This window comes from Helicobacter sp. 11S02629-2 (assembly GCF_002272875.1).
GTDB lineage: Bacteria > Campylobacterota > Campylobacteria > Campylobacterales > Helicobacteraceae > Helicobacter_I.
The window spans coordinates 172,002-287,344 of the sequence record NZ_MLAN01000002.1; the positions used below are offsets into that span (position 1 = coordinate 172,002).

At 36.2% G+C, this 115,343-nt stretch carries 104 protein-coding genes and 6 tRNA genes (2 of these 110 cut by a window edge); 79 read left to right on the forward strand and 31 right to left on the reverse strand.

Annotated features, from left to right (window positions below):
- From BKH40_RS02165 to BKH40_RS02195, 7 genes are all read left to right on the forward strand, one after another.
- Window positions 1–587: the 3' end of an amidohydrolase family protein gene (locus BKH40_RS02165; RefSeq protein WP_095276522.1), read on the forward strand. The gene continues 613 nt to the left of window position 1, outside the view; the window shows 587 of its 1,200 coding nt (coding positions 614–1,200); its start codon lies off the left edge, out of view; its stop codon occupies window positions 585–587.
- Window positions 588–619: 32 nt separating this feature from the next.
- Window positions 620–1,033, forward strand: coding sequence for a nucleoside-diphosphate kinase (gene ndk, locus BKH40_RS02170; RefSeq protein WP_095276524.1), 414 nt, complete (start codon window positions 620–622; stop codon window positions 1,031–1,033).
- Window positions 1,034–1,058: 25 nt separating this feature from the next.
- Window positions 1,059–1,445 carry a hypothetical protein gene (locus BKH40_RS02175; RefSeq protein ID WP_095276526.1) on the forward strand — a complete coding sequence of 129 codons (387 nt, stop codon included), beginning with the start codon at window positions 1,059–1,061 and terminating at the stop codon, window positions 1,443–1,445.
- Between the two features lie 2 nt (window positions 1,446–1,447).
- Complete coding sequence (gene rpmF, locus BKH40_RS02180) at window positions 1,448–1,597, forward strand: 50S ribosomal protein L32 (RefSeq protein ID WP_095227392.1); 150 nt, start codon at window positions 1,448–1,450, stop codon at window positions 1,595–1,597.
- Window positions 1,597–2,616 carry a phosphate acyltransferase PlsX gene (plsX, locus tag BKH40_RS02185; protein WP_095276527.1) on the forward strand — a complete coding sequence of 340 codons (1,020 nt, stop codon included), beginning with the start codon at window positions 1,597–1,599 and terminating at the stop codon, window positions 2,614–2,616. Before rpmF ends, plsX begins: the two co-directional genes overlap by 1 nt.
- Before the next feature lie 7 nt (window positions 2,617–2,623).
- Window positions 2,624–3,631, forward strand: coding sequence for a beta-ketoacyl-ACP synthase III (locus tag BKH40_RS02190; protein WP_180675086.1), 1,008 nt, complete (start codon window positions 2,624–2,626; stop codon window positions 3,629–3,631).
- A gap of 128 nt (window positions 3,632–3,759) precedes the next feature.
- The gene (locus tag BKH40_RS02195) at window positions 3,760–5,289 is read left to right on the forward strand and encodes a YifB family Mg chelatase-like AAA ATPase (protein WP_095276533.1); all 1,530 of its coding nucleotides are present in this window, start codon (window positions 3,760–3,762) and stop codon (window positions 5,287–5,289) included.
- 82 nt (window positions 5,290–5,371) lie between these two features.
- Here the strand turns inward: BKH40_RS02195 and BKH40_RS02200 are convergent, their stop codons facing one another.
- The 3 genes from BKH40_RS02200 to BKH40_RS02210 form a co-directional block, all read right to left on the reverse strand.
- Window positions 5,372–6,448 carry a hypothetical protein gene (locus BKH40_RS02200; protein WP_095276535.1) on the reverse strand — a complete coding sequence of 359 codons (1,077 nt, stop codon included), beginning with the start codon at window positions 6,446–6,448 and terminating at the stop codon, window positions 5,372–5,374.
- Window positions 6,449–6,672: 224 nt separating this feature from the next.
- Window positions 6,673–7,479, reverse strand: a complete 807-nt coding sequence (gene murI, locus BKH40_RS02205) for a glutamate racemase (RefSeq protein WP_095276537.1) — start codon at window positions 7,477–7,479, stop codon at window positions 6,673–6,675.
- Window positions 7,480–7,548: 69 nt separating this feature from the next.
- Window positions 7,549–8,634, reverse strand: coding sequence for an NAD(P)-dependent alcohol dehydrogenase (locus tag BKH40_RS02210; RefSeq protein ID WP_095276539.1), 1,086 nt, complete (start codon window positions 8,632–8,634; stop codon window positions 7,549–7,551).
- Between the two features lie 344 nt (window positions 8,635–8,978).
- Between BKH40_RS02210 and BKH40_RS02215 the strand changes: the two genes are divergently transcribed.
- The 17 genes from BKH40_RS02215 (at window position 8,979) to fusA (ending at window position 26,087) form a co-directional block, all read left to right on the forward strand.
- Window positions 8,979–9,054: transfer RNA gene (locus BKH40_RS02215), tRNA-Thr, on the forward strand.
- Between the two features lie 22 nt (window positions 9,055–9,076).
- Window positions 9,077–9,161: transfer RNA gene (locus BKH40_RS02220), tRNA-Tyr, on the forward strand.
- Between the two features lie 16 nt (window positions 9,162–9,177).
- A tRNA-Gly gene (locus tag BKH40_RS02225) sits at window positions 9,178–9,254 on the forward strand.
- 211 nt (window positions 9,255–9,465) lie between these two features.
- Window positions 9,466–9,540 (forward strand) — tRNA-Thr (locus tag BKH40_RS02230).
- 85 nt (window positions 9,541–9,625) lie between these two features.
- Window positions 9,626–10,825, forward strand: coding sequence for an elongation factor Tu (gene tuf, locus BKH40_RS02235; protein ID WP_095276541.1), 1,200 nt, complete (start codon window positions 9,626–9,628; stop codon window positions 10,823–10,825).
- Window positions 10,826–10,831: 6 nt separating this feature from the next.
- Window positions 10,832–10,993 (forward strand): 50S ribosomal protein L33, encoded by a 162-nt coding sequence (gene rpmG / locus BKH40_RS02240; protein ID WP_095227378.1) that lies wholly within the window; start codon window positions 10,832–10,834, stop codon window positions 10,991–10,993.
- Between the two features lie 49 nt (window positions 10,994–11,042).
- Window positions 11,043–11,118: transfer RNA gene (locus BKH40_RS02245), tRNA-Trp, on the forward strand.
- Window positions 11,119–11,169: 51 nt separating this feature from the next.
- Complete coding sequence (secE, locus tag BKH40_RS02250; protein WP_095276544.1) at window positions 11,170–11,349, forward strand: preprotein translocase subunit SecE; 180 nt, start codon at window positions 11,170–11,172, stop codon at window positions 11,347–11,349.
- Window positions 11,350–11,525: 176 nt separating this feature from the next.
- Window positions 11,526–12,035, forward strand: a complete 510-nt coding sequence (gene nusG / locus BKH40_RS02255) for a transcription termination/antitermination protein NusG (protein WP_257842485.1) — start codon at window positions 11,526–11,528, stop codon at window positions 12,033–12,035.
- A 24-nt stretch (window positions 12,036–12,059) separates the two neighbouring features.
- On the forward strand, window positions 12,060–12,482 hold the full coding sequence (rplK, locus tag BKH40_RS02260; protein WP_095276548.1) for a 50S ribosomal protein L11: 423 nt from the start codon (window positions 12,060–12,062) through the stop codon (window positions 12,480–12,482).
- A gap of 9 nt (window positions 12,483–12,491) precedes the next feature.
- Entirely contained in the window at window positions 12,492–13,196 is a 705-nt protein-coding gene (gene rplA, locus BKH40_RS02265; RefSeq protein WP_095276550.1) for a 50S ribosomal protein L1, read from the forward strand.
- 109 nt (window positions 13,197–13,305) lie between these two features.
- A complete protein-coding gene (rplJ, locus tag BKH40_RS02270; RefSeq protein ID WP_095276553.1) occupies window positions 13,306–13,788 on the forward strand; it encodes a 50S ribosomal protein L10 in 483 nt (160 codons plus the stop codon).
- A 30-nt stretch (window positions 13,789–13,818) separates the two neighbouring features.
- Window positions 13,819–14,193 (forward strand): 50S ribosomal protein L7/L12, encoded by a 375-nt coding sequence (gene rplL, locus BKH40_RS02275; protein WP_095276556.1) that lies wholly within the window; start codon window positions 13,819–13,821, stop codon window positions 14,191–14,193.
- A gap of 176 nt (window positions 14,194–14,369) precedes the next feature.
- Window positions 14,370–23,051, forward strand: coding sequence for a DNA-directed RNA polymerase subunit beta (gene rpoB / locus BKH40_RS02280; RefSeq protein WP_095276559.1), 8,682 nt, complete (start codon window positions 14,370–14,372; stop codon window positions 23,049–23,051).
- 74 nt (window positions 23,052–23,125) lie between these two features.
- Entirely contained in the window at window positions 23,126–23,515 is a 390-nt protein-coding gene (gene rpsL, locus BKH40_RS02285; RefSeq protein WP_095276561.1) for a 30S ribosomal protein S12, read from the forward strand.
- Window positions 23,516–23,533: 18 nt separating this feature from the next.
- Entirely contained in the window at window positions 23,534–24,001 is a 468-nt protein-coding gene (rpsG, locus tag BKH40_RS02290; RefSeq protein WP_095276564.1) for a 30S ribosomal protein S7, read from the forward strand.
- Window positions 24,002–24,008: 7 nt separating this feature from the next.
- Window positions 24,009–26,087 (forward strand): elongation factor G, encoded by a 2,079-nt coding sequence (gene fusA, locus BKH40_RS02295; protein ID WP_095276567.1) that lies wholly within the window; start codon window positions 24,009–24,011, stop codon window positions 26,085–26,087.
- Between the two features lie 160 nt (window positions 26,088–26,247).
- On the opposite strand, the gene BKH40_RS02300 is transcribed toward fusA, so the two are convergent.
- The gene (locus tag BKH40_RS02300) at window positions 26,248–27,396 is read right to left on the reverse strand and encodes a family 6 glucosyltransferase (protein ID WP_095276569.1); all 1,149 of its coding nucleotides are present in this window, start codon (window positions 27,394–27,396) and stop codon (window positions 26,248–26,250) included.
- 179 nt (window positions 27,397–27,575) lie between these two features.
- Here BKH40_RS02300 and BKH40_RS08935 point away from each other — a divergent pair, with 179 nt between their 5' ends.
- The 7 genes from BKH40_RS08935 to BKH40_RS02335 all read left to right on the forward strand — a co-directional run bounded on the left by BKH40_RS08935 (window position 27,576) and on the right by BKH40_RS02335 (window position 33,308).
- A complete protein-coding gene (locus BKH40_RS08935) occupies window positions 27,576–27,986 on the forward strand; it encodes a hypothetical protein (RefSeq protein ID WP_257842478.1) in 411 nt (136 codons plus the stop codon).
- Between the two features lie 408 nt (window positions 27,987–28,394).
- The gene (gene modA / locus BKH40_RS02310; RefSeq protein ID WP_095276572.1) at window positions 28,395–29,126 is read left to right on the forward strand and encodes a molybdate ABC transporter substrate-binding protein; all 732 of its coding nucleotides are present in this window, start codon (window positions 28,395–28,397) and stop codon (window positions 29,124–29,126) included.
- Window positions 29,127–29,289: 163 nt separating this feature from the next.
- Entirely contained in the window at window positions 29,290–29,529 is a 240-nt protein-coding gene (gene acpP / locus BKH40_RS02315; protein WP_095276575.1) for an acyl carrier protein, read from the forward strand.
- Window positions 29,530–29,556: 27 nt separating this feature from the next.
- Window positions 29,557–30,810, forward strand: a complete 1,254-nt coding sequence (locus BKH40_RS02320; protein ID WP_095276577.1) for a beta-ketoacyl-ACP synthase II — start codon at window positions 29,557–29,559, stop codon at window positions 30,808–30,810.
- Window positions 30,811–30,816: 6 nt separating this feature from the next.
- Entirely contained in the window at window positions 30,817–31,758 is a 942-nt protein-coding gene (gene accA, locus BKH40_RS02325; protein WP_095276580.1) for an acetyl-CoA carboxylase carboxyl transferase subunit alpha, read from the forward strand.
- 12 nt (window positions 31,759–31,770) lie between these two features.
- On the forward strand, window positions 31,771–32,472 hold the full coding sequence (gene modB, locus BKH40_RS02330) for a molybdate ABC transporter permease subunit (protein ID WP_095276583.1): 702 nt from the start codon (window positions 31,771–31,773) through the stop codon (window positions 32,470–32,472).
- Window positions 32,472–33,308 (forward strand): ATP-binding cassette domain-containing protein, encoded by an 837-nt coding sequence (locus BKH40_RS02335; protein ID WP_095276585.1) that lies wholly within the window; start codon window positions 32,472–32,474, stop codon window positions 33,306–33,308. The genes modB and BKH40_RS02335 overlap by 1 nt, the downstream gene beginning before the upstream one ends.
- A 122-nt stretch (window positions 33,309–33,430) precedes the next feature.
- Here BKH40_RS02335 and BKH40_RS02340 read toward each other — a convergent pair whose 3' ends face one another.
- A complete protein-coding gene (locus tag BKH40_RS02340; RefSeq protein ID WP_095276588.1) occupies window positions 33,431–34,936 on the reverse strand; it encodes a HAMP domain-containing sensor histidine kinase in 1,506 nt (501 codons plus the stop codon).
- 102 nt (window positions 34,937–35,038) lie between these two features.
- Between BKH40_RS02340 and BKH40_RS02345 the strand changes: the two genes are divergently transcribed.
- The 10 genes from BKH40_RS02345 (at window position 35,039) to rpsU (ending at window position 45,146) form a co-directional block, all read left to right on the forward strand.
- The gene (locus BKH40_RS02345) at window positions 35,039–36,802 is read left to right on the forward strand and encodes a M3 family oligoendopeptidase (protein WP_095276592.1); all 1,764 of its coding nucleotides are present in this window, start codon (window positions 35,039–35,041) and stop codon (window positions 36,800–36,802) included.
- Entirely contained in the window at window positions 36,796–37,242 is a 447-nt protein-coding gene (locus tag BKH40_RS02350; RefSeq protein WP_095276595.1) for a hypothetical protein, read from the forward strand. Before BKH40_RS02345 ends, BKH40_RS02350 begins: the two co-directional genes overlap by 7 nt.
- Window positions 37,243–37,280: 38 nt before the next feature.
- On the forward strand, window positions 37,281–38,573 hold the full coding sequence (gene gltX / locus BKH40_RS02355; protein WP_095276598.1) for a glutamate--tRNA ligase: 1,293 nt from the start codon (window positions 37,281–37,283) through the stop codon (window positions 38,571–38,573).
- Window positions 38,570–38,842, forward strand: a complete 273-nt coding sequence (locus BKH40_RS02360) for a YggT family protein (RefSeq protein ID WP_095276600.1) — start codon at window positions 38,570–38,572, stop codon at window positions 38,840–38,842. Before gltX ends, BKH40_RS02360 begins: the two co-directional genes overlap by 4 nt.
- Window positions 38,839–40,470, forward strand: coding sequence for a lytic transglycosylase domain-containing protein (locus BKH40_RS02365; RefSeq protein WP_095276603.1), 1,632 nt, complete (start codon window positions 38,839–38,841; stop codon window positions 40,468–40,470). The genes BKH40_RS02360 and BKH40_RS02365 overlap by 4 nt, the downstream gene beginning before the upstream one ends.
- Window positions 40,471–40,490: 20 nt before the next feature.
- A complete protein-coding gene (galU, locus tag BKH40_RS02370) occupies window positions 40,491–41,333 on the forward strand; it encodes a UTP--glucose-1-phosphate uridylyltransferase GalU (RefSeq protein ID WP_095276605.1) in 843 nt (280 codons plus the stop codon).
- A gap of 15 nt (window positions 41,334–41,348) precedes the next feature.
- Window positions 41,349–42,200 (forward strand): DMT family transporter, encoded by an 852-nt coding sequence (locus BKH40_RS02375; protein WP_095276608.1) that lies wholly within the window; start codon window positions 41,349–41,351, stop codon window positions 42,198–42,200.
- 112 nt (window positions 42,201–42,312) lie between these two features.
- Window positions 42,313–43,782 (forward strand): catalase, encoded by a 1,470-nt coding sequence (locus BKH40_RS02380; protein WP_095276611.1) that lies wholly within the window; start codon window positions 42,313–42,315, stop codon window positions 43,780–43,782.
- A 99-nt stretch (window positions 43,783–43,881) separates the two neighbouring features.
- Window positions 43,882–44,886 (forward strand): transglutaminase domain-containing protein, encoded by a 1,005-nt coding sequence (locus BKH40_RS02385; RefSeq protein ID WP_095276737.1) that lies wholly within the window; start codon window positions 43,882–43,884, stop codon window positions 44,884–44,886.
- A gap of 47 nt (window positions 44,887–44,933) precedes the next feature.
- The gene (gene rpsU, locus BKH40_RS02390; RefSeq protein WP_095276612.1) at window positions 44,934–45,146 is read left to right on the forward strand and encodes a 30S ribosomal protein S21; all 213 of its coding nucleotides are present in this window, start codon (window positions 44,934–44,936) and stop codon (window positions 45,144–45,146) included.
- Between the two features lie 737 nt (window positions 45,147–45,883).
- Here the strand turns inward: rpsU and BKH40_RS02395 are convergent.
- The 13 genes from BKH40_RS02395 to BKH40_RS02455 form a co-directional block, all read right to left on the reverse strand.
- Window positions 45,884–47,449, reverse strand: a complete 1,566-nt coding sequence (locus BKH40_RS02395) for a hypothetical protein (RefSeq protein WP_095276615.1) — start codon at window positions 47,447–47,449, stop codon at window positions 45,884–45,886.
- 608 nt (window positions 47,450–48,057) lie between these two features.
- Window positions 48,058–50,166: a TadE/TadG family type IV pilus assembly protein gene (locus BKH40_RS02400; RefSeq protein WP_095276617.1), complete on the reverse strand. Its 2,109-nt coding sequence runs from the start codon at window positions 50,164–50,166 to the stop codon at window positions 48,058–48,060.
- 35 nt (window positions 50,167–50,201) lie between these two features.
- Window positions 50,202–50,753 (reverse strand): tight adherence pilus pseudopilin TadF, encoded by a 552-nt coding sequence (tadF, locus tag BKH40_RS02405; RefSeq protein WP_095276620.1) that lies wholly within the window; start codon window positions 50,751–50,753, stop codon window positions 50,202–50,204.
- Window positions 50,754–50,774: 21 nt separating this feature from the next.
- Window positions 50,775–51,341, reverse strand: a complete 567-nt coding sequence (locus BKH40_RS02410; RefSeq protein ID WP_095276622.1) for a TadE/TadG family type IV pilus assembly protein — start codon at window positions 51,339–51,341, stop codon at window positions 50,775–50,777.
- A complete protein-coding gene (locus tag BKH40_RS02415) occupies window positions 51,338–52,363 on the reverse strand; it encodes a hypothetical protein (protein WP_095276625.1) in 1,026 nt (341 codons plus the stop codon). Before BKH40_RS02415 ends, BKH40_RS02410 begins: the two co-directional genes overlap by 4 nt.
- Before the next feature lie 22 nt (window positions 52,364–52,385).
- Window positions 52,386–53,216: a type II secretion system F family protein gene (locus tag BKH40_RS02420; protein ID WP_095276628.1), complete on the reverse strand. Its 831-nt coding sequence runs from the start codon at window positions 53,214–53,216 to the stop codon at window positions 52,386–52,388.
- A gap of 1 nt (window position 53,217) precedes the next feature.
- On the reverse strand, window positions 53,218–54,108 hold the full coding sequence (locus BKH40_RS02425; protein WP_095276630.1) for a type II secretion system F family protein: 891 nt from the start codon (window positions 54,106–54,108) through the stop codon (window positions 53,218–53,220).
- Complete coding sequence (locus BKH40_RS02430) at window positions 54,108–55,412, reverse strand: CpaF family protein (RefSeq protein WP_095276633.1); 1,305 nt, start codon at window positions 55,410–55,412, stop codon at window positions 54,108–54,110. The genes BKH40_RS02425 and BKH40_RS02430 overlap by 1 nt, the downstream gene beginning before the upstream one ends.
- A complete protein-coding gene (locus BKH40_RS02435) occupies window positions 55,409–56,491 on the reverse strand; it encodes a hypothetical protein (RefSeq protein ID WP_095276636.1) in 1,083 nt (360 codons plus the stop codon). Before BKH40_RS02435 ends, BKH40_RS02430 begins: the two co-directional genes overlap by 4 nt.
- Window positions 56,492–56,502: 11 nt before the next feature.
- Window positions 56,503–57,891: a pilus assembly protein N-terminal domain-containing protein gene (locus tag BKH40_RS02440; RefSeq protein WP_095276639.1), complete on the reverse strand. Its 1,389-nt coding sequence runs from the start codon at window positions 57,889–57,891 to the stop codon at window positions 56,503–56,505.
- The gene (locus BKH40_RS02445) at window positions 57,891–58,727 is read right to left on the reverse strand and encodes a hypothetical protein (RefSeq protein ID WP_095276642.1); all 837 of its coding nucleotides are present in this window, start codon (window positions 58,725–58,727) and stop codon (window positions 57,891–57,893) included. Before BKH40_RS02445 ends, BKH40_RS02440 begins: the two co-directional genes overlap by 1 nt.
- 11 nt (window positions 58,728–58,738) lie before the next feature.
- On the reverse strand, window positions 58,739–59,146 hold the full coding sequence (locus BKH40_RS02450; RefSeq protein ID WP_095276645.1) for a prepilin peptidase: 408 nt from the start codon (window positions 59,144–59,146) through the stop codon (window positions 58,739–58,741).
- A 6-nt stretch (window positions 59,147–59,152) separates the two neighbouring features.
- Window positions 59,153–59,335, reverse strand: coding sequence for a Flp family type IVb pilin (locus BKH40_RS02455; protein WP_180675068.1), 183 nt, complete (start codon window positions 59,333–59,335; stop codon window positions 59,153–59,155).
- Between the two features lie 270 nt (window positions 59,336–59,605).
- Here BKH40_RS02455 and BKH40_RS02460 point away from each other — a divergent pair, with 270 nt between their 5' ends.
- The 10 genes from BKH40_RS02460 to BKH40_RS02505 all read left to right on the forward strand — a co-directional run bounded on the left by BKH40_RS02460 (window position 59,606) and on the right by BKH40_RS02505 (window position 67,915).
- Entirely contained in the window at window positions 59,606–60,481 is an 876-nt protein-coding gene (locus BKH40_RS02460; RefSeq protein ID WP_095276650.1) for an aspartate carbamoyltransferase catalytic subunit, read from the forward strand.
- A gap of 279 nt (window positions 60,482–60,760) precedes the next feature.
- Window positions 60,761–61,249, forward strand: coding sequence for a hypothetical protein (locus BKH40_RS02465; protein WP_095276653.1), 489 nt, complete (start codon window positions 60,761–60,763; stop codon window positions 61,247–61,249).
- A gap of 60 nt (window positions 61,250–61,309) precedes the next feature.
- On the forward strand, window positions 61,310–61,555 hold the full coding sequence (locus BKH40_RS02470) for a NifU family protein (protein ID WP_095276655.1): 246 nt from the start codon (window positions 61,310–61,312) through the stop codon (window positions 61,553–61,555).
- Window positions 61,556–62,188 carry a hypothetical protein gene (locus BKH40_RS02475; protein WP_095276658.1) on the forward strand — a complete coding sequence of 211 codons (633 nt, stop codon included), beginning with the start codon at window positions 61,556–61,558 and terminating at the stop codon, window positions 62,186–62,188.
- Between the two features lie 27 nt (window positions 62,189–62,215).
- Entirely contained in the window at window positions 62,216–63,541 is a 1,326-nt protein-coding gene (locus tag BKH40_RS02480; protein WP_095276660.1) for a UDP-N-acetylmuramoyl-L-alanyl-D-glutamate--2,6-diaminopimelate ligase, read from the forward strand.
- Window positions 63,542–63,612: 71 nt separating this feature from the next.
- Complete coding sequence (locus BKH40_RS02485; protein ID WP_095276662.1) at window positions 63,613–64,338, forward strand: amino acid ABC transporter permease; 726 nt, start codon at window positions 63,613–63,615, stop codon at window positions 64,336–64,338.
- 4 nt (window positions 64,339–64,342) lie between these two features.
- Window positions 64,343–65,074 (forward strand): amino acid ABC transporter ATP-binding protein, encoded by a 732-nt coding sequence (locus tag BKH40_RS02490; RefSeq protein WP_095276738.1) that lies wholly within the window; start codon window positions 64,343–64,345, stop codon window positions 65,072–65,074.
- Between the two features lie 11 nt (window positions 65,075–65,085).
- Window positions 65,086–65,847 carry a transporter substrate-binding domain-containing protein gene (locus BKH40_RS02495; RefSeq protein WP_095276663.1) on the forward strand — a complete coding sequence of 254 codons (762 nt, stop codon included), beginning with the start codon at window positions 65,086–65,088 and terminating at the stop codon, window positions 65,845–65,847.
- Between the two features lie 144 nt (window positions 65,848–65,991).
- Window positions 65,992–66,624 carry a glycosyltransferase family A protein gene (locus BKH40_RS02500; RefSeq protein WP_257842480.1) on the forward strand — a complete coding sequence of 211 codons (633 nt, stop codon included), beginning with the start codon at window positions 65,992–65,994 and terminating at the stop codon, window positions 66,622–66,624.
- Window positions 66,584–67,915 carry a hypothetical protein gene (locus BKH40_RS02505; protein ID WP_095276665.1) on the forward strand — a complete coding sequence of 444 codons (1,332 nt, stop codon included), beginning with the start codon at window positions 66,584–66,586 and terminating at the stop codon, window positions 67,913–67,915. Before BKH40_RS02500 ends, BKH40_RS02505 begins: the two co-directional genes overlap by 41 nt.
- A 135-nt stretch (window positions 67,916–68,050) precedes the next feature.
- Here BKH40_RS02505 and BKH40_RS02510 read toward each other — a convergent pair whose 3' ends face one another.
- The 6 genes from BKH40_RS02510 to BKH40_RS02535 all read right to left on the reverse strand — a co-directional run bounded on the left by BKH40_RS02510 (window position 68,051) and on the right by BKH40_RS02535 (window position 73,647).
- A complete protein-coding gene (locus BKH40_RS02510) occupies window positions 68,051–68,743 on the reverse strand; it encodes an OmpW family outer membrane protein (protein ID WP_095276666.1) in 693 nt (230 codons plus the stop codon).
- A gap of 436 nt (window positions 68,744–69,179) precedes the next feature.
- Complete coding sequence (locus tag BKH40_RS02515; RefSeq protein WP_095276667.1) at window positions 69,180–69,866, reverse strand: flagellar hook-length control protein FliK; 687 nt, start codon at window positions 69,864–69,866, stop codon at window positions 69,180–69,182.
- Complete coding sequence (locus BKH40_RS02520) at window positions 69,856–70,908, reverse strand: hypothetical protein (RefSeq protein ID WP_095276669.1); 1,053 nt, start codon at window positions 70,906–70,908, stop codon at window positions 69,856–69,858. The genes BKH40_RS02515 and BKH40_RS02520 overlap by 11 nt, the downstream gene beginning before the upstream one ends.
- 79 nt (window positions 70,909–70,987) lie before the next feature.
- Entirely contained in the window at window positions 70,988–72,730 is a 1,743-nt protein-coding gene (locus BKH40_RS02525; RefSeq protein WP_180675070.1) for a DUF4105 domain-containing protein, read from the reverse strand.
- Window positions 72,731–72,735: 5 nt separating this feature from the next.
- The gene (locus tag BKH40_RS02530) at window positions 72,736–73,203 is read right to left on the reverse strand and encodes a hypothetical protein (RefSeq protein ID WP_095276672.1); all 468 of its coding nucleotides are present in this window, start codon (window positions 73,201–73,203) and stop codon (window positions 72,736–72,738) included.
- A gap of 359 nt (window positions 73,204–73,562) precedes the next feature.
- A tRNA-Leu gene (locus BKH40_RS02535) sits at window positions 73,563–73,647 on the reverse strand.
- A 194-nt stretch (window positions 73,648–73,841) separates the two neighbouring features.
- Between BKH40_RS02535 and BKH40_RS02540 the strand changes: the two genes are divergently transcribed.
- The 4 genes from BKH40_RS02540 to BKH40_RS02555 are packed head-to-tail and all read left to right on the forward strand — an operon-like array spanning window position 73,842 to window position 77,722.
- On the forward strand, window positions 73,842–74,201 hold the full coding sequence (locus tag BKH40_RS02540; RefSeq protein ID WP_180675072.1) for a chaperone NapD: 360 nt from the start codon (window positions 73,842–73,844) through the stop codon (window positions 74,199–74,201).
- A gap of 9 nt (window positions 74,202–74,210) precedes the next feature.
- Complete coding sequence (gene polA / locus BKH40_RS02545) at window positions 74,211–76,910, forward strand: DNA polymerase I (RefSeq protein ID WP_095276676.1); 2,700 nt, start codon at window positions 74,211–74,213, stop codon at window positions 76,908–76,910.
- 5 nt (window positions 76,911–76,915) lie between these two features.
- Window positions 76,916–77,299 carry a GtrA family protein gene (locus BKH40_RS02550; protein WP_095276742.1) on the forward strand — a complete coding sequence of 128 codons (384 nt, stop codon included), beginning with the start codon at window positions 76,916–76,918 and terminating at the stop codon, window positions 77,297–77,299.
- Window positions 77,300–77,311: 12 nt separating this feature from the next.
- Complete coding sequence (locus BKH40_RS02555; protein WP_095276677.1) at window positions 77,312–77,722, forward strand: hypothetical protein; 411 nt, start codon at window positions 77,312–77,314, stop codon at window positions 77,720–77,722.
- Window positions 77,723–77,904: 182 nt separating this feature from the next.
- Here the strand turns inward: BKH40_RS02555 and BKH40_RS02560 are convergent, their stop codons facing one another.
- The 5 genes from BKH40_RS02560 to BKH40_RS02580 form a co-directional block, all read right to left on the reverse strand.
- Window positions 77,905–78,300, reverse strand: a complete 396-nt coding sequence (locus tag BKH40_RS02560) for a hypothetical protein (protein ID WP_095276679.1) — start codon at window positions 78,298–78,300, stop codon at window positions 77,905–77,907.
- A gap of 375 nt (window positions 78,301–78,675) precedes the next feature.
- Entirely contained in the window at window positions 78,676–79,053 is a 378-nt protein-coding gene (locus BKH40_RS02565; RefSeq protein WP_095276680.1) for a chemotaxis response regulator CheY, read from the reverse strand.
- Between the two features lie 52 nt (window positions 79,054–79,105).
- The gene (gene hisA, locus BKH40_RS02570) at window positions 79,106–79,816 is read right to left on the reverse strand and encodes a 1-(5-phosphoribosyl)-5-[(5-phosphoribosylamino)methylideneamino]imidazole-4-carboxamide isomerase (protein ID WP_095276682.1); all 711 of its coding nucleotides are present in this window, start codon (window positions 79,814–79,816) and stop codon (window positions 79,106–79,108) included.
- A gap of 33 nt (window positions 79,817–79,849) precedes the next feature.
- Window positions 79,850–80,899 carry an alanine racemase gene (locus tag BKH40_RS02575; protein WP_095276683.1) on the reverse strand — a complete coding sequence of 350 codons (1,050 nt, stop codon included), beginning with the start codon at window positions 80,897–80,899 and terminating at the stop codon, window positions 79,850–79,852.
- 36 nt (window positions 80,900–80,935) lie between these two features.
- Window positions 80,936–81,253: a c-type cytochrome gene (locus tag BKH40_RS02580; protein WP_095276685.1), complete on the reverse strand. Its 318-nt coding sequence runs from the start codon at window positions 81,251–81,253 to the stop codon at window positions 80,936–80,938.
- 282 nt (window positions 81,254–81,535) lie between these two features.
- Between BKH40_RS02580 and lysA the strand changes: the two genes are divergently transcribed.
- Genes lysA through BKH40_RS02595 form a run of 3 tightly spaced genes read left to right on the forward strand, consistent with a single transcriptional unit; the run spans window position 81,536 to window position 85,242 of the window.
- Window positions 81,536–82,780: a diaminopimelate decarboxylase gene (gene lysA, locus BKH40_RS02585; protein ID WP_095276687.1), complete on the forward strand. Its 1,245-nt coding sequence runs from the start codon at window positions 81,536–81,538 to the stop codon at window positions 82,778–82,780.
- Window positions 82,773–83,882: a bifunctional chorismate mutase/prephenate dehydratase gene (locus BKH40_RS02590; RefSeq protein WP_095276689.1), complete on the forward strand. Its 1,110-nt coding sequence runs from the start codon at window positions 82,773–82,775 to the stop codon at window positions 83,880–83,882. Before lysA ends, BKH40_RS02590 begins: the two co-directional genes overlap by 8 nt.
- 16 nt (window positions 83,883–83,898) lie before the next feature.
- On the forward strand, window positions 83,899–85,242 hold the full coding sequence (locus BKH40_RS02595; RefSeq protein ID WP_095276691.1) for a 3-deoxy-7-phosphoheptulonate synthase class II: 1,344 nt from the start codon (window positions 83,899–83,901) through the stop codon (window positions 85,240–85,242).
- Between the two features lie 118 nt (window positions 85,243–85,360).
- On the opposite strand, the gene BKH40_RS02600 is transcribed toward BKH40_RS02595, so the two are convergent.
- Window positions 85,361–86,875 (reverse strand): hypothetical protein, encoded by a 1,515-nt coding sequence (locus BKH40_RS02600; RefSeq protein ID WP_095276693.1) that lies wholly within the window; start codon window positions 86,873–86,875, stop codon window positions 85,361–85,363.
- Window positions 86,876–87,199: 324 nt separating this feature from the next.
- Window positions 87,200–89,149, reverse strand: a complete 1,950-nt coding sequence (gene tkt, locus BKH40_RS02605) for a transketolase (RefSeq protein WP_257842486.1) — start codon at window positions 89,147–89,149, stop codon at window positions 87,200–87,202.
- Between the two features lie 289 nt (window positions 89,150–89,438).
- Here tkt and acs point away from each other — a divergent pair, with 289 nt between their 5' ends.
- From acs to BKH40_RS02710, 21 genes are all read left to right on the forward strand, one after another.
- Entirely contained in the window at window positions 89,439–91,433 is a 1,995-nt protein-coding gene (gene acs / locus BKH40_RS02610; RefSeq protein WP_095276696.1) for an acetate--CoA ligase, read from the forward strand.
- A 494-nt stretch (window positions 91,434–91,927) separates the two neighbouring features.
- Complete coding sequence (purD, locus tag BKH40_RS02615; protein ID WP_095276698.1) at window positions 91,928–93,199, forward strand: phosphoribosylamine--glycine ligase; 1,272 nt, start codon at window positions 91,928–91,930, stop codon at window positions 93,197–93,199.
- A gap of 33 nt (window positions 93,200–93,232) precedes the next feature.
- Window positions 93,233–93,811 (forward strand): RDD family protein, encoded by a 579-nt coding sequence (locus tag BKH40_RS02620; protein WP_180675074.1) that lies wholly within the window; start codon window positions 93,233–93,235, stop codon window positions 93,809–93,811.
- Window positions 93,795–96,344: an LPS assembly protein LptD gene (gene lptD, locus BKH40_RS02625; protein WP_257842482.1), complete on the forward strand. Its 2,550-nt coding sequence runs from the start codon at window positions 93,795–93,797 to the stop codon at window positions 96,342–96,344. Before BKH40_RS02620 ends, lptD begins: the two co-directional genes overlap by 17 nt.
- A 59-nt stretch (window positions 96,345–96,403) precedes the next feature.
- Window positions 96,404–99,040, forward strand: a complete 2,637-nt coding sequence (gene secA / locus BKH40_RS02630) for a preprotein translocase subunit SecA (protein WP_095276701.1) — start codon at window positions 96,404–96,406, stop codon at window positions 99,038–99,040.
- A 161-nt stretch (window positions 99,041–99,201) separates the two neighbouring features.
- Window positions 99,202–100,212 carry a nitronate monooxygenase gene (locus BKH40_RS02635; RefSeq protein WP_180675076.1) on the forward strand — a complete coding sequence of 337 codons (1,011 nt, stop codon included), beginning with the start codon at window positions 99,202–99,204 and terminating at the stop codon, window positions 100,210–100,212.
- Window positions 100,213–100,300: 88 nt separating this feature from the next.
- Complete coding sequence (rplU, locus tag BKH40_RS02640) at window positions 100,301–100,612, forward strand: 50S ribosomal protein L21 (RefSeq protein WP_095276746.1); 312 nt, start codon at window positions 100,301–100,303, stop codon at window positions 100,610–100,612.
- A gap of 9 nt (window positions 100,613–100,621) precedes the next feature.
- On the forward strand, window positions 100,622–100,888 hold the full coding sequence (rpmA, locus tag BKH40_RS02645; protein ID WP_095276704.1) for a 50S ribosomal protein L27: 267 nt from the start codon (window positions 100,622–100,624) through the stop codon (window positions 100,886–100,888).
- A gap of 187 nt (window positions 100,889–101,075) precedes the next feature.
- Window positions 101,076–101,450, forward strand: a complete 375-nt coding sequence (locus BKH40_RS02650; protein ID WP_095276706.1) for a winged helix-turn-helix transcriptional regulator — start codon at window positions 101,076–101,078, stop codon at window positions 101,448–101,450.
- Between the two features lie 396 nt (window positions 101,451–101,846).
- Window positions 101,847–103,256, forward strand: coding sequence for a phosphomannomutase/phosphoglucomutase (locus BKH40_RS02655; protein ID WP_095276708.1), 1,410 nt, complete (start codon window positions 101,847–101,849; stop codon window positions 103,254–103,256).
- Window positions 103,257–103,259: 3 nt separating this feature from the next.
- Window positions 103,260–105,083 (forward strand): menaquinone biosynthesis decarboxylase, encoded by a 1,824-nt coding sequence (locus BKH40_RS02660; RefSeq protein ID WP_095276710.1) that lies wholly within the window; start codon window positions 103,260–103,262, stop codon window positions 105,081–105,083.
- 5 nt (window positions 105,084–105,088) lie between these two features.
- Complete coding sequence (gene aroA / locus BKH40_RS02665) at window positions 105,089–106,405, forward strand: 3-phosphoshikimate 1-carboxyvinyltransferase (protein WP_180675090.1); 1,317 nt, start codon at window positions 105,089–105,091, stop codon at window positions 106,403–106,405.
- A 2-nt stretch (window positions 106,406–106,407) separates the two neighbouring features.
- On the forward strand, window positions 106,408–107,250 hold the full coding sequence (locus BKH40_RS02670) for a 4-hydroxy-3-methylbut-2-enyl diphosphate reductase (RefSeq protein WP_095276713.1): 843 nt from the start codon (window positions 106,408–106,410) through the stop codon (window positions 107,248–107,250).
- Between the two features lie 23 nt (window positions 107,251–107,273).
- Window positions 107,274–107,921 carry a ribosome biogenesis GTP-binding protein YihA/YsxC gene (yihA, locus tag BKH40_RS02675; RefSeq protein WP_257842483.1) on the forward strand — a complete coding sequence of 216 codons (648 nt, stop codon included), beginning with the start codon at window positions 107,274–107,276 and terminating at the stop codon, window positions 107,919–107,921.
- Window positions 107,922–107,938: 17 nt separating this feature from the next.
- On the forward strand, window positions 107,939–108,412 hold the full coding sequence (locus tag BKH40_RS02680) for a hypothetical protein (protein WP_095276714.1): 474 nt from the start codon (window positions 107,939–107,941) through the stop codon (window positions 108,410–108,412).
- Complete coding sequence (mrdA, locus tag BKH40_RS02685) at window positions 108,409–110,214, forward strand: penicillin-binding protein 2 (RefSeq protein WP_095276716.1); 1,806 nt, start codon at window positions 108,409–108,411, stop codon at window positions 110,212–110,214. Before BKH40_RS02680 ends, mrdA begins: the two co-directional genes overlap by 4 nt.
- A 130-nt stretch (window positions 110,215–110,344) precedes the next feature.
- Complete coding sequence (locus BKH40_RS02690) at window positions 110,345–110,977, forward strand: glycosyltransferase family A protein (protein WP_257842480.1); 633 nt, start codon at window positions 110,345–110,347, stop codon at window positions 110,975–110,977.
- Window positions 110,937–112,292, forward strand: coding sequence for a hypothetical protein (locus BKH40_RS02695; protein ID WP_095276717.1), 1,356 nt, complete (start codon window positions 110,937–110,939; stop codon window positions 112,290–112,292). Before BKH40_RS02690 ends, BKH40_RS02695 begins: the two co-directional genes overlap by 41 nt.
- Window positions 112,293–112,544: 252 nt before the next feature.
- A complete protein-coding gene (locus tag BKH40_RS02700) occupies window positions 112,545–113,756 on the forward strand; it encodes a phosphoglycerate kinase (RefSeq protein WP_095276719.1) in 1,212 nt (403 codons plus the stop codon).
- A 17-nt stretch (window positions 113,757–113,773) separates the two neighbouring features.
- Entirely contained in the window at window positions 113,774–114,742 is a 969-nt protein-coding gene (corA, locus tag BKH40_RS02705) for a magnesium/cobalt transporter CorA (RefSeq protein ID WP_095276721.1), read from the forward strand.
- A gap of 53 nt (window positions 114,743–114,795) precedes the next feature.
- Window positions 114,796–115,343: the start of an argininosuccinate synthase gene (locus BKH40_RS02710; RefSeq protein ID WP_095276723.1), read on the forward strand. It continues 673 nt past the right edge of the window; 548 of the gene's 1,221 nt are visible here — the first part of the coding sequence; the start codon lies at window positions 114,796–114,798; the stop codon falls past the right edge of the window.

Below are 115,343 nucleotides of genomic sequence, written 5' to 3' on the forward strand. Positions count from 1 at the left end.
AGATCGCTCAGATGGCTGAGTTTTTAAAAGTAAAAGTACTTTTTAGTGCGTTTAATGTGCCAGAAGGCTTTAAGATTTTAGAAAAAAGCAAGTATCTTTTTTCACAAGTCCCCTTGCCTCATCTAATCTTTGATGAGACTAATCTTAATGACTACGACACAAGATATAAGCTGAAACCACCTTTGCTTCCAAAACATGAAAAAGAAAAGCTTTTAGGGCACTTAAAAGATGCTTATATGCTAACTAGTTTGCACAGCACAGTAAGCTCTCATCTTAAAAATCAAGTCTATGATGACGCAAAGGCTAGTTTTGACTGCATAGAGCACTACTTTGGGCTAGCTTATACTTTCTTGGTAAAAAGTGGAATCTTAAGCCTGCAAGACCTACTTACTAAGACTTCTAAAAATATCTCAGACTTTATGGGGCTTAATAAGGGTGAGATAGCTGTAGGCAGGGATTGCGATTTTATGCTAGTTGATTTAGATTCAAGCTATAAGGTAGAAAATCAAGCAAGTCCGCTTGATGGCTTGGAGATTTTTGGAATTATTAAATATATGGTTGTTGGGAAACACATTTCTAAGATATAATCTTTAGCTTAATTTTAAACATAAGGAATGCCATGCAAAGAACATTATCTATAATAAAGCCAGATGCAGTTAAAAAAAATGTAGTTGGGAAGATAATAAGTAGATTTGAAACTAATGGACTTAAGATTGCTGCTTGCAAAAAAATCTTTTTAAGCGCACAAGAAGCAGGGAAGTTTTATGGCGTGCACAAAGAAAGACCATTTTTTAAAGACCTAGTAGAGTTTATGACTTCAGGTCCTGTAGTAGTTATGGTTTTAGAAGGTAAAGATGCTGTTTCTAAAAACCGCGAGCTTATGGGCGCTACTAATCCAAAAGAGGCAGCCCCTGGCACTATAAGAGCAGACTTTGCAGAAAGCATAGATGCAAATGCAGTTCATGGAAGTGATAGCTTAGAAAATGCTAAAACTGAGATAGCTTTCTTTTTTGCAGAATCTGAGATATTTTAGTTCTAGGTTATAAAAGGCATTAGCTATGCTTGAGTTTAGAAAGATAGGCAAGACTAAAAAAGAAGTCGACTATAGACTAGATTCTAATAGTGCTTCTTTTTTAGATCCACTTGAGAGTGTGAACTTAAAAGGGGAGATATTTTTTGATGAAGGCACAAAGCTAGTAAAGTTTGAAGGCGAGTTTAGCGCAACGCTAAATTTAGTGTGTGTTAGAAGTGGCGAAGAGTTTATAAAAAATATAACAATTCCTTTAACTCTTTACATTTCAGATGGAATCTATGATTCTAAAGATAGTAATAATGAGTATATTTTGGATATTATAGAATTTTTCAATGGCTATGTAGATTTAAAAGAAATTTGTCTAAGCGAAGTTGAGTCTATAAGACTTGACTATCATATAAAAGGAGAATAAAAATGGCAGTACCAAAGAGAAGAGTTAGTAAAACAAGAGCAGCAAAAAGACGTACTCACTATAAAGTAACTTTAGCAAAGCCTATCAAAGATAAAAATGGTAACTGGAAGTTGCCTCACTTCATCAACCCTGTGACTAACAGCTATAAATAATGCTTACTATTTCCATAGATGCTATGGGTGCTGATAATGGTGTTTTACCCATAGTCTTAGGACTAAAAGACGCTATTAATCATAAAGACTTTAAAGCAGTACTTTGTGGAGATGAGAAGTTAATAAAGCCACTACTAGATTCTAACCTTAGTTCTAGCAAGCTAAGTAAGATAGAAGTTGTACATACAGATGACTATATACATCTAGATGAGCCAGCAAGTATCGCTATTAAGAGAAAAGAAAGCTCTATATATAAAGCAGTTTCTCTTGTAAAAGATTCTAAAGCTGATGCTGTAGTTTCTTGCGGTCATAGTGGTGCTACTATGAGCTTGGCGACACTTTTGGTTGGTAGGATAGATGGCGTTAATAGACCTGCGATTTGTACTTGCATGCCTTCTATTACAGATAAGCCAAGCATTATCTTAGATGCTGGGGCTAATACTGACTGCAAGCCTAACTACTTAGTAGACTTTGCTATTATGGGCTATCAGTATGCAAAGCAAGCACTAGAGTATAAAGACGTAAAAGTAGGCCTTCTTTCTAATGGCGAAGAAGACACTAAGGGTAATGAACTCACAAAAGAAACCTTCAAGCTTTTAAAAGAGTATCCATTCTTCATAGGAAATGTAGAAGGTCCAGATATCTTTAATGGCAAAGTTGATGTTGTAGTTTGTGATGGTTTTATGGGCAACCTTGTCTTAAAGGCAAGTGAAGGCGTAGCAGGAGCTATTTCTACTATACTTAAGCAAGAGATCAAAAAGTCTTTTTTTAGAACGCTTGGTGCAGGTCTTATGAAAGGTGCCTTTAAGGCTTTAAAATCAAAGGTTGATTATGCTGAGTATGGTGGGGCACCGCTTTTAGGTGTTAAAAAGCCAGTGATTATAAGTCATGGCAAGAGTAATGCAAGGGCGGTTGAGTGTGCTTTATATCAAGCTATGAAAACTTGTGAAAGCAATACTTGCTTACACATACAAGAAGCCTTTGTTGAAACAAATTTAAAAAGAGATGCAATTAAATAGGATTGGAATTATGAATTACGCAAGTATAAAGTCCATAGCCTCTTATGTACCAAAATATTGCGTAGATAATAATTATTTTAGTGATTTTTTAGAGACAGATGATGAGTGGATAACTAAACGCACGGGTATAAAAACCCGCTACTTTGCTAGCAGCGAAGAAAAAAGTAGTGATCTTGGACTAAAGGCTAGCTTAAAAGCTTTAGAGAGGGCAAATCTGAGCCCTAAAGATATAGACTTAGTTATCTGTGCGACTTTAAGTCCAGACTATGTAAGTATGCCTTCAACTGCTTGCATCATAGCTGAGAAGCTTGGTCTAAAAAGCACACCAGCTTTTGACGTAAGTGCGGCTTGTACTGGCTTTATCTATGCTTTAAGTATGGCGAGGGCTTATATACAAGGTGGTGTTTATAAAAATATCTTAGTTGTTGGAGCTGAAAAGATAAGCTCAGTACTAGACTTCACTGATAGAAGCACTTGTGTGCTTTTTGGTGATGGTGCAGGGGCAAGTGTCATCTCTAAAAGTGAAAAACCCGGAATCTTAGATGTGCATATAAACTCAGATGGAAGCTATGCTAACTCTTTAAAAACTCCAAGACTTGGATCAAAAAGTGATAATAAGCTTTTAAGCGAGATCTTGCCAAGCCATGAAGATAAAAAGCAAGCCCTTCATATGAATGGCTCTGAGATCTATAGACTAGCAGTTAGAAATATTACTAATAGTGCAAAAGAGATTCTAAGTACTAATAACTTAGAAGCAAAGGATCTAAGCTACTTTGTACCTCACCAAGCAAACCTTAGGATAATTCAAGCCGTAGCTAATGCACTAGATTTGGATTACTCTAAACTGATATTAACAGTCCAAAAGTATGGCAATACTTCAGCAGCAAGCATACCTATGGCGATAAATGATGCTTATGAAGAAGGCAAGCTATCTCAAAAAGGTCAGCTTATATTGCTAGATGCTTTTGGAGGGGGTCTTACTTGGGGAAGTGCACTTTTTTACACTGACTTTTAGTTGTTTTAATCTAGCCTTTAACTTAGACCCCATGCCCTAAAATAAAAGTATATAAAGCCCTTCTTGGCTTTTAGGCTTAGTTTTTGATACCCTTATAGCATCTATAATAAGTAAGGATAACAAGAACTATGACCAATAAGATTCTATGTGCGACGATGGAAGGCATTAGTGCTAGGATAGTTGAAGTTGAAGCAACTTTTATGCGCGCTTTGCCAGCTTTTAATATAACTGGTCTTGCAAACTCTTCCATCCAAGAATCTAAACATAGAGTTATGTCAGCCTTAGCTAATAATAATATAGCCCTCCCCATGCTAAAGTTAAACATCAACCTTTTTCCCTCTGACCTTCCAAAACATGGCAGCCACTTTGACCTCCCTTTAGCCCTGCTTATAGCCCTTTACAAAAAGCCTTTGAAGCTAGAAAACATTTTCGCCTTTGGTGAGTTAGGACTTGATGGAAGTATTAAGCATATAGATTCTATCTATCCTTTGCTACTTGATGTCTCTTTGCTTAAGCCTAATGCAAAAGTTATCTTGCCGCGTGCTGGCAAGCATCTTTTTTCTCATATACCTAATCTAGACTGCATCTATGTAGATACTCTTGCAGAAGCTATCTCTAAGCTAAGCGAGAAGGACTTAGAATCTAGCCCTACTAACACTTCAAGCGAGGACTTTCCCTTCCCCTATATAGAAGTTTTAGGAAGCAAGTACTACTTTAGTGATAAGTTTGATATAGACTTTAAAGAAGTTAGAGGACAAAGCCAAGCAAAACGTGCAGCTTTAATCGCCGCAGCAGGATTTCATAACATCATCTTTGAAGGGAGTCCAGGCTGTGGTAAAAGCATGATATCAAAGCGTATGCGCTATATCTTGCCACCACTAAGTGCTAAAGAGATGATAGAAAGCGTAAAGCTTCAAGCCCTAGATCTTCAAAAGACTGAGTACACTCCTTTAAGGAATCAAAGAAACCCCCACTCAGACGCCTCAAAGTCTAGTATATTAGGAAGTGTCACCCAAAGCCAAGTAAGACCCGGCGAGATAGCTTTAGCACATAATGGAATCTTGTTTTTAGATGAGCTACCCTACTTTAAAAAAGAAGTTTTAGAATCGCTTCGTGAGCCCTTAGAAAACAACAAGCTTTTAGTCTCTAGGGTAAACTCAAAGGTTGTCTATGACACTTCATTTCTTTTTATAGGTGCGCTTAATCCTTGCCCTTGTGGAAACTTGCTAAGTACTACCAAAGAGTGTAGATGCAAAGACGCTGAGATAAAGACTTATAAAAACAAGTTAAGTGAGCCTTTTTTAGATCGTATGGACTTATATGTGCAGATGGATGAAAGTGAGGTAAAGGCAACATCTAAAGATAAAGATATGGAATCTAAAAGCATGCAGCAAGCTGTGTTTACTGCCTTTAAGATGCAAAAGCAAAGGAAGCAGCCAGTGCTAAATGGCAAGCTAGATGAAAAAGGCGTGGTGGAGTTTTGCAAGCTTGATGATGAGCTTAGTTTCTTACTTCAAAAAGCAGTAAGCCGTTTTTCTTTAAGTCATAGGGGAGTGCAAAAAGTCCTTAAAGTCTCAAGGACTATAGCAGATCTTGATTCTAGTGTTGATATTAAAAAAGACCATCTTCTAGAGGCTTTTAGCTATAGAAGAAACTAAACTATTATAAATATCTTTATATGGAAGGGAAGAGTTGTATCGATCTAGTTTTCTAGATCGATACTATATACAGTGGTGATAGTTACATATATTTTCTATATATATTGACCATACCAACTAGTAAATCTCTTAATTTTTTTGGCTTTACATCTGAACTCATAAGATCAAAATTGCAACCTTCGAACAAGGTAAGTTGGCTTCTGCTAGTTTTTGAAATCTTTATATCTTCATCTGAATTAGCTAATTCATACCAAGACAAGAATTTCCTAGCTGAAGTTGTCATCCAATCACTTTTAAAGTAGATTCCCTTTGCTGCGATAGCCATACCATTTTTTGCTGATCCAAAAATCGTAGAATCTACTAGAGCCCACATATGGTCAGTTGGGTCTGTAAAGTAGTTTTCTATGGCATTGAGCTTTTTGTTTGTTGGCACCTCATTACCAGCATAAAAGCCACTAGAGCTAAAATTTTTGATAAGTCCTATCATTTCCATCATCGCTATTTCTTTACAGTCACTTTGCCCATCACTACTATCATCATACTCATTATCATACTTAATTTGCTCTGGTTCAGATTCTATACTTTTGTATGTTTTTGCATATTCGCCAGTATGTTGTTTATTTCCGTTCATATATGCTCGTATATCAGGATCTGAATAGCTAATCATCGATTCTAAGGATTCTGCCAAGTCATACATATCTACTTCGCATACTTTGGCTACTACTTTATAACAGTCTCCTAATTCAGCCTTAGAGAAACGAAAGCGATTTTTTATTCTCAATAAATTCATTTTATTGATTGGTGCAATTATGTCACTGGCTCCCATAGCTAAAAATAGCAATACACCATAAGTAAACATTATTTTTATTTTTTCTCTATCTGTCCTAAATGAAAGAATTTTGTCAAATATATTACCCTCTAATTGCCCGATTTTATTATAAATAGAAATCATTTCATTCTCATTAGACCAAGCATCAAAACTACTATCTACATCCACCATAATTTCTGCGATTAATCGTGTATGTCTTTTACTCAAGACATGTTCATTGCTAGCTATGTAGACGAGCGTCCATAATGTATCTTCTCTATCATTTTTTTCTATATGGTTGTTAATTGCCTCATTTGCTACGCCTACTATCAAATCTGTAAAAAAACCCATTATGTAGCTCTCCATTTTATTTGTTGTCTATAAACATCAATATGATTAAATGATGATTACCGTGGGTTTAGGTTACCCCCCCCCCCCCCTTAAAATCAGCTTAAAATATTCTTAAGTAAATATTTATATTTTTAAATGCATGGATTGCACTTATGTGTGTGCTCATTTTGTAAGTATTATAGGAATCAGACAACAAATATTTTATAAATCTATTTAATTAGATTCTATAAAGCTAGCCACTTGCTAGCACTTTCTTGGAGTTTAGCTACATTGCTTGAAGCATGATAGTTTAGTTTTATGTTTTCTCTTTTGCAAAAAGCGATGTTATAGTGCTCATTTAGGTAAGTAGCCATAGTCTCACCTGAGTGTATAAAAACGCAGTCTTTTCCAAAGTACTCCCTCAAACTAGTAGCAAGCATAGGAAAGTGAGTGCAGCCTAAGACTAAGGCATCTATATCTTTTATATCTTTAAAGTAGTGATTAAAAGCGGCTTTTATTAGCTCTCCTTCATAGATACCAGCTTCTACTAGTGGCACAAAAAGGCCAGTTTCTAGGGCCTGGACATTTTTAAAGCCTAAGCTTTGTAAGCCTTCTTGATAGACTTTAGAGTTGATGGTAGTTTGGGTTCCTATAACTAAGATATTACTTGTCTTTGGAAGATGTTTAGAAACTATGGCTTTCATGCCACTTTGGATAACGCCTATGACTGGGATTTTGGTGTTTTCTTGCATGAAGGGGATAGCACAGGCTGAAACCGTGTTGCAAGCGACTATTATAAGGTCTGGCTCAAAGCCTTCTAAAAAGCTTAAAGCTTCAAGCGAAAAGCTTATGATAGTTGTTTTATCCTTACTTCCATAAGGCACGCGCGCTGTGTCGCCATAATAGATTATATGTTCAAACATATTAGCATCAAGCAAGCTTTTAACAACGCTTAAACCCCCTATACCACTATCAAATATAGCTACTTTTTTTATAAGCTTATTAGATTCTTTGATTTTAGAAGGGGAGATGTTAGCTTTTAAGTCTTGCATGTAATGCCTTTTTGTTTTGATTGTATAAGATTCTATAACGTTTAAGAAATAGAATCTATCCTTAGCTAACTAAATAGACTTTTTCATATCTATAACATATCTAAACTTAGCCTTGCCATTAGTTAGGTTTTCATAAGCCATATCTATCTTATCAGCTGTGATTAGTTCTATTTCTGGGTAGATATTATTAGCCACTGAGTAGTCTAACATCTCTTGGGTTTCTTTTATCCCGCCTATTAGAGATCCATATACTTTTTTATTAGCCTTAAATACTAAAGTAGAAAGTTCAACGCCTACGTGATCAGCACTAGGTGGAAGCCCAACTATAGCTAGCTCTCCTCCAACTTTAAGCAACTCTAAGTAAGGAGTTAAGTCGTACTTTGTAGGTATAGTAGAAAGGATAAGGTCAAATCTATCTTTTATCTTTTTAGGATCTGGACTATCATAGAGGGCTTTTACTCCAAGCTCTAAAGCCTCTTTTTCTTTGTTTTTATTTCTTGCAAAGACACTTACTTCAGCTCCTAGTTTTAAAGCATACTTTACTGCCATAAGACCTAAGCCTCCAAAGCCAGCAACTGCTACTTTATCGCCTTTTTTTATCTTAGAAAACTTTAGTGGGGAGTAAGTAGTTATCCCAGCACAAAGAAGTGGAGCTACCTTTTGTATGTCTGCTTCTTTTGGCACAGTTATAGCAAAGTCTTCACTTACTACTATGTTATCAGAGTAGCCTCCATAAGTCACTATGTCATCATGGAATCTATCTACGCTGTTATAAGTAAAAACTACACCATTTTCACAAAACTGCTCATTACTTTGCTTACAAGGCTCACACTCACCACAAGAATTAACCATACATCCTACCCCCGCGTAGTCTCCAACTTTGAACTTTTTTACATCCTTGCCTACAGCTATAACGCGGCCTGCTATCTCATGGCCTGGCACCATAGGATAGATTCCAGGGGCCCACTCACTTCTTGCATTATGTATATCGCTATGGCAGATTCCAGCGTATAAAATCTCTATTAATATATCTTTAGCACCCAGTGGATGGCGAGTAAAGCTATAAGCTTTGAACTTGGAATCTTTGCTATCAACTGCCCAGCCTTTAGAGCTTATAGACACGTTTTTATTTGCTTCTTCTAAATACTTTTTCATTTTATCTCCTTAAAGATATGCGTAGTTGCATTAGCTTTGCAAGAACGCATTTATGTGAGTAGATATTATAACTTTTAGGTGTGTGTATTAGGCTTGCTTAGGTTTGTTAATCACAGTTTTAGGCACATGTGGCTGTAAGTAGTTTTCTTTATAAAGCAGTTTTGTGGCTGCAAGGGGTGCAAGGCTTTAAGAATATTATGTTTTACTTAATGCTAATAATTTATTTTTATTAATTCTATAATTTTATTAATTTCGCACTTGACATTATTTTTTGTTTTACGTACAATTTGCTTTCGTTTTTGAAATTACAAAAAGATTGTAATAGTCATAGTCGATTGTCTTTTGCTGGTTTAGCTCAGTTGGTAGAGCAGCTGCCTTGTAAGCAGCAGGCCGGGGGTTCGAGTCCCTTAACCAGCTCCATCTTTTAATCTTATTTACATAAGGTGAGTTACTCAAGTGGCCAACGAGGGCAGACTGTAAATCTGCTGACTTTGTCTTCCGTGGTTCGAATCCACGACTCACCACCATCTTACTTTTTTTGATGCGGGAATAGCTCAGTTGGCTAGAGCATCAGCCTTCCAAGCTGAGGGTCGCGGGTTCGAGTCCCGTTTCCCGCTCCACACTTTTCCATCGTGATATTTTTTAGCATCCTTTTTGATTGCATTCAGTTATATTTAAGATTTTTTATGATAGAGTGCACCCTTTAACTTGTAGGCGTTCGTACCACGAAAAAGAGTTAGACTATTTTTGTTTGCTCTATAAAAGTTTGGGAGCTAGTAAATCTCACTGTTTAACTTCTACTTTTAACGTATCACGCATATAATTAAAATTGCCCATATAGCTCAGTGGCAGAGCACTTCCTTGGTAAGGAAGAGGTCGGCGGTTCAATCCCGCTTGTGGGCTCCAGCTTATTGTGTTTGTTTTTATACCTAATGCAATGGTGTAATTTGTTATAATTTGTATTTAAAATTTTGTAAATAGGAGAAAGTGCATGGCTAAGGAAAAGTTTGTTAAAAATAAGCCTCATGTTAATATAGGTACTATAGGTCACGTTGACCACGGTAAAACAACTCTAAGTGCTGCTATATCAGCAGTATTATCGCTAAAAGGTCTTGCAGAACTAAAAGACTACGATAATATCGATAATGCCCCTGAAGAAAAAGAAAGAGGTATCACTATCGCTACTTCTCACATAGAGTATGAAACAGAAAATCGTCACTACGCACACGTTGACTGCCCAGGGCACGCCGACTATGTTAAAAATATGATTACTGGTGCTGCTCAGATGGATGGTGCTATATTGGTTGTTAGTGCAGCTGATGGTCCTATGCCTCAAACTAGAGAGCACATACTTCTATCTCGCCAAGTAGGTGTTCCTTATATCGTTGTTTTCTTAAACAAACAAGATATGCTTGATGATCCAGACTTGCTAGAACTAGTGGATATGGAAGTAAGAGATTTATTAAATCAGTATGAATTCCCGGGTGATGATACTCCTATAGTTGGTGGGTCTGCCTTAAAAGCTTTAGAAGAAGCTAAAAGTGGTACAGTTGGACCATGGGGTGAAAAGATTCTAGAACTTATGGCTAAAGTGGATGAGTATGTACCAACTCCACAAAGAGATGTAGATAAGCCTTTCCTTATGCCAGTTGAAGATGTTTTCTCAATAGCAGGGCGTGGAACTGTTGTTACAGGAAGAATCGAAAGAGGTGTAGTTTGTGTAGGTGACGAAGTAGAAATCGTTGGAATCCGCGACACTCAAAAAACTACAGTTACTGGTGTAGAAATGTTTAGAAAAGAACTAGACAAAGGTGAAGCTGGTGATAACGTTGGAGTACTTTTAAGAGGTACTAAAAAAGAAGACGTTATGAGAGGTATGGTACTTTGTAAACCGGGCTCTATAACTCCTCACAAAAAGTTTGAAGCTGAAATCTATGTTCTAACTAAAGATGAAGGTGGACGTCACACTCCATTCCAAAACAATTATAGACCACAGTTTTATGTAAGAACTACTGACGTTACAGGAACTATCCTTTTACCAGAAGGTGTAGCACTAGTTGCTCCGGGTGACAACGTTAAGATAACAGTTGAGCTTTTAAACCCTATAGCTCTTGAAGTAGGTACTAGGTTTGCTATTCGTGAAGGTGGTAAGACAGTAGGTGCTGGAGCTGTTACTAATATAAATGAGTAGGTTGCTATGAAAGTAAAAATAGGTCTTAAATGCAGTGAATGTGGTGATATAAACTACAGCACTACAAAAAATGCCAAGACAAACACAAACAAGTTGGAGCTAAAAAAGTTCTGCCCTAGGTTAAATAAGCACACATTGCATAAAGAAGTTAAGCTAAAAACTAATTAACTTCTTCTACTCTTTTCTCTTTCACTAGAGAAAGGAGTAGGTTTTATTTAGGTCAGTAGCTCTAATGGTAGAGCATCGGTCTCCAAAACCGAGTGATGGGGGTTCGAGTCCCTCCTGGCCTGCCATATAAATTATAGTTATTAGATTTTAAAAATAAATAAGGTTCTATTTTAATTATGAAAGCACTTACAAAATATTATAAAAATGTTAAAGAAGAATTAAGTAAGGTAATTTTCCCTACCAAAGAACAAATTAGAAATGCTTTTATATCTGTTGTTGTCGTTGTGGCTGTAGTTACTATATTTTTAGCGATTGTTGACTTTATATTGCATTATGCATTATCCAAAGTGTTATAAGGAGTAAGCGTATCATGCAAGAAAATATTACTCAAGAGGATGGCAAAGACATCACAAAAAGTGATGATATAACTGAATATACTAGTGAAGAGCAAGGCGATGTGTTAAAGCTTGATGAAGAAGCAAAAGAAAGCCTAAAAGAGGATTCTGAGAGAGCAAAACTTGAATGGTACGCTATACAAACTTATTCTGGCAGTGAGCAAGCTGTTAAAAGATCAATAGAGAATCTAGCTTTAAACCCAGAGTTTAAAGACAAGATTAAAGATGTGATACTTCCTACAGAAGATGTATACGAGATAAAAGATAAAAAGAAAAAAGTCACCCAAAAGAGTTTGTATCCGGGTTATGTTTTTATTAACGTATATCTAGATGTTAAGATGTGGCATGTTATACAGTCTTTGCCTAAAGTTGGACGCTTTATTGGCGAGTCTAAAAAACCTACGCCTTTAAGGGAAGAAGAGATTAATCATATTTTAGAGAAGGCTTTAAATAGGCCTGCACCACGTCCAAAGATATTTTTTGATGTGGGTGAAAATATAAGGATAATTGATGGTCCATTTTCTAACTTTACAGCTGTAGTTGAGACTTATGACATTAGACATAAAAAGCTGGTTGTAAACGTTAGTATATTTGGAAGGAATACTCCTGTTGAGCTTTCATATACTCAAGTTGAAAAAATTATTTAATAAACTATTTTAAAAGGATAAAAAATGGCTAAAAAAGTTGTTGGCGAATTAAAGTTGCAAATTTCTGCTGGTAAAGCAAATCCATCTCCACCGATTGGTCCTGCTCTCGGTCAGCGTGGAGTTAATATCATGGAATTTTGTAAAGCTTTTAATGAAAAAACAAAAGATATGGGTGATTTTAAGATACCAACTGTTATTACCATTTATCAGGATAAAAGTTTTACTTTTATAACAAAAAAGCCTCCAGTTACTGATTTAATCAAAAAAGCTGCTGGTATAACAAAAGGCTCTGATAATCCTTTGAAAAATAAGATTGGTAAGATCACACAAAAGCAGTTAGAAGATATAGTTAATGTAAAACTAGAAGACTTAAACACTACTGACATGGAAGAAGCTAAAAAGATAGTAGCAGGTAGTGCCAGAAGTATGGGTATAGAAGTAGAGTAGGAGTGAGAGATGAGTAAAAAAGATTCTAAGAGAATAAAGAATTTGTCTGAAAAAGTAGAGAAAGATAAGCTATATCCTATGGATTCGGCTGTTAGCTTAGTTAAAAGCTTGAAGTCAGCTAAGTTTGATGAGACAGTTGAGATAGCCTTAAGACTAGGGGTTGACCCAAGACATGCAGACCAGATGATAAGAGGTGCTGTCGTGCTTCCTCATGGAACTGGTAAAACTGTTAGAGTTGCAGTTTTTGCTAAAGGCTTAAAAGCTGATGAAGCAAAAAAAGCTGGGGCTGATGTAGTTGGTGATGAAGACTTGGCTGAAGAGATAAAAAATGGCAATATCAACTTTGATATGGTTATAGCAACTCCAGACTTAATGCCTTTAGTTGGTAAGGTAGGTAGGATATTAGGACCAAAAGGTCTTATGCCTAACCCAAAAACTGGCACAGTAACTATGGATGTAGCAAAGGCTGTAGATGCTGCTAAAAGTGGTCAAGTGAACTTCCGTGTTGATAAAAAAGGAAATATTCACAGTCCTATAGGTAAGGCTAGCTTTGATGCTGATAAGCTTTTAGAAAATATGGTGACTTTAGTAAAGACTATCAATAGACTAAAACCAGCAAGTGCTAAAGGAAAGTATATAAAATCAGGAGCCATCTCTCTTACTATGAGTCCTTCTGTTAAGATAGATTCTCAAGAACTAATGGATACAAAATAGTTTTGTGTTCGCTTTATCTTAGGCTTAAGACTAATGGGGCGTTTGGTATATCTATGCTAAAACGCTTAAAACACAACCCCTTACAAGCTTAGACCTGAAAGGAGGAAATATGACAAGATCAGCAAAAAAAGAACTAGTAGAGTTTTTAACTAGTGAGTTTGCAAGTTCAAGTGCACTAATAGTTTGCGACTATAAAGGCTTACAAGTAAAAAACCTTGAAGCTTTAAGAAGAAGTAGCAAAACTACTGGTATAAAAGTTCACGTACTTAAAAACAAACTAGCAAATATTGCTTTGAAAGCTAATGGCTATCCAGAAGCAGAGTTGAAAGAATCAAACATCTTTATTTGGTCAAATGATCAAATATCTCTATCAAAAGTAGTTTGTAAGTTTCAAGAAGCAAATGCTGAAAAGTTCAAAGTTAAGTTTGGATTCTTTGATAAAGCAGTAGTTGATGTAGCCCACATAACAGCCATCTCTAAACTACCAAGCAAAGAAGAACTTATCGGTATGTTGCTTTCAGTTTGGACTGCGCCAGCTAGATATTTTGTAACAGGTTTAGATAATCTAAGAAAGAAAAAAGAAGAGGCTTAATAAAAGCCTTCAATCAAGAAAGGAAACATAATGGCAATCACTAAAGAAGAAGTATTAGAATATATAGCTAATCTATCTGTATTAGAACTTTCAGAACTAGTTAAAGAGTTCGAAGAAAAATTTGGCGTAAGTGCTGCTCCTACAGTAGTAGCAGGTGGCGGTGGTAGCGGTGCTGCAGCTGCTGCTGAAGAAAAAACTGAGTTTGATTTAATCTTAGTTGACGCAGGTGCAAATAAGATAAATGTTATTAAAGCAGTAAGAGAAATCACTGGTCTTGGCTTAAAAGAAGCTAAAGAAGCTACAGAAAAAACTCCTCACACTCTAAAAGAAGGTATTAGCAAAGAAGATTGCGAAAACTTCAAGAAAAAACTAGAAGAAGCTGGCGCAAAAGTAGAAGTTAAGTAATTTTATTTTTACTTTTTGACCCTACACCCGCTTGGTTGGGGCGTGAAATACACTTGTATATCACGTCTTGACGTGAGTGGGTTTTTTGCTTTATAGAACACTCAAAATATATTAAATGATATTTAGTGTATTTAGAGTGTTTGACTCTTCAAAATATTACTTATGAAGGTTAAAAAATGGATAAAAGATTAGTGCAAAATAGGCTAAGGATTGACTTTTCCAAAGATTCCAAAAATCTAGAGGTTCCAAACTTACTACTTTTACAAAGAGATAGCTATAACTCTTTTTTATGGAGTACTAAAAATAAAGAAAGTGGTATAGAAAAAATACTAAAGTCAATTTTTCCTATTCACGATGGTAATGATAAAGTAACGCTTGAATATGTGGATTGTGAATTTGGTAAGCCTAAATATACTATCAGAGAAGCTATGGAAAGAGGCATAACTTACGCCATACCTTTAAAAATAAGAGTTAGATTAATACTTCATGAAAGAGATGAAAAAACTGGCACTAACATCCCAAAAGATATAAAAGAGCAGCAAATCTATGTAAGAGAGATTCCATTAATGACTGATAGAACCTCTTTTATCATAAATGGAGTTGAAAGAGTTGTAGTTAACCAGCTTCACAGAAGTCCTGGCGTCATCTTTAAAAAAGATGATTCTGCAACTGCAAGCACTGATATTTACACAGGTCAGATAATCCCAGATAGGGGAGCATGGCTATACTTTGAGTACGATTCTAAAAACGTAATGTTTGTGCGTATTAATAAGCGTAGAAAAGTACCTGTAACTATCTTGCTTAGGGCTATGGGCTATAGCAAACAAGATATAGTTAAAATCTTTTATCCAACCTTAAGCATCAAAGTTAAAAAAGACAAGTTCTTAATCCCATTTGATCCTGCCATGTATGAAAGTCGTGCTGAGATGGATGTGTTTGATGAACATGGTGAAAAGATAATCGAAGCTGGCAAAAGACTAGGGGCTAAACGCTTAAAAGAGCTAAAAGAAAAAGGCATAGAGTATGTCGAGTATCCTGCGAAGTTAGTAGTTGATAAGTACTTAGCTGAGCCAATAGTTGGTAGTGATGGCGAGGTAAGCTATGATGTTTTAACTAAGCTTGATGAAGCCAAACTTAAAAAGATTATCTCTGAAACAAAAGAGCTAAAAATCATAAATCACACAGCCACTGGCTATGATGATTCTATAATTAACTCCTTTGCTGCTGATGCTGAGTCTTTAAAACTACTTCGCCAGATAGAAAAGATAGATAGTGAAGTAGAGCTTGCAAGAGTTAGAATCTATAAAGTCATGAGACCGGGTGAGCCTGTACCAAAAGATATGGCTAATAGCTTCTTTAGACAGCTTTTCTTTGAATCTGAAAAGTATGACTTAACTCGTGTTGGTCGTATGAAGATGAACCATAAGCTTGGTCTTGAAGTGCCTGATTATGTAACTGTTTTAACTCATGAAGATATCATAGAATCTATAAGCTACCTAATGAAGGTTAGAAACAAAGTTGCAAAAGTTGATGATAGAGACCACTTGGGTAATAGAAGGATTAGGGCAATAGGTGAGCTTTTGGCTAATGAGCTTCACTCAGGTCTTGTTAAGATGCAAAAATCTATCCGCGAAAAACTTTCTTCTCAGACAAGCTATGACACTATCATGCCTCACGACCTAATAAGTGCTAAGGTTATAACAAGTACTATTATGGACTTTTTTACAGGTGGGCAACTTTCTCAGTTTATGGATCAAACCAACCCACTTTCAGAAGTTACTCACAAAAGAAGACTTTCTGCACTTGGTGAAGGTGGTCTTGTAAAAGAAAGAGTGGGCTTTGAAGCACGTGACGTTCACCCAACTCACTATGGAAGAATCTGTCCTATAGAAACTCCAGAAGGTCAAAACATAGGTCTTATAAACACCCTTTCAACCTTTACTAGAGTTAATGAGTTAGGGTTTATAGAAGCGCCTTATAGAAAAGTTATAGATGGAAAAGTAACTGATGAAGTAGTTTATCTAACTGCTACTCAAGAAGATGGACACGTAGTAGCCCCAGCTAGTACTAAGGTAGATAATGAGGGCAATATAGTTGTACAAACTAGGGAAGTTATAGAAAATGACGGCAACAAAGTCCTAGAAGAAGAAAGGATAGAAACTAGAGTAGGTGGTGAGATAGTTTTAAATGAAAAAAGTAAGATTACTCTAATAGACCTAAGCCCTAGAATGCTAGTAGGTGTTGCTGCTTCTTTGATACCTTTCTTAGAGCACGATGATGCTAACCGTGCTTTGATGGGGTCAAACATGCAACGTCAGGCTGTGCCTTTACTAATCCCAGATGCGCCAATAGTTGGAACCGGTATAGAAAAGATAATCGCTAGAGATTCTTGGGAAGCCATCAAAGCTAAAAGAAATGGGATAGTAGAAAAAGTAGATGGTAAAAATATCTACGTGCTAGGTGAAAGTGAAGATGGTGTTTATATAGATAGCTACTCTATGCAAAAAAATATGAGAACTAACCAAAATACTAGCTTTACTCAGCACCCTATAGTTAGAGAAGGTGACGTAGTTGAAGAAGGACAGATAATAGCTGATGGTCCTTCTATGGAGCATGGTGAGTTAGCACTAGGTAAAAATGTACGCGTTGCTTTCATGCCTTGGAATGGATATAACTTTGAAGATGCCATCGTTATAAATGAAAAGCTAATTCGCGAGGATGCTTTTACTTCTATACATATCTATGAAAAAGAAGTTGAAGCAAGAGAGCTAAAACATGGAATAGAAGAGATAACTGCAGATCTTCCTAATGTCAAAGAAGAAGATATAGCCCACCTTGATAAAAGTGGTATCGTAAAAATTGGAACCTATGTAACTGGCGGTATGATACTAGTAGGTAAGGTTTCTCCAAAAGGTGAAGTTAAGCCTACTCCTGAAGAAAGGTTACTTAGAGCTATCTTTGGTGAAAAAGCAGGCCATGTAGTTGATAAGTCTTTACTTTGCCCACAAAGCATGGAAGGCTATGTCGTTGATGTGAAAATATTCACTAAAAAAGGCTACGAAAAAGATGCAAGGGCTATTAGTGCCTATGAGCAAGAAAAAAGAGTGCTTGATATAGAAAATAATGACAGACTTTTAATGCTTGATAAAGAAGAAGGTTTGCGTATAAGTCTTATGCTTTCTAAAGAAAAGTTAAGTCTTGATGCTGAAGTAAATGGCGTGAAATACAAAAAAGGTGAGTGTCTTTCAAGAGATGAACTTTTAAAAATCAATCGTTACTCTTTAAATACACTAATTAAACACTATCCAAAAGCTGTGCAGTTAAAGTATGAGCAAATTAAGTCTAACTTCTTAGAGCAAAAAAAGACTTTGGGTGAAGAGCACGAAGAAAAGCTTGCGATTTTAGAAAAAGATGACATATTACAAAATGGCGTAGTAAAACTAGTAAAAATCTATATAGCAACTAAGCGTAAGCTAAAAGTTGGTGACAAGATGGCTGGGCGTCACGGTAACAAAGGTATAGTAAGTAACATAGTTCCAGAAGTAGATATGCCTTATACTGCTGATGGCACTCCAGTAGATATCATCTTAAACCCACTAGGGGTTCCTAGTCGTATGAACATAGGACAGATTCTAGAAGTGCACTTAGGACTTGTAGGTAAAGAGTTAGGCAAGCAGATACAAACTGAGCTAGATAATGTAAAAGATGGCTTTTTAGATGCTTTGCGAACTAAGATGGTAGAAATCGCCAAAGTTGTAAATGAAGATAATGAGCTTTGTTCACAACTAGAAAAGATAAGCAATGAAGAGCTTTTATCTTACGCACGTGATTGGAGTAATGGAGTTAAGTTCGCCATACCAGTTTTTGAAGGTATCTCACAAGAAAAGTTTGATAGATTATTCAAAATGGCAAAGATTTCTATGGATGGAAAGACTGAGCTTTATGATGGAAAAACTGGTGAAAAGATAAAAGAAAAGGTTAATGTCGGCTATATCTACATGCTAAAACTTCACCACCTTGTTGATGAAAAAATGCACGCTAGAAGTACTGGAACTTACAGCCTTGTAACACAACAACCAGTTGGTGGTAAAGCACTTTTTGGTGGTCAAAGATTTGGTGAGATGGAAGTTTGGGCACTAGAAGCATACGGTGCTGCGCATACTCTAAAAGAGATGTTAACTATAAAATCAGATGATGTTAAAGGCAGAAAAGAAGCCTACTTCGCTATAACTAAAGGCGAACACGTAGGAGATTCTGAGATACCTGAGACATTTTATGTTTTAACAAAAGAACTTCAGTCTTTAGCACTTGATGTAAACGTCTATAGTAACGATCTTGATGAAAATGGCCGTCCAAAGCTAATAGAAATCACTGAAAAAGAAAGACCAAAAGACTTTAATGCGCTGCAGCTAGTCCTAGCAAGTCCAGAAAAGATAAGATCTTGGAGTCACGGTGAGGTTAAAAAGCCAGAGACTATAAACTATAGGACTTTAAAACCTGAAAGGGATGGTCTTTTTTGTGCCAAAATCTTTGGACCAGTAAGAGACTATGAGTGTAGTTGTGGAAAGTATAAAAAAGGCCGCTACAAAGATATCATCTGCGATAAGTGTGGAGTTGAAGTAACTACTTCTAAAGTAAGACGTTCTCGTATGGGGCATATAGAGCTAGTAACTCCAGTAGCACACATTTGGTATGTAAACTCTCTCCCTAGTCGTATAGGAACACTTCTAGGCGTTAAGATGAAAGACTTAGAGCGCGTGCTTTACTATGAAGCTTATATAGTAAAAGAGCCCGGAGATGCGTACTATGATAACGAATCTACTAAAAAAGTAGCTAAGTTTGATATCTTAAATGAAGAGCAGTATAACAATATAAATGAGCACTTTGGTCACACTGGCTTTAAAGCACAAATGGGTGGAGCTGCTGTAAAAGAACTGCTAGAAGAGCTAGACTTAGTAGAACTGCTAACTGTGCTTAAGTTAGAGGTTAAAAACACCAACTCTGAAGCTAGGAAGAAGTCCATCATCAAGCGTTTAAAGATAGTGGAAGCTTTCTTGAACTCTGATAACAGACCAGAGTGGATGATGCTTAGTATCTTGCCTGTGCTTCCACCAGATCTAAGACCACTTGTTTCTCTTGATGGTGGTAAGTTTGCAGTAAGTGATGTAAACGATCTTTATAGAAGAGTTATAAACCGTAACCAAAGGCTTAAAAAGCTACTAGAGCTAGATGCACCAGAAATCATTGTAAGAAATGAAAAAAGGATGCTTCAAGAAGCAGTAGATGCCTTATTTGATAATGGTAAAAATGGCAATGCTGTAAAAGGTGCTAATAAACGCCCGCTTAAATCTTTAAGTGAGATCATAAAAGGTAAGCAAGGACGCTTTAGACAAAACCTACTTGGTAAAAGGGTTGACTTCTCTGGACGTAGCGTTATCGTTGTAGGACCAAATCTAAGAATGGATGAGTGTGGCTTGCCTAAAAATATGGCACTAGAGCTTTTCAAACCACACTTACTAGCAAAGCTAGAAGAAAAAGGCTATGTGAAAAATCTAAAGTCTGCTAAGAAGATGCTAGATGATAAAGAAGATGTAGTATGGGAATGCTTACAAGAGATAATTAAGGGTTATCCTATCATGCTAAACCGTGCACCTACTTTGCATAAGCAGTCTATTCAAGCTTTCCACCCTAGATTAATAGATGGTAAGGCTATACAGCTTCACCCACTAGTTTGTTCAGCCTTTAATGCTGACTTTGATGGTGACCAGATGGCAGTACACGTTCCTTTAAGCCAAGAGGCTATAACTGAGTGTAAAGTCTTGATGCTTAGTTCCATGAACATCTTACTTCCAGCTAGTGGTAAGCCAGTTGCGGTACCTAGTCAAGATATGGTTTTGGGGCTTTATTACATGTCTTTGGTTAGAAAGAACACTAAAGGTGAGCATAAGCTGTTTGCTAACTTTAATGAGATTCAAATCGCACTAGATTCTGGTGATCTTGATATCAACAGTAGAATCTATGTAGTAGAAGATGGCAAAAAGCTAGAAACTACGGCAGGGCGTATGGTCGTTAAGTCTATACTTCCAGACTTTGTGCCTACAGATCTTTGGAATAGAATCTTAAAGAAAAAAGATATATCTAATCTTATTGATTGTGTGTATAAAGAAGGTGGAGTTGGAATCACAGCTAACTTCTTAGATAATCTTAAAAATCTAGGCTTTAAGTATGCTACAAAAGCAGGTATCTCAATATCAGCAAGCGATATTATAGTGCCTCCTTCAAAAGCTGAGCTTATAGAAAAAGCAAAAATCAGAATCCACGATGAGTGTAGATTCCTAGATAAAGGTGCTTTAACTTCAGCCGAACAGCACAATAAGATAATAGATATCTGGACAGAAACAAGCAATAAGATGGGTGCTGAGATGATGGAAAGAGTGCGTCTTGATAAAGATGGCTTTAACTCTATTTACATGATGGCAGATTCTGGCGCTAGAGGTAGTGCAGCCCAGATACGTCAGCTTTCAGCTATGCGTGGTCTTATGGCAAAACCAGATGGAAGCATCATAGAAACACCAATACTTTCTAACTTTAAAGAAGGCCTAAATGTTTTAGAGTACTTTATATCAACGCATGGTGCTAGAAAAGGTCTTGCAGATACAGCGCTTAAAACTTCAAACGCAGGTTATCTAACAAGAAAACTTATAGATGTCTCTCAAAACATGAAGATAACTATGGATGACTGTGGAACTCACGAAGGCATAGAGTGTTCTGATATAGTCGTTGGTAATGAAGTCATAGAGGCTTTAGAAGAAAGAATCTTAGGGCGCGTAGTAGCTGAAGATATACTAGACCCTATATCTCAAGAGATACTAATCCATGAAGGGACTTTAGTAACTGAGTCTTTAGCTTTAAGGGTTAAAGAAGCAGGCGTTAAGTCAGTGCCTATAAGAACACCTGCAACTTGTAAAGCCTTAAAGGGAATCTGTGCTAAGTGTTATGGACTAAATCTAGGTGAAGGCAAGATGAGCAAGCCCGGAGAAGCAGTTGGTGTTATAGCCGCACAATCTATTGGTGAGCCAGGAACGCAGCTAACTCTTAGGACTTTCCACGTTGGGGGAACTGCAAATGCTAGCCAAGGTGAAACTGAGATAAGCACTACTAAAGATGGTTTTATCAGATATCACAACATAGACTTACAGGTTAATAGTAATGGTCAAAATATCATTACTAATAGAAGGGCGGCTGCTATATTATTAGTTGAGCCTCGTATAAAAGCGCCATTTGATGGAATCCTAACTTTAGAAGTAGTGCGTGATGAAGTCTTGCTAACTGTTAAAAATGATAAAGAAGAACAAAAGTTCACTTTAAGAAAAACAGACGTTGCAAAAGATAACGACCTAGCAGGTATTAATGGCAGGATAGATGGTAAGCTTTTCTTACCTCACAAAGATGGCTATAGTGTAAAAGCTGGTGCAAGCATAGTAGACACCATTAAAGAGATATGGAATATACCTAATAGGATTCCATACGCTAGTGAGCTTTTAGTAGAAGATAATATGCCTATATCTAAAAACATAACTGCGGGCGAAGGTGGTGTGGTTAAGTTTTGCATGCTTCAATCCGACAAGCTAGCACCACTTGCAGAAGCTAGCGTGGGTTATACTGTGGATGAAAAAGGTGTTTATGCACTAGTTGTAAGAAACGATAGGGAAGTAGCTAGATACTACATAGCTAGAGGATCTGTGCTTCAAGTGGAAAATGACACAGAAGTTAAAGCAGATACTTTAATAGCAACAGGCAATAACAAAGCAGTTGTTATAGCTAAGTGGGAATCTTATAACAACCCAGTTATATCAGACATTAACGGTAAGGTTCAGTATAGAGATATCATCAAAGGCACAACAGTGACTGACAAAAAAGATGGAATCTCTAACGTTAAATACCTAGCAGTTAATGATCACATACCTGTAGGCTACACTCCTATGATAGTAGTTATTGGCGAAGATGGAACTGAGAAGTTTTATAACCTATCTCCAAAAAGTACTATCTTAGTAAAAGATGGGGATATGGTAAAAAGAGCAGATACACTCTTTAAAACACCTAAAGAAGCCATCAAGTCTAAGGATATCACCGGGGGTCTTCCGCGCGTTAGTGAGCTTTTTGAAGCTAGAAAGCCAAAAGATATGGCAGTATTATCTGAGATAGATGGATTAGTTAGTTTTGGAAAAGACGTAAGAAACAAAAGACGTATAGTTATCACTTCTAATGATGGAAGTGTGGTTGAGTACTTTGTGGATGAAAAAACCAAAAAGATACTAGTTCATAATGGTGAAAATGTTTATGCTGGAGAGCCATTAACTGATGGTACTATTTCAAGCCATGATATATTAAGGATTAAGGGTGAAAAAGAACTTCACAAATATATCATCAGTGAAGTGCAGCAAGTTTACCGTGGACAAGGAGTTAGCATAGCTGATAAGCATATAGAGATAATCGTATCTCAGATGCTTCGTCAAGTTAAGATTCTAGATTCTGGTAATACAAAATTTGTTGAAGGTGACCTTGTAAGTAAGCGTCACTTTAGAGAAGAAAATGAAAAGATACTAAAAATAGGTGGGGATCCAGCTATAGCTGAGCCAACCCTACTTGGTATCACTAGGGCGTCTATTGGAAGTGATTCTATAATATCAGCTGCTTCTTTCCAAGAGACTACTAAGGTATTAGCCGAAGCCAGCATTGCTGCTAAGACTGATCACTTAGAAGACTTGAAAGAAAACGTTGTATTAGGTCGCATGATACCAGTAGGTACTGGTATGTACAAAGATAGAGTCTTTAGGATTAGACGAGGTAAGATTTAAGCTTAGAGGTTAGCCTAGAAAAACTAGGCTTTTGAAGTATAATAACAAAAATTTTAATTTTACAAGGAAAGTTCGTGCCAACCATTAATCAATTGATTCGCAAAGAAAGAAGCAAGGTTATCAAAAAGACTAAGTCACCAGCTCTTCAAGAGTGTCCTCAAAGAAGAGGAGTTTGTACTCGTGTTTATACAACAACTCCTAAAAAACCTAACTCAGCGTTAAGAAAAGTTGCAAAAGTAAGGCTTACTTCTAAGTTTGAAGTTATTAGCTATATCCCGGGTGAAGGTCATAACCTTCAAGAACACAGCATCGTGCTAGTTCGTGGTGGTAGGGTAAAAGACTTACCGGGTGTTAAGTATCACATTATCCGTGGTGCACTAGATACTGCTGGTGTCGCAAAAAGAACTGTTTCAAGAAGTAAGTATGGTGCTAAAAAAGCTAAAAAAGATACAGCTAAAAAATAATATAAAGGTAGGTAATAAATGAGAAGAAGAAAAGCTCCAGTTAGAGAAATCTTAGGTGACCCAATTTATGGAAGTAAAGTAGTTACTAAATTCATAAACAAAATGATGTATGACGGTAAAAGAAGTATCGCAGAAAAGATCATTTATGCAGCCTTCACTAAGATAGAAGAAAAAAATGGCGAAAAAGGTATAGAAATCTTTGAAAAAGCTTTAGAAAGAGTTAAGCCTCTAGTTGAAGTTAGAAGTAGAAGAGTAGGTGGAGCAACCTATCAAGTACCAGTTGAAGTTAGAGCAGTTAGACAGCAAAGCCTTTCTATTAGATGGTTACTAGAAGCTACTAGAAAGAGAAATGAAAGAACTATGGTTGATAGATTGGCTAATGAGCTAATTGATGCGGCTAATGATAGAGGCAGTGCTTTTAGAAAAAAAGAAGAAATACATAGAATGGCAGAAGCAAATAAAGCTTTCGCACACTATCGCTGGTAGGTAAAAAATGGCAAGAACTACCCCCCTAGATAAAATTAGAAACATTGGAATCGCTGCTCACATCGATGCAGGTAAAACAACTACAACTGAAAGAATCCTTTTCTATACAGGTGTAAGTCATAAAATTGGTGAGGTACATGATGGCGCGGCCACTATGGACTGGATGGAGCAAGAAAAAGAAAGAGGTATAACTATTACTTCTGCGGCAACTACATGCTTTTGGAAAAACTATCAAATAAATATCATAGATACTCCAGGACACGTTGACTTCACTATAGAAGTTGAAAGATCTATGCGTGTGCTTGATGGTGCTGTGGCTGTATTTTGCTCAGTTGGTGGCGTGCAACCTCAAAGTGAGACAGTTTGGAGACAGGCTAATAAGTATGGCGTCCCAAGAATGGTTTTTGTTAACAAAATGGATAGAATCGGCGCTAACTTTTTTAACGTGGAATCTCAAATCAAAACCAGACTAAAAGCCAACCCAGTACCTATTAATATACCTATAGGAGCTGAAGATAACTTCAAAGGCGTTATAGATTTAATTAGAATGAAAGCTATAGTTTGGAATGATGAAACTATGGGTGCAAAATACGACATAGAAGAGATTCCAGCTGAGCTACTAGAAGAAGCTAAAAAGTACCGCGAAAAGATGGTAGAAGCAGCAGCCGAGCAAGATGAAGCCTTGATGGAAAAATATCTTGGTGGTGAAGATCTAACTGAAGAAGAGATCAAAAAAGGTATCAAAGCAGGTTGTTTGAAGATGGAACTTATACCTATGCTTTGTGGAAGCTCTTTCAAAAACAAAGGTGTGCAAACTTTACTAGATGCAGTAGTTGACTTTTTACCAAGCCCAACTGAAGTTGTAAACATAAAAGGCATAGATCCTAAGACTGATGAAGAAGTGCATGTTGAGTCTTCAGATAGTGGCGAGTTTGCAGGACTTGCATTTAAGATAATGACAGATCCTTTTGTTGGTCAGCTAACTTTCGTTCGTGTCTATAGAGGCAAGTTGGAATCTGGAAGCTATGTGCTTAACTCAACTAAAGGCAAAAAAGAACGTGTTGGCCGTCTTTTAAAAATGCACTCTAACAAAAGAGAAGATATAAAAGAAGTTTACGCCGGAGAAATCTGTGCTTTTGTTGGACTTAAAGATACTCTAACTGGTGATACACTTTGTAGTGAAAAAGCACCAGTTATCCTAGAAAGGATGGAGTTCCCAGAGCCAGTTATCCAAATCGCAGTTGAGCCAAAAACTAAGGCTGATCAAGAAAAGATGAGCGTAGCACTAGGAAAACTAGCCGAAGAAGATCCAAGCTTTAGAGTAAGCACTCAAGAAGAAACAGGTCAAACGCTAATTGGCGGTATGGGTGAGCTTCACTTAGAAATCATCGTTGATAGACTAAAAAGAGAGTTTAAGGTAGAAGCAGAGATAGGTCAACCTCAAGTTGCTTTTAGAGAAACTATTAGAGATTCTGTCAACAAAGAGCACAAGTATGCTAAGCAGTCAGGTGGTCGTGGTCAGTATGGGCATGTATTTATCAAGCTTGAGCCTAAAGAGGCTGGCACTGGCTATGAGTTTGTAAACAACATCAGTGGTGGTGTTATACCTAAGGAGTATATCCCAGCAGTTGATAAAGGTATACAAGAAGCTATGCAAAGTGGTGTGCTAGCTGGTTATCCAGTAGTGGACTGCAAGGTTACTTTATATGATGGAAGCTACCATGAAGTGGATAGCTCAGAGATGGCATTTAAGATAGCTGGATCTATGGCGTTTAAAGAAGCTTGCCGTGCTGCAAAACCTGTGCTTTTAGAGCCTATGATGAAGGTTGAAGTAGAAGTGCCAGAAGAGTATATGGGCGATGTTATAGGAGATCTTAACAGAAGAAGAGGTCAAATAAATTCTATGGATGATAGGATGGGCTTAAAGCTAGTTAACGCACATGTGCCACTAGCTGAGATGTTTGGTTACTCTACAGATCTTAGGTCAGCTACTCAAGGTCGTGGAACTTATACTATGGAGTTTAACCACTATGGTGAAGTTCCAAACAATATAGCTAAAGAGATAGTAGAAAAGAGAAAAAGCTAAGTTTTTACTTCTCTAGTCTCTTTACATAACGTATCCTAACCTCTCTTGCCCAGTCAAGGGAGGTTGGGGCTTAAATATCCAATTTTGAAATTTTAAAGTATAAAATCTTTATTAGATTCCATACTTAGAATCTATTGCCAATTTATCATTGGCATAGCTTTTATCTTAGACTTTTAAACCTCTTAAGCTTAGCCTTTATTGAAGAAGCTATCTTTTTTAATGTTTTTATACTCTTAAAGCGGTACTCTATGGAGATGGACTTAAAGCGTTTTTCTCCCCTTAAGTAAGCATGCCCTCCATACTTTGGATTAGCCTTATCAAGAAGTAAGATTTTTGTGTGTTTTTCAAGGTCAAAGTAGTCATTTATAGCATCTTTCATAAAGTGATATCTACTTTCATAGTTTTTAAACCCATACTGTTTTTCAAGTAGTTTTATTAGCAAATCACGTGGGATAAGAGTAGCTTTGCTGCATAGATTTTCAGTAAACTCTTTTCTTTTTAGCCCATCTTGCATGCACTCTTCATCCATCACAAAAGCTTTATCTATATTAAAATACCATCCTTCAGGCTTTAAAAACATACTAGATAAGGCTTTTATCTCTTTGTCTAAAAAGTATTTATTGATATGACTTTCATCGTGCCATAAAGCAGTTACGCCATTATCCATATCTGTTTGGATATTATCTTTTAAAGTCTTTATAAGCTTAAGATATGCGTCCTTGCTTCCACCATTTAGCCCTCCAGCGTAGTAGGCACTTCCCCTACCTTCTTCTATAAAGGCTAAAGATTTTGGATTTTTATCATAGGTAAATTTCTTAGCATTTCTTGAAGGATATATCTTTAAGTCTAGTCCTATCTTTATAAATCCCGGATGCAAGCAGCCAACTAAGCCAGATTTAGTATCTGGTAAAAATTCATCTTTAAAAATCTCTTGTTTTACTACCATATTTGCATTAAAGAAAAAGATGTAGTCAAAGTTAGATAACTCATCTTTTATCTTCCAAAACATGTCATAACGAAGCAAAGTATCATAAGGCCAGCCAAGTTTTTCTTGGTAGATCTTAGTTATATTGCCATTAGTTTCTATCTTTTTAGAATCTGTCCATACAAAGTAGTGCTTACTAGCATCTTTTATAAAAAACTTTTCCATAGATTTATAGAAGTCTTCAAAGAATACATCATATCGCCCAGTGGCTATGTAGAGTATGGCTATCTTCATCTTATCGATATCTTTTTGACTTAGGTTGTTGATGGGGGGGGGGGGGGATTCAAAGGTATCTTTTTTAGATTCTAACTCTATATCTTGCATATGCTCTATTACCTCAAGGACTAAAATTTTAAGTTAAGTATTTTGGTTATATTTTACTCCTTTAATTGTCCTAAGTGGCAAATCATGCCGTTTTGGTCTTGAATATAGCGTGAATTTTGAACGCCAAAAGGTATTTGTGATAAAATCTTGCTAGCTGTGCCAAATTAAGTGAGGTTTTTGTGGAACAAGTCATCTTTATCATCATCTGCTTTGTGGTCGTTGTAGGCTTGTTTTTATTTGCCTTATTTAAGTTTGTGTTAGTAAAGCCTACCAAAAAAGTTATCCCATTGAAGGAGCATGAATATTTTGGCTTGCAAAATGTCATGGTAGTTTTAGATTCTAGAACTAGTAGTGCTGCAGACTTACAAGAAGCTATAGATAAGTTTATGCAGCACTATGATGAGCTTGCTCCAAGTAAGATACAGTTAAAAAACATCCTTATAGCCCTAGCCTTGCATAGAAATGCCACTAAAGACATCATCCTAGGCACTCAAAAAAAACTACAAGCACTTAATCCAGACATGACTAGTGAGCTAGAAAGGGCTGTAAAAAGGGGACTTGACGCAAGAAAGCAGTCTAGATTTAGCTAAGGCTAGTTTAGTTAGGATGGCTTAGTTAGAGTAGGTTGCTAGATTAGATTCTAAAAAGCTACAAGTAAGGCACATTTTTAGTCACTTTCATTTTAGTTTTTGCCTACATCTACCTATATCATATTTATCACCTAAGCACTTCTTAAACCACTAGTCTTAAATCCATCTACTTTAAAAATTTCTCAGTCAACTTCAAGTAAAAACTTTTTACTTAGAATCTGCATTTTGTTATATAGCTATCAAAAAGCCTGTCTTTGGTTAAAAGATTTGCACTAAATGAGGAAGTTTTACTTTTTTATCTAAAAAATCAAGCCAAAAACTCATATTTTAAACTTAAAAATAATTTTTACTTTTTTAGCTTTGTTAGTAGAATGGAATCTTAAACTTTTTAACAGTTCAGGAGTAAAGATGAAGTTTTTTATGAAAGCAGCAATAGTTGCACTACTTGGAGTTAACTCACTTTTTGCAAGTCACTTAGAGATATTAGCAGCGGCTAACTTGAGGTATGTTTTACAAGATGTTAAAACTGCCTTTTTAAAAGAGCACCCAAAAGATACTATGGAGATAACCTTTGATGCAAGTGGAAGGCTTTATGCAAAAGTCACACAGGGTCTAAAAGCAGATCTTTTTATATCAGCTGATGAAAGTTTCCCTAATAAGCTTTATGAGGCAAAGCTTGCCACTAAGCCAGTAGTCTACACACAAGGAATCTTAGTTTTATGGAGTGATGGCGATATGAAGGTAACTTCGCTAGATGACATGTTAAAAGCTAAAAATATAGCCCTTCCTAATCCTCAAACTGCACCTTATGGTAGAGCAGCCCTAGAGGCTTTAAAAAATAGTGGGCTTTATAGCAAGGTAGAATCTAAAATAGCAACTGCTCTTTCCATATCTCAGGCCAATCAATATGTCATCTCTCGTAATGCACAAATTGGCTTTAATGCACTTTCTATGGTTAGATCCCAGAAAAACGCAAGCATTTTAGTAGTAGATAGCAAGCTGTACTCTCCTATAAAACAAGCTATGAGTATACTAAATAGCAGCGATAATAAAGCTTTGGCTAAGGAGTTTTATGACTTTATCCTAAGTCCTAAAGGACAAAAAATCTTTGCAGAGTATGGTTACAAGGCACTGAAGTAATAAAGAAGCAATTAAAGGCTTTGAGGTTTTGTCATCCAATTATAAAAAGTTAAGAAAAATTAATGTATGCTATATATCTGCTTAGATAAGCGGGTATATGCCCTTATTTTTTTATTTTAGATACAATTTTGCAAAATTAATAATATAAAGAGGAGTTTTTAAAATGAGTACGGAGATTTTCCAACAAGTAGCCGAATTAGTATCACAAAACCTAAGCGTAGATTTAGAAGCAGTAAAACCAGAGTCTGAGTTCGTAAAAGATTTAAATGCAGATTCTTTGGATGTGGTAGAACTTATAATGGCTTTAGAAGAAAAGTTCAATATAGAAATTCCTGATGAAGAAGCTGAGAAGATAAAGAAGGTAAGTGACGTTGTAGACTACATTGCTAAAAATGTGAAGTAGGATCTTTAAGATAGTTAAGGAGAATATGTGCGAAGAATAGCTGTTGTAGGTCTTGGCATGGTGAATGCCCTAGGACTTGATAAGGAGACATCCTTCCCAAGAATAGTGGCTGGTGAAAGTGGAGTTAAAAAGATAGAAAGCTTTGATGTGGAGGGGTTCCCCGTACAGATTGCAGCAGAGATTACTAACTTTGACCCAGAGGTTGTTTTAAATCCTAAGGATTTTAAAAAAGCGCATCGTTTTATCCAGCTTGGATTACTAGCTGCTAAGGAAGCTTTGGAAGAAAGTGGGTTGTTAGATTCTGAGGGTAAGGTAAAAGAAGAGCTTAGAGATAGATTTGGGATTTGCAGTGCTTCTGGTATAGGAGGTTTGGGTAATATCGAAGCTAACTCTATAGCTTGCCACGATAAAGGACCTAAAAGGGTAACACCTTTTTTCATACCTTCAGCCTTAGTTAATATGCTAAGTGGTTTTGCATCTATAGAGTTTAATATCAAAGGGCCTAATCTATCTTGTGTAACTGCTTGTGCGGCAGGAACTCACGCCATTATAGATGCTATCAAAACTATAGCTTTAGATGGTGCTGATAGGGTTTTAGTAGTAGGAGCGGAGTCTGCTATATGTCCAGTTGGCATAGGTGGATTTGCTGCTATGAGGGCACTTAGCACTAGAAATGATGATCCAAAAACAGCGAGTAGACCTTTTGATAAAGATAGAGATGGCTTTGTCATGGGTGAAGGTGCTGGTGCTTTAGTGCTTGAAGACTATGACTTAGCTAAGGCAAGGGGTGCTAAGATCTATGGTGAGATAGTAGGCTTTGGAGAAAGTAGTGATGCTAATCATATAACTACTCCGGCTCCGGGTGGTGAAGGTGCTTATAGGGCTATGAAGGCGGCTATGGACATGACTAAGAAGAAATATCCAGACATGAAGATAGACTATATTAATGCCCATGGTACAAGCACAGGTTATAACGACTTGTTTGAAACACAAGCACTAAGACACGCCTTCCCAGAGGGTGTGCCTCCAGTTAGTTCTACGAAGGGTCAGATAGGTCACTGTCTAGGTGCTGCTGGTGCTATAGAAGCTGTTATATCACTTCTTGCTTTAGAGGCTAATACTATGCCTCCAACTATTAATCAGTTCGAAAAAGACCCAGAGTGCGACTTAGACTATATACCTAATGTCGCTAGAAAGAAAGATTTAAACTTTGTTATGAGCAACTCATTTGGTTTTGGTGGGACTAATGGCGTTGTTATCTTTAAAAGATGCGAAGCGTAAACTTATATGGCAGTTTATTTAGACTTTGAACAAAGGCTAAAAAGCTTACAAGATGATATAGATGAGGCCTCTGTCAAAAATGACGAGGCAGCTAAAAATATACTAATAAAAGACCTAGAAAAAGAGCTTACTAAGGTCTACTCTAATCTTAATGACTATCAAAGACTTCAGTTAGCACGCCATCCTGATAGACCTTACGCACTTGACTATATGGAACTTATGATGACTAACTCCCAAGAGATAAGTGGAGATAGACACTTTAAAGATGATAAGTCTATAGTTTGTCATCTTGGCTATATAGAAGATGAAAGGGTATTAGTCATAGGCGAAGAAAAAGGGCGTGGCACTAAAAATAAACTTGCACGTAACTTTGGTATGCCCCATCCTGAAGGCTATAGAAAGGCTTTAAGGCTAGCTAAAATGGCTGAAAAGTTTGATATACCTATACTTATGCTAGTTGACACTCCGGGGGCTTATCCGGGACTTGGTGCCGAAGAAAGAGGTCAAAGTGAGGCTATAGCCAAAAACTTACAAGAGTTTTCAGTGCTAAAAGTTCCCACTATCTCTGTTGTCATAGGTGAAGGTGGGAGTGGTGGTGCATTAGCTATAGCAGTGGCTGATAGACTTGCTATGATGGAGTATTCTATCTTTAGTGTTATATCACCAGAAGGATGTGCTGCCATACTTTGGAATGACCCTTCAAAGATAGAGGCTGCAACTAAGGCTATGAAGATAACTCCAACTGAGCTTAAAAATGCCCACTTAATAGATGACATTATCAAAGAGCCATTAAACGCAGCCCATAGAAACAAGCAAGAAGCGGCAAATGCCATTAAACACTATTTTCTAGAATCTTTAAGACAGATAAGAGAAGATAGCGACTTTGTATCTCATAGATACGCCAAGATCATGAGTTATGGCTCATATGTAGATAACGATAACTCTTAAGCTCTACTAAAGATGTTAGAGTTTAATCTATCCACTCTTGATTCCGCATTTTTTGAAACTATATGGCTTACTATTAAGCTATCTTTTATCTCAACGCTTATTTTAATCCCAATTGGTATCTTGCTTGGTGCTTATATAGCACAAAAAGATACCAAGCTTAGGTTAGTTGTAGAAACACTCACTTGGATGCCTTTGGCTTTACCCCCTACAGTACTTGGCTTTTACTTTTTAGTCGCATTTTCCCCACAGTCACTTTTTGGCAAGTTTTTAAATCATCTTAATATAGAGCTAGCCTTTAGCTTTAGTGGCTTAGTAGTAGCAAGTATAGTCTACTCCTTGCCTTTTATGGTTAATCCAATAAAGTCTGGGCTAAAAGAGATTCCAAGCTACTATAAAGAAGTTAGCTACACGCTGGGAAAAGGAAGGATATATACTTTTTTTAAAGTGCTTTTGCCTAATATCAAACCTAATCTAATCCTTGGTATAACTACAAGTTTTGCACATACTTTAGGTGAGTTTGGCGTAGTCTCTATGATAAGTGGTGATAGACCCGGAAGCACGAGGGTAGCAAGTATAGCCATCTTTACAGAAACTGATGCTGGCAACTTTGCTACAGCAAACGCTTACGCCTTCATACTTTTAATCATAAGCTTTATACTTTTGCTAGTAGTTATCTACTTTACGAAGAAGTCTGGCAAAAAAGGAAGGCTTTAGTGCTTATAAACCTAGACTTTACAAAAAAGATAAATGCAAACCTTACACTAGATATAAAAGTAAGCCTTAAAGACTATAAGTGTATATCCATATTTGGAGAATCTGGAGCTGGTAAAAGTAGCGTCTTGCGACTTATAGCTGGTCTTGATAATGTAGATAGTGGAGTTATACAGATAGGAGAGACAACTTTTGAAAGCACTAAAGATAAGATAAGACTAAAAGCACAAGATAGAAAGTGTGGCTTTGTCTTTCAGCACTACGCCCTCTTGCCTAACTTAAATGTCAAAAAAAATATCCTCTTTGGAGCTAGAAAAGAAGAAGATAAAAAAGACTTAGATTCTATAGTTAGCTTGCTAAAGATAGGTCACTTGCTAGATAAAAGCATATATAAGATAAGTGGAGGCGAGGCACAAAGGGTAAGCCTTGCAAGAGCACTTATAAGCAAACCCAGAATCTTGCTTTTAGATGAGCCTTTTTCAGCCCTTGACACAGACCTCCGCATAGCCTTGCAAAATGAGTTTAAGATGATCTTAGAAAAGCTTAACATCACAGCCTTTTTAGTAAGCCATGATATAGATGAGATAAATACTATGTCTGATTACTTACTCCAGCTAGAAAATGGGAGAATAGTAAGAAGCGATAGTCTTTTAAATCTCAATAAGACTGAGTTTAACAGCTTTGTGCTTTATGGAAACATAGTTGCTTTTGAAGATTCTATGGCTTTAGTTTTATGTAAGTCTATAACTCTAAAAGCCTTCCCAAAAGGACAGAATCTAAAAATAGGCGACCGCGTAAAGATATCTCAAGAAGGCGAGAGGTTTTATTGTTATGTTTAAAGTAGTTAAGGCAAGTAGGACAAGTGTGACTGTGGCTTATGGAGTGCTACTTTTGTGTTATTAGATTAAGTGCTTTATGTATACAAGAGTGGAAGTTAAGACTAAGGCTTTATATCTTTATCTTATACCTTTGTAAGTTGTGTTTCTTGAAGTGAAAGCTTTAAGGTAAACACAGCGCCTTTTTTGCCGTTTCTTACACTTACTTCCCCTCTTAAAACTTCCCTAGTAAGCTGATCAACTATATAAAGTCCAACTCCTGTGCCACTGCTTTTATGCTTTGTTGTAAAGTAGGGCTCAAAAACTCTATCTATAACATCATCTTTTATCCCACCTGCGTTATCTTCACAAGTTATGATGGCGTAGCCTCCATCTTTTTTAAGGTCTATATAGCAAGTTTTATCAACTATCTCATTAGCTATTAAAGCATCTTTTGCGTTTTGCAAAAAGACCATTATGATCTGGGCTAGGGCACTTTTTTGCCCTACAAATAAAAGCCTTTCTTCTAAGTTGCACTCTACTGCTATGTTTAAGTCTTCAAAGGTTGGCTTCATAAGCGTTATAGAATCTTTAAGTGCTTCATCTAGTGCAAAACTAGTTACGGTTGAATCAGGCTTCAAAAAGCCCCTAAAGGTATCTATAGTCTCACTCATACTTCTTGCTATATCTTTACCATACTGCACTTTTTCTGCTAGAAGCTCAGGAGTTAAAGTGCCCTTTTTACTTTTAATCTCTAAAGTTTGAAGTAAAAGCACTAAAGCACCAAGAGGCTGGCGCCACTGATGGGCTATATTTTGTATGGCTTCTCCCATGCTTGCAAGGCGGGACTGTTGATAAAGTATGGCATCTTTTACGCGTAGATCTGTGGCTAGATCCATAGCCTTTTGCTCAAGATGGGTGTTTAGCTCTTTTAGCTGTTCGTTTGCTTCGTTTAGATCTAGGTTTAAAAGCTTGTTTAGATTTTTAATAGATTCTAAAGTTAGACGAGTTGACATAAAAACCATGATAAAGACGCTTAAAGCAAAGGCCAAAAGGGCGTGTAGCACGCTTTTATAAAACTCATTAGTAGTAGCGTACTCTATGCCTGATATCTTTTGGGCTATCTCTGAAGTTTTTAGGGCTAGTGTTATTATCTGTGCCCCTTTAATCTGCAAAATATCCCCTAGTGCATAAACTCCTAAACTGTCAATATCGCTACTTTGTCTAGCCTCTAAGTCTTTTATAAGATAGTCTATCTTATCTGTAGCTTCTTTTTTTTCAGCTTCTAACTCTGTTAGCTGTGAGTAGTGTTTGTTTAAAAAGATTCTTTGATATAAGCTTTTATTAAAAGCATAAAAGCTGTACTCATCTGATATATTACTTTTGTATCTGTTCCATACGTGGTTGATGGCGTTTATATCAAGTGTTTTAGTTGGATCTGAGTTGGCTGCGTATCTAAAAAATATAGCCCTAAGCTGAGTTAAGACATAAGTTTCATCTGCTGGCTTTGGGAAGCTATTATCATAGTCTTGTTTTAAGCCATTTAGTGAGATAACTGATATAAGCAAAACTACGAACAGACCTATCAAAAAAGCTATCATTAGAAACTTTGCTTGGAAGTTTAAATGTGCACTACTATTAGTCTTATTCATACTCGCCTTTAGTCCTTTGAAACCTGATTATTTACAATAAATAGAGATTATAATAGACTTAACCTAAATTTAAGACTTAAAAAATATAGAGAGGAACTTATAATGAGTAGCACAGACCTAAGATTAGAGTTTAATTTAGATTCTTTGTTTCCAAATAATGACGTTGCAAGTCATAGCCTTACAGTTTTAGAAGCTAATATAAAAAGTTTTGAGCATAGATATCAAAAACAGATAGAAACACTAGATAATGAGCAGTTTGAACACGCTCTAAATGAGTACGAAAAGCTTTTAGAAGGGCTATCTAAGGTTATGACCTTTGCTTTTTTACAGTACTCAACTGATACAAAAAAAGGTAGTATTTATGCAAAGTATGAGCTTAAGTGCAATGACCTTCAATCTCATCTAATCTTTTTTGAACTAGAAATCGCCTCACTTCCAGACGCCATCTTACAAGGCTTTATAGATTCTAGTAAAAATCACTCTTTTTACCTAAGTAACCTAAGAGATGCTAAAAAGTATCAATTAAGCTTACCTGAAGAAAAGGTTTTAATAAAAACTTCAAGCCTTGGTGCTAGTGCTTTTTCTAGGCTTTTTGATGAGCTTTTTGCTAGGATGAAGTTTGAAGGCGTGCTAGATTCTAAAGAGCTAAATGAAGAAGAGATCTTAGCCCTTCTTCATAGCAGTGATAGAGAGACTAGAAAAAAAGCCCAAGAGCACTTTACAAAAACGCTTTCTACTTACTCACATCAGCTAACTTATATTATTAATATGATTAGAAAAGATGTGAAGATCTTCCAAGAGCTTAGAGGTTACGTGCGACCTGAAAGCTTTAGGCATATAGCCAACCAAGCAACTGAAGAAAGCGTAGATGCCCTAGTAGACTGCGTTAATGCAAATATGAGCTTAGTAAAAGACTACTACCTTATAAAGTCTAAGCTTTTAGGTATAAAGCTAAAAGACTATGATAGATATGCACCTTTGCAGTTAAATAAGGATTCTAAGTCGCTACATATGGACTTTAAAACTGCCTTAAATGAGACTTTAGAATCTTTACAAGCCTTTAGTCCAACCTTCCATGCTATAGCTAAAAAAGCAGTTAGTGAAGGCTGGGTAGATTCCCATCCAAAAGAGGGCAAAAGAGGAGGGGCTTTTAGTCATGGAAGCGTGCCAAGTTCCCATCCTTACGTACTTCTAAATCACACTGGTAATAGACGTGATGCCTTTACTATAGCCCATGAGTTTGGGCACATGATCCATCAAGAGCTAAGTAAGCATCAAGGCGTGCTTAATATGGATACACCTTTAACCACAGCTGAAACTGCTTCAGTTTTTTCTGAGATGCTGCTTTTTGATAAGATGAAAAAAAAGCTAAAAGGAGGAGAGCTGCTTGAAATCTATGCGGGCAAGATAGAAGATATCTACTCTACTTTATTCCGTCAGATAGTTATGACTAACTTTGAAAGAGAGATACACGCTAAAGAAGATGAGTTAACTAGTGAAGAGTTAGATTCCATCTGGGCTAAGTGTAATGAAGAGATGTTTTTAGGAAGTGTAGAGCTAACTAAAAACTACTCTTCGTGGTGGTCTTATATACCTCACTTTATACACTCGCCATTTTACTGCTATGCTTACTCTTATGGTCAGCTTTTAGTGCTAGCACTTTTTGGACTTTATAAAAAAGCAAAAGATAAAGAAGCATTTATAAAAACTTATACTAACTTTTTAAGTATGGGCGGAAGCCAGTCTCCACGCGACTTAGTTTTAGCTTTTGGCTTTGATGTAAACACTAAAGAGTTTTGGGAGATAGGTATGGAAGAAGTTAGAAAGCTTTTAAGTGAGTTTAAGGAACTCTTAGAAACATGTTAAAACATATATTAGCCAAACATGCAAAAGAGATCTTTCACACTCTTATAGAATCTAATTCTAACTTTGCACTTGTGTGCTCTATAGATAAGACTAGCTTTGAACCAAGCTTGCCTAGCGATATAAGCGATAACTTTGGAGAGTTAACTATGTTTATACTAGCTGGCTTTACTTTTGAAAGCATAGAGTTAGGTGAAGAGTATATGAGTTTTGAAGCAGGTTTTGGGCCGCAAAATATCGGCTCAGTAGTAAGCCTTCCTTATCACTCTGTGCATCAGATCTTACTTCCTAGTGAAGAAAGTAGGGGCGAGTTAATCTTGTTTATAAATCCTTTTTCGCTAGATGAAGAAGAAGAGTTAAAAACACCAAAAAGCACAGAAGAAGACTTGATGGAAAGCTCTAAAAACGCCATCCTTAGTAACCCTAAGAATCTAAAAAAGTAGTTAGCTACTTAATACCATATATTTAAAGAAGGATTTTAATGCTTCGTTTTGCACCAAGCCCAACAGGCGACTTACACGTAGGTAATATGAGGGCAGCCATCATAAGCTATATCTTATCTCTTAAGATGGATGAAAAGTTCATAGTTCGTATAGAAGACACAGATGTTGATAGAAATATCAAAGATAAAGAAAAAGAGATCTTAGAGCTTTTAAGTCAGTTTGAGATTCCAACTAAACACTACATCTTGCAAAGTGATAACTTTGACCTCCATAGAGAGATAGCACAAAAACTGCTAGATGAGGGCAAGGCCTTTTACTGCTACTGCACTAAAGAGTTTTTAGAATCTAAAAGAGAAGAAGCTAGCAGGCTTAAACGTCCTTTTAGATATCAAGATGCTTGGGCAGAGTTGGAAAAAGAGACTAATCCACATCCAGTAGTGCGTTTTAAGATGACAGATTCTATAAGCTTTGTAGATGAGATAAAAGGCAAACTTTTCTTTGATAAAAAAGAGCTAGAAAGCTTTGTTATCATGAGAAACAACCTCCCAACTTATAACTTCGCTTGTGCTATTGATGATAAAGATATGACTTTGATAGTTAGAGGAGAAGACCATGTAAGTAACACTCCTAAGCAGATAGCTATAAAAAACGCCCTTGGCTATAAAGAAGCACGCTATGCCCACTTGCCAATCTTACTAGGTGAAGATGGCAAAAAGATGAGTAAGAGAGATAAGAGTTCAAGTGTAAAATGGCTGTTATCACAAGGGCTATTTGCCAAAGCTATAGCTTTATATCTTTTGATACTTGGCAACTCAAAGCTAGAAAAATATATCCTAGATAATAAAGTGCTTAACTATAAAGACTTAGTAGCTGAGGTAGATATAAGCCAGTTTAGTAATAATAGTGTGCACTTTGACTATAAATATTTGCTATTTTTAAATAGAGAGATTTTGCGCAGCATGGAAGCAAGCGAGATTATAAAACTAGATTCTAGTCTTCCTAAAAATGAAGCCTTAATAGATGTTTTTAAGCTTGAAGTAAGCACTATCTTAGAGTTAAAAGAGCTGCTAGACTACGCTTTAGCACCTTTAGAATCTAAAGTAAGCAAAGAATATGAAAGTGAGATTAACACACTTAAAGATTGCTTAGAAGATAAAAGTCTTTTTGACTTAGACTATGAAGACTTTAAAAAAGCTTTAATGGAAAAAAGTGGCCTTAAGGGAAAGAGCTTTTTTAAACCACTTCGCATTATTTTAAGTGGCAAAGAGCACGGTATAGAGTTGGATAAGATTTATCCAGTTATAAGAGACTTTCTAAAAGGAGAAAAATGATAATACTGCACGCTATAGGCATCATATTGCATTATTTAATTACGATTTATAGCTGGGTTATTTTTATAGCAGCTATTCTTTCACTAGTCCAGCCTAACCCTTATAATCCCATAGTACAGTTCTTGCGTAATATAACTGACCCAGCCTATCATCTTATAAAGAAGGTGATCCCTACTGTTTATAGGAATATGGACTTTGCTCCACTAATTGTAATTATAATTTTGCAGTTTATTGATTTAACTCTAATTAGGATACTGGTAACACTTTGAAAAAACTGATATTTTTAGCACTCATATTAAGCGTGCTTCATGCTAATAGCTTCTTTGACACTTATATCAAAGATAAACCAAAAGGTATTGTAAGAGACTTTTATATCTGGCAGTACTTGCAAACTCCTAATCTTACTTCAGCAGAGATAAGTGAGGCTTACGGTTTAATCTCTAATAAGAATCCCTATCTTAAAAAAACCCTTGCAAACTTACATGTCCAAGAAGAACTCCCAAGAGATCTAATCTGCTCACGTATGAGTCTAAGTGACGCACTAAATCAAGATGCTGCTTGTCTTAGCAAGGCTTTAAAGCTACCAGATATCTTAACTCTTGATGCACCAACTATTGCAAAGATTAAGCAAGTCTTAGGCACATCTTATCCCTTGCTTACTCAAAGCATAGATGTTTTAAGCTCTAAAGACTTAGCTTTAAGCTTGCTAGATAGCCAAGCTAACGTTTTTGTAAATGTTTTTAATGCACTTCCTTACGCCATAAAGCAAGATCTTTTTAGCACAGTACCAGAAAACTTGCTTGAAGATTCTATACTTAGGCTAAGTAGTGCTAATCTAACTTCTTTTAGCACTCTTCTTACTGTAGTTGTACTAGACCCTAAGTTTTTAGCTTTAAAAGAAGCACTAACTAAGATTTATCTAACTAAAATTACTCATAATGCAGCTTTTTTACTAGGTATAAACGAAGTCCAAAGAGGGGATAAAACTAAGGCTATAAAGTATTTTAAGCAAGCTTACTCAAAAGCTAGTGATCCGCTTTTTAAAGATAGGGCTTTGTTTTGGCAGTATCTTGTAGGGGGCGATAAAGATGCTTTAAAGCAGGCTGCACAAAGCACTTTTGTAGATCTTTTCTCTATAGCTGCTAATCAGATCTTAAAAACTAAGCCAAAGTTTGAGATAGTTACAAGCTTGCCTGAGATAAGGGGTGAAAAAGCACCTTTTGATATAAGTGATCCTTATAAGTGGCAAGAGCTTAGTGCAAAGATAGTTAGTGAAAACAACCCAATAGAGCTTAAAAATATCATCCAAAACTTTGAGTATAAAGATTCTATGGCACAGTTTTCTTACGTCATGCAAAGGATGCACAAGTATTCTAAAAACTACTATATCCATCCTTATGAGCATTTGTTAACTTGGGATTCTATAGATCAAAAAAGTTTTGTTTACGCCATAGCTAAGCAAGAAAGTCACTTCCTCCCTTCTATAATATCAAGGTCTTTTGCTTTAGGTATCATGCAGATAATGCCAGCTAATGTTATGCCTTTTGCAAAGGACATGGGACTAGATAGCATGAAGTATGAGGACTTATTTAAACCAGAAGTTGGGCTTAGTATGGGGCGTTACTATATAGAAGTATTAAGAAAGGAGTTTAAACACCCTCTTTTTGTAGCTTACGCTTATAATGGAGGACCTGGTTTTTTAAGGCGTCTTTTGGCACAAAAAAGGCTTTTTATAAAAGGGCGTGCTTATGAGCCTTGGCTTAGCCTTGAGTTAGTGCCTTATGAAGAATCTAGATTCTATGGTATGAGAGTGCTTGCAAACTATATAATATATGAAAGATTATTTGGCAGAGATATCAATGTAGAAGAGCTGCTAGATAAAGCTCTAATTTACTAAAACATTTAAGGATTTATAAGATGAAGCACAATAAAGAAGATGGCGTTATAGAAGCTTGTTTATTTCCAGCAGCAGGCTATGGGACTAGATTTTTACCAGCAACTAAGGCTATGCCTAAAGAGATGTTACCTATACTTACTAAGCCTTTAATCCAATACGGCGTAGAAGAAGCCATAAGTGCAGGCTGTCATACTATGGCTATAGTTACAGGGCGTGGGAAAAGGGCTATAGAAGATCACTTTGATATAAGCTATGAGTTAGAAAGTCAGATAAAAGGAAGCTCAAAAGATGCCCTCTTAGATGAGTTAAGAGAAGTTATGAATGTAGCTACTTTTAGCTACACAAGACAAAAAGAGATGAAAGGCTTAGGGCACGCCATACTAACTGGTGAGACTTTAGTTGGCACTAAGCCTTTTGCTGTGATACTAGCTGATGACTTGTGTTATAACGATGGGGCAAGTGTGCTAACTCAGATGGTAGAAGTCTATAAAAAGCATAAGTGTTCAGTTGTGGCAATAGAAGAAGTTAACCCTTCAGAGGTTAATAAATATGGCGTCATAGATGGAGAAAAGATAGAATCTAATCTTTATAAAGTTAAAAGCCTAGTTGAAAAACCAAGCATTGATAAAGCCCCTAGTAATCTTGCCATTATAGGTAGATACATATTAACTCCTGATATCTTTGATATCTTAAGGACTACAAAAGCTGGCATTAACAATGAGATACAAATAACTGATGCTTTGATGAAGCAAGCAGAGAAAGGAAAGGTATTAGCTTATAAATTTAGCGGCAAAAGGTATGACTGTGGAAGTATGGATGGCTTTGTAAAAGCTACTAATGACTTTTATAACATGTCTTTATAAAACTTTCTAACTAAGATGAAACGCTCATATGGCTACTTAGCCTCTGCTGTAATAGCTGAAGGGATAATAGGCTATGCCACCATCTTAGTAAAGCTTACTGATACTCCTCCTATATCCATAGCTTTTTGGCGTATGGCATTAGCTATACCCATCTTTTTAATCCTTTGTCTTCCTAAGCCTAGCTTTAGAAAGATTCCATTAAAGCACATAGTGTTAATCTTGGTGGCTGGAATCTTTTTTGCCCTAGATGTTTTTATGATGAATATTTCTTTAAAACATACTTCAATCGCCCACTTTCACCTTATAACCTCACTAGTATGTTTTATCATGATACCACTTGGCTACTTTTTGTATAAGCAGAAGGTTTCAAAGATGTTTTTTGTGGGTACTTTTGTAGCTATAGTTGGGATAGTCTTGCTGCTTGAAGGAGGAGACCACGGTGGGGTTGCCACTTTGTATGGAGATCTTTTCGCTTTTGGTAGCTTAGTTTGCTACTCTATATTTTTAATGATGATTCACTCCTTGCGTAAGAAGTATGATACTTTAGAGATTATGTTTTATACTTGCTGTGGGGCAAGCTTATTTTTACTACCAGTGTCTTTTTTTTCAGAAGGCTTAGCAGTTCCAAAGACATCTTATGACTGGCTGATAGTTGGACTTATAGCACTTTTTGGGCAAGTTTTTGGGCAAGGGCTTTTTGGCTTTTTGCTAGGTAGACTAAGCCAGTTGGCCATTAGCCTTTTAATCTTGGCTTCTCCAGTTATAAGCGTCATACTTGGCTATCTTATACTTGGCGAAAAGATAGGTTTAGTAGAGTTCATTGGCATACTAGTTATACTTAGTGGCGTATACTTTGCAAGAAAGTAATAGAGCCTTCTAACTATAGAATCCACTTAAACAATAAAAAATATTAATTGATAATATTTCGTTTCTTTTTTGTGTTATACTAATCACGTATTTCATTATAAAGGATGACCACATGGAAAAAGGTTTTGTTCAGATAACTAACAACGTAGGTAGAGCTATTGATGACGACAACAACGTAACTAGTGTAGGACCTAGAGGACCACTACTTTTACAAGATGTATGGTTTTTAGAAAAACTAGGTGCATTTGATAGAGAAAGAATCCCTGAAAGAGTAGTTCACGCTAGAGGTAGTGGAGCACACGGAACTTTTACTGCTACAGCAGATATAAGCAAATATACTAAAGCTAAAGTTTTCAAAAAAGGTTCAAAAACTCCAATCTTTTTTAGATTTTCAACTGTTGCACCTGAAAGAGGTGGCGCTGACGCAGTAAGAGATCCAAGAGGTTTTGCGATGAAGTTTTATACAGAGGATGGAAACTGGGACTTAGTTGGAAACAACACTCCAATATTCTTTATTAGAGACCCTTATAAATTCCCTGACTTTATACATACTCAAAAAAGGAATCCAAAAACTGACCTTCCTGATCCAACAGCAGTTTGGGACTTCTGGAGTCAAAATCCTGAAGCTTTACACCAAGTAACTTACGTTATGGGTGATAGAGGTATACCTTCAAGCTTTAGAAAGATGAATGGTTATGGTAGCCATACATTTAGCTTTATTAATGATAAAAATCAAAGATTCTGGGTTAAGTTCCACTTACACACTATGCAAGGTGTACACAACCTAACTAATGAAGAAGCTTCTGCACTATTAGGTAAAGACCTTAACTCTCACCAAAGAGATCTATTTGAGCACATTGAGAAAAAAGACTATCCAAAATGGAAAGTTTCTATCCAAATCATGCCAGAAGATGAAGCTAAAGATAAAAACTACGCATTTGACGTAACTAAAGTTTGGCCTCACAAAGACTATCCATTAATGGAAGTTGGTATGGTTGAGTTAAACAGAAACCCAGAAAACTACTTTGCTGAAGTTGAGCAAGCTGCATTCAACCCGGGACACATAGTTGAAGGTATAGGATTTAGCCCTGATAGATTACTTCAAGGAAGACTATACTCTTATGGTGATACTCAAAGATATAGACTAGGAGTTAACCACTCTCAGCTACCTATCAACAGAGCAAGAAACGGTGTAGCAGTACATAACGTTAACAGAGATGGTTTCATGACTAATGGATTCTATGGAAGCAAAATGAACTATAGTCCAAGCGGTCTTCCGGGCTACAAAGATAACAGAAAACTTATAGAGCCAAATCTAGACATGAGTAAGCTTGAAAAAAGTACTGAGATAAATCACTGGAATTACAGAGACTATGACAGTGACTACTATACTCAACCGGGTAATCTTTTCAGACTATTTAGCAAAGAGCAAAAAGAAAGACTATTTAACACTATAGCTGGCATGTTAGTTCAAGTTCCAGAATCAGTTGTAAAAGCTCAAATGCCTCACTTCCAAAAAGCAGACCCTGCTTATGCAAAAGGCGTTGAAGAAGCTATGAAAAAAATGAGTAAAAAAGCTTAAATCTTAGATTTTTAAAGATCTTATCCCCCTCCAAAAGTAAAGCCCACTCCCACTTTAGTGGGTGGAGGGCCCTTCACACATCAATGCCAAAGGAATCAAATGAAAGGAATTAATAGAAGGAGTTTTCTTAAAGGTACTGCTCTAGGTGCTGGTGGTCTAGTACTAGGCAGCAGCTATATAGTCAATGCAAATGAAGCCAGTAAAGAATCTGGTACTAGAACTTTTTCCCTTAACTTGCAAAATAATATGAAATTTGGTTATACAGAGAATGCCAAAGTGTGGATACCGCTAGCTTATACTAACGCCACTCAAAGACCTAGAAACCTGAAAGTAGAAGGTAACTATGATGGCTATACTCTAAGTAATAATCACCTTGTTCCTTTGCTTGAAGCCTCATGGACAGGAAAAAGAGAAGACAGTCTCCACGCTATAAAAGTTGGCTTAAATCTAGACATAGACCTAACCAAAAAGCTCGACTTGCCAAAAGGTGACTACCTAAGCTGCAGTAGAGACGTAAGAGTTGATAGAAATGTAAAGCTTATAGCAGATGCTATCACTAAGCTAGCACTAACTGATGAGCAAAAAGCTAGGAATCTATTTGGCTGGGTGATAGCTAATGTGGATTCTAATAATGCAAAAGATAAAGCTGGTATAAGAACTATCTATGCAAAAGATGGAAGCGAGCTTTTAAAAGGCAGCAACATATCAGCTAGTTCAGTTTTTGTAGCACTTTGCAGAGCTTGTAATATAGAAGCAAGCGAGGCTTTTGGTCTTACTTTAGATTCTGGTCGATTTAACCTAGCTGATGCAGACAAAAGAGTTTATACAAGATCAGCTATCAAGCTAAATGGCAAGTGGATTCCAAATGACATACAGTTAGCAATCCGCGGTGCTAAAACTTTAGAACAGCATAAAATTGCAAACTTTGCTTTTAACACTTGGGATAACAACTGGGCGCTTTTAAACTTCTCAAGAGACTATGAGATACATAACAGCTATGAGACCAAGCTACTTAGCACACTTCAAGTTGCTTATGGCGTTGTAGATGGAGCGACTATGTCTCACTTTGACAAAGCACACACTGATTATAATATTCAAGCATAATATGCTAGAATAAGATCTTATCTATAACAGAAAGTAGGTGATGTTAGATGCCTGGTATTAAGATGAAGGAAAACGAAAGTTTTGATGATATGTATCGAAAGTTTAAAAAACAAGTAGATAGAAATCTAGTTGTAACAGAGTGCAGAGCAAGAAGATTTTTTGAATCTAAAACTGAAAAGCGTAAAAAGCAAAAAATTAATGCTAAGAAGAAAATGCTTAAAAGACTTTATATGCTAAGACGCTACGAGTCAAGATTATAGTTTTTTCTCAAACTATCCTTTTTATAAGACATGGATCCTAAGTCCATGTCTTTTTCTACATAATCAAATCCGTTTTAATCCATATACTTACTTTAATAAAAATGATGTTATTAACATAACGCTTGCGTAATATATACATGGCTAGACAAAAGGCTAGAGTGTTTATAAAGATTACTTTGTAACCTGTGGCAAGTAGATATTTTTAGATTCCATAGATTTATAGAATCTATTTTTAATTAATAAAAGCTTGCAACGTAATTAAAGTAAGAAAATATTAAAAAACTATCTCTTTAAGCACATATAAAAAGAAGTACAATAAAAAAGGGCTAGATTAGACCTATAAGCTTTTGTCACTAATAAAAGCTTATAAACTCTAAACCTAGCCTTAAGCGATCTTAAAAAGACAAAGGTTTAAGTTTTTGTTGTGACTATAAACATACAAAATATAATCACTCTTAAAAACTTAAGTCTTTAAGTAGTTTAAAGTTAGTTATAAAGATCAAACATACAAAAAGATCTTTATAAACTCTTAGACTACTTTTTAAGTAATGCATCCCACCCACCCAAACCCAAAGAGTTAAGATTTTTAAATAAATAGAATCTTAAATCTTAAATATTTAATTGCCAAATAGATCTAAAGACCTTCTGGCAATGACAAATATTTCAAACACATATAACTCTTACTAACTCATATCAACAACCCTTAAATTAAAGCTTAAGGGTTGTTATCTAATCTCCTAGTTACTTCCAAAGTAGTAGGTATAGTTAAATGAGATATCACTACTAGCTGTATTAGGCATAGTATTTCTAAAGTAGTACTGATACTCTAGTGATACTGCTTGATGCTTACCTATAAAAGCTATAAGCCCAGCTTTAAGAGTAGGCATTAGTGAAGGGGTGTTATTAGCACTTGCCCTACGTCTACGCTCTGCTTCACTTTCTTCATTAGCAGCTGCTATTCGATTTTGTCTTTTAAGTTCATCTAGTTGAGCTGTTACTGCACTTAGTTGAGTTTTAGTACTTTCTAAATCACCTTGAGCCTTAGTTAGATTTGTATTAGCTGTGCCTAACTCAGCTGTTAGATCTGTAACTTGCTGTTTAGCAGCATTTAAAGCTTTTGTTTGTTCTGGAGTTAGCTGACCTGAAGTTGCTTTTAAGGCTGCAACAGTTGTATTTGCTGTATTTAAATCTTCTTGTATCTTAGACTTTTCAGTTGTTAAAGTACTTATTTGACTTTTTAAATCCGGTATGGTTTTATTGTTAGCTGTATCTAGCTGAGACTGTAAAGTATCTGCTCTATCTTGTTGTGTAGTCTTATCGCTATTTGCTTGGTTTAGTTGGTTTTGGAGGCTAGTTAATTGAGAATTTAACCCCGATATCCTAGTGTCTTGCATTTGTTTGATGAGAACGGCTAGATTGTTTATAGTGTCGTTAAGATCCGTGCTTAGAGCTATTGCACGATTACTGGCTGTAGAATTTTCATTGTACGAATTAACATTGTGCCCACCTGTATAATCTGTGGCCAATATTGCTGATGAAGATCCTCCTATACCGCCCATACCGCCTATACCGCCGCCAAATGACCATCCTGTGACTTTTTTTGCAGTAGTCTGTGCAGCAGCTATTTGAGTATTTGCATCTTGAAAGTTACCACTTTTTGCAGAATTATAGGCTTGCTTAGCTAGACTTATTGCACTATTATAATCCGCTCCTTGAACACCACCTGCACTATCTGGTAATGTATAGCCATTAGCAGCTGAATTATCAATCCCATTTATCCTAGCCACAGCAGCCCCAACTACACTATTACCACTAAAGTTTCCTCTTCCATTACTACCACCATCATTAGTTCTTATAGCAACACCAGCACCTAGTATATAACCTAGTTTTATATAGCCTGTACTTCCAAGTTTAAAAGCTTGTATAAAGTCTAAGTTAACTGAGTACTGAGGATTAAAACTAGAAGTACTACCTATAGAGTTAGCTCCTACTCCTATAGTCGCTTGTAAACCTAGCGTGCTAGATCTTGTAGTAGTAAAGATTCCAGTACCTAGTTTTAACTTAGCGTCCAACCCTGCATTAGGAGCTAGATTTACATTAAAGCCCTTATTAGTATTTATATCTAGTCCTGTGCCTACTCCAGCCCCCAGTAAGAACTTAACTCCTCTTATGTCATTATTACTACTAGAGCTTATACTTTCTCTAGAGTGACTACCTCTTTTATGATGGGTAGCAGCCATAGCCACACTACTTAAGCTAGCTATCAAGCTAGTAGCTAGTATTATCTTAGTAACCTTTTTCATCTTTTATCCTTTTTACTTTTAGAATTTAATTACCACTAACTTAGTGAGTTAGAAAATTCTAATTGTTTTTTTTTTTTTTGTATTAAAGGAAGCTTAAAGTGAAAACTTTTATAAAAAATATTTATTAGTTAATATTAAAAATGAAATAAAATTTTACTTTTAGCTATTTTTAGCTCTTTTTCACTTTAAATATTAAAATGATCTTTTACTAAAATAGAAGAAAGAAAGAGAAGGCTTAACTTTTGCATTAATTACAACAAATCAATCTTTTTACTTTTTATGGATTCTTTTTATGAGTTTTTTTATATTTGATTAATAGTGACTGCTGCACTCCTATGATGACGCAAACGCATAACTATTACGTTAGTGACTATGGTCGCCTTCTAGTGTTAAGACAATGTAGAGACTGCTTCATTAATACTACGTGCCTTCTCGCGTTCAGACAATGTAGAGATTACCACGTTAGTGACTATGTCGCCTTTTAGCGTTAAGACAAGATAGAGACTGCTTCATTAATACTACGTGCCTTAGTGTTAAGACATAGCCTTTTTTAGCAAGCCCATCTTACTAGTGAACCTGCTTTTTGGCTCTTAAATCTATTCACAACCCTATCTATTAGTAAATTTACCAAAGCTGTCTTTTACTATCTCATCTTTCATCCGCTTAAGGAAAGAATCTATATCTTTACTTACAAAGATGTTTTCTTTAGGAGTGCACTGCTCCCACACTTCTTTGAATCTCTTTTCCTCATCAATGCCTACACGCTGGGAGTTTTTAGTAAGGTTTACTGGGTATATCTCTACATCAGTGCCTTTTCTTTGCTTTAAGCCTTTTCTTATGATCTGGCACATATTGGCAGTAGCAAGGAAGTATCTATCAACGTCAGTTGAAAGTGCAGTAAAAACTATGATTCTTTGTTTGGTGTTACCACTTCTAGAATCTGCAAGTATCTGGGCTGCCCTTATCAAAGCACCTGAAGGGAGAGTGTTACCATAAGGGCTATCTGTAGCTGCTGGAGTTTGTAACTGATCAGAGGCATAGCCGCCATTTTCTATTTTAAAAGGAATCGTAGCTATGGGTTTTATACTTTGTATGTCTTTAGGAGTAGTAAGTCTTATTAGCGGTTGTTCTACTTGGATAAGCTGGTTTAAGACATAGGGTGCACACAGGGCATTATCAGGTTTTCTAAGTCTAAACTCAAAGAAGTTACACATAGGTCTGCCTTTAGATCTTACTGTTATCTCAGGCTCTTTAGCATCTATTTGAGCTTGAAGCACCTTCATCTCTGCTTCTTTGGACTGGATCTGACTTAAGATGCCCGGCGCAAGTGCTGGATTAGTCTTAACTCTATTATAAACCCGTCTTAAAGCCTCCAAAGTATTAGATATGTTATTAATCTGCTCTCTTATCCTTGCTAGGTTTGGGTCTTCAGGCTTGTTTTTATTTGCCTCTAGTCCTTCTATCTGAAGGATTTGATCATATTTTGGATCATACATCCTAACTAAAGGAAACTCTTTAAGATCAAAGATGCTTTCTACTATCTTTTCTCTATCTATGCTATCTCTATTTTCATAAGAGCCTAAAGTAGGGGCTAGTCCAAAGCTAGCTACGCTATTAACAAAGGAAAAGCCTTTGGCATACTCTCCTGCAACTTGTGCTGGGATCTTGTCTCTAGAAGGTACTTCTAGGAGTTTCATAAGACCGGGCTCATCAACAAATTCTTGACTTAGCTTTATATCAGGTGCACCCATCTTTCTTTTATCGGCAACTATTTTTTTCATAGTAGCCCTCATAATGCTATCATCAGTTGGTGCTTTTGTGAATCTTGACCAGTAGTTCCAGTGCCTTATGCGTTTACTCTCTGCTTGGATTTGTGGATAAAAGAGATAGATTCCATCTTCGTATATGTCTTCATTAGGCCCTACTAGCACATCTTGAGGTAAGTCTCTTCCTAGGATTTGAGAGTGTACTATCCAGGGCACTACTGCAAACTGAGACTTATGAAGCTCATCTAATCCCATAACTGTATTTATAAGACTAGCAGCTATAGTTTGCTGGGCATCTATATACTTAGCCACACCTGTAGGGGGGTTACAAAGCCCAACAGGTATAAGGTTAGCATCTGCCTCACATAAAAGTTTATAAGTCTTAGCATCAAAGTCTACTTGAGACTTATTACCTGCGTTGCTATAGTCCATGATGATTACATAATCGCCTATTGCACCATTATCAACTTTTTCTATTTTAGAGCTTGCTGCTAGTTTAGTGCCTGTGCTAAAACTTTTATCTATAAACTGGCTTAAAAAGCCTTGCTGCTTCATGGATGCACTAACTACTGCGTAAGTTCCAAAAAGGTTTGGGTTTAAAGAGACATCACCCCCACTAGTTTTTGAAGCTGCTTTTTGTATCTCACTTAAGTCGTTTGGATCAAGGGCTTGCTTTCCGTACTCTATTTTTATATCACCTAAGTTAGTATCTTTGCCTACATATAAGCTAACTAGTTTTTGAGTAGCCTTTGTTATAAGGGCTTCATCTTTAGTAGCGCTTGCTACAAGGCTAGCTTCTTTTAGTGCGTCATTAAGCCTTTGTTGCTTACTTAGGTCTATGGATAGATCAAAGCCTACTGCCATAAGACCAAAAAGCAAAGGTAGTAAGATAGCAGTAGTAACTGCTATAACGCCATTTTCGTCTTTTATAAAGGTTGTTTTAGATTCCATATAAATGTCCTTTCATCCCTTTTAAGCGATAAGTTTTATCTTGCATAAACCACAGCAGCTGAAGTCATATCTACTAGGTTTGTTGCTACATTTGTTTTCATATAAAAGTTACTAGTTGGCTTTGCACACACACTTACTCTATACATAGGACTCCACTGGCTAACTGGTGTATAGATGGCTGCTTCTGATAGCGTGTTTATATCAGTGCCTTGTGCACAGACCATGTTACCTCTAGCGTAGGCTTTGGTGTTAGTTGGGATGGCAGTAGTTTTATTAGACTTATCAAACTCTATGCTTTCTATCTTTATAGATAAGTTATCAGCATCCCTAAACATACTCTTAGTAAGATTCCTAGTCATGGTATATATCTCATCAGCTTGGAGTTCATCTAGGGGTTCATTGTTATAAAGCACTGTTCTTTCACGCACTATAGAAGCTAGCGAGTAAGCAAGTCTATCAAGTCGCTGCTTCATTAAAAGCACACTGCCAACATCTGCTATCACCATGATAAGAAGCACAAAAAGCCCAAAAAGCACAGAGGCTTCTATGGTTATAGAGCCTTTTTTTTGCTTAAAAAAGTTTTTCATGAAGTTAGTCCTTTACGTGCTTTAAGTGCTTTGAGTAGTCAAAGCTTTTAGTTTTTCTAGTCTTTCTTTTTCTTCTTTATCAAGGATGGAATCCCTTCTTTCAGAAAAGAAGATATTGCTAGAAGTGATGTATCTTGCCCTTTTGTCAATCCATGCTAGAGGGAAGAGAGGGTTTACGTGATAGCTTAGGTTGTAGATAACTAGGGCATTTTCTTGTGGGCTTCCAGTACAAGAGTTATTAGCTAGCTCTTTTAGATTCCTACAGTATTCTAGTTTTAAAGTAAGCCTTTCGGGTTTTACAAAAGCTAGAAATTGATTTTTCCTAGAATCTAAATACTCTTTATACTTTTCTTCATAGCCTTCTTTATAGTTAAAACTACTTGCATAGCTTGCAGCATTAAAGCCCATATAGCTAATGATAGAGTTTTGATAGATCAAAATAGAAGTCTCTATAATAATCACTATTAATATAAAAAAAGGCAAAAGCAGCATGGCAAACTCTATAGCCGCTACTCCTTTTTGCTCTTTTAAAAACCTAGTGCCTAAAGGCTTTTTTTTGTCAAAAAAGCCTACTAAAAAGTCTTTCATCTTAAAACTTTATCTTTTTGCTTTAAAGGCTCTATACTAATGTCTTTAGGCTCTAAGCTTTGAGTGTCAAGTGCATTTTGAGAAAGCCCATCTTTAGGAATCTCACTTTTAGAAATCAAGTCTTTAGAATCTTGCTTTTTAGATTCTATAAGCTCTTTAGCTCCTTTATCATCTTTACTTTCAGCAACTTTTTCTTCTCTCTTTTCTTCCTTGCTAGCTTGTGCCTTTTTTATCTTTTTAACCCTGACTTTTCCTTTAGTCTTTGGGGGCTCTGGTATCTCAAACTTGCTTACTGCTTCTATCTTGCTGGTCCTTAAAACTCTTATAAGCTTTCTTTGATTACGCGTGATGTGCTCTTTAGTAGCTATCTCTAAGGCCTCTTTATCTTTTTTCTCTTTTACTAAAGCAAGGATAAGATTTGATAAGACAGTTTCATTTTTAGACCCTCTCATATAAAGAGGCATAAGGTAGCTTACTGCGACTTTATAGTCTCTTTTTAAGATATAAAGCATGCCAAGATTAGTATTTATCACTTCATCATCAAGCAAGAACTCTTTTGCTTGCAAGAAGTCTTTTTCTGCTTTATCAAACTCCCTAAGCTTTGCATAGATAACGCCCCTTATATTATAAGCCCTAGCTAAAGTTGGCTTTTTATCTAAGACCATATTTATAGAATCTAGTGCTTCTTTATACCTGCCTAGGGCATCTAAAGTCTTAGCATCTAGCATAAAGGCATCTAGATTTTTGTCATCTTGCAAAAGAGGTTTTAAATAGTAGAGACTAGAATCATAGTCTTTTGCATCATAGTAGTTTTGAGATAGTTTAAGGCGTATCTCTTTAGTGTCTTGCTTTCTAAGCTTTTCTTTATTTATCTCTATGAGTTCGCTATAGCTTTTAGTTGAAAGCAAAATCTTTTCTTTTCTAAACTCATCTTTATATATATCAGTGGTTGAGGCAAAGTTGCTACAGCCATACATTAAGATTCCAATAAATACTAAAAATACCTTGTTGTAAAACCTCATTTAAATATTCCTTTTGTTTTTACTAAAAATTACCCATAACGCGCATAACGCCCGGGGCTGCTATAACTATGATGACTGGGAACATGAAAAAAAGTATCAAAGGCACACTCATCTTTGCAGCAAGCTTTCCGATTATCTCTTCTACTTTTAAAAGCTCACTTTCTCTTATCTCAGCACTTAGCCCCATTAAAGTTTCATATATACCACTTCCATATCTAAGGCTTTGTTTTAAAGTCGCACAAAGCATGCTTATCTCTTGGCTAGGTAGCTCTTTTTGAAGTTCATCTAAGGCTACTTCAAGCCCACTTACTTCAGTTTTAGCTATAAGCTTGTTTAAAAAAGGTAAAAAGGCCTTATTAACTTGCTCTATAGACCCTCTTAAAAAGACTATGGACTGCTCTATACTCATGCCGCTTTGAACACAAATGGCTAGCAAGTCTACAAACATAGGTATATCTTTGCCTATCTTTGTTACCCTGCTTTGGACTATATACTTAGCTATATAGCTAGGGGCTAAGACAAAAAATATAATCGCTAAAATGCCTATGATGCCTAGTGTGCTTTGTGCAAGCTTTAAGTTAAAAAGGGCATTGATGATATAAAAAAAGACAAAAACTAAGATTCCATATAAAAGCTTAGAGACTATATTTTTATCCATCTTGCTTAGATAAGAAAGCACTGGGTCGCTTTTTTCTAAAATCTCTTGGGCGTTATTAATCTTAGCTTTTACCTGCTTTTTATAAGCATAGTCTATGAAGGCTTTTTGTCTTTTTGTAAGAAGCTGCCTTTTTAACAAAAGATAAAAAAGAGAGCCAAAGACAACTATAAAAACTACGTATAACAAAGGACTCATCTCAAATCTTCCTCATTAAAAAAAGTATGATTAAAACACCTAAAAACTCACTTCCTAAAAAGTAGTAAAGGATGTATCTACCTTCATCGTTGTGCATAACAAAGTCAAAGTTTTCTGGGCTTATAAACTTCATCAAGAATAAGAATATAAAAGGGATGGCAGCTGTGATTTTAGAACTCATCCTAGCTTCACTTGTCATTGCATTTTTCTTTTTTTCTATGGCTTTTGCTCTCTGATTAGCCATGCTTAAGCGTCCTAGGATCTCTTTTAGTCTAGCTCCACTTTGGAGGGATACTAAAAGCGAGGTTAGAAAAAAGTAGTAGCTTTTAAAAGGAAGGCGCTTATAGCTTGCTTCAAATATACGCGCTGGGTCATCTCCTACATTCAAGCCTTTAGATATGGTAGAAAACTCCTGCTTTAAAACACCATGTATCTGCATCTCTGCATCTTTTAAGGCTTGGCTTATATTATTACCTGAGCTTATAGCGCCATTTATTAAAACTAAGGCTTCTGGGAAGGTGTTTTCATAATCTTTTATAACAGCTTTAAGATAAAAAGTGCGCGCTAAGTAAGCCCCAAAGATAACAGCGACTACTAAGACTAAAAGCTTATTAAAGTTTAAAAAGACAGCATTTGCCACATAAAAAGCTATGATGCTAATAATTAATATTATTATCCCCTTGCTTTTAAACCCGCTACCTTTTTCATACACTCCTTTAAAAAAAGCACTTAAGTAGTCTTGTAAGACTAACTTTAGTCTTTTAGTATCCATGGATTTATGTGAGTTAAGGTTTATAAACTTTTTCATAGCTGCAAGATTCCTAGCACTTATCACAGCACTTACTAGTAAGAAAATCCCAAAAAGTCCAGTTAGCAAAAAAAGAGCATCCATTAGCTAGCCTTTTTATCACTAGCAGATTCTAAAGTCTTATCAAGCAACTCTTTTACGCCAAACATGATGGCGTTTTTCTCTAAGGCAGAATCTTTTGGCAAACCATGACAGTGATAGCTTCCTACTATCTTGTTATCTTTATCTCTTTTTATATCTGGTACAAACTCAAATATATCTTTTAAGATAATAGACCCACTATCTTCCATGCCTATTATCTCAGTTACTTTTATAACCTTTCTACTACCATCATTTAGCCTTGCAATTTGCACTATTAGATTAACCGCTGAGGCGATGTTGTATCTAATGGCATTAAGTGGTAACTCAAAGCCTGCCATCATGACTAGGTTTTCTAGCCTTGATATAGCATCACGTGGTGAGTTAGCATGCACTGTGGTCATAGAGCCATCATGCCCTGTGTTCATAGCTTGAAGCATCTCAAAGGCTTCTCCACCCCTACACTCTCCGACTATGATTCTATCTGGACGCATACGTAAAGCGTTTATGACTAGGTCTCTCATAGTTACTTGTCCACTTTTTTCAACCCCTGCCATACGAGTTTCAAGGCGTACTAAGTGAGGCTGCTTTATCTTAAGTTCGGCTGCATCTTCTAAGGTAACTATCCTTTCATCGTTGCTTATATGTTGGGAGAGGGCATTTAAAAGTGTGGTTTTACCACTACCAGTTCCCCCACTTACTACTATGTTGCATCTTGAGTAGGCAGCTATCATGAGGATTTGGACTATCTCACGTGACATAGAGCCAAACTGGGCTAACTCTTCTAAACTCTTAGAGCTATTATTAAACTTTCTAATTGATATACTTGTGCCATCAATGGCAATTGGCCTTATAACTACATTAAGCCTTGAGCCATCAGGCATCCTAGCATCAACTAAGGGTTGCCCATCATCTATACGCCTTCCCATCTTAGCTACAAGACGCTTAGCTATATCAGTTAGCTGGTCGTTATCTATAAAGGTCTCTTTTGCTTTTGTAAGTTTTCCTTTTGTTTCTATATAAATATTTTCTGGGCCATTAACTAAGATATCGCTTATATCTGGGTCTTCCATAAGTGCACGCAAAGGCCCAAGTCCCATAACCTCATCACTTATAGCCTCAGCAAAGCTACTTAAGTCTTGCAAGCTTAGATAAAGCTTTTTGCTTGCGGCTACTTTTTGTATAACCTTGGTTATCTCCCTTATTAAAAGGTCTCTATTATCTATTATAGATTCTATTTTATCTAGGTCTATCTCGCCTAAAGTAGCTATCCTTATCTCACCTAAGAGTTTTTTAGCATCTGTTTTCATTTAACCCTCCTAAAAAGCTTTAAGCCTTTAGATTTTATATCACCTACTAGTTTGTTGGTGACTTCATTAATAGCATTTTGAAGCTTTGTGCTAGGAGAAAACTTAAACTCATTAAGCCTGCTTTGATAAGGAAGCACTAAGTCGACTTTAGATTCTAAAAACTCTTCTATCTTTGTTATATCAAGAGAGTCTCCACAAGCAAAGCCAGACTTATTAAGACAGATAAGTAGCTTTTTTGCACCTTGATTAATGCTTGCTAAGAAGTTATTAGCCCTCAAGATCTCTTTAGCCTTTCTAATAGAACTAAGTGTGGAATCTAAAACCAAAACACAAGAATCTGAGCTATTTAATATACTTTCTATCTCGTCTTTATTTAAGCCCTGCACTGAGTGATCAAAGACTACAAAGTTAAACTTCCTAAAAAGCTCTGCTTCAAAGTTATAAGCCTCTTCTCTACTTTCTTTATATAAAGAAAGTTCATCATCTTTGATATCACTTGCTTCAAAGTTGCGTCCTGAAAGAAGGTCAAGATTAAAGCTAGAATCTGCTCCTTGCACACAAAGGACTTTATTTTTATAACGCTTATAGATATTGCTAGCTAGGGCGTAAGCTATACTTGAAGCACCAGCGCCCCCTTTTGTGCCAAGTACACTTATTTTGATAAAGCCAGCATAGGCGTTCATGCTTTGATAGTTAGATATCTGTTCATATACTAGATTAAGCTGGGAGGCAAAGTGTAGATAAAAGATGTTCTTTTTTAAAAACTCTTGATATATCGTTATAGAGTCATTATCACCTAAGATAACACAAGGAAGATTAGTTGGTAAAAGCTTGCAGATTATATGTATATAGTCTTCAACTTCTCTTTCTATAACCAAGCAGTCAACTACTACTGCTTGTATATTTTTAGGTATAGAATCTGGTGCTAGGTTGAATATATCTCCTTTTAAGCTAATCGCACTTAGCCCCTTTAAGCTTAAGTGCTCTACTATCAAAGCAAGCCTATTAGTATCTTTACTTATAACTAAAACCTTACTTTCTTTAGAATCTTTTTCTTTGCTAAAAAATGAAAAGTCCATCTTTATCCTCCTTACTTTATAAACCCGACATTAGCCACAAAAGTATCTATGTCTCTTTTAGCTAGGCCGCCTTCGTTGTAATCAGGTATATTTAAAAAAGAGCTTCCTAGTCCACGGATAGCAGCTTGGGGTATGTAGATATAGTCTTCAGTTAGAGGGTTTACCAAACTTACTGTTACTATGATGATAAGTTCGTTTTTAGTTCGCTGAATATTTGGCTTTCTAAAGACTGAGCCTATGACTGGTATGTCTCCTAAAAAAGGTATGGATTTAACATTTTCCACATCCCTTTCATCTAGTAAGCCCCCTAGTATAAAGCTAGCCCCATCATGAAGTTCTATAACGCTTTGTGCTTTACGCTTTTTTATATTTGCCGCACTTGCACCATTTTTTTCAACTAAACTTTGGATGTTACTTACTTCTTGGGCTATTGAAACTACTATCTTATCTTTGCTATAAACCTTAGGCTGTATAGTTAAAGAAACACCATAATCTACTGGGGTACCAGGACTTGCTACTGGCTGACCTGTAACTGTAACTGTGTTAGTAATAGGTGTAAACTGAGAAGTTACTTGAAAGTTTGCACTTTCTCCACTTATGACTGAAAGGTTAGGGCGGGCTAGGATTCTAGCTATTTGCTCATCTTTTAGCATGTCTACTACTGCTTGGATGTTTATCTGTCCTTGCTGCTGTCCAAGGATTGGTATAGTTAGCTGACCGCCATTTATATCAACACCTAGCTTATCAGCGATTATCTTTTCAACATCAGCGACTATTACTTTAATATTTACCTGTCTTGAAGGAGGGACTATAAGTCTATCTACTAAGTCATCAACCTTAAGGCGTGCTAAAAAGTCTAGGTTTATAACCCCACCAGCACCAGCTGAAGCACCACCTCCGCCTGCACCTTGAGTAGAAGTAGCATCACCAGTTTGACGTCTTACTGGCTCTATCCTTTTTGTAAGCCCAAGTCCTACTGCTGCCATGTTAAAAGCTAGGTCGCGGCTTCCTTCATCTGGGACATTACCACTTATGATATAGCCTTCTTTCCCGGGGATAGCTAGCTTTTCTAGCTTTATAGAACTTCCTTCTATCTTAGATTCTATAAGGGCTTCAAGCTCTTTAGTATTAGCTTTTTGGCTATCTACTGTTACGCTTAAAGCTTGTAGTAACTTACCATTACTCCCATATATCTCAACATCACCAAAGCCTACATCTTTGGCATAAATCATCACTTTATTATTAGAGATGATGGCGTAGTTTAAAACCTTACCATTTGATGCAAAGACTGAAGCAACACTGCTTGGGGATTCAAAAACTCTAGATTCCCCACTTTTCATTACTATCTTTTCTGCAAATAAAAATGCTGTTAGTAAAACTATCACGCTAAGTATTTTCATTATTCGCCCCTAAATTCTTTTATAAAGTCTTTTGAAAGTACTTGCTGTGTTGAGTAGTATTTTTCATTAGCACTGATTGACTTGTGTGCTTTGCCAGAGTTGGCTGGGAAAAAGTAAAAGTTGCCTAAAGATTCCACAGCATAGACTTGCTGTATCTCTTTTGGGTCTAGGGCTATAGATATATAGCCTTTAGGCAAGATGATAGGCTGACCATTAGCAGCAATATGCGTAACTTCAGGACTATGTTTTATATACTGCACTTGTTTATTAGCAAACATCAAAGCAAGGTTAGTGTTATTAGCCTCTTCTTTACTTTGAAAGTTAGTGCCTTCTTCTTTTTTAGAAACTATGCCCGTTTCTTTTCTTGGCGCTTTAGTCTCATACCTAAAGTAAACATCTACTTTATCCCCACTATCTAAAGAGCTTAGCATCCTATACTCCCTGTCATAAAGTGGGAACTGGAAAGAAAGCTTGCCTGCTGGAAGATTAGTGCTAGCAGCTTTTGGCTTATATATATCATCATAGTGCAAGACATAGTCTTTAGCAAAGTTGCCTTTAAGTATGGTGTTAGCCGCATAGCTTGCAGGCCTATCTAAGATGGCATCTTTTAAGGTATTAAAGTCATACTCTATAGTCTTAGTCTGCAAGTCACTACTTTCTATAAGCTCACCTTCTTTCATGTCTCTAGTTAGGGCTAAAACATTAACCATCCTTACTTTATCCTTGGTTGAAGCTTCACTTTCTGCTTTTGCTTGAGTGTTAGTACTTACAAGCAACCCAGATAAGGAAACTAAAAGTATTATGAAAGATAGACCTATTAATACTCTATTACCCATTAAAACCTTTCTTAATTCATATAAATTAAAACTACAAAAAAACTAATTGCTATTGCCACGCCGTAAGGTACTCCACTTTTTCTACAATTAAAAATAATAATTATTATTGCTAAAAGAGCCCCAAGCAAAGACATAAGCAGTAAAAAACCACTTATAGAATCGTTTTTAACCAAAAGGATTAGCACGCTTAAAAGCTTGACATCACCTGCTCCTATGATGCTAAACCTATAAAGTAAAAGACCTATCGCAAAACTTATGATGCAAGCTATATAATTTAGCTTTAGTCCAAATATAAGATAGCCTGCTAGTACCAAGGCTAGACAGAGGAGTACTTCTATGTTGCCTATACGTCTAAATCTAATATCTGTGTAAGCGATATATGCTAAAACACAAGAAAAAATCCCAATGTAAACTATCAAAGAGGGCTATTTAGTACCTGCTTGCTGTTGTGTAGCACCTAAACCATCAGTTATAGCTTTAAAAGAAGCTTTTATCTTATTTATGATTCCATCTTCTCCACCACTTCCTAGCACAACAAAAAGCATGGCAGATATCGCAACAGCAATTAGTGCATACTCTATGGCAGTAACTCCTTTTTTCTCACTCATGAATCCTTGGAAGAAAACATAAGCTTTAATAAAAATCATATTAGAAAATCTAAACATATAAAACTCCATAAAAGTGAATTAAACTTAACAGTCTGTATTATACATAAAATAATCATAAATATAAAAATTATTCTTATTTTTGAAAAAGTCTATAAAAGTCTAAAAAGCAAGAATCTAAAATCGCACTAAAATCAAGCCATGCCTTTTATCAAAAGTCCTAAGATAAGATAAAATACCACATCTAACTAGTAGACGCATAAAGGGGCTTAAGTGAGACACTTGATACAAACCACAGACCTAGATAACAGCGAAGTACTTAACATCCTTGACCTTGCTAAAGGCTTTAAGACCTCCCATTCAGAGTCGCTTAAAAATAAACGTTTTATAACTATATTTTTTGAAAATTCAACTAGAACTTTAAGCAGCTTTGAGATAGCTATCAAAAATCTTAAAGGTGATGTTATAAGACTAGATATAGCATCTAGTTCTACTTCAAAGGGCGAGACTATAGCAGATACTGCAGCAAACCTTGATGCTATGAATCCTCACGCCATCATAGTTAGACACAAAAGTGCAGGGGCTACTAACTTTTTAAAAGACTACGTTAAGTGCCCTATAGTTAATGGTGGTGATGGTGCCCACGCCCATCCAACCCAAGCCCTCTTAGATCTCTTTACTATACAAAACCACTTTGGTGGGATTGATAAGCTAAGGGGTAAAAAGATAGCTATAGTTGGGGATATAAAAAACTCAAGGGTTGCAAACAGTGACATGGAGCTTTTAACTCGCTTTGGCATGGATATAACCCTAGTGGCCCCACCTCACTTTTTAACCAATACTAACTTTAAATACAGCTACAACTTAGAAGACGTGATAGATAAAGTAGATGTTTTAATGAGCCTTAGAACTCAAACTGAAAGGCATAACCTCCAAACTTATGGAAGCTTAAAAGACTACGCACACCGCTTTTGTATAACTAAAGACTTAGTGGGAGATAGAGATATCATCTTACTTCATCCAGGTCCAGTACATAGAAACATAGACATAGATGATGAGATGCTAGAAGATAAGAGATGTAAGGTCTTAGAGCAAGTTGAAAATGGCGTCTTAGTAAGAATGGCGGTTATGCAGTTTTTATGTGCTTAAAAGCTAAAAGCTTAAATCTTTGCCATGCTAGGCTTAATGCAAGTTTGGTAATGATAAGAAAGCAGATTCTATTAAAGCAGATTCTACAAAGTAGAATCTAAAAATAAATGGCTACCATATCAACCTTTAATCTCCTAGCACACAACTAGCATTTTTATCATAAACTAGAAATAACTTTAGTTTCTAGAAAGACTAAGTCTAATAAGGCATCTTCTAACTAACCTTAATCTTTATTGTAAAATACACCTAAGGTTCATATATCTAAGTTAAAGGCCATGTTTGAAGTCTCTTTTAGCCCTTATACTAGTTTTGTTTTTAACAGGCTGCCAGTCTTACTTTGAGCTTACAAAAGGCAAAAGCCTAAACATCCAAAGGGTCGCCCAAGAAACTAGGACTAGTATATTTTCAAGCACAACTAAGCCTATAGTCATAGTTAAGATGACCCATCTTAACAACTTAGGCAATATATTTTTTCAAAATGAAGAGTACTTTTTCTTAAACATCACAACTTTTAACAAAGAAGTCTTTTATCCTTACTTTATGAGTTTGAGTTTAAATGGAACTAGGCCTTTGTGGATGAGGGAAGTAAAAAATGGCGAGTTAGATAGTGACTTGATCTTTGACTCTGGGTACTCTAGGGGCTTTTTAGTAGCCTTCCCACTAGTATCAAGTGGTGAGAAGAGAAATATAAAAGTAAGCCTTGAGATAAGTGGCTATAAATCTATCACTTTTGACTTTGGATATCCAATCATAAGGAGCACGATATAAGTTAACCAAAAGACATTAAGATAGACACATGTCTTAAAGAGTATCATAAAGGAGTAGTTCATGTTTCCTTTTAGCGATGAAGAGCTAGTCTTCCCAGTTGAGGCAAGTATAGAGCGTATAAGACCTATGTTATTAAGAGATAAGGGTAATATAGAGCTTATAAAGATAGAAGATGCTACTGTGTATGTTAGATTCCTTGGAGCTTGTCAAGGTTGCCCAAGTATCAATATAACACTTAGAAATGGAGTGCTTAGAGCACTTCAAACTGATATACACCCTGATATCAAAGTTGTAAGGTTGGATTAAATGGTGGAATCTAAAATAGTAAATATCAAACCTAATGACCTAGCAAGCAGTGCTAAAAAACGCATCCTTCAAAACAAAGCTAGCAAGGCCTTTTTGGCATCTGAGTTTGGCAAAGCTTTTAGTCTTTATGAGCGGGCTTTTTGGCTGGATGAAGACGACTTAGAATCTAGGATAGGCCTTTTGCTTTCAGACATAGGCGAAAACTACGAGACAGAGGCTTTAAGCATCTATGACTTATATAAAAATATGATAACACTTAGTCAAAGAAAGTATAGACGCGAGATTCAAAAAGGTGTGTTAAAGCTTATAGAAAACTTCGATGAAAACATACTTAATAACTCAAGTGCTAATGTTATAAAAAAGCAAGTTTTAGAAACCCAAGGGACAGTTCCTTACTCTGATATAGAAGCCTTGCTTGAAAACGGTAGGTTTAATGATGGCTTTTTAGGCATCATGTTTTCAAGTAAGATAGTGTTTTCTACTAAAGAAGAGTTTTATAGCTTTTTAAGACTGCTAGTAAAAAACGACTATCTTGATATGTCAACTAAGTATATAGATAGCCTTCCTTATGTAGATGAAGAAGTCCTTAAGATAATGGATGAGATAAGCTTAAAAGAAAAGGGTAACAAGTAGTTAGGACACAAAACCAAAGGAGAGAGGATGATAAAAGTTTTTAAAGGGGTAAGCTTTAGTGATGATACAAGAGACTTAGAAAAAGGCATAGATATCTTTGTGGAGACTTTGCATAATAAGCCTTTTTTAGATTCCATAGATAAGGGTAACTATAAAACTAAGTTTATAGAATCTAAGCACTTAAAAGACTACTTTAAAACTGATATGAAAATAGTTGGTATAACTGGGACTAATGGCAAGACTACAACAGCAAGTGCTATCTACTCTACCTTATTAGACCTAGGCTATAAGTGTGCACTTCTTGGCACTAGGGGCTTTTTTATGAACGATAAAAAGATAAGACCAAAAGGGCTTACAACGCCTAGTCTTTTAGACCTCTATGAAGATATAGACTTAGCTTGCGAGGAAGGCTGTAAGTACTTTGTGATGGAAGTAAGCTCTCACGCCATAGTGCAAGATAGAATCTCTTCTTTAGAGTTTGCTTTAAAAGCTATAACTAATATAACTAGTGACCACCTAGACTTTCATAAGACGCTTGAAAACTACATAGAAGCTAAGCTTAGCTTTTTTAAAGATGATGAGGTTTTAAAGGTTATAAATCTTGATGATGCTAAAGTTGCAAGGCTAAGGTTTTATAAAGATACTTACTCTTATGCTTTAGAATCTAAGGCTACTTTTAAAGTTAACGCCTACTCTTTAACTAATGGTATAGATGCCCAAGTCTCTTTTACTTTGCCAGATAAAACACAAGAAGATGCCTTTTTGGAATCTAGCCTTTATGGCGTGCATAATCTTTATAATGCCCTCTGTGCTCTCTCTTGTGTAAAACTTCTTACTAAAAAGCCCCTGCAAGCACTCTGTGATGCATTAAGTGGATTTGGAGGCGTAAGTGGTAGGGCTGAAGTAGTTAGCACTAAGCCTTTAGTAATAGTTGACTTTGCCCATACTCAAGATGGCATGTTAAAGATGTTTGAAAGTTTTAAAGGCAGGCCAATCCATGTAGTCTTTGGTGCAGGAGGCGATAGAGATAAGACCAAAAGGCCTTTAATGGGCAAAGTCGCTAAGGCTTATGCAACTAAGATCTATGTCACTTCTGATAATCCACGAAGCGAAGACCCAGAGCTAATCATAAAAGACATACTTAGCGGTATGGATGACCTAAGTAACGTATATGTGAACAAAGATAGAGAAGCTGCCATCAAGCAAGCCATAGCTGAGCTAGATGAAAAGTGTGTACTTTTGATACTTGGAAAAGGCGATGAAGAAGGGCAAATATTTAAAAACGAGACTTTGCCTTTCAGCGATAAAGAATGTGTTAAAAAAATACTCACTAATATATCTACTACTAACTAAAAGTTACACTACTAAGGCAAAGTTTTAAAAATAAGATACAATCATTACAGGTTCTAGCAAAGGGTTTGTTGATGAAATTAAAGTATGACAATGTCGAAACTTACTTAAAGGTCATAGTGTTTTTTTTAATAGTTGGCTTTGGGGCTTACTTCACTTTTCCTTATCAGATAGGAACTGATGACAGGATAGCTTACCTTCAAAGCTTTGGTATGACTTTATCTCTTACCATCTCGGGGATAGTTATAGGTCTAGTAGTAGGATTTATCCTAGCTTTTATTAGGCTTTTAAAAAATAGAGTCTTAAACTTCATAATAGATGAGTACATAGACATCATAAGAGGCACTCCTATCATCTTGCAGCTTATGATCTTTGCTTACATCATCCTAGCGGCATTTAGAGATAACTACTACGCAGCCATCATCGCTTTAGGACTAAACTCTTCAGCATATATAGCAGAGATAGTAAGAAGTGGGATAAGTGCTATAGATAGAGGGCAGCTAGAAGCGGCTAGGGCTATGGGGCTAGGTTTTAGCGCTTCTATGTTTAAGATAGTCTTCCCTCAAGTTATAAAAAACATCATCCCAGCCCTTTCAAATGAGATAATATCTCTTTTTAAAGAAACCTCTATAGTTGGGTACATTAGCATCATGGATTTAACCATGAAGAGTAATAGTCTTCAAAGCGTTATATATAATCCAACCCCTTTAATCTTTGCAGGGGTTATCTACTATGCTTGTGTGAAGATTTTTAGCGTGTTAGTAAAACTATTAGAAAGAAGGCTTAATAGAAATGACTGATGTGATGATTGAAGTTAAGAATCTTTATAAAAACTATGGCAGCGTAATAGTTCTAAACAATATAAGTGTAGATATAAACAAAGGCGATGTAGTAGCTATCATTGGCCCTAGTGGTGGGGGAAAAAGTACTTTTTTAAGATGTCTAAACTTACTTGAAACTCCAACTAGTGGACATATAAAAATGGGTGGAGTAGATATCTTAGACCCTAAGACTAATATTAATAAGGTTAGGCAAAGGGCTAGTATGGTCTTTCAGCACTTTAATCTTTTTGCTAATAAAACAGTTTTACAAAATCTTACCTTAGCGCCCCTTCATCTAAAGCTTTATAAGTCTAAAGAAGAGTGCTTAGATAAAGCTTATAGTTTGCTTGAAAAAGTAGGCTTAAAAGATAAGGCTGATGTATTGCCTCATAAACTTAGTGGAGGGCAAAAACAGCGTATAGCTATAGCTAGGTCGCTATGTATGAATCCAGATGTTATACTTTTTGATGAGCCTACTTCAGCCTTAGACCCTGAGATGGTAGGTGAAGTCTTAGGCATGGTTAATGACGTGGCAAAAGAGGGCATAACCATGCTAGTAGTAACACACGAGATGGGTTTTGCTAAAAATGTCGCAAGTCGTGTTTTTTTTATGGACCAAGGTCATATAGCCCATGATGAAAGTCCTGATGTTATATTTACAAATCCAAAAAGCGATAGATTAAAAGAGTTTTTAAATAAAGTTTTAAATCATTAAAAGGAGTTTATATGTTTAAGAGTGCTAAAAAGATAGTTTTTGCTTTGGTTGTAGGTGCTTTTTTAGTCGCCTGTAGCAGCGGTAGCCATGAGGGCAAAGAAAAGTCTGTGGCCATAGGTGTTAACGCTACTTATCCACCCTTTGAGTACATCGAAGATGCTAAGTATAAAGGCTATGATATAGATTTGATGGATGAGATAGCAAAGCGTGCTGACTTTAAATTCCAGTGGGTTAATATGAGCTATGATGGTCTTATACCAGCTTTAAAAACTGGCAAAGTAGACCTAACTATATCTTCTATGAATATAACTCCAGATAGACTAAAGTCAGTTGACTTTTCTCATCCTTACTTTGTAGACCAAAACGTCTTTATTAAACGTAAAGATTCTGATGATATCACTACTTTAGAATCACTAAAGGGCAAAAAGATAGGATCATATCTAGGCACCCAGCAAGAAGAAAGGGCTATGGAAGTGGCTAAGCAAGTAGGCGGAACTGAAGTAAGTTTTAAAGACGTGCTAGGAGCAGTGCTTAGCTTAAATACTAATAAGATAGATGCTGTTGTAACTGATGGGGCTACTGCGACTAACTACTTAAAGCAGTATCCTAACTTAGTAAGATTCTATACAGAAAATAGTGCAGGTGAAGGCTTTGGTATAGCTGCTGATAAAGGTAAGCATAAAGAGCTTATGGAAAGAATTAATAAGGCTATAGATTCTATGAAAGAAGATGGCACTTTGGAATCTTTAGCTAAAAAGTATGGCTTGAAGTAGGCTTGCTTTAGTTTTAAAGATATCTATCATTTCTAGCTTAAAACTTATATCCTTAGGATCAAAATAAGCTAGAATACACACATTTGCTAGATCACTACTTTATATGTTTTAAAAAAACTTATATGAAATAAAAAAGGCTAGGTTGTGAGTGAAACTTTGAGAGAGTTAGTTGATATGCAGCATGAGATAAAAAAAGACCCCTTAGTCTCAGTCATCATTCCTATTTATAATGTAGAAAAGTATCTATCTACTGCTTTAGATTCTGTTATAAATCAAACTTATAAAAATCTAGACATTATATTAGTAGTTGATGGAGGTAGTGATAAAAGCTTAGATATAGCTTTAGACTATGCTAAAAAAGATAAAAGAATATTCTTAGTAGAAAAGCTTAATGGAGGACTAAGCACAGCTAGAAATCTTGGCACTGAACTAGTTAAAAACTCTTCTTTAAGAAAAGCCCTAAGTTCTATAAAAGAGACCGCTATAAAAGAGACTACTATAAACGAAGCAAACATAAAAGAGAGTGCTATAAGAGAAGTAAATGCAAAAGAAGCAGATATAAAAGAAGATTCTATAAATAAAGAATCTTTAATCAAAAATCTTAAAAAAGATTCTATACATTTATCAAACTTAGACTACTCTTTTAGCCAGCCAGCCAGCCAGCCAGCCAGCCAGCCAGCCATCCGTGCGCGCCAGCTCAGCCAGTTCAATCAACCAATCAAATCAAATCAAATTTATGCATGGGCATTCAAACTCATGCGCCTACCCACGCACTAACTATAAAGCATCTCTTAATACACTCTTTCCAAAAAAGACTTTCTTTAGTAATGCCCCTTATAGCCTAGCCTTCTATCAAAGTAGTAATCTTTTCTTTCCAACTAAAACTAACTACTTTATACAAAACCTAAGTTTAGATTTTAAAACACTTAAAGATTCTTACATAATAGGAAGCTTTAGTAAAAAAGAACTCTATAACTTAGAAACCTTACATAAAAGCTTTATTAAACCAAGTCTTACTTCTTTTTTAAACCTAACTCCAAAGACACCAAGCCCTAATCTTTTAAAGTGCTTTAGCTATGATAAAAGAGGCTTTTTTAGATTTAATCAAACTGATATAACTTATCTTTTATGTCAAAGCCTTCCAAAAGATCAGTTTATACACTACTTTGATAGTGATGACTATATGCAAAAAGACTGTATACAAACTTGTATAAAAGCCCTTAGTAAAGATACTGAAGTGGTAGTGCATGATAACTTTGTATTTTTAGATGGTATGCCAGTAGAGGCAAAAAGAGGACATCTTAGGGCTAAGTATTTTCCCTCTCAGTTGTATCCAGCTTTTAAAAATAGAAAGGTTAATGGTGATGGATTATATAAACTTGCAAGTAAAGCTCAGCTAAACTTTGGCTGGCATGGACTTATAAGTAATGCTTACTTAAATAAAATCTCACTTCGCTTTACTCCTTCTCTTGACATGGAAGACCTTAACTTTGGGATGATACTACTTGCAAAGGCAAGACATATAAAAGCTTTGATAGATAAGCTTATAGCTTACCGTGTGAGGGATGATTCTATATTTAACTATAAAGCTAGAGCTAAGATAACTTTGCCTAAATCTCTTAGCTATCTTAGACCTTATTTTAAAAAAGACATAGATGTAAGAGCTTACTTTAATATATTTTGTCATTTTTTTGCAGCATTTGATTCTTACTTAAGTCTGCGTAAGTTTAAAGGGCTAAGTAAAGAGGCCTTATATCTTTTTGAACAACAGCTAATCTTCATGCTAAAAGATATGATGTACACTGCTTTGATGCAAGGCTTTAAGCACCAAGACCCACTAGATATAACAAGCATCATATTTAAGCTAGGCTTCTTGATAGAGTATAAAGACTTAGATGTTAATACTAAATATCTTTTAAGGCTAAAAGGGAGATATAACTTTAAGGGTAAGGCTTTAATATATGGAATCAAGACTTTGAAAAAAGGCAAGCAGATATCTTATAGCTCTGCAAGGATGGTTTATATAGTCCTTGGCATTAGGGCTTTAAGAAGGAAGTATAGACACTAAGCTCTATGGAATCTAAAATAGATTCCATATGTAACAAAAGTATAAAAGGACTAAGTCTCCTAAATAAAGCTTAGGCTTTTTAAAAAGGAAGCATATATCTTTTTTAATAGTTTCTAAGCAAACTACTTATACTAACTAGAATATATAGCTATAGCCTGCTTGGATGATATAGTTGTTTAGAGTTGCTGTTGTGCCATCATCTCCAGTAGGTAAGGCTGTTTTAGCTTCCCCATTTGTAGGTTTAATACTTGTGCTAACTAGAGGGATCTTAGCCCCTAGCTTTATAGTTTGATGTTTTCCTAAGTTCATACTTACACCTATATTAAAAGGTAAAGCAAAGCTGTTGCCAAGATATGTAGCGGTAAGACTGCCGCCCTCTCCACCAGCTATAAAGTTTGTAAAAAAGTTTGACCAACCAACTCCTAAACCTACATAAGCCCCAAGCTTATCATTTAAGTTATAAAAATAGTCAACATTTGCAACTAATAGGTTGTTAAAGTTCACCACCGTAAGTGCTCCACTAGCACCGTTAGTAACACTTCCAGGAATGGTTTTATGAGCAAAGCTATTAGAGAAGTTATAGCTTAGATAGTATCTTAGTCCCATGCTAGGGAGAAACTCTTGTTGGTATCCCACATCTAGTCCTAGCATATAGCCAGCACCCGTTTTTGGCGCAAGATCATTAGCTTGAATAAAAATATTACTATATGTTGTGCTAGTGATTGAAATCCCAGCATTAGCCCCTACAAACACACCGCTTTTAGCATAGCTTGTAGAGCTTAGTGCTACTGCTAAACATACCGCTCCTAGTAGGATTTTCTTTTTCATGAATTGATTCCTTATGCAAAATATTATTAGAAGTTAAACCTAGGTTTAAAAACTTAAGCCTATGTTTAAGCTCGCGAAAAGTACTCTATTCAAAAAAAAAAAAAAACACAAGGGCAAAGCCCTAAAAAAGATAGAATGCTTATTTTTGTAACAATATGAAACTAAAAGTTTATGAAAATTAGTGCTTTTGAGATTTATTGTTAATAAATCTTGATAGTAAATGTATTTTGGTTAGTGGTAAGTTTACCAAAAAGGGCTTTAAGATTTGGCGGATAAAATAGATTCTATTAAAGATGTAGATCTTTTAATGTTAGATTACCATGTCAAAAAAGTATAGATTTCTCTTCTAGCGTCAAGACAAGATAACGCTTCATATCAAAAGGTTGATAGTCCTCTTCCTAACGTGGTAGAGAAGAGGAAGAAAAAAGCTTATGCTTTAAGCATAGTTAGGCAAGATTATCTCAAGGCTTGCTTCTTGAAGCTTAGAGGCGTCTTTAGTCTCTTCAAGTGGTGCAGGTGGTATAGGTGTGCCACTATCTTGCATGTTTTGCTGACCATTTTGACTATTTTGATTATGCTGGCTAAAGTTTAGATCAAGGTTGTTAAACCCTATCTGCATTAAGTTTGCCCTTAAGTCTTGCTGGTTTTGCATAAACATAGTCATAACACTTTGACTTGAAGTGATATTAACACTTAAATCTTTTCCCTTTTTAGAGATACTCATCTGTACACTTCCAAGGCTTGCTGGGTTAAGCTCTAGGTTGATTTTAGTGATAGGTGGTTTATAGTTTAAGACCTGCTCTCTAAACTGGGAAGCGAAGTTTTTAACCATCTCTCTAGCTTGGGCGTTTTTAAACTCTACTTCACTTCTTGGCGTGTTAGTCACTCCTTGAGTATCCATAGCATCTTTTTTCTCAGCTACTTTTTTATCATCCATCTTAGTTAGCTTATCAAGGTCGCTAGTACTTAGCGTCTTAAGAAAGGTCTTAAAACTATCATCGCTTTTATTGATTCCAAGCTCTTTTAAAAGCATAGCTGGAAGTTTTAGCCCCTCATCTCCGTCAATCTTAGCTTGCTTATCTTCAAGCCAAGCACTATATAGTCTTAGTAGCTTAGGGCTCATCCTTTAAAGAGACTGCTGGAGGGACGTCTTTTAGACTATCTAGCGTGTTTTGTATCTGGATGTTTTTTAGCTGAGACTTCATAGCGTCTTTGTTGCTAGCTAGTTTTTCTATACCATCTTCACCAACTATGTCTTTTAACTCTTTTAAAAACTCAGCCTGCATGGCTTCGTTTCTAAGCTTAGGGTCTGCTATCTCTTTTGGAAGTTTAGCTCCTCTTGCTATGACTGCTACTTCATCGCCACCATCTTTTTTGTAAGTTAGTGCATCTGCAGCGTTAGCCTTTTCTCTTTTAGCTACTTCTTCAGGGCTATATTTTTGTAAAAGCTCTGCTAAGGCTTTATTTTTTTTAGCTTGCTCAGGAGTTATGTCTTTTGCATTTTGAAGAGTGCTTGCGACTTTTGCACCCTTGTCTTTTAGGGCTAGATCAAGGGCTTCTTTAGTGTCTTTTGCTTCTTTTGTATCTTTGCCTTCTTCAGTAGTCAAAGTAGCCTTGCCCATATTTAGATTCTTAGAATCTGCTTCTTTTTTGACATCAGCCATAGTTTTATCCATAGCTTCTTTACTTGCTACTTTTGTGTCTTTTTCGCTTACTTCTTTAGCTAGCTCGCCTGTGCTTTTAGCGTCTACTTTGGTATCTTTAGTATCATTTAGTGCCTTTGTTAGAGGAGTAGTATCATCTACTTTTTTAGCTTGAGTAGTTAGAGGGTTAGCCTCTTTGTGCATTGCATCTTGCTCTTTAGACTCTTTTGCTTCTTTTTCTTTTATTTCTTTTTCTTTGGCTATCTCTTCTTCTTTTTTAGCCCTGCTTTCTTTGTCGACTTCTTTTTTGTTGGCTTCAGTAGTTACTTGGTGATTATCTTGTGTTTCTTTTGGCTTTTCTGCACTTTTAGATTCCATGTCTGCGGGCTTGTTTTCAGCCTTTTGCATCTGTTTGTTTAAGGCTTCGTTAAACTCGCCAGGTGCAGGACTAGCACCTTGTGGTTGTGGCTGTTGTGAATTGACATTTTGTACTGCTTGCATGCTTGATATATCTGCTACCATAACTAACCTCTAAATGATTATTAATAGCTAGTAACATGCAATTTCCGTGCCAAAAAGCAGCTAAAGTTATAAGATCATCCTAAAAGTTGACGCTAAAACCTACTCTAAAAGTTAAAGTCTTATCTTGGTCATATCTTATACGCATCTTGCTAGCTATAGGTTTAAAAAGTGACATATAGTAGCTTGCCTCACCAAAGATATCTAAGCTTTTATAAAGGTTAAATGCAAAAAATACATTAGCCTTATTATCATAGCCCCTATTATTGCTTACAAAGTCTCCATATACGTTATAGCTAGCTATAAGCCTTGCGTACTTAAAGCGCCATACAAGGGCAGTATTAAGCCTTAAATAGGCGTTATTAATAGTGTCATATCTATAGCCAATTATGCCTTGTGTGTAAAAAACTAAGTCTGCTAGATAAAAGCCAGTGCCAAGACCTGCTTCTAGTGTTGGGTAGATTTTAGAGCTAGTATCTAGTGTCTTAGAGTAGCTAGCCCCTACTTTGTGATATAAGTTATCTTCAAACCTTATAGATACATACTTTGAGATACTTTTAGTTCTAACTATATCAGGTATAGCATTTAGCGTTATAAGCTCTATCCTTGAAAGATAGGGCTTATTTAGCCTTAAGTTAAACTTCCCCTCAAGGCTTACTAGCCTACTTTCACTAAGGTCTTTATAGGAGTTATCTACATTTCTTATATCGCTATAAACTGGTGCAAAGTAAAAAGCTAAAGTGTCGTTGTTTTCTAGGCTTAGTGCAAACTTTGTGCTTTTGCGTAGGTTTAAGATGTCATTTTCCCCATACTTCTCTGTGAACTTCACTTTATTAGGGCTTAGGCTTACTTCATCTAAGCTAAGCTTATCTTTTAGCCCTTGGATGTGTTCAAGTGGAGTTATATAAGGCTTATCTTTTTTAACCCATAACTTAGAATCTAAAACTCGTAAAACTGCATTTAAGCCATCAGCACAGTTATGGGTTATAAAACTATAGTGTATCCATACATTTCTAAGCTCAAAAAGATGGAGTTTGAAAAACTCTAGCTGCTCTTTTGAAGCATCTATCTTATAGCTATAGACGCTTCTTTGCTGATTATCAAGATAGTCGCTTTTTGCACTATCAAATGGAGAAAGCCCAAAAGTACCCTTCATATTGCCTAAGACTGCTTTTAAGTAATCAGCTGGATTAAAACTATCGCCCATTAAGGCAAAGTAGCCTAGTGCGTACTGCCTTAGTGTGTCTTTTTTAAGATCTAGGCCATCTAGTTTTACGTCTTTTTTTAACTTGCCTTGCAGTCTTAAGAAGCTATGTCCCATACTAGAGCCGGGTAATATATCACTTTCTGCAGCAAACTCTATATATACAGAATCTATAGGCACTATGTTTAAAAAGTCTTGTAAGTCTTTGCAGTTTTCTTGATAGCTTAATACGTCTTTATCTAAGCTTTCATCATCTAGTGCTTTAGTTATAAAGTAAGTTCTAGCAGGGTAGCGACACAAAGCAGTGCTATTAAAATCTTTTATATCATTAGCTTTAAAGTCTTTTAGATTTTTAAATATCTCTTTTACAAAGACGTCATATTCTGCTTTTGGGCTTTTGTAGCCTTGCTTGCTTAGAAAAAAGTTTGATTTTTTATTTATAGCTGAGTTGCTTCCATCATAGTGGAGGAGATTCTTCCAAGTATCAGCGTTATAAAGCCTTTTTTCTTGGAGTGTGTGCTCTAAAGACTCGTAGTTACTAGTGTCTGTGCTAGCAGGGCTAGTGCCTGCAGCGTAGATAAAAAGACAAGAGCTTATAAGCCCTAGTGCTATGCGTTTCAAAGTGACTATTTAGAATCTGGTTTAGCTGTGCTACCTTTTGCTGGTGCTATAGGGGCAGCTTCTACTTTACAACCATCTATCCTTTGTACTGGAACTGTAAAGTTTGGATTTGTATAAGACCACATAGCTCCTGTGCTAGCATCAGTTGAACTTCCAAAGAAAACACCAGCAGTACTTATAAGGTTTCCAAAAAACCATCCACTAACTTTATTTTTCCCAGCAACATTTAAGCTAGTGTCTTTATAGCATGCATTATCAGCATGAAGTACTTTTATCTCAGCCCCACTTCTACGGCTAAGAGGTATGGTAGCTGGCAAAGTTACTTTTTTAGAGCCTATAGTAGCTACTACTTTCTCTCCTGTGCTTGTAGTGATTGCGACTTTTTGTTTTGTGCCATTACTAATAGTTGCGCATCCACTTGCTACTAGGGCTACTAGGACTATTCCACCATATTTAAGTGTGTTCTTTATCATGTTTCTCCATTTAATGTTTTTCTTCTTACCTTTATAAGCAAAAATTAAGATTAATTCTATTCTGTTTTTTTTTTTTTTGATTAAGCGAAACTTAAATTTGTTAAATAAGTGCAAAAATGCATACATTTATTTGAATATATGGCAAATATGATGATTTTCTTTGGTGCTTTTTTTACATTTAGTAACATACTTTATCCAGGATATAGGCACTAGGTTAGCTTTAACTTTAACATAGCTATATTGAAAAAAGTGACCTTAAGTCTAGCATGCTTGGTAAATTAAAAAATAAGAGATTCTAAAAAATTAAGGGACTTTAAAAAGCAAGAGATTTTAAAAAAAAGGGGGTATTTTAAAAAAAGTGGTGCGGAAAAGAGGACTTGAACCTCCATGCCTTGCGGCGCCAGATCCTAAGTCTGGTGCGTCTGCCAGTTTCGCCATTTCCGCGTTTTGTAATAGCTAAAAAAAGACCCAAATACTAACAGTTTGAAACTTAAACTTAGCTAAATAAGTATCTGTTTTATTAAAGATTAGCACTAAAAGCTAGTGCGGCTTAAGATTTTGCAAGTGTAGTAATGTTAGAATTGACAACCTATAAGGCTTGCTTACAAACATGCCTTCTTGCAAGGAGAGCTTACATAATGGAAACCATATCAAGCGTTATAGTACGCACTAAAGAAGACTATCTAGAAAGCCTAGCTAGCGAGTTAGAAAAGATAGAAAACCTAGAAGTTGGTATAAAAGAAAAAGATACCATAATCATCTTGCTTACTACAAAAACTACAGAAGAGCAAATCGCTATATTTCAAAAAGTGCAAGGACTAAAAGGGGTGATGGACATCCAGATGCACTATAGTTATAGCGATGAGCTAGATTTAAGTGATAACGTGGACTTTAAAGACGTGCTAGAAGACATCAATCAAGAAAAAGACGCTAAGTCTATAAGCTACAGCGGTCATATGCATAAAGTCACAGATTCTAAAAAGCCTAAGCGTAGTTAAAGACACACCATGAAAAAGATAATCCTAATAGATACTTTTGGCTTTTTTTTCAAAAGTTACTATGCCATACCTAAGCTAGTCAACAAAGATGGCTTTCCTACTGGCTTACTAACTGGCTTTGCGAACTTGCTAAACAATATATTTAAAGATGAAGAAAGCTACACCATCTTTGCTTTGGAATCTAAAAGCCGCCTTTTAAGAAAAGAGCTATTCCCTGAGTATAAGGCTAATAGAAAAGAAGCACCACAAGACTTAAAAGAGCAGCTTAGCGTAGCTATAGAGTGGATAGGCAAGATGGACTTAAACCTAGCACAAGCTGAAGGATATGAGGCAGATGACGTCATAGCAAGCCTTGCTAGTAGCTACTCCAAAAAAGGTCATAAGGTAGAAATAGTAAGCAGTGATAAAGACCTCTATCAGCTAATCACAGATGACATCTACTTATATGACCCAACTAAAAAGATAGATATACACCAAAAAGAGTGCTTTGAGAAGTTTAAAGTAACCCCAGATGAGTTTATAACCTATCAAAGCATAGTAGGCGATAGCAGTGATAATATCCCGGGTATAAAAGGCATAGGGCCTACAGGAGCTTTGAAGATCTTAGAAAAGTTTAAAAGCTTAGAAGAGCTTTATGCATGCAACGATTTAGAATCTATCTTTGGTAAAAGAACTGCTAGCTTGATAGCTGAAGGGAAAGACACAGCCTTTTTAAGTAGAGAGCTAGTTACTTTAAAAAAAGACTTAGAGCTGCACTTAGAGCTAAAACATACGCCTAATCCTCTCTTAAAGATAAAAGATGAGCTTATAAAGTACGATTTAAAAAAAGTACTACAAACTATAGAAAAAACTCAAAGCACACCCATAAAAGCACAAAAAGTAAGTGAAAGCCTTTTTAGCGAAGATAGCTTGGAATCTAGCACGCCTAAACCTAAAAGCCCTTCAAGTTTTGTCTTAAAAACTAAGCTTATCTTAGAAGAAAGCGAGCTTTTTAGTCTTTTAGATTCTATCCCTATAACTATGCCTATAGCTTTTGATATAGAAACAACCGGGCTTAATGTAAGAGAAGATGTGCTAGTAGGCTTTAGCTTTGCAACTAGTGATATAGGCTACTATGTGCCTTATAAGCACTCTTACTTAGGTGTGCCAGCACAGATATCAAAAGAGGCCTTGCTAAGGGCACTAAAAACTATCTTTGCCCATCCATTAATTGGCCATAATCTCAAGTTTGACTTAGAAGTTATAGAATCTAACTTTAAGCTAGTTTATGAAGGCGTAGTTCAAGATTCTATGATACTAGCTTGGCTGCTTGACCCTGCTGGGTATGTTGGGTTAGATGCGTGTATGCTTCGTTACTTTAATCATGAGATGATAAAGTTTGAAAGCCTTTTTAACAAAAAGTCTAAAGATAAAAACTTTTCTACCATAGAGGTGACTGAAGCAAGCAGCTATGCAGGTGAAGATGCACTAGCTACTTTAGTGCTTTTTAAGAAGCTAGCAAGTCTTTTAGAAAAGCCTCTTTTGGACTTAGCCTATACTTTAGAGTTTCCTTTTATAAAAACTATCATGAGTATGGAACAACTTGGAATCCATATTAATAAAGCCTACTTTCAAAAGTTTTTAGATGAGCTTAATGAAAGACTAAAAGTCTTAACTGAAAAGATACACGCCTTAAGCCCAACTCCTTTTAACATAAACTCTACAAAGCAACTAGGCGAGGTGCTTTACGTCCAGCTTGGGCTAAAAAGTACTAAAAAAACTAAGACTGGCTTTAGTACTGATGAAGAAAGCTTAAAAAGCCTGCTTGATGCCCATCCTATGATTCCTTATCTATTAGAATATAGAGAGCTAACTAAGCTAACTAGTACTTACTTAGAGCCTTTTTTAAGTGAGAAAACTTCAGTTATACACACTCAGTTTATACAAACTGGCACAGCAACTGGGCGTCTTGCAAGTAAAAATCCAAATCTACAAAACATCCCTGTTAAAACTGAGCTAGGACGCAAGATAAGAGAAGGCTTTGTAGCAAGAGAATCTAATAAGACGCTTTTAAGCCTAGACTACTCTCAAATAGAGCTTAGACTACTAGCCCACTTTAGCAAAGACCCAAGCCTAGTTAAAGCCTTCTTAGAAGGCAAAGATATACACTTTCAAAGTGCTATGCTTATCTTTGGCGAAGGAGAGGCTAAAGAAAAGCGTCATATCGCTAAAAGTATAAACTTTGGGCTGATTTATGGAATGGGGGCTAGGAGGCTTGCTAGTAACCTTGGCATAACTCAAGCTGAAGCTAAAGGCTATATAGAAAGCTACTTTGCAAAGTTCCCAACTGTTAAAAACTACCTTAATGGCTTAAAAGAAGAGATACTAGAAAAGGGCTACACTTATACTTTGCTAGGTAGAAAACGCTACTTTGACTTTAGTCATGCTAGTGAGTTTGAAAGGGCTAACTACCTAAGGGAGGGGGTTAATGCCCTCTTTCAAGGAAGTGCGGCTGACTTAATAAAACTAAGTATGAACAAGATTATAGAATCTAAACTAGAAGCTAGCATGCTTTTACAAATCCATGATGAGTTAGTCTTTGAAGTAGATAAAAGTAAGGCTTCTATAGTTGCTAAACATATCCAAGATATCATGAGTAATATCTACAAGCTAAGAGTGCCTCTTGTATGTAATGCCTCAATTGGTGAAAATTGGGCTATGTTGAAATAGTTTCTATGAATATAAAAGAACTTTTAAAGCATAAAGGACTTGGCTATCTTATACGCTACTTAATAGTTGGTGTTATAAACACCTTTGTAGGTTTTGGACTTATCTTTTTGCTAACCTATCTTAAGGTTAATCCCTACATTGCAAATATTATAGGCTACGTTGTTGGCATAGTTGTTTCTTATATATTAAATAGCTTTTTTACTTTTAAGAAAAAGGCTAACTTTTTTGTCTTTGTAATATCTATGGGCATAGCGTGGCTTGCAAATATTATAATGCTAAAAGTTGCTTTAGAGTTAGGTGTAAATGTCTACATAGCCCAAGTGCTAGCGGGCATAGTTTATGTTGTAGTGGGTTTTGGACTAAGTAAGCTAGTAGTTTTTAAAGTATAAAGGGGATATAAAATGTATGGAGCGTATTTTTACTTCACAAGCTGGCTGATATCTGCTTTTATGCTTATACCAGTTATCATCTTTGGGATAGTTTACTATGCTTTTTTAAGCTCTTCATCCACACCTAAAGAACAGACCTTAAAAGACTTTCATGAAGTTAGTGGGGGCATACATAGTAAAGAGGACTTGGAATCTTTGCTAAGTGTGTTTAGGTCTAAGTATGTGCGCTATGATGAACATCATATAGACTTGTGGTTAGAAAGTGTAACTAGCCTTGCTAAGTCTCCTTACTGGGACACAGACGCAGTAGCCCTTTTTGGACAAGAGCTAGAAAACAAAAACCCCGGTCATAAAAAAGTGATAGCTAATACTATCTCAGCTGCCTTAAAGATGAAAGAAACCGCTGCTAATGCTAAAGTGTAGATAAGTGCTTTTTTGATTTATAAGCGATTATTTTTATAGCTAGTTATTTTGTGATTTGATAGTAAAAAAAGCATATGGTTGTTGACGTGTGGCAATCTTTACTCTATCATGTTCTAGAAAGTATGTAGTAGGTAGGGCAATTATATATTTTAGTTTCTATCCCAAAACTTTTTTCATTCTCACTAATTGCTGCCTATACAAAATGATTTATAAAGCCTAATCACTTCTTTATCACTTTCTAAGACTATAGTGCATATATCATCTATGGTGCTTTTTTCTATACTATCAAGATGTATCCCGCAGTTTACCTCTACGCTTACTTTTAAGCTTTGAGAAAGACTAAGGGCAAGCTTTTCTGAAAGCAGGGCTTCTTTGTGAGTTGGAATCTCTATAGTTTTTACTTCTATATCTTTAGTCTTTGGATTTAAAAAAGCTAGGCTTGAAGCACCTATATGAGGTTTATCGCCACCATAGATGCTTAAGCTTAGATCCTTCCCACAAAGCAGGGCTTTAAAAGTTATGATAAAAGTCCTATCTTTGCTTTTACAAGTTTTTATAAAGCTAAAACTATCTTTCATAAGTAGCCTTTCTTTTGGAATCTTAAAGTTTGGTGAATACTATCTTAGCTAATAAGTTTATGGGCGCTGCATTTAGGGATTACATTAGAGGAAGTGGAGAGTAAGATCTTTTATTTAAAGACTTGTGTGGTGATGTTTATGGCGATAAGACTATTTAGTAATTAGCTTAGGAAGGGTGATTATGCCATTACACATATGTGATTTTAAAAAAGTAAGCCACAAAATTAGGGCTTACTAAGATAAGAAAATCAAAAAAAGAGATTAAGTGTAAAAAGCGGGGGTAAGGCTTATAAGGCTAAGTGATAGATTGGGTTTCCTCTTCTTGCTTTGAAAGGGGACTAATAATCTTTTAGATTAGTGTTTATAACTAAGCTTTTATCCTTCATGTATGCCAAGTACTACTTCAAGCTTTTCTTTTAAGACTTGTGGAGTAAAAGGCTTAACTATGTAGTTGTTAACGCCAGCTTTAAGTGCTGCTATAACTTCTGTTTTTCCACCTTCTGTAGTTACCATAATGATGGGAATGTTTTTATACTTTGGCTCAGCTCTAACTTTTTTGACAAGCTCTAAGCCGTTCATCTCAGGCATATTCCAGTCTGTTATTAAGACTTGTATGCCATCTACCGTGGAGAGCTGATTCCAAGCGTCAGCTCCGTGCTCTGCCTCTAAAATATCCTCATATCCTAGTCTTTGGAGAGTGTTTTTTATAATTCTTCTCATTGTAGAACTATCATCAACTATTAGCAATTTCAACAGCCACTCCTATATGTATGGTTTTGTTTGAATTGTATCATATTTACATTACCTAAATGATACTCTTTAGATCTATAGTGCCCTCATAAAATGCCCTACCTACTATAACTCCACCTACTTCTTCACACTCTACTAGCTTTTCTATATCGCTTTTATCTTTAAAGCCGCCACTTGCTATGGTAAAGATTCCACTTTTATTAGCTATAGCTTTGGTGTAGTCTAGGTTTATACCACTTAATAAGCCATCTTTACTAACATCAGTGCAGATGATAGCTTCTACTTTAGAGCCTTTAAAAAGGCTAGCAAAGTCTAGGGCAGAAGTAGTGCTAGTCTCTATCCAACCATGCGTTGCCACTTTATTATCTTTTGCATCTATGCCTATGGCTACGGGGTATTTTTCTGCCATCTTTTTGGCAAAGTCTGGGTCTTTTTGTGCTACTGAGCCTAGTATCACCCTTGAGACACCTAGGTCAATATAGCGTTTTATGGAATCTTCATCCCTTATCCCCCCGCCAACTTGCACTTTTAGCTTGGTCTCTTTGACTATGTCTTTTATAGTTTCAAGATTAGTCACTTTCCCACTAAAAGCTGCATCAAGATCTACTATATGCACCCACCTTGCATTAAAACTTTTAAAAATCTTGGCAAACTCCAAAGGGCTTCCATAAACTTTAGCGCTATTTTTTTCACCCTTGCTTAAACGCACCGCTTTGGAATCTAAAATATCAATAGCTGGAAATATCTCTAAAGGCACTTTTCGCATGTAAGTCTTCCTTACTTTTTTTGGTGTAGTTTATTAAATAATCTGTCGTGGTATGAAAGAAGAAAGCCTAGTTAAGACTTCATAAGGGATAGTATCAAAGGCCTCTGCTACACTTACTGCATTATCCATCACGCAGATACACTCTTCGCTTCCATAAGTTGAAAAGCAGTCCATAGAGCTTATAGGTAAGACTTCATTGCCATTTGGAAGAAGCAAGATTCTATTACCATTAGTCCTATAGAGCCCATCACCATAGCCTATATCATAAGTACTTACATCACAGATCTTTTTTATCTTAGTGATTCCGTTATAGCCTACCTTATCACCCTTGCTTAAAAGCTTAGTTGAGATCTTATGTGCATAAAGCTTTAAGATAGGTCTTAGCTTGCTAGCTAAAGTATGCATCAAATCAGCATAGCCATAAAGCCCCATGCCTATGCGCACTAAGTCATCATCATATCTTTTTGCCCTTAAAGTACAAGCTGTGTTAAATGAATGAAAGCGTGGCAGCTTAAAGCCTTGCTTTTTACTTAAGTAAGCTACTTCTTCTTTGACTTCATTAAACTTTTTTACTTCTAGATTAAACTCATCTTCATCACTACAATCCCCATATCCATTATGTCCAAAAACACCTATAAGGTTTACTTTTTTACTAAGGATGGAATCTATGCACTTAGCTAGGTCTTTAGGCTCTATGCCATTTCTATTCATACCTATGTTTACTTTAAGTTCTACGTTTAAGTCGCTTATATCGCCTATGGAGGATTCTATCTTGGCTAGATTATCAAGGCTGTGGAGGGTTGTGTAGATGTTTTTTATCTTTTCTTTTGGAAGACCATAAAAGAAAGTAACGTTTTCAAAGCTAGAGGCTATAAGCTTAGCTTCTGTGAAGTTTTTGACAAAGACGTTTTTTATACCAGCTTTTTGGGCTAGCAAACTCATCTCTTGCAGTCCATGTCCGTAGGCGTTGTCTTTTAAGACTATGCCTACTTCTGCTTTACTGTTAGATATGTTTTTTACATGGGTTTTAAACAATTCTAAATTATGTCTAAAATCACCTTCATTTAATGTTATTAAAGACATCTAGAATCTTAATAGTAGCTTGACTTTGCTTATTAACTATTTTGGTAGTTTTGAGATGTAGTCAGCTAGTACTTCTATATCTGCATCACTTACGTTTCTCATTTGAGCGTACATTATTTTAGAGTTACCGCCATTATGAGCAGTACCAGCTTTATAGCCTTTTAGGTCTCTAAGTAGTTTATCTTTAGGTAGTCCTGCTATTAGAGCTTTAGCACCTGGAGCCATTTTTTTGCCATCTACGCCGTGGCAGATTTTACATTTGTTAAATACAGCCGGAGCTTCATTAGCTGCTGCAAAAGTTCCCATTACGCCTAGTAAAAGAATGCCTGCTAATACAGTTTTAGTAGCTTTCATGATTCTTCCTTTGAGATTTGAGTTGTGATATTTAGGCTTATGCCTTGTGTCATTCTAATATCTTAAAACTTAGTCATAGCTAAAGTTATTCTAATTAAAGTATATTTATGAGAATGCAAGCAATTAAGCAAATAAACAAGTGGCAAAATTGATAGCTTATAAAACCTAGCTATGTGCCATAAGCCCTAAAACATGCAAATCATCAGCTAAAATAACCAAGCAAAAATCACAATTTTAAGATTTGCAAGTCCAAACTACCCCAAACTAGAAAGGCAAACTAACATGCTAAGCTACGCACAACTTGCTAAAAAGTACGGCACACCGCTTTATGTGTATGACTTTGATTCCATAACTGCAAGTTATACGACACTAAAAGACTGCTTTGAAGGCTATAAAAGCCTAATTTGTTATGCCTTAAAAGCTAACTCAAACCTAACACTTATACGCCACTTAGCAAGCCTTGGGAGTGGGGCAGACTGTGTTAGCTTTCATGAAGTAAGGCGTGCTTTATTAGCTGGTATACCAAAGTATAAAATCATCTTTAGTGGCGTAGGAAAGACGCTTAAAGAGATAGAAGAGGCTTTGAAGGCTGATATATTATTCTTAAATGTAGAAAGTGAAAGCGAGCTTTTTTTAGTAGAAGCAGTGGCAAAAGAGCTTGGTGTAGAAGCTAGAATCTCTTTACGTGTTAATCCAAATGTGGATGCTAAAACCCACCCTTATATCTCAACAGGTCTTAGTTCTAATAAATTTGGCATAGATAGCAAGAGTGCTTTTAAGCTTTATATGCACGCACATAAAAGCGAGCACTTACTCCCAGTAGGAGTGCACTTTCACATCGGATCGCAAATCCTTGATAGTGCCCCACTTATAGAATCTGCTTTGAAGATAAAAGAGCTTGCAAAAGGGCTTTTATCACTAGGTCTGCCTTTAAAGTTTTTTGATATAGGTGGGGGCTATGGTATCACTTATACTGATGAAGTGCCTTTTAATTTGCATGAGTATATAAAACATATAGTTAGTATTATTAAGCCTTTAGATCTTTCCATCCTTACAGAGCCCGGACGTTTTTTAGTGGGCAATGCCGGGGTATTATTAACTAGTGTCTTATATGAAAAAGAAAACTGTGGGAAGCGTTTTGTCATAGTAGATGCTGCTATGAATGACCTTATACGCCCAAGCATATACAAAGCTAAACATAAGATAGAAGTGATAAATCCTACATCTAAAGAGACCTCAAAGTGCGATGTAGTAGGGGCTATTTGTGAAAGTGGGGACTACTTAGCTAAAGATATAGAACTAGAATCTTGTCAAAGTGGTGACTTGCTAGCTATAAAGAGTGCAGGGGCTTATGGCTACTCTATGAGTAGTAACTATAACTCAAGGCTTCGCCCAGCAGAAGTGGCACTAAAAGGTGGCAAAGACTTTTTGATAAGACATAGGGAGAGTTTTGAAGAGCTTATAGAAGATGAGCTTTTATTACTAGATGCTAGTAAAGAAGATACTAAAGGTGGGAAAGATGGATAAAGGGAGTAAGACGTTAGAAGAGACTTTAAATGAACTAAGGGCTAATATAGATTCTATAGATAGCGAGATTTTAAGGCTTATAGATAAAAGGCTAGATTATGTTTCTGAAGTGGGCAAAGCAAAGCTTGCTAATCAAGCTAGTATCTATCGCCCTGAAAGAGAAAGAGAGATAATTGGCCGTTTGGAATCTTTAAGAGAAAAAGCAAAGCTTAATAATCTTAATCTTGCAAGTATAGAAGCTATCTTTTATGAAATCTTTGCTATTTCAAGGAATCTAGAGTCACCTCAAAAAGTAGCATTTTTAGGACCTATAGGAAGCTATACGCATCAGGCTGCTGAAGATAGATTTGGCCCTTTAAGCACTTACTACGCACTTAATAATATTAGTGCAGTCTTTGATGCTTTGATACAAAAAAATGCAAAATACGGTGTAGTGCCTTTGGAAAACAACATTAATGGCATGGTAGGAGAGACTATAGACTTACTAGCCCAAAGTGAGTATAAGATAATCTCAGAGCTTACCTTGCCTATACATCATAGCTTTGGGAGTACTTGTGAAAGACTAGATTGCATAAAAAGAATCTATTCTAAAGATATAGCTTTTGGTCAGTGTTCTAAGTTTTTAAAAGACTACTCACTTACTAATATCGAGCAAGTTTATACTAACTCAACTGCCTCAGCAGCCAAGCTTGCTAAAGAAGACAAGCAAGGAGCAGCTATATGTTCTAAAATCGCCGCTAAGCTTTATGACTTACCTATAATGTTTGAAAATATAGAATCTAATGTTAAAAATAAGACTAGATTTATCATAGTAAGCGACTTTGAAAACAAACCTAGTGAAAACAGTAAAACTTCAGTTTTTGCAACCATCAAAGACTTTTATGAAACTGGGGGGCTTTTAAGGTTGATGCAAGATTTTGCTTTTGAAGGTATAAATCTAACCAAGATAGATTCAAGACCTATTAGTGCTAATGGCGACTTTAGCTTTGGCTTTTATATAGACTTCCATGGTCATAGATATGATGCTAACGTGGATAGGGTTTTTAAGAAAAGAAAAGATGAGCTAAAGTGGCTAGGCAGCTACCCAAATATGAATGAATAATACAAAAAGGATAAATATGAGTTGGACTAAAAGTACATGGAGAGACTTCCCTATAAAGCAGCATCCTACCTATAAGGATAAAGAGCACATAAAAAAAGTAGAAGAGATACTAAGTAGCTATCCTCCACTAGTTTTTGCAAGGGAGGCTGATAAGCTAAGAAGTGGTTTTGCTAAGGCTTCTAAAGGCAAGGCTTTCTTACTTCAAGGGGGTGATTGTGCTGAGAGCTTTTCTCAGTTTAGTGCTAATAATATAAGAGATATGTTTAAGATCATCCTTCAAATGAGCGTCATACTAACCTTTGCTTCAAGCTATCCAGTTATAAAAGTAGGGCGTCTTGCAGGACAGTTTGCAAAGCCGAGATCAAGTGATACAGAGATTATTGATGGGGTAACTTATCCTAGTTATAGAGGTGATCTTATCAATGAGCAAGATTTAAATGCAAGGGAGCCAGACCCAGAAAAGCTTTTAAGAGGTTATAACCAAAGTGCAAGCACGCTTAATCTTTTGCGAGCTTTTGCTCAAGGAGGCTTCGCAGACCTTGCTTCAGTGCATAAGTGGAATCTAGAGTTTGTGCACAATAACAACTTTGGCAAGCGCTTTACTTTGCTAGCTGATGAGATAACTAAGTCTTTAAAGTTTTTAGAAGCTTGTGGAATCTCAAGTGAGAATAACTCAGCACTTAGGGAAGTAGACTTTTATACTTCTCATGAAGCCTTGGTTTTAAACTACGAAGAGGCTTTGACACGTCAAGATAGCCTAAGTGGTAAGTGGTATGACTGTAGTGCACATATGCTTTGGATAGGTGAAAGGACGCGTGACCTTGATCATGCACATGTTGAGTTTTTAAGAGGAGTTCACAACCCTATAGGTGTAAAAATCGGGCCTAATGCCACTAAAGAAGACATCCTAGGACTTTGTGAAAAGCTAAACTCACGCAATGAAAGCGGTAGACTTAATCTAATAGTGCGCATGGGAAGCGAGAAGATAAAAGATAGACTTCCAGCCCTTTTAGATTCCATAAAAGGCTATGGGCTAGAGATACTTTGGAGCTGTGATCCAATGCATGGTAATACTAAGACTTCAAGCAGCGGTTATAAGACTAGAGACTTTGGAGATGTCGTAAGTGAGATAAAAAGCTTTTTTGAGATTCATAGGCAAAATGGCAGCATCCCTGGGGGGCTTCATCTTGAGATGACTGGTCAAGACGTCACAGAGTGCATAGGTGGCTTACAAGAGATAAGCGATGATATCTTGCATAAAAGCTATAAAACTCAGTGTGACCCAAGGCTTAATGCCATCCAAGCCTTAGAGCTTAGCTTTTTGGTATCTGATATATTAAAAGGGAGTGCAAGTATTTAAGGGCAAGTATTTAAGAGCAAGTGTCTAGGGGAGTATCTAAGGCTAGGTTTTTAGCCTTAGATAAAAAATAGATTCTATAAATTTATAGAATCTAAATCCTAATCACTCCTTGCTAAAGTTAGTTATTGCCACCAAAGTAGTAAGTATAGTTTAGGGTTATATCACTACTTGCAAGGGCATTAGTGCTATTTCTAAAGTAGTATTGATACTCTAAAGATACACTTTGATTTTGTCCTATAAAAGCTATAAGACCAAACTTTATAGTTGGAAGCACACTAGCAGTACTTGGTATAAAGCTAGGTTTAGTTGTTGAAGCTGCTTCTATGCGTCTGTTATTTCTACTATTAAGATAAGCGATTAATGTTGCTAGGTCAAGTGGACTTATATCTGAGTTAGTTGCATTATTACCAAAGCCACTAAGACCACCTAAGCCATTTAGATTATTACCACCTATGCTTGTTCCTGCAGTGCCTGTGTTTCCACTAGCTGGAGGAGTAGGTCTGTTTTGTGCGTCTACTATCCTTTGACTAATGTTTGCAAGGCTAGTTTGTGCATTTTGCAAGTTTGTTAGACTTTGATTAAAAGCATTTCTATCACCTACTCCTTGATTGACTAAGCTTTGTCCTATATTTCTTGGATCATTAGCGTTATTTACTGCTCTAACTGCTTGGGCTAGATTAGAAGAAGCTTGGGCAAGGTTATTAAGGCTTAGTGCAGAGCTTGCTTGACCTACTAGGCTATTTATCTGGTTTGCTATATTGTTTATATCACTTGTAGCTTGGCTTACTTGGGCATTTCTATTGCCATTAAAAGCAGCTTGGGCTTGATTTAAGGCTTGGTTTGCTTGATTAAGTGCATTTTGTGCACGGTTCTTAGCATCTTGTGCACCTGGTAAGTTTAGATCCTTTATCTGCTTATCTATTCTGTCTAGTTGGCTAAAGCCTGCATAACAACCGCCTATGCTAGTAGCACAAGAGGAGTTCCAAAGGTCCCTGCGAGGGGCATTTCTGTTTAAAGCGTCTATTTGACTTTGTATATTGGTTACATTATTCTGTGCACTATTAAAAGCATTTTGTGCATTTTGTTGATTCTGTCTTGCTTGATTAAGTGCATTTTGTAAGCTAGGAAGAGTATTTACAAGATCAGTTAGTGAAGCAGCGCCTATTACACTTCCTTGAAGTGCCCCACTACTTTGAGTAGTTGCAGCTACATTATCATTAGTCCTTATAGCAAGACCTGCTCCTACTATATAACCTATCTTTATAAAACCATCACCTACATCAAAGGCTTGTACAAAGTCTAAGTTTACAAAGTACTGAGGGACAAAGGCTTGTTGCATACTATAAGCACCTACTCCAACACTTGCCCTAAGTCCTAAAGTGCTATTAGGAGTAGTAGTAAAAAGTGCAGTACCTAGACTTAACTTAGCATTAGCCCCAGCTCCAGAAAATCTTACACCTTCTGGTACTTTTTCTGTGTTAAATCCTCCTCCTATACCACCACCTACGGTAAACTTCATACCATTTATTGCATTACTTTGGTGATTAGATGGAGTTACTTCTGCTGCAGTTGCCATGCTACCTAGGCTTAGTGCCAAACTAGCTGCTATGATAATCTTAGTTACTTTTTTCATACTTGGCCTCTTTTTGTATGTTTTTGTTTTTTACTTTGATGAACTCTATATGACCTTTTATAAGTGCTTTTATTTCTAATGCATGGATGTATGTTTTGGGATTGTAAGAGGTTTAGTTAAAAGGGAATCTTAATCTTTATAAAATTTATAAAATAGATTTTTAAAGTAGCTTTATGTTTTACTTTATAAAGGCTAGTTTTAGTGTTTTTATGATTAAAAAGGAGTTTGTAAAAGTTTTTGTTTAACAAAGGGTATTATCTAAAACTTAAAAGAAGCTAAGAGGTAGCCACATGTTAGTGGCATCCCAAATCCATATTTTTAAAGTTAGCCTAAAAGCGTTTTTGCTTTTTTGACTACGTTTTCTACACTAAAGCCAAAGTGTTTAAAGAGTACATCACCTTTGCCACTAGCCCCAAAGCTTTCCATACTTAAGACATCATCAGCCAAAGCATAAAGCTCTAAGCCCCTTAAAGCTTCAACTGCTAGCACTTTAGAATCTTTAAATAGCTCTTTTTTATACTCTTTGCTAGATTCTAAGAAAAGATCAAAACTAGGCATGCTTACAACCTGAGTAGAGATGCCTTCAGTCTCTAAGACTTTTTGTGCTTTTAAGCAAAGCTCTACTTCACTTCCACTAGCTAGTAAGCTAAGTGTTGGAATCTTGCTAGCCTTAGCTTTTATATAAGCACCATTACTTACATTTTCAAGGCTTGGCATCTCTAGTACTTCTAGGTTTTGGCGACTTAACACAAACATATTAGGTGCTTGTAAGCTTAGGGCTACTTTCATGCAAGCTATGTTTTCATTAGCATCGCATGGACGCCACGTGATAAGATTAGGCATGGCTCTAAAGTGAGTTAGTTGCTCTATTGGCTGGTGGGTTTGTCCATCTTCGCCAACACCTATGCTGTCATGAGTAAAGACGTATAAAACTTTAGCCTTCATGATAGAAGCTATCCTTATACTTGGACTTAGATAGTCGCTAAAGACAAAAAAGGTCGCACAAAAAGGCCTATAGATTCCATAGTTTGCAAAAGCATTACTTATAGCCCCCATGGCGTGCTCTCTTATACCAAAGTGCATATTATTACCCTCTGGGAAGCTGCCTGTTTTAAAAAGAGTTGTGTTGTTACTTGGGGCTAGGTCTGCACTACCACCTATAAAGCCTAAGTCAAACTCACTTATAGCATTTAGTATCTCACCATTACTAACCCTTGTAGCTAAAGACTTACCTACTTCATAGCTTTTAAACTCTAGCTTGCTAAAGTCTGGATTTTGCAAAGATTCTAAAAGGGTAAGTTTTTCTTTATCGCCAGTTATAAGTTTTTTTCTCCATATAGCATAAGCCCTAGCACCTCTCATCCTAACGCCATCAAAAAAAGCCCTAGAAGCTGAAGTCACATTAAAGCTAGCGTTTGCTAACTCTAAGGCTTGCTTGCTTTTAGCTATGACTTCCATGCCTAGTGGGGCACCATGGGTTTTATGACTACCTTCAAGCCCAACTGCACCTTTGCCAATGATAGTTTTTGCGATTATTAAAGTTGGTTTGGTAGCTTTTTTGGTAGCTTCAAAAGCCTTATCTATCTCATCAAAATCATGCCCATTAATTTTAATAACATCAAAGCCTACTGCAAGGAATCTTTTTTCAACATCTTCGCTAAAAGTGATGCTTACATCTCCTTCTATACTTATGTTGTTACTATCATAGATTAAGACTAAGTTATCAAGCTTAAAGTGACCTGCTAGTGAAGTTGCCTCATAGCTTATGCCCTCTTCTAAGTCGCCATCCCCACAAAAGCAATACACTTTATGGTCTATTAAGTCTCCTAATAGATTTTGTGCTCTTTTTGCTGCCATAGCAAAACCTACAGCATTAGCTATACCTTGACCTAGTGGACCAGTAGTTATCTCAATGCCCGGAGTGTGTTTATACTCAGGATGACCCGGAGTTAAGGAGCCAAACTTTCTAAACTCTTTTAAGTCTTGTAAAGATACTTCAAAGCCCCAAAGATGCAAAAGTGCATATATTAAAGCACTTACGTGCCCACCACTAAAAACTAGTCTGTCTCTATTTAGCCATGTCGTGTTTTCTACATCTACATTTATATGTTTACTTAAAACTACAGCTAGATCAGCTAGCCCTAAAGGGGCACCGGGGTGGCCACTGTTTGCGTTTTGTACCATGTCAGCACAAAGCATCCTTAGTTCATCTGCGATTTTTTGGAGATTGTGAGTTTGCATGAAAGCTACCTTAAGTTGGGAGTTAAACTGTATATTTTGATACAAACTATTATATTAGATTCTTGATGATTTTAGTTTTATAGAGATTAGTCTAGATTTACACAGAAAAAAAGTTACAAAGTTTATTTTAGGCTTTTTATCCTGCTTAGAATCGTCAATAAAAAACGTTACATATTTGCTCATTTTAATATTTAAAGCTAAAAATGTTTAAAAAAGTAACTATTAAAGCCTAAAAATCCCCCATTAGACAAGCCTATAACCCCACCTGCAATAAAGTTTGTTTATAGTTAAACAGACTTAAGTGATACCAAGGAGTTAATTTATGGAAAATATAGATAATGACTTAGAATTTGCACAGACAATATTCAAACCAAATAGAGAGTTCGCAAAGAAAGCCCGCATCAAAAATATGTGCGAATATGATGACTTGTGCTATGACGCAGATGAGAATTATGAAAAGTTTTGGGGGGATTTAGCTAAAGAAAAGCTTACATGGTATAAGCCTTTTACTAAGACTTTAGATTCTAGCAAGGCACCGTTTTATAAGTGGTTTGAAGGCGGTAAGATTAACGCAAGTGTGCAGTGCTTAGATAGGCACTTAGAAGATAAGAAAAACAAAGTCGCCATCATCTTTGAAGGTGAGATGGGAGACTATAAGGCCATATCTTATAGAAGGCTTTATGATGAGGTTAATAGGACTGCAAACCTACTTAAAAATCAGTTTGCCATCAAAAAAGGCGATAGGGTAGTTATCTATATGCCTATGATTCCAGAAACTGCTATCATGATGCTAGCTTGTGCTCGTATCGGGGCTATACACTCAGTAGTTTTTGGAGGCTTTAGTCCAGAAGCTATAAGAGATAGGATTAACGACGCAGAGGCTAAGTTAGTCATAACTGCTGATGGAGCCTTTAGAAAAGGTAAGCCTTATATGCTAAAACCAAGCGTTGATAAGGCACTTGAAAATGACGCCTGCCCAAGCGTGCAAAAAGTGTTAATCGTTGAAAGAAACCATCAAGATATAAACTATGTTAGAGGCCGTGACTTTATCTATAGCGAGATGGTAGAAAACGAATCTAGTAAGTGTGAGCCAGAGATGATGGATAGTGATGATCCACTTTTTTTACTTTACACAAGTGGAAGCACTGGTAAGCCAAAAGGTGTGCAGCATAGCACAGCTGGTTATATGCTTCAAGCCCAGCTTACTATGGAGTGGGTCTTTGATATCAGGGATAATGATAACTATTGGTGTGCGGCTGATGTTGGCTGGATAACTGGTCATACATATATAGTATATGGTCCTCTAGCTTGTGGGGCAACTACTCTTATCTATGAAGGAACACCGGGCTATCCAAACTATGGAAGATGGTGGCAGATGATAGAACACTATAAGATAGATAAGTTTTATACCTCTCCTACGGCTATAAGGATGCTTCATGCTGAAGGGCCTAATGAACCTCAAAAGTACGACTTAAGTTCCCTAAAAGTGCTAGGAACTGTTGGCGAGCCTATAAACCCAACTGCGTGGAAGTGGTTTAGAGAAGTTATAGGTGGAGGAAGATGTTCTATAGTTGATACTTGGTGGCAGACTGAAACAGGTGGACATATGATAACTCCACTTCCGGGAGCTACCCCACTAAAACCGGGCTGTGCTACCTTGCCACTCCCTGGAATCATGGCAGAAGTTATAGATGAAGAAGGTAATAAAAAAGAGCCCGGAGAGCAAGGCTTACTTTGTATAACTAAGCCTTGGCCTTCTATGATAAGAACTATATGGGGAGATCCAGATAGATATGTATCAAGCTACTTCTCTCAGGCTAAAAAAGACGGCAAGCCAGTTTATTTTTCAGGTGATGCTGCTATGTATGATGATAGAGGCTATATAACCATCATAGGAAGGACTGATGATGTGGTTAATGTTAGTGGACATAGACTTGGCACTGCTGAAGTTGAAGCAGCTATAGCCAAACATCCAGCTGTTGCAGAAAGTGCTGTAGTAAGTAAGCAAAACCCTATAAAAGGTGAAAGTCTTTTTGCTTTTGTGGTGCTTCAAAATGGTGCAAGTTGTAACCTAGGTGAGGGCGTTGAACACTTAAAAGAGATAAATAACATAATCTCAACTGAGATAGGAAATATCGCTAAGCTTGATGATATCATGTATGTGCCGGGGCTTCCTAAAACTAGAAGTGGCAAGATAATGAGACGTATTTTAAGGTCTATTGCAAGAGGAGAGGCTATAACTCAAGATATCTCAACCTTAGATGATCCTAATGTTGTAAAAGAGATTCTAAGCATAGCTAGTAATGAGTCAAATTAAAAAATATTAGTTTGCTTGCAGCCTAGATTACTTTTAGTGCGAGGGTGTTTAGTGTAAGGCACCTAGTGCAAAGGTATCTCCTAGTATATGATAGAGCAATGTTAAAAGATAAAGTAAGGCGATAAAACTACCCTAGCATGCACGATGCTTCTTAAAAGATTTAAAATTGCTATTTAAAGCAAAGCGTAAAGGAAGCTAAGCTTGCCTATTATGTGCTGTATATAACAAAATACATTGCTATAATTATGTCGCCTAGAAGGTTCGTGGTCTTTATCATTTTTGCCAGTCCGTTTATAATACCTTTACCTGGTAGAAACTTGATGGTTATGTGTGTCGCATTTTCGTTAGAAGCTTGCTCTTGAAGCCCCTAACAGGGTTAGAATCTAGCGCCTAATTAGCCTGTTTTTACCTAAAATGTCGTAGTCTTGTTGGGCTTAGGCATTAGACATAAAGTAACGGCCTTTTGGGTTAAAAAATACTTAGGTTTATAAATAATGAATATATTGATAATAGGTAATGGGGGTAGAGAGTACTCTTTAGGGCTAGCTTTAAAAAAAGACACTAGAGTAAGTGATATATACTTTTCTCCTAAGTCTGAGGCTGCAAGTCTTTTTTTGGCTGCTAAATCTTTTGCCTATTCTACAAACGAAGAACTACTAAATAATATAAAACAAAACAATATAGATTATGTAATCATAGGGCCAGAGCTACCTTGTGTTTTGGGCTTAAGTGACTTTTTAAGAACTAAAGGCATAAAAGTCTTTGGTATAGATAAGCAAAACGCAAAGCTAGAAGGCGATAAGTCTTATATGAAAGACTTTGTATCAAAAGCTGGCGTGCCAACTGCAAAATACTTTAAAACCACCAGCTATGAGACTGGAGCTAACTTTATAGAATCTAACTTTAAAGAAAGTGATGTAATAGTGCTAAAAGCAAGTGGACTTTGTGCAGGTAAAGGTGTGCTGATACTAGATTCTAAAAGTGAGGCTAAGACTAAGCTAAAAGCTATGCTTAGTGGGGAGCTTTTTGGTGAGGCTGGAAAGTGCGTAGTTATAGAGGAGTTTTTAAAAGGCTATGAGCTTTCAGTCTTTGCTTTAAGTGATGGCGAAAGTTTTGTAACGCTTCCTCCTTGCCAAGACCATAAAAGATTGCTTGATAACGACAAAGGACCTAATACTGGGGGTATGGGTGCTTACTCTCCACTACCTTCTTTTCTTTGTGATAAAGCCTTAATACAAAAGATAGAATCTAAGATCTTAAAGCCAACTTTTGATGCTTTAAAAAAAGAAGGACATCCTTACGTTGGTGTTATATTTGCCGGTATCATGGTAGTTGGTGGCGAGCCTTACTTGCTAGAGTATAACGTGCGTTTTGGAGACCCAGAGTGTGAGATACTTTTACCTTCTTTTAAAACCCCGCTTTTAGATGTGCTTTTAGGAGTAGAATCTAAAAACTTACCAAAGATAGAGTTTAATGACAGCTTTCAAGTTTGTGTAGTTTGTGCGTCTAAAAGCTATCCTTATAAAGCAGATTCTAAAACACCTATGAGCATAGGAGACTTTGAGAAAAGCCTTGGCTACGTGGCATATGCTAGCACTTTTGTAGAAGGAGATAAGCTTTATGCAGGAAGTGGGAGAGTATGTCTTGCTATAGGTTGTGGCAAAAGTCTAAAAGAAGCTAGGGATAATTCCTACATAATCGCTTCAAAGATAGACTTTGAAGGAAAACACATAAGAAAAGATATAGCCTTTCAAGGTCTAGCTTAGAATCTTAAATAATCTAAAATCAAAGAAAACATAGTGACAAAAAAAGACGAAGTATTAGAAAAAGCCCTTTTTAGAGAAAAGCTAACTTTAGCATCTTTTCCTAAGAGGATACTAGCCCTTATAGTCGATGTGATAATAGTTTCATTCATCACTTCTTTAATGCTTAGTGGTGCACAAAAAGAAAGGATTAATACCGCAATAGCATCTATCTCTAGTATAAGTGCTGACTTAAAGGTTCAATCTGAGATTGACGCTAAAAGTGGCACTAGCAATGCAGCATCTACTAGTGCTCAAATAAAGCTTGCCAGTCAGCTAAGTGAGGCCTTAGGAGTTGTGCTTTGGTATATAATCATGCTTTTTGTGGTTGATGTGATATATAACAGCTTATTTTTATATCTTTATGGGGCATCTTTAGGGCTTCTTTTGGTGAAGGCTAAGGTCGTAGATTCTACTTACTTTGATAAGCCTAGACTTACTCAAGCTATCACAAGATCAGTCATAAACTACATCTTAGGTAAGACTTTTTACATCTCTTTTATATTTGCCCCATTTGATAAGTTTAAACGCACTTTACATGACAGATGGAGTTCTTGTATTGTCATTAATAATTAGAAGACTTAGCGCTACCTTACTTTGTGTAGCTTTTTTTATCTCACTAAGTCTTGCAGCTAGTCTTAAAGATACTGCTAACTTAAATAAAGATTCTAGCCCTCTAGGCAGTTTTAGCCCTCTAGATTCTTCTACTTGTGGGGTGGATGACACAGCCTCTAGCCCCTTACTTCCCCATATAAATAGTCCTCTTTTAAATCAGTCTAAGCAAAAAGATGCACATACTTTAAACGCAAAACCTTCCATAAGCCAAACACAAAAAGACCAAAGAAGTAAGAATCTAAAAGTAGGCGACTTAGAGTTAAGCAAGCAGCAGAAAAAAACTTTTGAGCTTTTAGGGGAAAATATCACAAGAGAAGGCGATAACATCATAGCTAGTGAAGATGCTTCAGTTATGAATACTGAGCTTTATGCCCTAGCTGATAAGATAACTTACAATACAGAGACGAAGTTTGTAAGGCTACAAGGCAATGTAAAAATATATAAAAATGACCAGCTTTACTTACAAGCTAACCAAGCTACTTTTTATCTAAACTCAGACTTTGTCATCATAGAGCCTTTTTATGTTCAAGAAAATTCAACTGGTATATGGATGAGTGCAAAGGCTGCTGCTAGTAATAGAAATGTCTTTCGCTTTAACTCTTCTATAGTTTCAAGCTGCTCGGTTGTAAGTCCAGCTTGGAGGATAGATACAAGTAGTGGCAGTTTTAACAAAGACAAGTCTATAGTCCAACTTTGGAATGCCAGAATCTACATTGGCGATGTGCCTATAATGTATCTTCCTTATATGAGACTTTCTACTGAAAACAAAAGAACTTCAGGCTTTTTATATCCTACAACTGGGAGTTCAAGCACGGAAGGTTTTGTCTACTTACAGCCTTACTATCTAGCCTTACAAGACTTTTGGGATATGACTTTTACCCCTCAAGTTAGAACTAATAGAGGTGGGGGGCTAAACTATGAGTTTAGGGCGACTTCACCCTATCATGACAACTTAATCTTAAATGCAAGGTATTTTTATAATACTCCAGAGTATGTAAGGAATCTTAATCTTGTAAACTCTCAAATCTATGGCTTTGATGTAAAAACTAGTGCAAGAAACTTTATGCAAAAGTATCTTGGCTTAAAAAGCAGTATAGATAATGGCCTTTATGTAGACTTTGCTTATATGAACGACCTTGACTATATGCGTCTTGATAGATTTAACTACTTTTTAAATACTTCTTCTTACACTTCAAGGGTTAATCTATACACCCAGCTAGGTGATAACTACTTTGGTGCAAACTTTAAGTACTTTTTAAACTTTAACATAGCAGATAATAGAACTACCTTGCAAAATCTTCCTAATCTGCAGTATCACAAGTACCTCTCATCTCTCTTTTTTAAAGAGCTTTTATACTCTATAGACTATCAGCTAAAAAACACTTATAGGCCTATAGGCTATAGCTATGTTTCTAATGAGCTTTCAATCCCGCTAGGCATGAACTTTTCTATATTTAATAAGTTCTTATCTCTAGGAATCTGGGCTAATGTCTATGCAGGAAATATCTACGCAGGCAATATTTTTGGGAATAATAAAATGCCACTTTATACTTTTAATACTTTGGATAACTCAGAGTTTGTATTAGACCCAGCTACTAATAGATATGGAAACTACCTAGCAGCAAACTATAGAATCTCGCTTAACCTTGATATAGGCAGAGATTATAATAAGTTCTTCCATGCATTGCAGGCCTCTTTTAACTTAAGTGCACCTTTTGCAAACTCAGTTTTTACTAATGGCCTTTTAAGCAAGCAAGTACTCCAGACTTATAGCCTTTTAGGTACCAATGAACTTCAAGCTATACAAAACCGCTTTGATATATGGGATCCATCCTCTTTTACATCAGTCTTTGCGGGCAATACTAGAATAGATTTAAACCTCTCTAACTACTTTTATAATCTTAATGGTCAAGAGCTTTTTTACTGGAGGGCAAGTCAGATTCTAAATCTTGATGACACTATCTCGCCGGTTAGAACGCCTATGGAAAACAAGCTTGGCACTTCGCCAATCTCAGGCCTTAATCTATCAACTAGCTTTTTTTACTCCTTTTTTTACAACGCTTTTACAGAGCTAGCCTTAAATGCTAACTATAGTAATAAGAGAGTGAATGCAGGAATTTCTTACTACCTAAAAAGAGACACAGCTTTTGCTATAGATAATCTAACTCTAACTAGAACTATAACTGATGCATCTAATTTCTTAAGGCTTAATTTTGGTGGGGATCTTGGCTACTTTGGAGTAGATGGCTTTATAAGCTATGACTTTAGGACTAATACTATCTTGAACCTAGGAGTTGGAATCCACAAAGATATAAAATGCTTTGGAGTGGCTATAAAAGCAGGTAGTGATAGAACGCCAATCCTTACTAACGTTACAAATGATGGCAACTCTCAAATCTCAGTTATACAAAACACTTATGTGAAGTTTGAGATTAAGTTTGTGCCTTTAACTAGCGTTGGTTATGTCTATAGACTACGCCCAAGGATAAACTAAATCTTATACTTGCGATAAAATAAAAAATTGAAATTCACTCTAGGTATAAAAGGTAAGGCATGTTACAAGCGATGCTAGGTAAGGTTCTAGGAACCAGAAATGATAAGTTACTTAAAAAATACGCCGCTAGGCTAAAAGGGATTAATAGCTATAAAGATGAGTTAAAAGCCCTAGATGACGTAGCTTTGCAACAAAGATTCTTTGATATCAAGCTTCATGTTAAAGGGGAGCTAGAAGAAGTAGATGACATAAAGATAGTTAACTCTGTTTTAGATTCCAAGCTTGAAGAAGTCTTTGCCATCACTAGAGAGGCAAGTGAAAGAATCTTAGGTATGAGACACTTCGATGTGCAGTTAATCGGCGGCATGGTCTTACATGAAGGAAAGATCGCTGAGATGAGGACAGGGGAGGGTAAAACACTAGTTGCTACCTTGCCAGTTATACTTAATGCCCTAAGTGGAAAAAGCGTGCATGTAGTAACTGTTAATGACTACCTAGCTGCTAGAGATGCTGCTACTATGACTCCACTTTATAACTTCCTAGGCTATAGCGTAGGGGTTATAACTAATGACTTAGAAGATGATGAAGCTAGGATAAAAGCCTACTCATCTAATATCATTTATGGTACCAATAATGAGTTTGGCTTTGACTACTTGCGTGATAATATGAAATTTAGCCTAGATCAAAAAGTACAAAAACATCACTTTTTTGCCATCGTCGATGAGGTTGATTCCATCCTTATAGATGAAGCTAGAACTCCACTTATAATATCTGGTCCACTAAACAAAAAGATGGAAAACTACATCACTGCAGACTTAGTAGCTAAAAAGATGAAAGAAAAAGATGACTTTACTATAGATGAGAAAAATAGGGTCATACTAACTACAGAAGCAGGTATCAAAAAAGCTGAAAGTCTTTTTAAAGTAGACAATCTTTACGCAGTAGAAAACGCAAGCCTTTCTCACCACTTAGACCAAGCTTTAAAAGCTAACTTTTTGTTTATAAAAGATAAAGACTACGTAGTCCAAGAAGGAGAAGTAGTAATAGTAGATGAGTTTACTGGGCGTCTTTCTCAAGGGCGTAGATTTAGCGAAGGGCTTCATCAAGCCCTAGAAGCTAAAGAAGGTGTTAATATAAAAGAAGAAAGCCAAACCTTAGCAGACATAACCTTCCAAAACTACTTTAGGATGTATGAAAAGCTAAGCGGTATGACAGGTACTGCACAGACTGAAGCTACTGAGTTTATAGAGATATACAAACTAGAAGTTGTAAGCATACCTACTAATCTCCCTATCAAAAGAAAAGACTTAAACGACCTAGTTTATAGGACAGAGCTAGAAAAGTTCCAAGCAGTTATCTTAAAGATAAAAGAGCTTTATGCTAAAGGTCAGCCAGTCTTAGTAGGTACTGCAAGCGTTGAAAGAAGCGAGATGTTTCATGAGATGCTTAAAAAAGAGCGTATCCCTCACACAGTACTTAATGCTAAACAGCACCAAAGGGAAGCTGAGATCATAAAAGATGCCGGTCTTAAAGGCGCTGTAACTATAGCTACTAATATGGCAGGTCGTGGGGTTGATATAAAGCTAAGTGAAGAGATAAAAGAGCTAGGTGGACTTTATATCATAGGTACTGAAAGACATGAAAGCAGAAGGATAGATAATCAGCTACGTGGTAGGTCAGGGCGTCAAGGAGACCCGGGCGTGTCTCAATTTTACCTAAGCTTAGAAGATTCTTTACTTAGAATCTTTGGAAGCGATAAGCTTAAAGGCGTTATGGGACGCTTGGGGCTTAAAGATGGCGAGCATATAGAATCTGGTCTTATAACTAGGTCAGTTGAAAAAGCACAAAAGAAAGTTGAAAACCTCCACTTTGAAAGTAGAAAGCACATCTTAGAGTATGATGATGTTAGTAATGAGCAGCGAAAAGTTATCTATAAGTTTAGAAATGAGCTTTTAAAAGAGGACTATGACATGAGTGAGCGTATAAAAGATAATGCCCTTTTATCGCTTCAGATGCTACTTGATAAAGCTAAGATCTATCCAAATGACGTACTAGAAAACTACGACTTAGAAGCCCTAAGTGCGATGTTTAAAGAAGAGTACAACATAGCTTTAGAGGCCTCTTCACTTGCTGGACTTGACTACACTAAGATAAGTGATAGCTTGCTTAAGGTTTTAGAAGATTCCTATGAAGATAAGTTTGCTGGCATGGATGCTAAAACTAGAAACGACATAGAAAGGATGATATATCTACAAGTAGTTGATAGGGCTTGGAGGGAGCATCTTTATAGTATAGATAACTTAAAAACGGGTATTGGCCTACGTGGCTATAACCAAAAAGACCCGCTAGTAGAGTATAAAAAAGAAAGCTATAACCTCTTTGTAGAGCTAGTTGAAAACATAAAACTTGAAGCTTATAAGACCTTGCAAGTAGTGCAGTTTAGAGTTCAAGATGATGAAGCAATGGAGGCTGAAGCTAAGAGTGAAGAAGCTAAGCTTTTAGAAGCTATGGAAGCAGAATCTAAACAGGGCATCTTAAATGTAGATGCTGAAAATATCTTCAAAAAGACTTTGCGCAATGATCCTTGTCCTTGTGGAAGTGGTAAAAAGTACAAAAACTGCCACGGAAAGACTGGTCCTAAGAAGGGTCTTTTAAGTCATGTAGAAGATCAAGACTTAGATTCTAGTAAGGCATAAGGGAAAGTTTTAGTGAACTTAATATTTTTTTGCTAGATAACTTAAGATCACTTAAGAAATGGTACAAAAACTGCTAGGGTGAAAGTACAGTAAAGATTAACTTTTTATGAGTAATGCTTAAAAAGCTAGTCTTTAGAATCCAAGTACTAAAGAGAAGTTACATGAAGTCCTTTTGCGAAATTTTAAGTATTAAACACCCAATAATCCAAGCACCTATGGCTGGCGGTTTAGTGGATGGTGGATTTGTAGCACAAGCTTGTGAGTGTGGATTTTTAGGATCCATCCCTTCTGGCTATCTAAGTCTTACCCAAACATACAACTTTATAAAATCTGTCCAAGCAAAGACTACTAAGCCTTTTGCACTTAATATCTTTGTAGACTATACATACTATGGAGAAAGCAAGATAGCAAAGCCCAAAGATATAGTAGAGCTTGAAAGAGGTTTTATAGAAAATCCTAGTGAATATTTTGTAGTAGAAAAAGCACCTTTAGTTAGCGAGCTTATAGAGGTGGCTGTGACTTTAAAAGTGCCTTGTATTAGCACTACTTTTGGACTGCTAAGCCCTGAGCATATAGATGCTTTAAAAAGATATAAGATTAAGATTCTAACTACTATAAACTCAGTCTATGAGTTAGAAGTAGCCCTAAACCATCAGCAAGCAGATGTTGTAGTTTTTCAAAATGCTTTAGCTGGTGGACATAAAGGCGGTTTTAGTCCTCTGCCACATAGTGAGAATCTAGAAATACTAGATAGCCTAAAAAGCCTTGGGAGTGAAGTGCCTTGTGTTTTAGCTGGTGGCGTGGTTACTAAAGAAGATATAAAAGAAGCACTCACTCAAGGCTTTGATGGAGTGCAGATAGGCAGTGGCTTTTTGTGTACTAAAGAAAGTAAGGCTAACCCTAGTTATAAAGAAGCTTTACTTAAAGGTAAAGAGACACACTTTAGTGAATCTATAACCGGCAAAACTGCAAGGGGTCTTAAAAATGCCCTTTCTTCTAGAGAAGCTAGTCTTAATCTAGGTTTTCCGTTTATGTACTATGCAACTTCTAGCCTAAGAAAGTTAGCCAAAGACCATGGCGATAGCAACTATCAGTCACTTTGGTGTGGGGCTGGAGTAGATAGGATAACTAAAGAGCAAAGTTTGCAAGAGTATGCTGAAAGTTTAGTTTAGCTTTTAGGTGGCTTTATAAAGGCTTTTAGCAAATATTAATTTTCTTTGCGTTAGAATGTCTGCTTATCATTTTCAAGAAAGGACAGCTATGCAAGCAGTTTTTAAGAACGGAGGCAAGCAATACAGGGCACAAGTTGGTGACATACTACTACTTGATAAGTTAAGCCTTGAGCCAAAGTCAAAGGTAGAGTTAGCTGAAGTTTTAGCCATCATAGATGGTGAAGACATAACAGTTGGTCAGCCTTTTGTAAGCGGTGCTAAAGTAGAGTTAGAAGTTATCAATGAAGGTCGCGGTAAGAAAGTTATAACTTTCAAAAAAAGAAGACGTAAAGATAGCAAAACTAAACGTGGTTTTAGACGTGATTTTACACGTGTAAAAGTTACAAACATCATTAAGTAAGGATAGATAATGGCACACAAGAAGGGTCAGGGTAGTACTCAGAACAACCGCGATTCAGCCGGTCGTCGTTTAGGTATCAAAAAGTTTGGTTCAGAGTTTGTAAGAGCAGGTAATATCATAGTTAGACAGCGCGGGACTAAGATGCACGTTGGTAAAAACGTAGGCATTGGCAAAGATCACACTATCTATGCTTTGATAGATGGAATCGTGCTTTTTCAGCAAAAAGATAAGATCAGAAAAAAAGTTTCAGTTATACCTCTAGCTGAAGCTAAATAGTTTTTAATCAAAGCAGTCTTTAATATAAAGATGCCCTCTACATAATAAAAGACTTAGTTTTCTAAGTCTTTTTCTTACTTTAAATATTTTCATTCTTATTATAATTTTTGCTTTTATTTTGCATTTTTTGCATAAAAGCTAGCACTAATTGTCCAATTATGCTACTTATGTGTGTTAACATCATGTCATGAAAAAAGAGCAAGTTACTAATACATTCTGCCCCATAGGCATATTTTCCAAGATTTTTAATGATAGGTGGAAGCTATATATAGTTTTTAACGTTATGGATGTTAAAAAACGTTTCAAAGTTTTATGTGATATATTTAGCCCCTTTATGACACAAAAGACTTTAAGTGTGAAGCTAAAAGAGCTAGAAGAAGAGGGCATCATAGAAAGGAAAGTTTACGCAGAAGTTCCCCCACACGTAGAGTATGGTCTAACAGAAAAAGGCAAGACTTTAATCCCCATCATAAAGCAAATCCACGCTTGGGGCACCGCACAGTACAAAGAAGATGAAAGCAAACTTCAGTGCTGCTTCAAATCTCAAGATAACAAAAAATAGCTAAAGACTAATAGACTAGCTTTTATAAAGTTTAAGAATCTACTTTTTTAATAAAGTCATTGTAAGTGATGCAAAACACACGACTTGATGTAGCAGATATTTTTAGATTCTAAAAATCAAATAAACTTAAGCAAGCAAGTGTTTTATTTTCCATTCTAGCACATGAGATACCCTTTATCTCCCCCCTTAGCAACATGAGAAGGGTGTGTATGTAAAATATGTCTTGATGCTAGAAGTAGACTAAAGTCTATGATGTAGCGATTATAAATTTATATCATCAAAAGATAAAAGATGCATATAAATCTATCCATATAAAGCCATGCTTACATGCTTAAACTAAGCCATTTGATTTTAGATAAAATTACATTTATTTAATAAAAAAGGCGAGCATATTAGATGATATTTAGAGAGTATGACATAAGAGGTATAGTTGGAAGTGAGTTAAACGAAGAGATAGTATTTAAGATAGGCTATCTGCTAGCAAGCCATATAAAAGATATAAAAGCAAGCAATAGTGTTTATATAGGCTATGACGCTAGGACTCACTCACCTAAGCTTTTTGACTACCTTGCAAAAGGTCTTAGTGCTAATGGTATCAAAGTTTATGACTTAGGTATGATCCCAACTCCAGTTGCTTACTTTGCCACCTTTCAAAGCGAGATAAAAAACAGCATCATGATAACTGGCTCTCATAACCCTCCTGAATATAATGGCTTTAAGATAACTATCAACGAAGCCCCATTTTATGGTGCACAGATCCAAGACTTAAAGTCTAAGATTCCAAGTCTAAAACACCTTGATATAAAAGCCCTTTTAAACCAAAAGATAGAAGTCACTAAGTCTAATATGCTTGAAAGCTATATAAAGTACCTAGTTAAAGAGTTTGATGATCTTAAAAACTTCAAGTCCAAAGTCGCCATAGACTGTGGTAATGGCGTAGCAAGTATCGCTTTAAAGCCCATATTAGATTCTTTAAATATCAAAGCCCATGAGCTTTACTTCACTCCAGATGGCACCTTTCCTAACCACCACCCAGACCCAAGCGTGGAATCTAACCTATCTCATCTAAAAGATTATATGCACAAGCATGATATAAACATAGGCATAGCCTTTGATGGGGACGCTGATAGGATAGCTTTAATAAGCAAAGAGTATGTTTTTAAAGGCGATGAGCTAGCTATACTTTTTGCAAGAGATATAGCTAAGAGTATAAAAGATCCTATCATCATAGGCGAGGTTAAGTGCAGTTCAAATATGTACAAAGAGATAGATAAGATAGGCAAATCTTATATGTATAAAACAGGTCATAGCAACCTAAAAGTTAAGCTTAAAGAGCTTAATGCAGCACTTGCTTGTGAGATGAGTGGGCATATATTTTTTAATGATAGATACTTTGGTTTTGATGATGCTATCTATGCGGCCTTTAGAATCTTAGAGCTTATAAAAAAAGATGGCATTGAAGGCTTGCAAAAAGACATAGAAAGCCTACCTAAGCTTTTTAGTACTGATGAAGAAAAGATAAATGTTAGTGAAGATTCTAAGTTTCTTTTAGTAGAGGCCCTTAAAAAAAGACTAGATTCTAGTCTTCCTAGTAACCTTCCGCGTAATTTCCCGCACATTGAAAAAGTTATAGATATAGATGGTATAAGGGTAGTTTTTGAACATGGTTTTGGGCTAATAAGAGCTAGTAATACAACGCCAGTTTTAGTCACTCGCTTTGAAGCTACAAGTGAAGCACTTCTAAAAGAGTACAAAACTGCCATGCTAGAGCTACTAGATGAAGTAAGAACTAAGATAAAGGCTTAAAATATGCACAAGCTTATAAAGCTTTTAGAATCTAAAGGCTTACTAAAAGTTATAGATACGCCTTTAAGTGTAGACTTAGAGATACCCCACCTTGCTTATATAGAAGTTAAAAAAGAGGATTCTAAAGCCTTGCTTTTTACCCGCCCTATGCGTGGAGCTAAAAGGCTAACTCCAGTGCTTATGAACGTCTTTGGAAGTTTTAAACTACTTGATTTAATATCTAGTAAAGATTGTGAGATTATAGCTTCTCACATAAAGTCACTTTTAAATATGAGCCCGCCAAAGACCTTAAAAGAAAAGCTTAGCAAGCTTAAAGAGCTTTACGCACTGCGTCATGCCTTTCCTAAAAAGTTTAAAGGCAAAGCAAGCGCACAAGAAGTTATCTATCAAGACATAGATCTTTTCTCCCTCCCTGTGCTTAAGACGTGGGAAGAAGATGCAGGCTATTTTATAACCATGGGGCAAGTTTATACTAGAAGCCTTGATGGCAAGGCTAATAACTTAGGGCTTTATAGACTTCAGGTTAAAAGTAAGACTGAGCTTTTGATGCACTTTCAGATTCATAAAGATGCAAGCCACTTTTATCATGAGTATAAAAAAGCGGGCAAAAATATGCCAGTAAGTATAGCCATAGGAGGAGATCCCCTCTATACTTGGTGTGCCCAAGCCCCCTTACCTCCACGTATATTTGAACTCTTTTTATATGGTCTTATAAAAGAGGAAAATCCTAGGCTAGTTAAGTGTATAAGTAATGAGCTAAGTGTGCCTCATGATAGCGATATAGTTATAGAAGGTCTGATAGATATAAATACACTTGCTGATGAAGGAGAGTTTGGAGATCACACTGGTTTTTATACGCCCGTTGAAAAGTATCCTGTTTTAAAAGTAACTGCTATTACTTCAAAAAAAGAGCCTATATTTTTAGCTACAGTTGTAGGTAAGCCACCTTTAGAAGATAAATATATGGGCTATATGACAGAAAGGGTCTTTTTGCCGCTTTTACAAACGACAACACATGGCCTACTAGACTATCATATGCCAGAAAATGGCGTCTTTCATAATCTAATCCTAGCTAAGCTTGATGTTAACTATCCAGCCCAAGCACTCCAAGCTATGCATGCTTTTTTTGGCATAGGGCAGCTTAGCTTTGTAAAGCATGCTATCTTTTTAGATGAAAATGCCCCTAACTTGCAAAATGACTTTGATACTTTAACTAAGTACATACTTGATAGAATTGATGCTACTAAACTTTTAGTTACTAAAGGGATTTGTGACATACTAGATCATGCAAGTAGTGAGTATGGAGTAAGTGGCAAGCTTGGGATAGACGCGACAGGTAAGGCTTTAAGCTTTAAGTATGAAGAAGTTAGCGAAAAAGCACTTTTAGATTCTATAAAGATATATATTCCAGAGATTAGCGACCTTCATATCTATAAGGCTAGTAATCCAGTCGTGCTAGTAAGTATGGATAAAAAAACTAGGCGAGTTAAAAGCTTTTTGCCAACACTAAAGGCTTTTAAAAAGCACGCTAGTATATTTATCTTTGTAGATAGTGCAAATAATGACTTAAGAAACTACTATATGCTTATATGGCGTGTGGTTAATAATATAGATGTATTGCGTGACCTTTATATAGATGAAGGCTTGATAGTGCTTGATGCTACGGCTAAAGGCGAGATTGAAGGCTATACTAAGAAGTGGCCAAAAGAGGTCTTTTGTAATAAAGACGTGATAAAGTCCTTGCAAGAAAAGGGCTTAGTAGAAAAAGATTCCAAGTTTTTTGATAGATTTGGAATCTTAGATATGACAAAAGGAGATAAGCCATGAGAAATATAGAACTACAACCCATAAAAAACTTCTCCTTAGAGTTAGATATAAAAGCAAGCGATAAGTCTTTATCTCATAGAAGTGCTATGCTTGCTCTTTTTACTGATGGCACTTCAAGGGTTAAAAACTTTTTAGAAGCTGAGGATACACTCTGTAGCCTAGAGATAGCAAAACAGCTAGGGCTTGAAGTAAGCAAGGAAGAAGATAGTTTGCTTTTAAAAGCCCCAAGCGATGTTATAAATAAAGGCTTTAAAACTCCTAACTCTTTACTAGAGTGTGGGAACTCAGGTACTTCTATAAGGCTTTATACAGGGCTTTTAGCCGGGGCTAATATAAAAGCTACACTAGATGGTGATAGCTATCTTCGCGCGCGCCCTATGGGACGAGTAATAGAGCCTTTAATAGAAATAGGTGCTAATATCAAATCAAACGCAGGCAAAGCCCCAATTAATATAATCCCAAAAGGAAAACTAAAAGGCTTTCACTATAAGTCTAAGATCTCTTCAGCTCAAGTAAAATCAGCCCTTATACTAGCAGGCCTCCAAGCAAGTAAAGCTTCTAGTTTCAAAGAGCCTTATTTAAGTCGTAATCACACTGAAAATATGATCCTAGCTTTTCAAAAAGAAACTAATCTTGAAATCAAACACGATGGGCTTAAAATTTACCCCCTAACTAAACCACTTAATGCCTTTGATATAGAAATAGCAAATGATCCTTCATCAGCTTTTTTCTTTGCAGTAGCTGCTTTAATCATCCCGGGAAGTAAGATAGTTTTAAAAAATGTCCTTTTAAATAAAACTAGGATAGAAGCTTATAAGGTTTTAGAATCTATGGGGGCTGATATAAAGTATGAAAACATAAAAGAAGGCTATGAAAGTAGTAGCGATATAGTAGTAAGTCATAGCCCGTTAAAAGCAGTAAGTGTTACTGAAAATATCTCTTGGCTTATAGATGAAATCCCTGCTTTAAGCATAGCTATGGCAGTAGCTAAAGGCACTTCAGAGATAAGAAATGCTAAAGAGCTACGAGTTAAAGAAAGCGATAGGATAAAAGCAACCATTGCTGGGCTTCATGCTTTTGGCATAGAAACGGTTGAATATGAAAGTGGCTTTGACATCATAGGAAGTGAGCTAAAAAAAGGAGAAGCCATAAGCTTTGGGGATCATAGGATAGCTATGAGTTTTATTATAGCTTCACTTGCCTGTGGTGGTAAAGTCACAGATTGTGAGTGTATAAATACTTCTTTTCCTAACTTTTTTGACAACTTAGAGTTGGTTTTAAGAAACGAACACAAAGAAGAGCAAGACTCAAAAAGGAGATAAGCGTGGAAGTTAGACTTGCTGATAAGTTTGGATTTTGCTTTGGGGTTAGGCGTGCTATAAAGATAACTGAAGATATAGCACTTAAAAATCCAAACACCATAACCTTTGGCCCCCTGATACATAACCCCAAAGAGATAGAAAGGCTAAAAAGTGGCTTTAACGTGGAAGTCAAAGAAGATATAGCAAAAGTGGATTCTAAAGAAAGTGTCATAATTAGAACTCATGGTATCACCAAGCAAGACCTAGCTACGCTAAATACTATGGGTGTTGAAGTAACGGATGCTACTTGTCCTTATGTGACTAAACCTCAGCAAATAGTAGAAAAGATGAGTGAAGAGGGCTACTTTATAGTTATCTTTGGGGATGCAAGCCATCCTGAAGTAAGAGGCGTTATGAGCTATAGTGTAAGGGAGCCATTAGTAGTTTCTTCACTAAGCGACTTAGAAAACACAAAAGCTAGACTTGGTAAAAAAGTAGCCTTAGTTTCTCAGACTACTAAGCAAGTAGCAAAGTTTGTAGAAGTAGCAAACTATCTTATAACCCACTGCCAAGAAGTACGTATCTTTAATACTATCTGTAATGCTACTTTTGAAAACCAAGACGCTATAGAAAAGCTAAGCAAGGAAGTTGATATAGTTATAGTCGTTGGCGGGCTTACGTCATCAAACACTAAACAGCTTTTAAATATAGCTAAGCTTAACTGCAAAGATAGCTTTTTAGTTGAAGATGAAAAAGGGCTTGATATGAGTTGGTTTAAAGGCAAAAAGCTTTGTGGTATAAGTGCTGGGGCTAGCACTCCTATGTGGCTAGTTAGTAAAGTAAAAGATGCCATTGAAAAGATATAAAGCTAAAAATACAAAGGCCATAGTTGTTACATATACAAGATTCTAAGTTTTTAAGATCAGCTACTGGGATAAGTAACGCCCCAGAAGTGGCCCATACAGAAATCGCCTTGCTTGGCAGAAGTAATGTTGGTAAATCAAGCCTTATAAACTCTCTCCTTGCTAGTAACCTTGCTAAAAAGTCTAACACTCCGGGTAAAACTAGACATATAAACTTTTATACAACAAGATGGAGTTTAAAAGATGAAAGTGATGTTAGGCTAGATTACAACCTTAACCTTTTAGATCTTCCGGGCTTTGGCTATGCCAAAGTTAGCAAAAGTGAAAAAGAGGGCTGGGATAAAAGCTTAGATAACTTTTTGCGTAAAAGAAGCTCTATAAAGCTTTTTTGTCATCTTGTAGATTCTAGACATCCTAGCTTGGAGCAAGATTTAATCATAAAAAGATACCTAGAATCGCTTATAAGAGGTGACCAAAAGATCCTTACTATCTATACCAAAGTAGACAAGCTTACAAAGTCAGACTTTTTAAAACTAAGACGCAAGTTAAAAGAAGATGAAGCTTTTATATCTAATGTAAAAAAAGATTCCATACTTTTAGAAAGCCTTTGCAAAAAGATACTAAGCCTAGCTTTAAGTTTGCCATCTTTAAGTCATCCTTTAAATATAGAGTAGTTTGTGAAGGTATTATTGTGAGAACAAGATATAAGATGTTAAGTGATCTAGGCTATGCCTTATTACTACTTGTGCTTGCTTTTATCTATATTAGTGCTAGTGATATCTACCCTATCTTGCCGCCTTTGCTAGGGCTACTTTTTATGATCTTTCATCAGTCTTTTAAGAGGCGTGAGTTTTATAGAGTTATAGCTGTGTTTCTTATCTTGGGCTTTTTTGAGTTAGACAAGCTTTTAGTTTTTGGAATCTTGCCTTTAGTATTTTTTGTAATTAGGTATTTTGTGACTTTAAGGCTTGAAGATATAGCTAATGAAAATTTATTCTTTGTAAGTTTATATGTAGTTGGAATCTATCTTTTTTATATAGCAGGTATGCTTTTAAGTAATATCCTCTTTGGCACGCTTAATATAGACTTTAAACCCATACTAATTTATTACTTTATAATAGACTTGCTAGTAACCCTAGCCTATGCAAAGATAAGAAAACTATGAAGTCTTTAAGATTCCGCTTTAAGATCTTATATATCGTTTTTGGCATCATCTGCCTCATCCTCATAGCTAGACTTTATGTCTTAAGCATAGCCCGCCATGACTACTATGAAAAAATCGCCCGTGATAATGCCTTTAAGACTGAAGTCCTAGTCCCAGTAAGAGGGCAGATACTTGATAGAAATAATGAACCTTTAGCTATAAATGAGCTAGGATTTGAGCTAGCTTTAAAAACTAAACTTAAAGCTAGTGAGCTTGATAGTGCACTAACGCTTATCTCTTCAGTTATAACTAACATAGATATAGCTTTTTTAAAAGATAAGTATCTAAGCCTTAATAGTGTCTATAGAAGAAAGCCTATAGTCTTAATAGACTTTATACCTTACTCACTTGGACAAGTAGTCTACTCCTCTCTTATACAAGACCCTAATATCTCTCTTATAACAGTTGATAAAAGGCTTTATCCTAATAACTCTATGGCTTCTCACGTACTAGGCTATGTAGGAGCAAGTGATGAAAAAGATGTGCTAAAAGACCCAATCTCTAAGTACACTAAAATCATCGGCAAGCTTGGCTTAGAAAAACAGTACAACACCTTCTTGCAAGGTAAGCTTGGCTATAAAGAGATACAGGTTAATAACTTAAATCAGCAGCTTAAAGTCTTAAGCGAGCAGCCAGCTACTAGTAATAATCACATAAGAACTAGTCTTGATATAAGACTGCAAAGTGAGATGGATAATCAATTTAAGGATAAAAATGGCGCAGCCATAGTCATGGATGCTAAAAATGGAGAAATCCTAGCTAGTGGAAGCTACCCAGAGTATAACGTTAATGACTTTGTAGGTGGAATCTCCCATAAGAAATATAATGCCTTAAAAGACAACATCTATGACCCTTTGATAAACAGGCTAGTAAGTGGTCTTTACCCACCCGGAAGCGTAGTTAAGATGGGTATGGGGCTAGCTTTCTTAGAGTACTCAAATATTAATGAACACACCCAGATTGATACTCCTTACTATATAGATGTAGGTGGGCATAAGTTTAGAGACTGGAAGATAGGAGGACATGGAAAGACTGATCTTGTAAAAGCCCTCAAAGAAAGCGTTGATGTTTACTTTTATAAGCTTTCTCAAGTAGCAGGGATTAATAACATAGCCCACGTTATGAAAACACTAGGCTTTGGTGAAAAAACTGGGGTTGATTTGCCTTTTGAAAATAAGGGTGTTTTTCCAGATCCAGAGTGGAAGATGAAGTCTTATCATCAAGTGTGGTATGCAGGCGATACTATAATTACCTCCATTGGACAAGGTAGCTTTTTAGTAACTCCTATGCAGATAGCACGCTATACGGCATTAATGGCAACTGGCTATCTCCCAACACCTCATTATGCAAAAGACTTAGGCAGCACGCCAGTTATCAAACCTCCAAAAGATGTGCTTAGTGCCTTTCAAAAGTCTAAGCTTCCCTATATTAGAAAAGGGATGTATGAAGTTTGTAGTGTGCCCGGCGGTACTGCTTATAGACATACTAGAAACTCTAAAGTATCTTTGGCTTGTAAGACTGGAACAGCCCAAGTAGTAGGCATCCCGCAAGATGTCATAAAGCGCAAGAAAGAAAGTGAGATGACCTACTTTCAAAGATCTCAAGGCTGGGTAACTGCCTTTTTGCCTTATAATAATCCAAGATATGTAGTAACTGTCTTAGTAGAGCACGCCGGAACCCCAGCTGCTGCCATACCTATCATGGTAGACCTTGCTAATAAGCTTGATGACTTAGGATATATAAAAGATAAAAAAAGCAAGTAGGGTTTTTTTAAATTTATGGAATCTATTTTAGTTGTGCACTAGGATCAAAATAAGCTAGAATACACACATTTGCTAGATCACTACTTTATATGTTTTAAAAAAACTTATATGAAATAAAAAAGGCTAGGTTGTGAGTGAAACTTTGAGAGAGTTAGTTGATATGCAGCATGAGATAAAAAAAGACCCCTTAGTCTCAGTCATCATTCCTATTTATAATGTAGAAAAGTATCTATCTACTGCTTTAGATTCTGTTATAAATCAAACTTATAAAAATCTAGACATTATATTAGTAGTTGATGGAGGTAGTGATAAAAGCTTAGATATAGCTTTAGACTATGCTAAAAAAGATAAAAGAATATTCTTAGTAGAAAAGCTTAATGGAGGACTAAGCACAGCTAGAAATCTTGGCACTGAACTAGTTAAAAACTCTTCTTTAAGAAAAGCCCTAAGTTCTATAAAAGAGACCGCTATAAAAGAGACTACTATAAACGAAGCAAACATAAAAGAGAGTGCTATAAGAGAAGTAAATGCAAAAGAAGCAGATATAAAAGAAGATTCTATAAATAAAGAATCTTTAATCAAAAATCTTAAAAAAGATTCTATACATTTATCAAACTTAGACTACTCTTTTAGCCAGCCAGCCAGCCAGCCAGCCAGCCAGCCAGCCATCCGTGCGCGCCAGCTCAGCCAGTTCAATCAACCAATCAAATCAAATCAAATTTATGCATGGGCATTCAAACTCATGCGCCTACCCACGCACTAACTATAAAGCATCTCTTAATACACTCTTTCCAAAAAAGACTTTCTTTAGTAATGCCCCTTATAGCCTAGCCTTCTATCAAAGTAGTAATCTTTTCTTTCCAACTAAAACTAACTACTTTATACAAAACCTAAGTTTAGATTTTAAAACACTTAAAGATTCTTACATAATAGGAAGCTTTAGTAAAAAAGAACTCTATAACTTAGAAACCTTACATAAAAGCTTTATTAAACCAAGTCTTACTTCTTTTTTAAACCTAACTCCAAAGACACCAAGCCCTAATCTTTTAAAGTGCTTTAGCTATGATAAAAGAGGCTTTTTTAGATTTAATCAAACTGATATAACTTATCTTTTATGTCAAAGCCTTCCAAAAGATCAGTTTATACACTACTTTGATAGTGATGACTATATGCAAAAAGACTGTATACAAACTTGTATAAAAGCCCTTAGTAAAGATACTGAAGTGGTAGTGCATGATAACTTTGTATTTTTAGATGGTATGCCAGTAGAGGCAAAAAGAGGACATCTTAGGGCTAAGTATTTTCCCTCTCAGTTGTATCCAGCTTTTAAAAATAGAAAGGTTAATGGTGATGGATTATATAAACTTGCAAGTAAAGCTCAGCTAAACTTTGGCTGGCATGGACTTATAAGTAATGCTTACTTAAATAAAATCTCACTTCGCTTTACTCCTTCTCTTGACATGGAAGACCTTAACTTTGGGATGATACTACTTGCAAAGGCAAGACATATAAAAGTACTTAAAGATATGCTTATAGGCTATCGCGTTAGACAAGATTCTATATGTAATTATGGTGAGAGTACTAAAGTGACTATCCCATCTTCACTTAAGTACCTAAGCACTCACTTTAAAAGTGGATATGACATAAGAACTTACTTTAATATCTTTTGTCATTTTTTTGCAGCCCTTGATATCTACTTAGCCCTTTATAGATTTAGAGGACTTAGCAAGGAATCTATAAAGTCTGTGGAATCTCAACTTGTAATACTTACAAAAAGTAGGATATGGAATGTTTTAGACTATGAGAGAAAAGATAAAGATCCTTTAAATGCCTTTTTTATAGCAAAGTGGCTAGAGTTTTTAAAAACTAATAAAAATGTAAGTGTTGATATGAGGCTTGCCTTAGGCATGGATGAAAAGTGCTATGTGCACTATAAGTGGGTTTTGATACCTGCTGGCGGACTAGTAAGAAAGACTAAGCGTGCACCTTATCTAGCGGCTAGATTTATATATAGAAGGTCTGGGCTAAAAGCTTTTAGGAAAAAAAGGATGTATAACAAACTTTTTAAAGAAAAATAGGCTTAAGTCACGCCCTAAGTCTTTATAAAAACAAAATATAGCTACATCTAGAATCTAGTATATTAAAAATACTAGCAAGGCTATTTTAAGCTTATGGCATTAAAACTTTTTTTATATTTTGCATGCAAGAAAGTTATATCTACTAGCTATAAAGCTACTTACAAGCAAGGCTTAATCTTATGCACTTAAAGTGTGCACAAGTCCATATGTGTTATCATTTTAGAAAATGTCATTCTTTGTTAAGGAGTACTCATGAAACAAGCAGCTAGCGTTTTGTTGATGCAACAAACTAAATCCATAAGAGACGTGGACATAAAAGGTAAGAATCTACTTATAAGAGTGGACTTTAACGTACCTATGGACTTGGAGTTTAATATATCAGATGATACTAGGATGAAAGAAGCACTGCCTACTATAAACTACTGTATAGATGCACAAGCTAAAAGTATAGTTTTAGTAAGCCACTTAGGACGTCCAAAAGGCAAAGATTCTAACTTTAGCCTAAGACATATACTAAAAAGATGTGAGAGACTGCTAGATAAGCAAGTGCTTTTTGCTGATTCTATAACACAGGCTAAAGAGCTTCAAAAAGATGCAAAAGAAGGAACTATCATCCTTTTAGAAAATATACGCTTTGACCCTAGAGAAGAAAAAAACGATGATAGCCTTTCTCGTGAGTTAGCCTCCCTTTGTGATATCTATGTAAATGACGCTTTTGGCACAAGCCACAGGGCACACTCTAGTACTTATGGAGTAGCTAAGTTTGCTAAAGAAAAAGTCGCTGGAATCTTGCTTAAAAAAGAGATAGATTCCTTTGCTAAGGCTTTTTCTAACCCGCTTCGCCCACTACTTTTAATAGTAGGTGGATCAAAAGTTAGCTCTAAACTTGGTGCTTTAAAATATATTTTAGACCTAGTTGATAAGCTAATAATTGGTGGGGCTATGAGTAATACTTTCTTAACTGCTATTGGCTTTAATATGCAAAAAAGCTTTATAGAAAGTGACCTTGTAGATAAGGCAAAAGAGATCTTAAAGCTAGCTAAGGCAAAAGGCGTAAAAGTCTATCTGCCAGTAGATGTAGTAGCTACTAATGATATAAAAAATCCAAGTGAGATAAAGATAACCCCAGCTCAAGATGTGCCAGAAAACTTACTAGCAGCAGATATCGGTCCAGCAACTGTAAGGCTTTTTAATGAAGTCATAAGAGACTCTCAAACCATCATCTGGAATGGCCCTTTAGGCGTCTATGAAACCTCGCAGTTTTCACGCGGTACTTTTAACATAGCAAGCACTATAGGAGATACTTACGCTTTTAGTCTTATAGGTGGAGGAGATACTGCAGATGCTATCAATAAAGCCGGTCAAAGTGAAAATGTAAGCTTTATCTCCACTGGCGGTGGGGCATCTTTGGAGTTACTTGAAGGCAAGATACTACCAGCCTTTGAAGTACTAGATAAAAAATAGGCCTTTAGGATGTTTGCATGTTAGGAATCTATGTTAAAAATAACAACTTAGTAAATAGGATATCTTTTGATATACAAAAAGATGGCGCACTACCAGAAAACATACTTTGGATAGACCTCTTTTCGCCAACGCCCCAAGAGATAGCTTATATATCTAAAACTTTTAACCTAGATGTGCCTACAAAAGAAGAAAGAGAAGAGATAGAGCTAAGTGCAAGATACTGGGAAGATAGCACTACTATAACTATCAACACTCACTTTTTAGCTAAAACTCTAACTCCTAATAACTCCCATGAGTTAGATAGTGAGACCATCACTTTTATGACTTTTAAAAACATCCTTTTTACTATAAGGCATAGCAAGCTTAAGATTTTTGAAGAGATGCAAGCTAGGATTCTAGCAAGTCCTAAAAACTTTGAAGATGGCTTTGATGTTATAAATAAGATCTATGAAGTCATGGTTGAAAAAGATGCTGATGTGCTAGAGTGGATAGATAAAGAAGCTAGAAAACTTAGAATCTTAGTCCTTTCAGATAGTAAATATAGTCACGATGAGATCTTAAGTGCACTTTCTGAGCTTCAAGAGCTTAATATGAGAGTAAGAGACTCTCTTTTTGATAAAAGGCGTGTTTTAACTGCTTTGCTAAAAAGTGACAAGATAGATAGAGATATAAAAGATAATCTTTTAATAGTTATAAAAGACTTAGATTCTCTAGTTGAGTTTAATACCTCTAATCTAAACTTCTTAGATAACATCCAAAATATCCTAGCCAGCCAAGTAAACATAGAGCAAAATAAAATCATAAAACTTTTTACAGTGGCGACTGTGGCTATGATGCCACCAACTTTGATAGGAACTATATATGGGATGAACTTTGTGCATATGCCTGAGCTTCAATACAAGTATGGCTACCCTATAGCCATACTTGTTATGATAGTCTCCATCATACTACCAGTGCTATATTTTAAGAAAAAAGGCTGGCTTTAAAAGCTAGCTTTTAAAATGCAAAATCTACAAACTTAAAAAGGAGAAAAGAAAAAATGCAAAAAGAACAAAAAAAAGAGATTAAAAAAGTAGTTTTAGCCTACTCAGGTGGGCTTGATACAAGCGTTATATTAAAGTGGCTAAGTGATACTTATGGCTGTGAGGTAGTAACCTTTACAGCTGATATCGGACAAGGTGAAGAAGTAGAGCCAGCGCGCACTAAGGCTTTAAGCCTAGGCATAAAACCAGAAAATATTTTCATAAAAGATCTAAAGTTAGAGTTTGTGCGTGACTTTGTTTTTCCTATGTTTAGGGCTAATACTATCTATGAAGGTGAGTACTTGCTAGGAACTAGCATAGCACGTCCTTTGATAGCTAAGTATCTAATAGATATAGCAAAAGAAACTAACGCAGATGCTATATCTCATGGAGCTACTGGCAAGGGTAATGACCAAGTAAGATTTGAGATAGCAGCTTATGCGCTAAACCCAGATATCAAAATAATAGCGCCTTGGAGAGAGTGGGATCTAAATAGCCGTGAAAAGCTTTTAGCCTACGCAGAAAAACATGGAATCAAAATCGATAAAAAGCCTAATGCCTCTCC

Coding starts and splice junctions, on each gene's coding strand:
- ndk (WP_095276524.1), top strand. CDS start 620: ATGCAAAGAACATTATCTATAATAAAGCCAGATGCAGTTAAAAAAAAT.
- BKH40_RS02175 (WP_095276526.1), top strand. CDS start 1,059: ATGCTTGAGTTTAGAAAGATAGGCAAGACTAAAAAAGAAGTCGACTAT.
- rpmF (WP_095227392.1), top strand. CDS start 1,448: ATGGCAGTACCAAAGAGAAGAGTTAGTAAAACAAGAGCAGCAAAAAGA.
- plsX (WP_095276527.1), top strand. CDS start 1,597: ATGCTTACTATTTCCATAGATGCTATGGGTGCTGATAATGGTGTTTTA.
- BKH40_RS02195 (WP_095276533.1), top strand. CDS start 3,760: ATGACCAATAAGATTCTATGTGCGACGATGGAAGGCATTAGTGCTAGG.
- BKH40_RS02200 (WP_095276535.1), bottom strand. CDS start 6,448: ATGGGTTTTTTTACAGATTTGATAGTAGGCGTAGCAAATGAGGCAATT.
- murI (WP_095276537.1), bottom strand. CDS start 7,479: ATGCAAGACTTAAAAGCTAACATCTCCCCTTCTAAAATCAAAGAATCT.
- BKH40_RS02210 (WP_095276539.1), bottom strand. CDS start 8,634: ATGAAAAAGTATTTAGAAGAAGCAAATAAAAACGTGTCTATAAGCTCT.
- tuf (WP_095276541.1), top strand. CDS start 9,626: ATGGCTAAGGAAAAGTTTGTTAAAAATAAGCCTCATGTTAATATAGGT.
- rpmG (WP_095227378.1), top strand. CDS start 10,832: ATGAAAGTAAAAATAGGTCTTAAATGCAGTGAATGTGGTGATATAAAC.
- secE (WP_095276544.1), top strand. CDS start 11,170: ATGAAAGCACTTACAAAATATTATAAAAATGTTAAAGAAGAATTAAGT.
- rplK (WP_095276548.1), top strand. CDS start 12,060: ATGGCTAAAAAAGTTGTTGGCGAATTAAAGTTGCAAATTTCTGCTGGT.
- rplA (WP_095276550.1), top strand. CDS start 12,492: ATGAGTAAAAAAGATTCTAAGAGAATAAAGAATTTGTCTGAAAAAGTA.
- rplJ (WP_095276553.1), top strand. CDS start 13,306: ATGACAAGATCAGCAAAAAAAGAACTAGTAGAGTTTTTAACTAGTGAG.
- rplL (WP_095276556.1), top strand. CDS start 13,819: ATGGCAATCACTAAAGAAGAAGTATTAGAATATATAGCTAATCTATCT.
- rpoB (WP_095276559.1), top strand. CDS start 14,370: ATGGATAAAAGATTAGTGCAAAATAGGCTAAGGATTGACTTTTCCAAA.
- rpsG (WP_095276564.1), top strand. CDS start 23,534: ATGAGAAGAAGAAAAGCTCCAGTTAGAGAAATCTTAGGTGACCCAATT.
- fusA (WP_095276567.1), top strand. CDS start 24,009: ATGGCAAGAACTACCCCCCTAGATAAAATTAGAAACATTGGAATCGCT.
- BKH40_RS02300 (WP_095276569.1), bottom strand. CDS start 27,396: ATGCAAGATATAGAGTTAGAATCTAAAAAAGATACCTTTGAATCCCCC.
- modA (WP_095276572.1), top strand. CDS start 28,395: ATGAAGTTTTTTATGAAAGCAGCAATAGTTGCACTACTTGGAGTTAAC.
- acpP (WP_095276575.1), top strand. CDS start 29,290: ATGAGTACGGAGATTTTCCAACAAGTAGCCGAATTAGTATCACAAAAC.
- accA (WP_095276580.1), top strand. CDS start 30,817: ATGGCAGTTTATTTAGACTTTGAACAAAGGCTAAAAAGCTTACAAGAT.
- modB (WP_095276583.1), top strand. CDS start 31,771: ATGTTAGAGTTTAATCTATCCACTCTTGATTCCGCATTTTTTGAAACT.
- BKH40_RS02340 (WP_095276588.1), bottom strand. CDS start 34,936: ATGAATAAGACTAATAGTAGTGCACATTTAAACTTCCAAGCAAAGTTT.
- BKH40_RS02345 (WP_095276592.1), top strand. CDS start 35,039: ATGAGTAGCACAGACCTAAGATTAGAGTTTAATTTAGATTCTTTGTTT.
- BKH40_RS02350 (WP_095276595.1), top strand. CDS start 36,796: ATGTTAAAACATATATTAGCCAAACATGCAAAAGAGATCTTTCACACT.
- gltX (WP_095276598.1), top strand. CDS start 37,281: ATGCTTCGTTTTGCACCAAGCCCAACAGGCGACTTACACGTAGGTAAT.
- BKH40_RS02360 (WP_095276600.1), top strand. CDS start 38,570: ATGATAATACTGCACGCTATAGGCATCATATTGCATTATTTAATTACG.
- galU (WP_095276605.1), top strand. CDS start 40,491: ATGAAGCACAATAAAGAAGATGGCGTTATAGAAGCTTGTTTATTTCCA.
- BKH40_RS02375 (WP_095276608.1), top strand. CDS start 41,349: ATGAAACGCTCATATGGCTACTTAGCCTCTGCTGTAATAGCTGAAGGG.
- BKH40_RS02380 (WP_095276611.1), top strand. CDS start 42,313: ATGGAAAAAGGTTTTGTTCAGATAACTAACAACGTAGGTAGAGCTATT.
- BKH40_RS02385 (WP_095276737.1), top strand. CDS start 43,882: ATGAAAGGAATTAATAGAAGGAGTTTTCTTAAAGGTACTGCTCTAGGT.
- rpsU (WP_095276612.1), top strand. CDS start 44,934: ATGCCTGGTATTAAGATGAAGGAAAACGAAAGTTTTGATGATATGTAT.
- BKH40_RS02395 (WP_095276615.1), bottom strand. CDS start 47,449: ATGAAAAAGGTTACTAAGATAATACTAGCTACTAGCTTGATAGCTAGC.
- BKH40_RS02400 (WP_095276617.1), bottom strand. CDS start 50,166: ATGGAATCTAAAACAACCTTTATAAAAGACGAAAATGGCGTTATAGCA.
- tadF (WP_095276620.1), bottom strand. CDS start 50,753: ATGAAAAACTTTTTTAAGCAAAAAAAAGGCTCTATAACCATAGAAGCC.
- BKH40_RS02410 (WP_095276622.1), bottom strand. CDS start 51,341: ATGAAAGACTTTTTAGTAGGCTTTTTTGACAAAAAAAAGCCTTTAGGC.
- BKH40_RS02415 (WP_095276625.1), bottom strand. CDS start 52,363: ATGAGGTTTTACAACAAGGTATTTTTAGTATTTATTGGAATCTTAATG.
- BKH40_RS02420 (WP_095276628.1), bottom strand. CDS start 53,216: ATGAGTCCTTTGTTATACGTAGTTTTTATAGTTGTCTTTGGCTCTCTT.
- BKH40_RS02425 (WP_095276630.1), bottom strand. CDS start 54,108: ATGGATGCTCTTTTTTTGCTAACTGGACTTTTTGGGATTTTCTTACTA.
- BKH40_RS02430 (WP_095276633.1), bottom strand. CDS start 55,412: ATGAAAACAGATGCTAAAAAACTCTTAGGTGAGATAAGGATAGCTACT.
- BKH40_RS02435 (WP_095276636.1), bottom strand. CDS start 56,491: ATGGACTTTTCATTTTTTAGCAAAGAAAAAGATTCTAAAGAAAGTAAG.
- BKH40_RS02440 (WP_095276639.1), bottom strand. CDS start 57,891: ATGAAAATACTTAGCGTGATAGTTTTACTAACAGCATTTTTATTTGCA.
- BKH40_RS02445 (WP_095276642.1), bottom strand. CDS start 58,727: ATGGGTAATAGAGTATTAATAGGTCTATCTTTCATAATACTTTTAGTT.
- BKH40_RS02455 (WP_180675068.1), bottom strand. CDS start 59,335: ATGAGTGAGAAAAAAGGAGTTACTGCCATAGAGTATGCACTAATTGCT.
- BKH40_RS02470 (WP_095276655.1), top strand. CDS start 61,310: ATGTTTCCTTTTAGCGATGAAGAGCTAGTCTTCCCAGTTGAGGCAAGT.
- BKH40_RS02475 (WP_095276658.1), top strand. CDS start 61,556: ATGGTGGAATCTAAAATAGTAAATATCAAACCTAATGACCTAGCAAGC.
- BKH40_RS02480 (WP_095276660.1), top strand. CDS start 62,216: ATGATAAAAGTTTTTAAAGGGGTAAGCTTTAGTGATGATACAAGAGAC.
- BKH40_RS02485 (WP_095276662.1), top strand. CDS start 63,613: ATGAAATTAAAGTATGACAATGTCGAAACTTACTTAAAGGTCATAGTG.
- BKH40_RS02490 (WP_095276738.1), top strand. CDS start 64,343: ATGATTGAAGTTAAGAATCTTTATAAAAACTATGGCAGCGTAATAGTT.
- BKH40_RS02495 (WP_095276663.1), top strand. CDS start 65,086: ATGTTTAAGAGTGCTAAAAAGATAGTTTTTGCTTTGGTTGTAGGTGCT.
- BKH40_RS02505 (WP_095276665.1), top strand. CDS start 66,584: ATGCATGGGCATTCAAACTCATGCGCCTACCCACGCACTAACTATAAA.
- BKH40_RS02510 (WP_095276666.1), bottom strand. CDS start 68,743: ATGAAAAAGAAAATCCTACTAGGAGCGGTATGTTTAGCAGTAGCACTA.
- BKH40_RS02515 (WP_095276667.1), bottom strand. CDS start 69,866: ATGAGCCCTAAGCTACTAAGACTATATAGTGCTTGGCTTGAAGATAAG.
- BKH40_RS02520 (WP_095276669.1), bottom strand. CDS start 70,908: ATGGTAGCAGATATATCAAGCATGCAAGCAGTACAAAATGTCAATTCA.
- BKH40_RS02530 (WP_095276672.1), bottom strand. CDS start 73,203: ATGATAAAGAACACACTTAAATATGGTGGAATAGTCCTAGTAGCCCTA.
- BKH40_RS02540 (WP_180675072.1), top strand. CDS start 73,842: ATGGAAACCATATCAAGCGTTATAGTACGCACTAAAGAAGACTATCTA.
- polA (WP_095276676.1), top strand. CDS start 74,211: ATGAAAAAGATAATCCTAATAGATACTTTTGGCTTTTTTTTCAAAAGT.
- BKH40_RS02550 (WP_095276742.1), top strand. CDS start 76,916: ATGAATATAAAAGAACTTTTAAAGCATAAAGGACTTGGCTATCTTATA.
- BKH40_RS02555 (WP_095276677.1), top strand. CDS start 77,312: ATGTATGGAGCGTATTTTTACTTCACAAGCTGGCTGATATCTGCTTTT.
- BKH40_RS02560 (WP_095276679.1), bottom strand. CDS start 78,300: ATGAAAGATAGTTTTAGCTTTATAAAAACTTGTAAAAGCAAAGATAGG.
- hisA (WP_095276682.1), bottom strand. CDS start 79,816: ATGCGAAAAGTGCCTTTAGAGATATTTCCAGCTATTGATATTTTAGAT.
- BKH40_RS02575 (WP_095276683.1), bottom strand. CDS start 80,899: ATGTCTTTAATAACATTAAATGAAGGTGATTTTAGACATAATTTAGAA.
- BKH40_RS02580 (WP_095276685.1), bottom strand. CDS start 81,253: ATGAAAGCTACTAAAACTGTATTAGCAGGCATTCTTTTACTAGGCGTA.
- lysA (WP_095276687.1), top strand. CDS start 81,536: ATGCTAAGCTACGCACAACTTGCTAAAAAGTACGGCACACCGCTTTAT.
- BKH40_RS02590 (WP_095276689.1), top strand. CDS start 82,773: ATGGATAAAGGGAGTAAGACGTTAGAAGAGACTTTAAATGAACTAAGG.
- BKH40_RS02595 (WP_095276691.1), top strand. CDS start 83,899: ATGAGTTGGACTAAAAGTACATGGAGAGACTTCCCTATAAAGCAGCAT.
- BKH40_RS02600 (WP_095276693.1), bottom strand. CDS start 86,875: ATGAAAAAAGTAACTAAGATTATCATAGCAGCTAGTTTGGCACTAAGC.
- acs (WP_095276696.1), top strand. CDS start 89,439: ATGGAAAATATAGATAATGACTTAGAATTTGCACAGACAATATTCAAA.
- purD (WP_095276698.1), top strand. CDS start 91,928: ATGAATATATTGATAATAGGTAATGGGGGTAGAGAGTACTCTTTAGGG.
- secA (WP_095276701.1), top strand. CDS start 96,404: ATGTTACAAGCGATGCTAGGTAAGGTTCTAGGAACCAGAAATGATAAG.
- BKH40_RS02635 (WP_180675076.1), top strand. CDS start 99,202: ATGAAGTCCTTTTGCGAAATTTTAAGTATTAAACACCCAATAATCCAA.
- rplU (WP_095276746.1), top strand. CDS start 100,301: ATGCAAGCAGTTTTTAAGAACGGAGGCAAGCAATACAGGGCACAAGTT.
- rpmA (WP_095276704.1), top strand. CDS start 100,622: ATGGCACACAAGAAGGGTCAGGGTAGTACTCAGAACAACCGCGATTCA.
- BKH40_RS02650 (WP_095276706.1), top strand. CDS start 101,076: ATGAAAAAAGAGCAAGTTACTAATACATTCTGCCCCATAGGCATATTT.
- BKH40_RS02655 (WP_095276708.1), top strand. CDS start 101,847: ATGATATTTAGAGAGTATGACATAAGAGGTATAGTTGGAAGTGAGTTA.
- BKH40_RS02660 (WP_095276710.1), top strand. CDS start 103,260: ATGCACAAGCTTATAAAGCTTTTAGAATCTAAAGGCTTACTAAAAGTT.
- mrdA (WP_095276716.1), top strand. CDS start 108,409: ATGAAGTCTTTAAGATTCCGCTTTAAGATCTTATATATCGTTTTTGGC.
- BKH40_RS02695 (WP_095276717.1), top strand. CDS start 110,937: ATGCATGGGCATTCAAACTCATGCGCCTACCCACGCACTAACTATAAA.
- BKH40_RS02700 (WP_095276719.1), top strand. CDS start 112,545: ATGAAACAAGCAGCTAGCGTTTTGTTGATGCAACAAACTAAATCCATA.
- corA (WP_095276721.1), top strand. CDS start 113,774: ATGTTAGGAATCTATGTTAAAAATAACAACTTAGTAAATAGGATATCT.